The organism is Pseudoalteromonas sp. SR41-7, from assembly GCF_014163935.1.
Lineage (GTDB): Bacteria > Pseudomonadota > Gammaproteobacteria > Enterobacterales > Alteromonadaceae > Pseudoalteromonas > Pseudoalteromonas distincta.
The window spans coordinates 68,152-183,494 of sequence record NZ_JACJEF010000002.1; the positions used below are offsets into that span (position 1 = coordinate 68,152).

General features: G+C 39.3%; 110 protein-coding genes and 1 tRNA gene (2 of these 111 only partly in view). 62 read left to right on the forward strand and 49 right to left on the reverse strand.

All coding sequences use genetic code 11. The features are described from left to right. The 7 genes from H5092_RS03005 to zapB form a co-directional block, all read right to left on the reverse strand. A protein-coding gene (locus tag H5092_RS03005) for an amidohydrolase (RefSeq protein WP_182732879.1) crosses the window boundary here: on the reverse strand, positions 1 to 38 show its 5' end (the start). 802 nt of this gene lie to the left of the window's left edge; only the first 38 of its 840 coding nucleotides appear in the window; its start codon is at positions 36 to 38; its stop codon lies off the left edge, out of view. After that, positions 35 to 763: an SDR family NAD(P)-dependent oxidoreductase gene (locus H5092_RS03010; RefSeq protein WP_182732880.1), complete on the reverse strand. Its 729-nt coding sequence runs from the start codon at positions 761 to 763 to the stop codon at positions 35 to 37. The genes H5092_RS03005 and H5092_RS03010 overlap by 4 nt, the downstream gene beginning before the upstream one ends. Before the next feature lie 21 nt (positions 764 to 784). Next, the gene (locus tag H5092_RS03015) at positions 785 to 1,273 is read right to left on the reverse strand and encodes a peptidylprolyl isomerase (protein ID WP_002957860.1); all 489 of its coding nucleotides are present in this window, start codon (positions 1,271 to 1,273) and stop codon (positions 785 to 787) included. A gap of 66 nt (positions 1,274 to 1,339) precedes the next feature. Next, entirely contained in the window at positions 1,340 to 2,809 is a 1,470-nt protein-coding gene (locus H5092_RS03020) for a LysM peptidoglycan-binding domain-containing protein (protein WP_182732881.1), read from the reverse strand. A gap of 55 nt (positions 2,810 to 2,864) precedes the next feature. Beyond that, entirely contained in the window at positions 2,865 to 3,887 is a 1,023-nt protein-coding gene (locus tag H5092_RS03025; RefSeq protein WP_182732882.1) for an MBL fold metallo-hydrolase, read from the reverse strand. A 63-nt stretch (positions 3,888 to 3,950) separates the two neighbouring features. After that, positions 3,951 to 4,256 carry a cell division protein ZapA gene (locus H5092_RS03030; protein WP_002957856.1) on the reverse strand — a complete coding sequence of 102 codons (306 nt, stop codon included), beginning with the start codon at positions 4,254 to 4,256 and terminating at the stop codon, positions 3,951 to 3,953. After that, positions 4,256 to 4,486 carry a cell division protein ZapB gene (zapB, locus tag H5092_RS03035; protein WP_002957855.1) on the reverse strand — a complete coding sequence of 77 codons (231 nt, stop codon included), beginning with the start codon at positions 4,484 to 4,486 and terminating at the stop codon, positions 4,256 to 4,258. Before zapB ends, H5092_RS03030 begins: the two co-directional genes overlap by 1 nt. Positions 4,487 to 4,724: 238 nt before the next feature. Between zapB and H5092_RS03040 the strand changes: the two genes are divergently transcribed. Further along, a complete protein-coding gene (locus H5092_RS03040; protein WP_182732883.1) occupies positions 4,725 to 5,564 on the forward strand; it encodes a 23S rRNA (adenine(2030)-N(6))-methyltransferase RlmJ in 840 nt (279 codons plus the stop codon). Positions 5,565 to 5,670: 106 nt separating this feature from the next. On the opposite strand, the gene H5092_RS03045 is transcribed toward H5092_RS03040, so the two are convergent. From H5092_RS03045 to H5092_RS03055, 3 genes are all read right to left on the reverse strand, one after another. After that, entirely contained in the window at positions 5,671 to 6,489 is an 819-nt protein-coding gene (locus H5092_RS03045) for an META domain-containing protein (RefSeq protein ID WP_182732884.1), read from the reverse strand. A gap of 121 nt (positions 6,490 to 6,610) precedes the next feature. Continuing rightward, on the reverse strand, positions 6,611 to 7,177 hold the full coding sequence (locus H5092_RS03050) for an alkylphosphonate utilization protein (protein WP_182732885.1): 567 nt from the start codon (positions 7,175 to 7,177) through the stop codon (positions 6,611 to 6,613). A 78-nt stretch (positions 7,178 to 7,255) separates the two neighbouring features. Continuing rightward, positions 7,256 to 8,005 (reverse strand): ABC transporter substrate-binding protein, encoded by a 750-nt coding sequence (locus tag H5092_RS03055; protein ID WP_024595823.1) that lies wholly within the window; start codon positions 8,003 to 8,005, stop codon positions 7,256 to 7,258. A gap of 149 nt (positions 8,006 to 8,154) precedes the next feature. On the opposite strand from H5092_RS03055, the gene H5092_RS03060 reads away from it, so the two are divergent. The 7 genes from H5092_RS03060 (at position 8,155) to H5092_RS03090 (ending at position 17,470) form a co-directional block, all read left to right on the forward strand. Beyond that, positions 8,155 to 9,420, forward strand: a complete 1,266-nt coding sequence (locus H5092_RS03060) for an EAL and HDOD domain-containing protein (protein ID WP_024595824.1) — start codon at positions 8,155 to 8,157, stop codon at positions 9,418 to 9,420. 2 nt (positions 9,421 to 9,422) lie between these two features. Continuing rightward, entirely contained in the window at positions 9,423 to 10,037 is a 615-nt protein-coding gene (locus tag H5092_RS03065) for a paraquat-inducible protein A (RefSeq protein WP_024595825.1), read from the forward strand. 94 nt (positions 10,038 to 10,131) lie between these two features. Further along, a complete protein-coding gene (locus H5092_RS03070; RefSeq protein ID WP_240915895.1) occupies positions 10,132 to 10,494 on the forward strand; it encodes a hypothetical protein in 363 nt (120 codons plus the stop codon). A gap of 257 nt (positions 10,495 to 10,751) precedes the next feature. Next, positions 10,752 to 12,128 (forward strand): TolC family protein, encoded by a 1,377-nt coding sequence (locus H5092_RS03075; protein ID WP_182732886.1) that lies wholly within the window; start codon positions 10,752 to 10,754, stop codon positions 12,126 to 12,128. Continuing rightward, complete coding sequence (locus tag H5092_RS03080; RefSeq protein ID WP_182732887.1) at positions 12,118 to 13,686, forward strand: efflux RND transporter periplasmic adaptor subunit; 1,569 nt, start codon at positions 12,118 to 12,120, stop codon at positions 13,684 to 13,686. Before H5092_RS03075 ends, H5092_RS03080 begins: the two co-directional genes overlap by 11 nt. Positions 13,687 to 13,694: 8 nt before the next feature. Continuing rightward, positions 13,695 to 16,814, forward strand: a complete 3,120-nt coding sequence (locus H5092_RS03085) for an efflux RND transporter permease subunit (RefSeq protein ID WP_182732888.1) — start codon at positions 13,695 to 13,697, stop codon at positions 16,812 to 16,814. Between the two features lie 200 nt (positions 16,815 to 17,014). Further along, entirely contained in the window at positions 17,015 to 17,470 is a 456-nt protein-coding gene (locus tag H5092_RS03090) for a hypothetical protein (protein WP_002957844.1), read from the forward strand. Positions 17,471 to 17,607: 137 nt separating this feature from the next. Here the strand turns inward: H5092_RS03090 and H5092_RS03095 are convergent, their stop codons facing one another. Further along, the gene (locus H5092_RS03095) at positions 17,608 to 18,114 is read right to left on the reverse strand and encodes a glycine cleavage system protein R (protein ID WP_002957843.1); all 507 of its coding nucleotides are present in this window, start codon (positions 18,112 to 18,114) and stop codon (positions 17,608 to 17,610) included. A gap of 380 nt (positions 18,115 to 18,494) precedes the next feature. Between H5092_RS03095 and H5092_RS03100 the strand changes: the two genes are divergently transcribed. The 7 genes from H5092_RS03100 (at position 18,495) to H5092_RS03130 (ending at position 27,142) form a co-directional block, all read left to right on the forward strand. Further along, on the forward strand, positions 18,495 to 20,729 hold the full coding sequence (locus H5092_RS03100; protein ID WP_024597535.1) for an ABC transporter permease subunit: 2,235 nt from the start codon (positions 18,495 to 18,497) through the stop codon (positions 20,727 to 20,729). A gap of 15 nt (positions 20,730 to 20,744) precedes the next feature. Further along, positions 20,745 to 22,394 carry a phosphate ABC transporter permease PstA gene (pstA, locus tag H5092_RS03105; RefSeq protein WP_002957841.1) on the forward strand — a complete coding sequence of 550 codons (1,650 nt, stop codon included), beginning with the start codon at positions 20,745 to 20,747 and terminating at the stop codon, positions 22,392 to 22,394. A gap of 27 nt (positions 22,395 to 22,421) precedes the next feature. After that, positions 22,422 to 23,249, forward strand: coding sequence for a phosphate ABC transporter ATP-binding protein PstB (pstB, locus tag H5092_RS03110; RefSeq protein ID WP_002957840.1), 828 nt, complete (start codon positions 22,422 to 22,424; stop codon positions 23,247 to 23,249). 46 nt (positions 23,250 to 23,295) lie between these two features. Further along, on the forward strand, positions 23,296 to 23,997 hold the full coding sequence (gene phoU / locus H5092_RS03115) for a phosphate signaling complex protein PhoU (protein WP_182732889.1): 702 nt from the start codon (positions 23,296 to 23,298) through the stop codon (positions 23,995 to 23,997). Positions 23,998 to 24,147: 150 nt separating this feature from the next. Beyond that, complete coding sequence (locus tag H5092_RS03120) at positions 24,148 to 24,825, forward strand: TIGR00153 family protein (RefSeq protein WP_002957838.1); 678 nt, start codon at positions 24,148 to 24,150, stop codon at positions 24,823 to 24,825. Between the two features lie 39 nt (positions 24,826 to 24,864). Continuing rightward, positions 24,865 to 26,133 (forward strand): inorganic phosphate transporter, encoded by a 1,269-nt coding sequence (locus tag H5092_RS03125; protein ID WP_024597536.1) that lies wholly within the window; start codon positions 24,865 to 24,867, stop codon positions 26,131 to 26,133. A gap of 82 nt (positions 26,134 to 26,215) precedes the next feature. Beyond that, positions 26,216 to 27,142 (forward strand): hydrogen peroxide-inducible genes activator, encoded by a 927-nt coding sequence (locus H5092_RS03130; RefSeq protein WP_182732890.1) that lies wholly within the window; start codon positions 26,216 to 26,218, stop codon positions 27,140 to 27,142. 18 nt (positions 27,143 to 27,160) lie between these two features. On the opposite strand, the gene H5092_RS03135 is transcribed toward H5092_RS03130, so the two are convergent. Both H5092_RS03135 and H5092_RS03140 read right to left on the reverse strand, forming a co-directional pair. Then, complete coding sequence (locus H5092_RS03135; RefSeq protein ID WP_002957835.1) at positions 27,161 to 27,373, reverse strand: hypothetical protein; 213 nt, start codon at positions 27,371 to 27,373, stop codon at positions 27,161 to 27,163. A gap of 191 nt (positions 27,374 to 27,564) precedes the next feature. Beyond that, on the reverse strand, positions 27,565 to 30,096 hold the full coding sequence (locus H5092_RS03140) for a GGDEF domain-containing protein (protein ID WP_182732891.1): 2,532 nt from the start codon (positions 30,094 to 30,096) through the stop codon (positions 27,565 to 27,567). A 186-nt stretch (positions 30,097 to 30,282) separates the two neighbouring features. Between H5092_RS03140 and queA the strand changes: the two genes are divergently transcribed. The 7 genes from queA (at position 30,283) to H5092_RS03175 (ending at position 38,569) form a co-directional block, all read left to right on the forward strand. Beyond that, a complete protein-coding gene (gene queA, locus H5092_RS03145) occupies positions 30,283 to 31,314 on the forward strand; it encodes a tRNA preQ1(34) S-adenosylmethionine ribosyltransferase-isomerase QueA (protein WP_002957832.1) in 1,032 nt (343 codons plus the stop codon). A gap of 183 nt (positions 31,315 to 31,497) precedes the next feature. Continuing rightward, positions 31,498 to 32,625, forward strand: a complete 1,128-nt coding sequence (tgt, locus tag H5092_RS03150) for a tRNA guanosine(34) transglycosylase Tgt (RefSeq protein ID WP_002957831.1) — start codon at positions 31,498 to 31,500, stop codon at positions 32,623 to 32,625. A gap of 25 nt (positions 32,626 to 32,650) precedes the next feature. Further along, positions 32,651 to 32,986 (forward strand): preprotein translocase subunit YajC, encoded by a 336-nt coding sequence (gene yajC, locus H5092_RS03155; protein ID WP_002957830.1) that lies wholly within the window; start codon positions 32,651 to 32,653, stop codon positions 32,984 to 32,986. Between the two features lie 19 nt (positions 32,987 to 33,005). Then, complete coding sequence (gene secD, locus H5092_RS03160; protein WP_002957829.1) at positions 33,006 to 34,865, forward strand: protein translocase subunit SecD; 1,860 nt, start codon at positions 33,006 to 33,008, stop codon at positions 34,863 to 34,865. A 9-nt stretch (positions 34,866 to 34,874) separates the two neighbouring features. Continuing rightward, positions 34,875 to 35,822, forward strand: coding sequence for a protein translocase subunit SecF (secF, locus tag H5092_RS03165; RefSeq protein ID WP_002957828.1), 948 nt, complete (start codon positions 34,875 to 34,877; stop codon positions 35,820 to 35,822). Between the two features lie 130 nt (positions 35,823 to 35,952). Next, a complete protein-coding gene (locus H5092_RS03170) occupies positions 35,953 to 37,740 on the forward strand; it encodes a GGDEF domain-containing protein (protein ID WP_182715871.1) in 1,788 nt (595 codons plus the stop codon). A gap of 19 nt (positions 37,741 to 37,759) precedes the next feature. After that, the gene (locus H5092_RS03175) at positions 37,760 to 38,569 is read left to right on the forward strand and encodes an ABC transporter substrate-binding protein (protein ID WP_182695500.1); all 810 of its coding nucleotides are present in this window, start codon (positions 37,760 to 37,762) and stop codon (positions 38,567 to 38,569) included. A gap of 53 nt (positions 38,570 to 38,622) precedes the next feature. Here the strand turns inward: H5092_RS03175 and suhB are convergent, their stop codons facing one another. Continuing rightward, entirely contained in the window at positions 38,623 to 39,426 is an 804-nt protein-coding gene (gene suhB, locus H5092_RS03180) for an inositol-1-monophosphatase (protein WP_002957826.1), read from the reverse strand. Between the two features lie 243 nt (positions 39,427 to 39,669). Between suhB and H5092_RS03185 the strand changes: the two genes are divergently transcribed. Next, positions 39,670 to 40,086: a VOC family protein gene (locus H5092_RS03185; RefSeq protein WP_182682573.1), complete on the forward strand. Its 417-nt coding sequence runs from the start codon at positions 39,670 to 39,672 to the stop codon at positions 40,084 to 40,086. 38 nt (positions 40,087 to 40,124) lie between these two features. On the opposite strand, the gene H5092_RS03190 is transcribed toward H5092_RS03185, so the two are convergent. Beyond that, complete coding sequence (locus H5092_RS03190; RefSeq protein WP_024597540.1) at positions 40,125 to 40,793, reverse strand: LiaF domain-containing protein; 669 nt, start codon at positions 40,791 to 40,793, stop codon at positions 40,125 to 40,127. A 328-nt stretch (positions 40,794 to 41,121) separates the two neighbouring features. Between H5092_RS03190 and H5092_RS03195 the strand changes: the two genes are divergently transcribed. The 4 genes from H5092_RS03195 (at position 41,122) to H5092_RS03210 (ending at position 43,116) form a co-directional block, all read left to right on the forward strand. Beyond that, positions 41,122 to 41,688 (forward strand): BON domain-containing protein, encoded by a 567-nt coding sequence (locus tag H5092_RS03195; RefSeq protein ID WP_182693927.1) that lies wholly within the window; start codon positions 41,122 to 41,124, stop codon positions 41,686 to 41,688. A gap of 72 nt (positions 41,689 to 41,760) precedes the next feature. Further along, positions 41,761 to 41,919, forward strand: coding sequence for a YqaE/Pmp3 family membrane protein (locus tag H5092_RS03200; protein WP_002957822.1), 159 nt, complete (start codon positions 41,761 to 41,763; stop codon positions 41,917 to 41,919). A 369-nt stretch (positions 41,920 to 42,288) separates the two neighbouring features. Beyond that, a complete protein-coding gene (locus H5092_RS03205; protein ID WP_259398361.1) occupies positions 42,289 to 42,786 on the forward strand; it encodes a hypothetical protein in 498 nt (165 codons plus the stop codon). Positions 42,787 to 43,039: 253 nt separating this feature from the next. Next, positions 43,040 to 43,116 (forward strand) — tRNA-Ile (locus H5092_RS03210). Positions 43,117 to 43,426: 310 nt separating this feature from the next. On the opposite strand, the gene H5092_RS03215 is transcribed toward H5092_RS03210, so the two are convergent. Then, entirely contained in the window at positions 43,427 to 43,756 is a 330-nt protein-coding gene (locus H5092_RS03215) for a 5-carboxymethyl-2-hydroxymuconate Delta-isomerase (RefSeq protein ID WP_002957818.1), read from the reverse strand. Positions 43,757 to 43,963: 207 nt separating this feature from the next. On the opposite strand from H5092_RS03215, the gene H5092_RS03220 reads away from it, so the two are divergent. From H5092_RS03220 to H5092_RS03245, 6 genes are all read left to right on the forward strand, one after another. Next, on the forward strand, positions 43,964 to 44,449 hold the full coding sequence (locus H5092_RS03220) for a CreA family protein (RefSeq protein ID WP_002957817.1): 486 nt from the start codon (positions 43,964 to 43,966) through the stop codon (positions 44,447 to 44,449). A 47-nt stretch (positions 44,450 to 44,496) separates the two neighbouring features. Then, entirely contained in the window at positions 44,497 to 45,270 is a 774-nt protein-coding gene (locus H5092_RS03225) for a hypothetical protein (RefSeq protein WP_002957816.1), read from the forward strand. An 11-nt stretch (positions 45,271 to 45,281) separates the two neighbouring features. Continuing rightward, a complete protein-coding gene (locus H5092_RS03230) occupies positions 45,282 to 45,920 on the forward strand; it encodes a LysE family translocator (protein ID WP_024597544.1) in 639 nt (212 codons plus the stop codon). Between the two features lie 27 nt (positions 45,921 to 45,947). Then, a complete protein-coding gene (locus H5092_RS03235; RefSeq protein ID WP_024597545.1) occupies positions 45,948 to 46,442 on the forward strand; it encodes a gamma-glutamylcyclotransferase family protein in 495 nt (164 codons plus the stop codon). Positions 46,443 to 46,457: 15 nt separating this feature from the next. Next, the gene (locus tag H5092_RS03240) at positions 46,458 to 47,999 is read left to right on the forward strand and encodes a serine hydrolase (protein WP_024597546.1); all 1,542 of its coding nucleotides are present in this window, start codon (positions 46,458 to 46,460) and stop codon (positions 47,997 to 47,999) included. A 100-nt stretch (positions 48,000 to 48,099) separates the two neighbouring features. After that, the gene (locus H5092_RS03245) at positions 48,100 to 49,017 is read left to right on the forward strand and encodes a histone deacetylase family protein (RefSeq protein WP_024597547.1); all 918 of its coding nucleotides are present in this window, start codon (positions 48,100 to 48,102) and stop codon (positions 49,015 to 49,017) included. Positions 49,018 to 49,030: 13 nt separating this feature from the next. On the opposite strand, the gene H5092_RS03250 is transcribed toward H5092_RS03245, so the two are convergent. The 14 genes from H5092_RS03250 to rsmD all read right to left on the reverse strand — a co-directional run bounded on the left by H5092_RS03250 (position 49,031) and on the right by rsmD (position 65,138). Then, positions 49,031 to 49,324, reverse strand: a complete 294-nt coding sequence (locus H5092_RS03250; protein WP_182732892.1) for a hypothetical protein — start codon at positions 49,322 to 49,324, stop codon at positions 49,031 to 49,033. A gap of 6 nt (positions 49,325 to 49,330) precedes the next feature. Next, positions 49,331 to 50,140: a DUF2797 domain-containing protein gene (locus tag H5092_RS03255; RefSeq protein WP_024597548.1), complete on the reverse strand. Its 810-nt coding sequence runs from the start codon at positions 50,138 to 50,140 to the stop codon at positions 49,331 to 49,333. Between the two features lie 22 nt (positions 50,141 to 50,162). Beyond that, positions 50,163 to 52,703 carry an EAL domain-containing protein gene (locus H5092_RS03260; RefSeq protein WP_182732893.1) on the reverse strand — a complete coding sequence of 847 codons (2,541 nt, stop codon included), beginning with the start codon at positions 52,701 to 52,703 and terminating at the stop codon, positions 50,163 to 50,165. Between the two features lie 112 nt (positions 52,704 to 52,815). Then, positions 52,816 to 54,099, reverse strand: coding sequence for a phosphoribosylamine--glycine ligase (purD, locus tag H5092_RS03265; protein ID WP_138489712.1), 1,284 nt, complete (start codon positions 54,097 to 54,099; stop codon positions 52,816 to 52,818). Positions 54,100 to 54,114: 15 nt separating this feature from the next. Further along, a complete protein-coding gene (locus H5092_RS03270; RefSeq protein WP_024603687.1) occupies positions 54,115 to 54,936 on the reverse strand; it encodes a class I SAM-dependent methyltransferase in 822 nt (273 codons plus the stop codon). 106 nt (positions 54,937 to 55,042) lie between these two features. After that, positions 55,043 to 56,629, reverse strand: coding sequence for a bifunctional phosphoribosylaminoimidazolecarboxamide formyltransferase/IMP cyclohydrolase (gene purH, locus H5092_RS03275; RefSeq protein WP_024603688.1), 1,587 nt, complete (start codon positions 56,627 to 56,629; stop codon positions 55,043 to 55,045). A 325-nt stretch (positions 56,630 to 56,954) separates the two neighbouring features. Continuing rightward, positions 56,955 to 57,245 (reverse strand): DNA-binding transcriptional regulator Fis, encoded by a 291-nt coding sequence (gene fis / locus H5092_RS03280; protein ID WP_002957804.1) that lies wholly within the window; start codon positions 57,243 to 57,245, stop codon positions 56,955 to 56,957. Positions 57,246 to 57,264: 19 nt separating this feature from the next. Next, positions 57,265 to 58,236, reverse strand: coding sequence for a tRNA dihydrouridine synthase DusB (gene dusB / locus H5092_RS03285; RefSeq protein ID WP_024597553.1), 972 nt, complete (start codon positions 58,234 to 58,236; stop codon positions 57,265 to 57,267). A 282-nt stretch (positions 58,237 to 58,518) separates the two neighbouring features. After that, positions 58,519 to 59,400 (reverse strand): 50S ribosomal protein L11 methyltransferase, encoded by an 882-nt coding sequence (gene prmA, locus H5092_RS03290; protein ID WP_002957801.1) that lies wholly within the window; start codon positions 59,398 to 59,400, stop codon positions 58,519 to 58,521. A gap of 68 nt (positions 59,401 to 59,468) precedes the next feature. Further along, the gene (gene rpoD / locus H5092_RS03295; RefSeq protein ID WP_002957800.1) at positions 59,469 to 61,319 is read right to left on the reverse strand and encodes an RNA polymerase sigma factor RpoD; all 1,851 of its coding nucleotides are present in this window, start codon (positions 61,317 to 61,319) and stop codon (positions 59,469 to 59,471) included. A gap of 390 nt (positions 61,320 to 61,709) precedes the next feature. Next, complete coding sequence (gene dnaG / locus H5092_RS03300; RefSeq protein ID WP_165744708.1) at positions 61,710 to 63,461, reverse strand: DNA primase; 1,752 nt, start codon at positions 63,459 to 63,461, stop codon at positions 61,710 to 61,712. Positions 63,462 to 63,705: 244 nt separating this feature from the next. Next, on the reverse strand, positions 63,706 to 64,152 hold the full coding sequence (locus tag H5092_RS03305; RefSeq protein ID WP_007376027.1) for a GatB/YqeY domain-containing protein: 447 nt from the start codon (positions 64,150 to 64,152) through the stop codon (positions 63,706 to 63,708). Positions 64,153 to 64,171: 19 nt separating this feature from the next. Then, positions 64,172 to 64,387: a 30S ribosomal protein S21 gene (gene rpsU / locus H5092_RS03310; protein WP_002957797.1), complete on the reverse strand. Its 216-nt coding sequence runs from the start codon at positions 64,385 to 64,387 to the stop codon at positions 64,172 to 64,174. A gap of 145 nt (positions 64,388 to 64,532) precedes the next feature. Then, positions 64,533 to 65,138, reverse strand: coding sequence for a 16S rRNA (guanine(966)-N(2))-methyltransferase RsmD (gene rsmD / locus H5092_RS03315; protein WP_182720029.1), 606 nt, complete (start codon positions 65,136 to 65,138; stop codon positions 64,533 to 64,535). A gap of 207 nt (positions 65,139 to 65,345) precedes the next feature. Between rsmD and ftsY the strand changes: the two genes are divergently transcribed. The 4 genes from ftsY (at position 65,346) to rpoH (ending at position 70,269) form a co-directional block, all read left to right on the forward strand. Then, entirely contained in the window at positions 65,346 to 67,343 is a 1,998-nt protein-coding gene (ftsY, locus tag H5092_RS03320) for a signal recognition particle-docking protein FtsY (protein ID WP_182732894.1), read from the forward strand. 87 nt (positions 67,344 to 67,430) lie between these two features. Next, the gene (gene ftsE / locus H5092_RS03325) at positions 67,431 to 68,108 is read left to right on the forward strand and encodes a cell division ATP-binding protein FtsE (RefSeq protein ID WP_182732895.1); all 678 of its coding nucleotides are present in this window, start codon (positions 67,431 to 67,433) and stop codon (positions 68,106 to 68,108) included. After that, on the forward strand, positions 68,105 to 69,091 hold the full coding sequence (gene ftsX, locus H5092_RS03330; RefSeq protein WP_002957792.1) for a permease-like cell division protein FtsX: 987 nt from the start codon (positions 68,105 to 68,107) through the stop codon (positions 69,089 to 69,091). The genes ftsE and ftsX overlap by 4 nt, the downstream gene beginning before the upstream one ends. Before the next feature lie 314 nt (positions 69,092 to 69,405). Continuing rightward, the gene (gene rpoH, locus H5092_RS03335; RefSeq protein ID WP_002957791.1) at positions 69,406 to 70,269 is read left to right on the forward strand and encodes an RNA polymerase sigma factor RpoH; all 864 of its coding nucleotides are present in this window, start codon (positions 69,406 to 69,408) and stop codon (positions 70,267 to 70,269) included. A 344-nt stretch (positions 70,270 to 70,613) separates the two neighbouring features. On the opposite strand, the gene H5092_RS03340 is transcribed toward rpoH, so the two are convergent. The 4 genes from H5092_RS03340 to gpmM are packed head-to-tail and all read right to left on the reverse strand — an operon-like array spanning position 70,614 to position 75,413. Next, positions 70,614 to 71,375: a divergent polysaccharide deacetylase family protein gene (locus tag H5092_RS03340; RefSeq protein ID WP_024597557.1), complete on the reverse strand. Its 762-nt coding sequence runs from the start codon at positions 71,373 to 71,375 to the stop codon at positions 70,614 to 70,616. A 50-nt stretch (positions 71,376 to 71,425) separates the two neighbouring features. Then, the gene (locus tag H5092_RS03345) at positions 71,426 to 72,691 is read right to left on the reverse strand and encodes a S41 family peptidase (RefSeq protein ID WP_182732896.1); all 1,266 of its coding nucleotides are present in this window, start codon (positions 72,689 to 72,691) and stop codon (positions 71,426 to 71,428) included. A 34-nt stretch (positions 72,692 to 72,725) separates the two neighbouring features. Further along, on the reverse strand, positions 72,726 to 73,865 hold the full coding sequence (locus H5092_RS03350; RefSeq protein ID WP_024603730.1) for a murein hydrolase activator EnvC: 1,140 nt from the start codon (positions 73,863 to 73,865) through the stop codon (positions 72,726 to 72,728). A 3-nt stretch (positions 73,866 to 73,868) separates the two neighbouring features. Then, on the reverse strand, positions 73,869 to 75,413 hold the full coding sequence (gene gpmM, locus H5092_RS03355) for a 2,3-bisphosphoglycerate-independent phosphoglycerate mutase (protein WP_002957786.1): 1,545 nt from the start codon (positions 75,411 to 75,413) through the stop codon (positions 73,869 to 73,871). Between the two features lie 339 nt (positions 75,414 to 75,752). On the opposite strand from gpmM, the gene H5092_RS03360 reads away from it, so the two are divergent. Genes H5092_RS03360 through gpsA form a run of 4 tightly spaced genes read left to right on the forward strand, consistent with a single transcriptional unit; the run spans position 75,753 to position 78,004 of the window. After that, positions 75,753 to 76,184, forward strand: a complete 432-nt coding sequence (locus H5092_RS03360; RefSeq protein WP_002957784.1) for a rhodanese-like domain-containing protein — start codon at positions 75,753 to 75,755, stop codon at positions 76,182 to 76,184. Between the two features lie 31 nt (positions 76,185 to 76,215). Next, a complete protein-coding gene (grxC, locus tag H5092_RS03365; RefSeq protein WP_002957783.1) occupies positions 76,216 to 76,473 on the forward strand; it encodes a glutaredoxin 3 in 258 nt (85 codons plus the stop codon). Positions 76,474 to 76,507: 34 nt separating this feature from the next. After that, positions 76,508 to 76,993 carry a protein-export chaperone SecB gene (secB, locus tag H5092_RS03370; protein ID WP_182732897.1) on the forward strand — a complete coding sequence of 162 codons (486 nt, stop codon included), beginning with the start codon at positions 76,508 to 76,510 and terminating at the stop codon, positions 76,991 to 76,993. Positions 76,994 to 76,996: 3 nt separating this feature from the next. After that, positions 76,997 to 78,004, forward strand: coding sequence for an NAD(P)H-dependent glycerol-3-phosphate dehydrogenase (gpsA, locus tag H5092_RS03375; protein ID WP_182715882.1), 1,008 nt, complete (start codon positions 76,997 to 76,999; stop codon positions 78,002 to 78,004). A gap of 69 nt (positions 78,005 to 78,073) precedes the next feature. On the opposite strand, the gene trmL is transcribed toward gpsA, so the two are convergent. After that, entirely contained in the window at positions 78,074 to 78,538 is a 465-nt protein-coding gene (gene trmL, locus H5092_RS03380; RefSeq protein WP_182732898.1) for a tRNA (uridine(34)/cytosine(34)/5-carboxymethylaminomethyluridine(34)-2'-O)-methyltransferase TrmL, read from the reverse strand. Between the two features lie 160 nt (positions 78,539 to 78,698). Between trmL and H5092_RS03385 the strand changes: the two genes are divergently transcribed. Further along, the gene (locus tag H5092_RS03385; protein ID WP_076914922.1) at positions 78,699 to 79,562 is read left to right on the forward strand and encodes a cation diffusion facilitator family transporter; all 864 of its coding nucleotides are present in this window, start codon (positions 78,699 to 78,701) and stop codon (positions 79,560 to 79,562) included. Here the strand turns inward: H5092_RS03385 and H5092_RS03390 are convergent. Genes H5092_RS03390 through H5092_RS03400 form a run of 3 tightly spaced genes read right to left on the reverse strand, consistent with a single transcriptional unit; the run spans position 79,525 to position 82,558 of the window. Further along, a complete protein-coding gene (locus H5092_RS03390) occupies positions 79,525 to 80,472 on the reverse strand; it encodes an alpha/beta fold hydrolase (RefSeq protein ID WP_182732899.1) in 948 nt (315 codons plus the stop codon). The two genes, H5092_RS03385 and H5092_RS03390, sit on opposite strands and share 38 nt — an antisense overlap. A gap of 3 nt (positions 80,473 to 80,475) precedes the next feature. Next, positions 80,476 to 81,891, reverse strand: coding sequence for an ATP-binding protein (locus H5092_RS03395; RefSeq protein ID WP_182732900.1), 1,416 nt, complete (start codon positions 81,889 to 81,891; stop codon positions 80,476 to 80,478). Continuing rightward, on the reverse strand, positions 81,869 to 82,558 hold the full coding sequence (locus tag H5092_RS03400) for a response regulator (protein WP_024597563.1): 690 nt from the start codon (positions 82,556 to 82,558) through the stop codon (positions 81,869 to 81,871). Before H5092_RS03400 ends, H5092_RS03395 begins: the two co-directional genes overlap by 23 nt. 165 nt (positions 82,559 to 82,723) lie before the next feature. Here H5092_RS03400 and H5092_RS03405 point away from each other — a divergent pair, with 165 nt between their 5' ends. Next, on the forward strand, positions 82,724 to 83,212 hold the full coding sequence (locus H5092_RS03405) for a periplasmic heavy metal sensor (protein WP_182695579.1): 489 nt from the start codon (positions 82,724 to 82,726) through the stop codon (positions 83,210 to 83,212). A gap of 72 nt (positions 83,213 to 83,284) precedes the next feature. Here H5092_RS03405 and yacG read toward each other — a convergent pair whose 3' ends face one another. From yacG to nadC, 8 genes are all read right to left on the reverse strand, one after another. Continuing rightward, positions 83,285 to 83,515, reverse strand: a complete 231-nt coding sequence (gene yacG / locus H5092_RS03410) for a DNA gyrase inhibitor YacG (RefSeq protein WP_024597564.1) — start codon at positions 83,513 to 83,515, stop codon at positions 83,285 to 83,287. 101 nt (positions 83,516 to 83,616) lie between these two features. Further along, positions 83,617 to 85,293, reverse strand: coding sequence for a type IV-A pilus assembly ATPase PilB (gene pilB, locus H5092_RS03415; RefSeq protein WP_002957773.1), 1,677 nt, complete (start codon positions 85,291 to 85,293; stop codon positions 83,617 to 83,619). A 126-nt stretch (positions 85,294 to 85,419) separates the two neighbouring features. Beyond that, entirely contained in the window at positions 85,420 to 86,061 is a 642-nt protein-coding gene (gene coaE, locus H5092_RS03420; RefSeq protein ID WP_182715885.1) for a dephospho-CoA kinase, read from the reverse strand. Between the two features lies 1 nt (position 86,062). After that, positions 86,063 to 86,956 carry an A24 family peptidase gene (locus H5092_RS03425; RefSeq protein ID WP_182715886.1) on the reverse strand — a complete coding sequence of 298 codons (894 nt, stop codon included), beginning with the start codon at positions 86,954 to 86,956 and terminating at the stop codon, positions 86,063 to 86,065. Positions 86,957 to 87,119: 163 nt separating this feature from the next. After that, the gene (locus H5092_RS03430) at positions 87,120 to 88,349 is read right to left on the reverse strand and encodes a type II secretion system F family protein (RefSeq protein ID WP_182715887.1); all 1,230 of its coding nucleotides are present in this window, start codon (positions 88,347 to 88,349) and stop codon (positions 87,120 to 87,122) included. Between the two features lie 87 nt (positions 88,350 to 88,436). Then, the gene (locus tag H5092_RS03435) at positions 88,437 to 89,759 is read right to left on the reverse strand and encodes an O-antigen ligase family protein (protein ID WP_310736001.1); all 1,323 of its coding nucleotides are present in this window, start codon (positions 89,757 to 89,759) and stop codon (positions 88,437 to 88,439) included. A gap of 87 nt (positions 89,760 to 89,846) precedes the next feature. Next, positions 89,847 to 90,284, reverse strand: coding sequence for a pilin (locus H5092_RS03440; RefSeq protein WP_182732901.1), 438 nt, complete (start codon positions 90,282 to 90,284; stop codon positions 89,847 to 89,849). Positions 90,285 to 90,767: 483 nt separating this feature from the next. After that, positions 90,768 to 91,619 (reverse strand): carboxylating nicotinate-nucleotide diphosphorylase, encoded by an 852-nt coding sequence (gene nadC / locus H5092_RS03445; RefSeq protein WP_182193949.1) that lies wholly within the window; start codon positions 91,617 to 91,619, stop codon positions 90,768 to 90,770. 214 nt (positions 91,620 to 91,833) lie between these two features. Between nadC and ampD the strand changes: the two genes are divergently transcribed. The 7 genes from ampD (at position 91,834) to H5092_RS03480 (ending at position 101,486) form a co-directional block, all read left to right on the forward strand. Next, positions 91,834 to 92,388 carry a 1,6-anhydro-N-acetylmuramyl-L-alanine amidase AmpD gene (gene ampD / locus H5092_RS03450; RefSeq protein ID WP_182732902.1) on the forward strand — a complete coding sequence of 185 codons (555 nt, stop codon included), beginning with the start codon at positions 91,834 to 91,836 and terminating at the stop codon, positions 92,386 to 92,388. A gap of 13 nt (positions 92,389 to 92,401) precedes the next feature. Continuing rightward, positions 92,402 to 93,253, forward strand: coding sequence for a beta-lactamase regulator AmpE (gene ampE, locus H5092_RS03455; RefSeq protein WP_182671424.1), 852 nt, complete (start codon positions 92,402 to 92,404; stop codon positions 93,251 to 93,253). A 352-nt stretch (positions 93,254 to 93,605) separates the two neighbouring features. Then, entirely contained in the window at positions 93,606 to 94,355 is a 750-nt protein-coding gene (gene pdhR / locus H5092_RS03460) for a pyruvate dehydrogenase complex transcriptional repressor PdhR (protein WP_002957764.1), read from the forward strand. A gap of 90 nt (positions 94,356 to 94,445) precedes the next feature. Further along, entirely contained in the window at positions 94,446 to 97,112 is a 2,667-nt protein-coding gene (gene aceE / locus H5092_RS03465) for a pyruvate dehydrogenase (acetyl-transferring), homodimeric type (RefSeq protein ID WP_002957763.1), read from the forward strand. A 10-nt stretch (positions 97,113 to 97,122) separates the two neighbouring features. After that, positions 97,123 to 99,039, forward strand: a complete 1,917-nt coding sequence (aceF, locus tag H5092_RS03470) for a pyruvate dehydrogenase complex dihydrolipoyllysine-residue acetyltransferase (RefSeq protein WP_182732903.1) — start codon at positions 97,123 to 97,125, stop codon at positions 99,037 to 99,039. A gap of 205 nt (positions 99,040 to 99,244) precedes the next feature. Beyond that, complete coding sequence (lpdA, locus tag H5092_RS03475) at positions 99,245 to 100,669, forward strand: dihydrolipoyl dehydrogenase (protein ID WP_182732904.1); 1,425 nt, start codon at positions 99,245 to 99,247, stop codon at positions 100,667 to 100,669. A gap of 136 nt (positions 100,670 to 100,805) precedes the next feature. Continuing rightward, positions 100,806 to 101,486, forward strand: a complete 681-nt coding sequence (locus H5092_RS03480) for a tRNA-uridine aminocarboxypropyltransferase (protein ID WP_024594643.1) — start codon at positions 100,806 to 100,808, stop codon at positions 101,484 to 101,486. A gap of 10 nt (positions 101,487 to 101,496) precedes the next feature. Here the strand turns inward: H5092_RS03480 and H5092_RS03485 are convergent, their stop codons facing one another. Continuing rightward, positions 101,497 to 102,000, reverse strand: a complete 504-nt coding sequence (locus H5092_RS03485; RefSeq protein ID WP_182732905.1) for a hypothetical protein — start codon at positions 101,998 to 102,000, stop codon at positions 101,497 to 101,499. 936 nt (positions 102,001 to 102,936) lie between these two features. Between H5092_RS03485 and H5092_RS03490 the strand changes: the two genes are divergently transcribed. Genes H5092_RS03490 through H5092_RS03505 form a run of 4 tightly spaced genes read left to right on the forward strand, consistent with a single transcriptional unit; the run spans position 102,937 to position 107,570 of the window. Then, a complete protein-coding gene (locus H5092_RS03490; protein ID WP_182694322.1) occupies positions 102,937 to 103,941 on the forward strand; it encodes a Fe(3+) ABC transporter substrate-binding protein in 1,005 nt (334 codons plus the stop codon). Then, the gene (locus H5092_RS03495) at positions 103,941 to 105,572 is read left to right on the forward strand and encodes an iron ABC transporter permease (RefSeq protein ID WP_182732906.1); all 1,632 of its coding nucleotides are present in this window, start codon (positions 103,941 to 103,943) and stop codon (positions 105,570 to 105,572) included. The genes H5092_RS03490 and H5092_RS03495 overlap by 1 nt, the downstream gene beginning before the upstream one ends. Beyond that, positions 105,573 to 106,622 (forward strand): ABC transporter ATP-binding protein, encoded by a 1,050-nt coding sequence (locus H5092_RS03500; RefSeq protein WP_182732907.1) that lies wholly within the window; start codon positions 105,573 to 105,575, stop codon positions 106,620 to 106,622. A 48-nt stretch (positions 106,623 to 106,670) separates the two neighbouring features. Beyond that, complete coding sequence (locus H5092_RS03505; RefSeq protein ID WP_024604544.1) at positions 106,671 to 107,570, forward strand: Dyp-type peroxidase; 900 nt, start codon at positions 106,671 to 106,673, stop codon at positions 107,568 to 107,570. 7 nt (positions 107,571 to 107,577) lie between these two features. Here the strand turns inward: H5092_RS03505 and argR are convergent, their stop codons facing one another. After that, positions 107,578 to 108,045: a transcriptional regulator ArgR gene (gene argR, locus H5092_RS03510; RefSeq protein WP_002957753.1), complete on the reverse strand. Its 468-nt coding sequence runs from the start codon at positions 108,043 to 108,045 to the stop codon at positions 107,578 to 107,580. Positions 108,046 to 108,270: 225 nt separating this feature from the next. Between argR and mdh the strand changes: the two genes are divergently transcribed. Continuing rightward, on the forward strand, positions 108,271 to 109,203 hold the full coding sequence (gene mdh / locus H5092_RS03515; RefSeq protein WP_002957751.1) for a malate dehydrogenase: 933 nt from the start codon (positions 108,271 to 108,273) through the stop codon (positions 109,201 to 109,203). An 85-nt stretch (positions 109,204 to 109,288) separates the two neighbouring features. On the opposite strand, the gene ispB is transcribed toward mdh, so the two are convergent. Beyond that, positions 109,289 to 110,260, reverse strand: coding sequence for an octaprenyl diphosphate synthase (gene ispB / locus H5092_RS03520; RefSeq protein ID WP_024596483.1), 972 nt, complete (start codon positions 110,258 to 110,260; stop codon positions 109,289 to 109,291). Between the two features lie 422 nt (positions 110,261 to 110,682). On the opposite strand from ispB, the gene rplU reads away from it, so the two are divergent. From rplU to H5092_RS03555, 7 genes are all read left to right on the forward strand, one after another. Further along, a complete protein-coding gene (gene rplU, locus H5092_RS03525; RefSeq protein ID WP_002957748.1) occupies positions 110,683 to 110,994 on the forward strand; it encodes a 50S ribosomal protein L21 in 312 nt (103 codons plus the stop codon). Between the two features lie 16 nt (positions 110,995 to 111,010). Then, positions 111,011 to 111,268 (forward strand): 50S ribosomal protein L27, encoded by a 258-nt coding sequence (gene rpmA / locus H5092_RS03530; protein WP_002957747.1) that lies wholly within the window; start codon positions 111,011 to 111,013, stop codon positions 111,266 to 111,268. Between the two features lie 138 nt (positions 111,269 to 111,406). Beyond that, positions 111,407 to 112,564 (forward strand): Obg family GTPase CgtA, encoded by a 1,158-nt coding sequence (gene cgtA, locus H5092_RS03535; RefSeq protein ID WP_002957746.1) that lies wholly within the window; start codon positions 111,407 to 111,409, stop codon positions 112,562 to 112,564. A gap of 73 nt (positions 112,565 to 112,637) precedes the next feature. Next, positions 112,638 to 113,129 (forward strand): type 3 dihydrofolate reductase, encoded by a 492-nt coding sequence (folA, locus tag H5092_RS03540; protein ID WP_002957745.1) that lies wholly within the window; start codon positions 112,638 to 112,640, stop codon positions 113,127 to 113,129. Positions 113,130 to 113,207: 78 nt separating this feature from the next. Next, on the forward strand, positions 113,208 to 113,585 hold the full coding sequence (locus H5092_RS03545) for a DUF3718 domain-containing protein (RefSeq protein WP_024594810.1): 378 nt from the start codon (positions 113,208 to 113,210) through the stop codon (positions 113,583 to 113,585). A gap of 448 nt (positions 113,586 to 114,033) precedes the next feature. Further along, complete coding sequence (gene galU / locus H5092_RS03550) at positions 114,034 to 114,918, forward strand: UTP--glucose-1-phosphate uridylyltransferase GalU (protein ID WP_165744542.1); 885 nt, start codon at positions 114,034 to 114,036, stop codon at positions 114,916 to 114,918. A gap of 130 nt (positions 114,919 to 115,048) precedes the next feature. Beyond that, positions 115,049 to 115,343 carry the 5' portion of a peroxiredoxin gene (locus tag H5092_RS03555; protein WP_024594812.1) on the forward strand. It continues 179 nt past the right edge of the window, so only the first 295 of its 474 coding nucleotides appear in the window; its start codon is at positions 115,049 to 115,051; its stop codon lies off the right edge, out of view.

Genomic DNA, 115,343 nt, shown 5'->3' on the forward strand with positions numbered 1-115,343 from the left:
AAAAAATGCACATGAGGGTCAATAATTTGCATGCTCATTGGGCAGTGTAACCACCGTCAATGCTTTGTAGGCTGCCAGTAATAAAGCTGGCATCATCACTTGCTAAAAAGCTTACAAGGGCAGCAACCTCATCGGCTTGACCTAATCGGTTGAGCGGTTGAAGACTTGCTTCCTCGGCAACTATTTCAGCTTTATTTGCGCCACTGTTTGCGCAGTACGCATCTATCGCTTTATGAAATAGCGGGGTTTCTATTGTGCCAGGGCATACCGCATTTACTCTAATATTAAAGCTCGCGTAATCAAGCGCCGTTGTTTTGGCCATTGAGGCAAGAGCATGTTTTGTTAGGTTATACGCAAAAGAGTTTTGCTTACCTATAATTGCTTGATCGGATGCGACTAATATAATAGCGCCGCTATTTTGCGCTTTCATGCTTGGCAATACGCTTTGTACTGCGGCATAGGCGCCTTTAACATTAAGCGCAAAAAGTGCATCGAGAGTTTGCTCGTCGGTGCTTTCTATATTTGCGCTTAAGTGTTTTCCAGCATTAGAAACAAGTACATCAATACGTTTGCTTTGTTCACAGATAGCGTTGATACAGCTTTGTACCGCCGATACATCACTTACATCACACTGATGAAATATACCAGTTTCGCTTGGCTCTATATCAAGGTTATGTACTTTATAGCCATTACTTAGAAAACGCTTTACAACGGCTAGACCAATTCCTTTTGTACCACCTGTAACTACTGCAACTTTAGACATACTTACTTCCTTTATCGCTAACTAGTGAGAGTGACCACAGCCGCCTTCAGCGTGCACATGTCCGTGAGAAACTTCTTCACTCGTCGCTTCACGTACAGATACAACTTCAACGTCAAACGTGAGTGTTTTGCCCGCAAATGGGTGGTTTAAATCACAATCTGCGTTAAAACGACCAACCTTAACAATAGTAACCTGATGACGACCTTGGTTAGAGCTAACCATTGCTGTCATACCTGGTTTCCATACTTTAACATCGCCTTGTAGATGCTTAAGCGGAATACGTTGAATTAAATCATCAACACGCTCGCCGTACGATTCACTTGGCTCTAGAGTTACACTAAATTTTTCGCCGGCTTCTTTACCTTCAAGTGCTTTTTCTAAACCAGGAAGCATGCCTTCGCTGCCATGAATGTAAGTAAGTGGCGCTTCGTTTGTGCTACTTTCAATTTGCTCGCCCGCTTCGCTAAGGGTGTAATGAAATTCAACTGCTGAATTTTTGCTAATTTGCATGCTTGTCTCTTCAAATAATAACTATGTTAGGGCGCAATTTTACGCGAAATATACTTGTTTATAAACTTAACGTGGCTGATTTAGTGTTTTTTGTAAATCTAGCAGTAAATCTTTTTTTATTGGTGCTGCTTTTTGCTTTTCAGCCTGTGGTATAAACAGTACTAATTGAGTGCCAGGCTTTAAAATACTTGATGCAGAGAGTTTGTTCCATTTTGCCAAGTCGCTATGAGGTACATCATAAAGCTGACTTATACTCCAAAGGCTATCGCCTGACTTAACTTCGTAATCTATTTCAATGGTGGGGATCGCAATCTCTTGGTGTTCTAAATAAGGGCTGATTTTGTAATCAACAGTTAATGTGCTTGGCAGAGTTTTAGGTTGCCCAACTAATAACTTTTCTCCAACACCTATTAAATTATTATTTTTATTATTAAGTTGTTTCAAAGCTTTTACAGACATACTAAAACGCCTGGCGATACTGTAAAGCGTATCGTTTTGTTTAACGATGTACTCTCCAGCAAAGTTTGATTTGAAGAACTGACTTTTTAATAATGCTTCTTGCCCTATAGGCAGCAGTAAAGTATGCGGCCCGTTAGGTGAGCTTTGATTTTTTAAATATCCCTGATTAATAGCATGTAACTGCTTTGAACCTATACCAGAGAGCTTGGCAATGACTGAAAAGTCGAACTGCTGGCCTATGTTCATCTGTGTTGTAAATGGTTTATATGCTAGCTTTGGGCGTTTAATGCCCTTTTGTGGATGTTTAACTAAATAACTTAAAGCGAGTAATTTGGGTACATAGTCAGCAGTTTCTTTTGGCAGACTGAGCGACCAGTAATCGGTGCTTTTACCGCGTTTTTTGTTTTTTTCGATTGCACGTTTAACACGGCCTTCACCACTATTATAAGCGGCCAAAGCATGTAGCCAATTACCATCAAAGCGTTTATGTAAGTAACTTAAGTAATCAAGTGCAGCATCGGTTGAAGCAAGTACGTCTTGGCGCCCGTCATACCATTGGTCTGACTTAACACCAAAGTGATGCGCTGTTGCGCCAACTAATTGCCAAACACCAACAGCTTGCTGTGATGAGGCTATTGTTGGTCTAAAATCGCTTTCTACAAATGGTAGTAATGCGAGCTCCATAGGTAATTGCTTTTGCTCAATTTTTTTTACGATGTGATACAGGTAAGGCGCTGCGCGTTTGCTCACCGTTTGTAAGTAGTTAGGTTGCTTTGCATACCAGCTGATACGCTTTTTTAAAGCGCGATTTTGATAAATCGTAAAGTGTAGATTATTGGCTATATGCACCCACAGATCGGTGGTTTTTGGTGGGCGCTTTTTTACGATTGTTTTTTTGAATTGAAGTGGCGTAACTAGCTCATTAACTTGAGGCGTTTGAGCTACTTCCTCGTCAATATCATAAGTATAGTCAGGCTCAAAATGAGTAAATATTTGTGGAGCTTCTTGTGGTTCTTGCTCCGTTGATTGACAACCAAATAACAAAATACCCAAACAACATAAAACCAAACTGCGCATAGTGATCACTTTTGTAAATTCCTTTTATTATTTTAACACAATCCGTTGTGTTGAGTTATTCTGCGCTTTTTACGCGATTTAGGCCTGCTTGTAAAAAAAAGTTACTCGATTTTATATTAAGCGCTTCTTGTTTATAAGGCTCAATAACTGATTCAGGAAACGACAGCATTAATTGCTCAATACTTTGATCTTTATTGTTTTTAACATGCTCAGTTATGGCTGCTAAGAATGATAGTGGCTGTTTCAGCTGCTCTTTTGTTAATGTGCCGCCGTGACCAGGTATAATAATAGCGAGCTTTTCATCGTTAATATATTGCTTAAGCAACGTTTGCCAACTATTAAGTTCGCCGTGACCAGGGTAAGGAAGCCAGTCAACGATATCGCCACCAATCAGCACACTGCCATTATTAGTAGTAATAGTTAAATCACCGTTAGTATGGGCTTGCTGCGGCTCAAGCGTTACCTCAAAACCACCAAGGTCGATAACTTTACGACTATTAATGACTATTTCGGGTTTGCTAAGCTGATACTCCTGCCAGCGAAAAAGTCGCTTTTTTGCAAGCTTTAACTTATCACGCCATTTAGGTTGCTCTTCTTTAGGGACATTCGCTAATCGTTGGTAGCTCAGCTCAATGCTCTTTTCATAGGTGTCTAGTTTGTCGGTATATGCTGTTTGGTAAAGGCTAAAATTTTTATTTACTTGCTGATGAACAACGAGCTTGGCATCAGGATAAAAATTTTGCATAACCGCCATACCTAGCAAGTGATCGTCATGGTAATGCGTGGCAACCAAATAGCATAAAGGTGTTTTAAGGCGTTTTTTTAAATCTTCAGCAAGTTGTTCAACTGCAGCAAAATTGGCACTCGTATCAACCAGTAGGGCACATTTTTCGCCTTCAATTAATACTTGGTTAGAGTCGTAAAAGCGAAGCTTGTCTTGTTGCTTTAAAAACTGAATATGAGGGTTTATTGTATTCCAAATAACGGCAGCGTAGGTGCTAGGTGCTATTGATAGTAAAGTGCATGCCAATAGTAAGTGCTTACATGAAGAGGTTATGTTTGAAAGTTTTAACTTCATTTATTATCTCTACGCTGAGGTTTAATTACTTTAATAATAAACAAAAAGCGCAGTATGCGCTTTTTATTTTTGGTGTTTGGGGTCATTTGCCAAATGCTGACTGAGTTTATCAATCAATTGGTCTTGATGCTGTTGTTCAACTGTAGCCTGTGTTTTTGCTTCTAGCAATTCGTGGCTTAAGTTTAATGCTGCCATTAGTAGGGCTTTTTGATCGTTTCTAACGGTTGAGCGTTGTTTCATTTGCTCAACTAAGTCATTTAGATTTTTAGCTGCTGCTATTAATGCATCTTCCTGCCCTTCAGGGCAAGCAAATTGCTGCTCTTTACCTAGCAACTCAACAGTGACCCGCTGGTTTTGCAGCTCAGACATTAGCTAGCCTGTTGTGCGCTTTGTAATTTATCAAGAAGACCAGATAAAGTAGTGCTGGCATCTTTTTGCTTTTCTTCATTTTCTAAAGCTTCAAGCTGTAGTAATTCGTTTTCATCGCTTAGTTTAGTGTTCTGTTCTTTTAAAGTAGCAACATCTGTTTGTAATTGATTATTACGTTCGATTAAAGAATCGATCAGTTGTTCGAGTTGTTGAAGAGTAGTGTTGTTCATAAAGGCGCTCATATAACTGTAATTAATGTCATGCAAATGTAAAGCAAAGTGTGTTGATTTGCCAGCATTTACGGTGGTTTTAGCTGATTTTTCTTCTGCGTTAAGGGATAATTCAGCATATGAGCTTTTTCATTCAGAAATGGTTCACTTTAACACTCTCTTATCTTGGTGTGAGTTGCCAAAGCCTAGTGCTTATGGTTCACTTACGATATTAAATTGCGTATGGCGAAAATAAATAATGCTTAGTTACAGACACTCATTTCATGCGGGTAATCCTGCCGATGTACTTAAACATTTAGTACTGGCACAAGTACTAAATTACCAAACAATTAAAGATAAACCGCTTGATTATATAGACACGCATTCAGGTGCTGGCTTTTTTGAACTGGCAGCTGCTGATGCGCAAAAAACGCAAGAGTATCAAGATGGTATTGAAAAACTTTGGCAACATAAAAGTGAACATGCTGAGCTTAATGAGTACATTGAATTAATTAAGTCATTTAACGACACTGACGAACTTGCATTTTATCCGGGTTCACCAAAAATTGCAGAGCATTACTTGCGCCGCCAAGATAAGGGTTGGTTTTTTGAACTGCACCCGCGCGATTTATTATTACTTGAAGAAAATATGCAAGGTAAGCGCTCCATTCGTGTGCGCGGAGAAGATGGCTTTACCGGCTTAGTAGGATTATTACCACCAGCATCTCGCAGAGCGTGTGTGTTAATTGACCCTCCGTACGAAATTAAAAATGACTACGAAACGGTTGTAAAAACCTTAGTTAAAGCTCATCAGCGTTTTGCTACAGGTACTTATATGATTTGGTATCCGGTAGTAGACAGAGAGCGCATTGATAATATGGAGCAGGGCTTAATTGATTCAGGAATGCGCAACATTCAGCTATTTGAATTAGGCACTGAAGCGGACACTGACGTACACGGCATGACAGCATCTGGCATGATTGTGATTAACCCTCCATGGAAGCTAAAGCAAACAATGGATGCAATAATGCCTGAACTTGTTGATTTGTTGAGTGAGCCAAGTGGTTTTTACAGAAGTGAACAACTCGTTGATGAGTAGCTTTAAATAGCGCTTACAATGAAGATAAAATGCCCAGCTTTGCTGGGCATTTTATTTAAAATCAATACGAATGTGTTAGGTAACACATATATTAGGGAGCTAAATATTAATTAAAATAAACTGCGTTAAAAGTAGCAAGCGTATTACCGCTGTTGTTTTTAAGTTTCAGTGACTCGCCTGTAATTTCCCACTTTGAAGTATTGTTAAGTACGTTAGACATAGCTGCCTCTTGGTCCATATTCTCCGAACACATCTTTTTTGTACTCGCTAATTGACTAAGTGTAATTGTGTGCTGCTCGGTGCTATAACTTCCGCTAAAATTATTACAGCCTAAAAAGCCATTAACACGGTAGTCTTTATCGAACTGAATAAACGGCTCTTTAGTTGTAACATTTACTGTTTGAGCATTGATTGTTATTGCTTTCCAGTACGTGTTTGTAAGCGTTACGTCTGGCTTTTCAACGGATACTTTTGAAAGCTCAATTTTATAAGGGCCAGTTAGCTGTGACTCTCTAAATGGGTCGTTATTTGTGGTACTTGTGTAAAGTACTTTGTCTTTATTTATGATTCTGGCGCTTAGGCTATAGCGGTGTTTATCGTTAACTTTACTGGCATCATAAGTTAGCTCTACAGTAAATGGTGGGGCTTGGGTTATATCAATCACTTCTTGGGTTATTATATCTGCTTTTACATCCATTTTAGATACATCCGAAAGCGTAACGATTAACTGTGAACCGGGGCGAAGCATACTGCGATCTTTGTAGCTAACTTGGGTAGTTAGAGTCGATATTGATTTTGCTTGCTTTGTATTGTCAGTCGGCTTTGTTTGTTGATCACAACCGGTTATAGCAAAAGCGCTTAGTGCTAATAAACTAAGTCCTGTAAGTGCTTTTTTACGTGAATGTACTGCTTGATGCTTTTCCATGTTTGTTATCCTTACTCAATATTATCCCCCTAGTGTATTACCTAGTGACTTAATCATTCCTTAACTTATTTTAAACATAAAAAAAGGCGCATTAGCGCCTTTAATAATTAAAAACAAACGATTATTTTTTAACAAACTTAGTTAAAATAACAATGCGTTGGCCGTCAACTCGCCCTTCAATATGTTCAGGGTTGCTGGTTAGGCCAATATTACGAACAGCTGTTCCGCGTTTAGCTGTAAGGCTACTACCTTTAACGTCTAAGTCTTTAATTAAGATAACAGTATCGCCTGCTTGAAGTACTACACCGTTGCTATCTACATGCTTTAAATCGTCATCTTCAGCAAGTGCTTTTTTAGCCCACGTTAGCGTATCTTCTTCAAGGTAAATCATGTCTAGCGCATCTTGTGCCCAGCCATTATCAGGCGCTAAACGCGAAAGCATTCTGTAAGCTACAACTTGTACTGCAGGAGTTTGGCTCCACATGCTATCGTTTAAACAGTGCCAATGCGTAGGCGTTATTTCGCTGTTATTCTCGATTTGATCTTTACATGTTTGACACGTGTAAATACATTTATCTGAGTGGGTTTCAGTTACCGGTGGTACTTCATAAACAGATAAGTTCTCGGTGGCTGCACACAATTCACATTGATTATTACTACGTTCGATTAAGGCTTTTTCAATACTCATGGGGCTCTTTCTGATTCTGGTCGAGTTAACATTTGCTGCTATTGTACTCCAAAACACGAGCTCTGCGCCATTAGTCCCTTAATTTTGTGTGGGTATATTACTCATATACTTATCTTCAATAGTTTTTATATATCCTTGAGCGTGAAGGTTTTTAATTGCTAGGTTTATCTGGGGCAATAATTCTTTGTGTTTGCTCAATAAGCGAATTCTTAAAAAACCATGGGAATGCTGTGCGCCAAAGGCAATGTTTATCCCTAACTGCTTTGCCCAATAGAGCGCAGTTAACTTACCTACTAGTGCAGCTTCTACACGGTTTCTTGATAGGGCTGTCATAAGTTCTTTTTCGGATGGAAAGTCAACACGCTCAAAGGTGTTGTCATTAAAGTAATAGTAACCTAGTACCGTTCCTATATTTTTACCCTTCAAGCTATCAGCGCTTTGCCAATGCTGGGCATTTTTAGGCAAGGTAACAATCATTTCTGTGGCATAAATAAGCGGCTCTGAAAAAACATAACGAGGGTCATTTCTCTCACTCTTTGAGAGCCATTCTAATGAAATAACATCAAAATCGATTATTTCATCTTGTAAATATTTGGTAATACGCTTTGTAGGTAGGTCGATATGAGAAGCTGCAATATTGGCATCATCGAGTACTTTTTCAATAATTTCGGGTAATATGCCAGGCTTTTCTGGATCATTTGTATAATATGGATAATGACTCCCTGACGCGCTAACATTATATTTGAGGGGAGTAGGATTAATGCTGGCATAGCTAAAAAATACAAATAGCAGAGGGCTCAGTACTAATAACCGAATAAAGTTAGTCAAATCTCTACCTTTTATATTAATATTTTATATTAGTGTTGTGTAATTTTAACGTTTTTGCAATGACGACTATATTTATCTTATGCGTGTTGCATTAAAGTACACATATTATTGGCTGTTTTGCCATCTTTTATTTATAGGTTTAGAGCCAAGTGAAATTACATAACATACCTGATGAAGTACAAAAAATAACTCAGTTTGTTGCGCGGCAACCTATTTTTGATATAGACCAGAATGTTTTCTCGTACGAATTGCTTTATAGAGACTCAGCCAATAATGCGTTTCCTGTAGGCACTTCAGATGTCCATGCGACAAGCCGCCTATTTTTTAATGCTTTAATGTTGGTTGGTTTAGATAGACTTACCGCACATCATTTAGCTTTTATAAACTTGTCATCAGAAACTATTCTCGATAACTTCCCCAAACTTTTATTGCCAGAAAATAGTGTTATTGAAATAGTGGAGCGCACGGGTAATATTCCTGCGGTGGCTGAGCGTGTGCAAGAACTTAAAAAAGAAGGGTATGTTTTTGCGTTAGATGATTACGATGGCGATCCAAAATGGGAGCCACTGTTAGCACATGTTGATTACATAAAAATTGAGATAGATGATCCGGTTATTAAAACCAATATGCGCATTAAAAAAATAAAACGCGCAAATCCACATGCAAAAATAATTGTTGAACGAATAGAGACGCATGAACAATTTAATGTATTAAAATTGGCTGGCTGCGATTTATTTCAAGGGTTCTTTTTTTCTCGCCCAGAAATGATTACGTATAAAGGTGTAGAGCCTTCTAAGCTAACCGTTTTTGATCTATTGCGTTTTACAGCAAAAGAAACACTTTGCTTTAAAGAAGTTCATCAACGAGTGGCCCGAGATGTCGCCATAACAGCGAGGGTTTTAAAGCTAGCTAACGCGCGTTCAGGCAAAGCAAATTTAGTCATTACGTCTATTTCACAAGCGGTTATTTATTTAGGTGAGGACACAATAAGACAATTTGTTCGCGTATTAGCAATTAGTGAGTTGGGGGTCGAAAAACCAACCGAATTAACTAAGCTTGCTTTAACGCGGGCTCAATTTATGTCGCTAATATTGGAGCAAAATAATAAAGAGTTGACCGAGCAAGGGTATCTGGTGGGTTTGTTCTCGGTGCTTGATGCTATTTTAGATGCTGAATTAAAAGACATAGTTAAAGAGTTTACTTTAGATGCTGCAATATCTGATGCGTTACTATTAGAGAGCGGCATTTTAGGGAACTGTTTATCGCTTATAAAAGAGTTTGAATTAGATAATATAGATGAAGCTATGGTCCATTTGGCCAACATAAACTCAGAGCTGCACATTGGCGATATATTTAATTTTTTATTGGATGCTGTTTTATACAGTGATGACATTATTGAGGCAATAACAGAATAAATATGCGTAATTGGTTGTCGGTTATAAGTGTAGTGGTTGCTCTTTGTTTATTGTTTCCTGGTATTACAAAACCAGTATTAACAATAGAGGGCAACATAGATAAATCAAAATTAGCGCAAGCGGGCATTGAAATGCTTGCTGAAGAGGGCGATGGTCGGACTCGTAGCATGCTAATGATGTTCTCGAATATGCTAGGGCTTGATAAGTTAGAGGGCGAGATCAGCGCCTATAACAAAACACAAAGTATTTTAGGCACAGTTCAAGAGCTTGCTAGTAATAATAATTTATTTGTAGCTGCTTTAGTGGGGTTGTTTTCTATTGTTATTCCAAGCTTGAAGCTGCTATTACAATTGCTTTATTGTTGCCTACCTTTGAATGGGTTGAAGCAAAAGCTCGGTCTGGTTATTTGTGCATTAAGTAAGTGGAGCATGGTTGATGTATTTGTTATTGCATTAATAGTGACTTACCTAGCAGGTAACGCTCATGGTAAAAGTGGTGAGCTACTTGTTATGAATACACAATTTGGTGAGGGCTTTTGGTATTTTAGCGCATATTGTATATTTGCAATTATAGCGAGTAACTTAATTAAAACACCTGATAAACCGCAGTCTACATAATTAAAGTATTTGTGGTTGCCGTTAGGTTATCTTACAATCATTTTAAAATTTATTAAAAGGCATAATGTTGCAACGTTTTTACTCTAGTTTACTCATGATAACTTTACTGCTCACTTTTGTGGGTCAGGCAGTTGCGTCTGTAGCTATGGTATGCGAAATGCCACATTTGCCAATGAAAACAGCAACGCATGCCCAAATGCCAATGACACACAGTAGTGATGCAACAGCTGTTGCTAGCATGTCTGAAAATATGATGCAGATGGATTGTTGCGACGACGAAAGTACGCCACAAAATGATTGCAAATGCCCTATCAGTGGCTGCGCTGCTAATTCAATGCTTAATGTTGATACTTTATTTAGCGTTACTTTACTTGAATCTGAAAAAGTAAATATAAGTGTATTTACTACACAAATTAATATACCTCGTTCACTTTACCGCCCTCCTATGTCTGCTTAATAGCAGGATAGGTGTAATATCAATTTTATTGAAAACATGCTCATTCTAGGAACTAAATACCTCTCTAACTGCGTTAAAAATTACTTATATAAAGCAACTATACTGCGTAATTTTTTCCTTGTTATAGAGCAATTTTCCTACCGCAATAATAGATCATTAATTCAATGCAATTGATATAAAAGGTTTTTGTAAAACTCCTAAACACCTTTTTTGCTTCCTAATTTAAGAATTTCTTTTATTTTTAGATGGAGCAGGTGATGAACCACGCTGTAAGTATTAAAGCCGTATTATGTAGTGTTGTGTTTTTTAGCACAGCTGTTAATGCGCAAAACAATTCAAATAACCTAAATATCGATACGCTAAAGCAAGCCCGCAATGAGCAAACGCTTAGCTTAACGCAAGCGCTTAATTATGCACTAACGCATGAGCCATGGCTAAAAGCGAGTGGCTACCAAGAAGATGCCGCAATAGCACAAAGTATTGCCGCAGGCACCTTACCCGATCCTGTTTTAACGGTTGGCTTACTTAACTTACCTACTAACGGTTATGCGTTTGATCAAGAAGGGATGACGCAGCTTAAAGTCGATTTGAGCCAAAAGTTTAGCCGAGGGAATAGTTTAGCGCTTAAACAAAAGGCATTAGCTCAGTTTGCTCAACAATATTATTGGCAGCGCGCCGATCGCTTAGCACAAGTAAAAGCAATTGTGATTGAGTCGTGGTTAAACGCGTATCGTGCTCAGCGAAGTATTGCTTTAATTGAGCAAGATAAAGGGCTATTTACTCAGCTTATTGAAGTTACCGAAGCAAGCTACGCAAGTACCTTAGGTAAAACACGCCAGCAAGATATTATTCGTGCGCAATTAGAGCTCACTCGCCTTGAAGATAAGCTGGTTATGCTTGAGCAGCAATTTGAAAGTGCTAAAAACCGTTTAGCACAGTGGTTACCTATGAATATGCTTATGCAGCCCTTAAATGCCGAATTTACTAAAACCACAGGGCTGGTTGATTTTGCAAACCTTGAATTTGATAAATTAATACAGTTGCTTATGGCGCATCCCGCAATTATTGCGATAGAAAAAACCGTCACCGCAAAGCAAACCGAAGTTGCACTCGCCAAGCAAAGTTACAAACCTCAAATGGGCGTTAATGTGGGTTATGGTTACCGAGATGAAACGCCTATGGGGGAGTCGCGAGCTGATTTACTTTCAGTAGGATTTAGCATTGATTTGCCATTGTTTACTGATAACAGACAAGATCAACAGGTTAAATCGGCTATTGCTAGTGCAGAAGCTACTAAAACACAAAAGCTGGTGGCGCTTCAAAAACTCAAAGGCATGTACTTTAAGGAGTTTAGCCAACTCGCTCGTTTGCAAAAACGCGATGCGCTTTATCAAAATACGTTATTACCGCAAATGTCAGAGCAATCTCAAGCAACACTTAATGCTTATACGCGCGACGATGGGGATTTTTCTGACGTGATGCGCGCGCGCATTGGTGAACTTAACGCCAAAATAGACGCGCTTAATATTCAAGTAGATCAGCATATTATTACCGCTCGCCTTAATTATTATGCAAGTAGCTTAGACCCCCAAGTAATGAGCGATAAAACTGGAGAATTACATAATGAATACTAATTTAAAGTTACTTGTTGCTGCCTTAGTTGGTGCGGTCGCATTTGCGTTAATTGGCGCCTTAGTGATGCAGTTTTTACCTAGCAGCTCGGCAATGAATGAACAGCAAAGTGCTGAAAAACAGCCCTTATATTGGGTAGCCCCTATGGATAGTAATTACAGGCGTGACGCGCCAGGACTATCGCCAATGGGAATGGATTTAGTCCCTGTATATGAAAACGATAGCAACGCTCAGGATGGACCAGGTGCAGTAACTATTTCGCCTGCAGTCATCAATAACTTGGGTGTAAGAACTGCCAAAGTAGAGCTTAAAACACTTCACAGCGATATAAATACTGTGGGTTATGTGCAATATAACCAAGACCAACTTATTCACATTCATCCGCGTGTAGAGGGCTGGATTGAAAGTTTATATGTTAAAGCGCAAGGTGCACAAGTTAAAGCCGGTGAGCCTTTATATACTTTGTATTCCCCACAATTGGTGAATGCACAGGAAGAATTTTTACTGGCGGTTAATCGTAATAATACCGTGTTAATTCGCGCTGCAAAGGCGCGTTTAGAGTCGTTAAATGTGTCTGATGGATTTATCGAGCGCTTACAAAAAAATAAAAAGATAATGCAAAATATTACTTTTTACGCAAAGCAAAGTGGTGTGGTAGATGAGCTAACAGTACGAGAGGGCTTTTACGTTAAACCAGGCACATCAATGATGAGTATTGCTCAGCTTGATGAAATTTGGGTAGAGGCAGAAGTGTTCGAGCGCCAATCAGAACAAGTTAGCGTTGGTTTACCTGTAACAATGACGCTTGATTACTTAAAAGGTCAAAAGTGGGAAGGTAAGGTTGATTATATTTACCCCGCGCTTGATGCTAAAAACCGGACTCTGCGTGTAAGACTCAGGTTTGAAAATGCAGATCATCGGTTAAAACCAAATATGTTTGCACAAGTGAGCATTCACGCTAAAGCGAGTAAAGCGCAATTTACAGTCCCTAAAGAAGCGGTAATTCGCACGCAGCATCAAAACCGTGTGGTTATTGCATTAGGTGAGGGTCGTTTTAAATCGGTAGAAGTCGAAGTTGGGCAAATTAATAGTAATGAAGCGGTCATTTTGTCAGGTGTAAAGACAGGTGACACGGTAGTGACCTCAGCGCAATTTTTAATAGATTCTGAGTCAAGTAAGAGCTCCGACTTTAAACGAATGGAAATACCTAGTTCTGGTATCAGCTCGGATTCTGATTCAGGCTCTAATATGAACATGGATATGCAGCCACAAAGCGCCACGGTTAACGGCACTATTAATGCCATAGATACACAAAATCGCATTATTAATATTAGCCGAGAAGCCATTGAAAAATGGAATCGAGAACCCGCCACAATGGACTTTGTATTAGCGCCAGATATTGATATTACCAAGTTTGAAAATGCCCAGTATATTAATTTTACTTTTAGCATTATTAATGATGAATTTGTAATTACTAACGCGCAAAACGCAGAGCCGATTGATCATTCTACTATGCAACCTATGCAACCTATGCAACCTATGCAACACAGTTCTCACTAGGAGCCATTATGATAACTGCCATTATTCGCTGGTCTGTTGGCAATCGCTTTTTTGTGTTGTTGCTTACATTAATTTTACTGGGTGGAGGATTGTTTGCACTAAAAAATACGCCCGTAGATGCCTTGCCTGACTTATCTGATGTTCAGGTCATTATAAAAACCACTTATCCGGGGCAAGCGCCGCAAGTAGTGCAAGACCAAGTTACATTTCCGCTCACCACTGCAATGCTTTCTGTGCCGGGTGCACAAACTGTAAGGGGTTTTTCGTTTTTTGGTGACTCGTACGTTTACGTTATTTTTGATGAAAAAACTGATTTGTATTGGGCTCGTAGCCGAGTACAAGAATACCTAAGCCAAGCAGCAAACCGATTGCCCGATAGCGCTACGCCAGAGCTTGGTCCTGATGCAACAGGCGTAGGTTGGATTTACTTATACGCACTAATTGATAAAACAAATAAACACGATATTAGTCAGCTACGAAGCTTACAAGATTGGTTTTTAAAGTTTGAGCTACAAACCGTACCAGGAGTCTCTGAAGTGGCTGCTGTTGGTGGCATGGTTAAGCAATATCAAGTTAATGTTGAGCCTGATAAATTACGCGCATATGGTATTCCGCTTAGCCTTATTCAAACCGCTATCCAGCAAGGCAACCAAGAGATGGGCGCCTCAGTAGTTGAAATGGCTGAAGCTGAATACATGGTAACAAGCACAGGCTACATTAAAAGTGTTGCCGACCTAGAAGCTATTCCGCTTGGCGTAAACGCTAATGGTACTGCGCTGCAATTGCGTGATGTAGCTGATATTAGAGTCGGGCCGCAAATGCGCCGTGGTATTGCAGAGCTTAATGGCGAAGGCGAAGTGACCGGCGGCATCGTTATTATGCGCTATGGCGAAAATGCACAAAAAACTATTGAGCTGGTAAAAGCAAAATTAGAATCGCTTAAAAAGGGATTACCAGAGGGCGTTGAAATAGTCCCTGTGTACGATCGCTCCAACTTAATAAATAACGCAGTAGATAATCTAACAAGTAAGCTAATTGAAGAGCTGATTGTAGTTGCTTTAGTGTGTGTGGTGTTTTTGTTTCATGTGCGCTCATCATTGGTGGCGATTATTACGTTACCGCTTGGGATTTTAACGGCATTTATAATTATGTATTGGCAGGGGATTAACGCCAACATTATGTCTTTAGGGGGAATTGCAATAGCGATAGGCGCAATGACCGACGGCGCTATCGTCATGATTGAAAATATGCACAAACATATGGAAAAAACGCCACTTACCAACGAAAACCGCTGGGAAGTTGTGGCTAAATCGGCGAGTGAAGTGGGTCCTGCATTATTTTTTAGTTTATTAATTATTACCGTCAGCTTTATGCCGGTATTTATTTTAGAAGCGCAAGAAGGGCGTATGTTTGCGCCACTGGCTTACACTAAAACCTATGCTATGGCGGCGTCTGCTGGGCTTGCAATTACCTTAGTGCCGGTATTAATGGGTTACTTTATTAGAGGTAAAGTTATTTCGGAGCAAAAAAATCCAGTTAACCGATTACTCGTCGCAGCGTATCGCCCACTACTTAACTGGGTGCTTAAATTTCCAAAAATGACATTGGTACTCGCGGTGGTTGTTTCTGTTATTGGCTTTTACCCGGTAAACAAAATAGGCAGTGAATTTATTCCGCCACTTGATGAGGGCGACTTAATGTATATGCCCACAACGTATCCTGGTTTATCGGTAGGTAAAGCGCGCGAAATACTACAGCAAACCGACAAGCTAATTGCCACAGTACCTGAGGTTAAAACAGTATTTGGTAAAGTTGGGCGAGCAGAAACTGCAACAGATCCTGCGCCGCTTACAATGATAGAGACGTTTATTCAGCTAAAACCAAAAAACGAATGGCGCGAGGGTATGACGCTTGAAAAACTTAAAAAAGAACTCGACGGTTTGGTTAAGTTTCCGGGGTTGACGAACGCGTGGGTAATGCCAATTAAAACACGTATTGATATGCTCGCGACCGGTATTAAAACCCCTGTGGGTATTAAAGTTGCGGGACCAAAGTTGAGTGAAATTCAAAAAATTGGTCAACAAATAGAAGTGTTATTGAAAGATGTGCAAGGCACTGCATCGGTTTACTCAGAGCGAGTAGCCGGTGGACGTTATATAAAAGTAGATATAAATCGTGAAAAAGCCGCGCGCTATAGCTTAAATATTAGCGACATACAGCAAGTTGTATCTACTGCAATTGGTGGTACAAACGTAACTCAAACCGTAGAAGGGCAAGAGCGCTACCCAGTTAATTTGCGTTACCCGCAAGCATACAGAGACTCGCCAGAAGAGCTAATGCTGTTACCCATTGTAACGCCTACAGGGCAGCGTATAGCACTTGGTGATGTAGCCAATGTATTTATTGAAGATGGACCGCCTGGTATAAAAAGCGAAAATGCACGTTTAAACGGTTGGAGTTTTATTGATATAGATGGCGTTGATATTGGTACTTACGTTGAGCACGCTCAGCAAGTGCTCGATAAGGACCTAATACTACCTGCTGGCTACTCAATTACGTGGACTGGGCAGTATGAATACATGCAGCGCGCTAAAGACAAACTGACTTATGTATTACCACTTACATTAGCGATTATTATTGTGTTGCTTTATCTTAATTTTAGAAGCTTTGCTGAGGTCACTATTATTATGGCTACTTTGCCACTGGCAATGATTGGTGGCGTATGGCTAATGTATTTAGAGGGCTTTAACTTTTCAGTTGCAGTGGGTGTAGGTTTTATTGCCTTAGCTGGGGTAGCGGTAGAAATTGGGGTCATTATGTTGGTGTATTTAAACCAAGCCTATCAAGAAAAATGCATCGAAGCAGAGCAGGCAGATAAGCCACTTAGTTTAGTGCAATTACAGCAAGCTATTATTGAAGGTGCAGGGCTTCGAGTACGCCCGGTTATGATGACTGTCGCGACAATTATTATTGGCTTGCTACCTGTGCTGTATGGCACAGGCACCGGAAGCGAAGTAATGAGTCGAATAGCTGCACCTATGGTTGGCGGTATGGGCAGTGCAATTGTACTCACCTTACTTGTTATTCCTGCGGTTTACCTACTGTGGCGCAAACAAGGACTTAAATAATATAAAGCAACAAGACGATAGAGCAGTGCGGTTACTACCCACGCATTGCTCTATAAAAATTACCTATAATTTGTAAGTTATTCTATTAAATTGCTAACTAATATCCATTTTAAAATTAACCTTCTGTTTTTAAATGGTTTTTTAATTGGCACGCTTTACGCAGTGTAGTACCTATACAGTCAACTAAGTAAGGAATGCACATGCAAGTTAAAACAATTAAAGAGGTATACGATTGGACCGTTTTGTTTCATACGCAAATGGCGGCTAATTTTCATAGCGTAAAGGATTTACTCGATGAACATAATGCAATGCTGGTGGACTACTACCTAAATTACGAAAAAAAACTCGCTGAAGATTTAGTCGGGTTTAAAGCGATAACCGAAATAAATACGCTCGATACGTACTGTTATGAATACTTTGCTAAAAATCCTGAGCTAATTACTTTCGAAGACATTAGTAAAGACCAGCAATTTGATGAGAAAGTTATTCAAGCTTATTTATCAGAGCAGCATCAAAAGGTAATTGAATTATACGAATACTTACTTGAGCGCGCTGAAACTCAAAGTGGCCAAGAAAAGCTGCAACAAATACTAGAGCTGGAAAAGCAAGGTATAAAGCAAATGATGCAAAGTACGAATCGTCATATGGATATGTAGCTTTATAAGATAACTATTCAAAATAGCCGATGCTTGCATCGGCTTATTTTATGTCTGCGTTAAATAACCCGCAGAGGGCTTTGATAAACTGGCTAAAATAATATGCGTGTCAACAGTGTGGCACGCACCTAGGGAGATCAAACTTCTTCTGTATCTACAATTAAATCACTTGTTATTGATTCCAATGCTTCAATGACTTCATCTTTATTCATACCATTGGGTAAAGTAACGGTAGCAACAGCGCTAAAAATAGGCACCCCCCAATTAGGCGCACTTTGCTGCCTTGAATTTAAATGAGTAATGTTAGCGCCTTTGTGGCGTATTACACTCGCCAACTCTTGAACAATACCTGGGCGATCGTTACCTGTTATAACCAGATTGATTTGTTCTAATGTTGATGGTTCAATTTCTGTGTTTCCGGTTTCAATTCGAACGTCTAACTTAGGTAACTTATTTAAAGCGCTTTGTAGTGATTGAAAGTGCTCCTCAGCAACTTCAAGTTGAATAATACCTGCAAAATGACCTAATAAATGGCTTAAGTTACTGCTTAGCCAGTTGCCATGATTTTGTAACACGACGGATGAGATACTCTCTACTAAACCAGGGCGATCTTGCCCTAGAATAGTTATAACCAACTGCTTCATAAATAATTCTCTTTTTAAGCCCAAAGAAAGTAAATGCATAGGCATTAAGTGTATTGTCTAATCTAAATTGTGTATTGTTGCACTTTTATAAGTCGTTGATTTTAAAATAATAAAATTGAATTTGGTTGTGTTGACTATACGCGGTATTAATAGTCATTCTTATTTAGTAAGTACTCTTTTAGTATTGACCTCGATAAATGCTTTGTCCAATTATTTTATAATTTAGTTCACTTAAAAATCATCTATATGAGACTTATTTAGCGATTTTCTTCGCTAGTTTTATTTAAAACCGTTTTAACGTGCTTATTATTACTGCTGTAACATTACTGTCATCTTGATGAAATATAATTTATAGAACGTTAAGATTTAAGGGTGTTTTGATGACTTCAAATCCGAATAAACCGACTTTTAATACGGATCGAAGCCGTCTATTTAAAGATCGGTTTGCCAAATTTGGTATAACCGCAGGTGGGATAATGGTATTGGTAGCACTGCTATTAATATTCTTTTACCTTCTTTATGTAGTACAGCCAATTTTTGAATCAGCAAAAGTAGAAAAACGCGATAGCTTTCAGGTCGCTAATTCGCAGCAAATAGCAGGCCTAGGTGTAGAAGAGCAAACTGAAGTTGCTTATTTACTCAGTCAGCAAGGTCAGGTTGATTTTTACAGTGTGCAAGATGGCAGCTTTGGTAAAAAGCTTAAAACATTAAACGCCGAGCTACCAAGTGATGCAACAAGCTTTGCAACTAGCGCGCCTTTTCAAGGGTATTATGCGTTTGGTTTAAAAGATGGCACTGTAATGGTCGTAGCACCTAAATTTTTGGTCACCTTTCCTAATAATGAGCGTAAATTAACGCCTCGTTTAGACTTTCCTCTTGGGGAAATGGCTTTGGAAGTAGATGAACAAGGCTCAGCTATTAAACGCTTTGCATTTAGCCACTATGAAGACAGAACAGCTGTTGTCGCACTTACAGAAGACAAACGGGTGCTGTTTAGCAGTTTTGTTGCTGAAGAGAATATGTTTACTGGCGAAGTTGAGTGGGTTGTTGAGCGCACAGAGCTAGATGTTGAAGGGCGTGTAGATGAGCTATTAATGTCGCCAGATACAACCCGTACTTTTGTACGTTCTGCTAATCAAGTTTACGTATACGATACACGTGACCCAAGTGATGTAGAGCAAATTCAGCTACTTTCAGCTAACGAAGAAAATGCCAATATTGTATCTGCACAATTACTAGCAGGTGCAAACTCATTAATGCTTGCCAATGATAACGGCGAAGTTTCGCAGTGGTTTGAAGTTAACACTGACACTGGCCGCGAATATGAAAAAATACGTTCATTTGAAACGACTAAGCAAAGTAAATTAAATGTATTTACAGAGTTCTACCGTCGTACTTTTTTTACGACCAGCAGTAACGGTGAGCTTGGGGTGTACTACACAACAAGCGAAGCAAAATTATGGCAAGGTAAAGTAAGTGAAGGCGCAATACAAAACTTTGCAATTTCACCGCGTTCAAATGCTGCATTAATTTTGGCGGATAACAAACTAACAGTATTAGAAATACATAACGAGCATCCAGAAGTCACTTGGTCAGCGCTTTGGCAAGAAGTGTGGTACGAAGGTTACCCAGAGCCAGGTTATATATGGCAGTCAACATCAGCCAGTGATGACTTTGAATCTAAGTTTTCATTAGTGCCAATTTCGTTCGGTACATTAAAAGCAGCCCTTTATGCGATGTTATTTGCAGTGCCTATTGCGCTTTCGGCGGCAATTTACACGGCATACTTTATGTCGAGTAAATTACGTAAGGTAGTTAAGCCTACTGTTGAAATAATGGAAGCATTACCAACCGTTATTTTAGGTTTTTTAGCCGGTCTTTGGTTAGCTCCTTTGATAGAAGAGCACTTACCTGCAATTGTTGGGTTACTCATATTATTACCTTTAGGTATGTTAGCGACAGGTTTAGCTTGGACTAAATTACCAACCAAAATCCGTCATCGAATTCCTGAAGGATCTCATTCAATTATCCTTATTCCGGTCGTTTTACTTATTGGCTGGTTTTCGTTTGCGATGAGTGAATTTGTTGAGCTTTGGATGTTTGACGGCAATGTACGTCAGTACTTAACAAATGAGCTAGGTATGACATTCGATCAACGTAACTCGCTGGTTGTAGGTATTGCGATGGGGTTTGCAGTTATTCCAACTATATTCTCAATTGCAGAAGACGCCGTATTTAGTGTTCCAAAGCATTTATCAAATGGCTCATTAGCATTAGGTGCAACGCAGTGGCAAACACTAATACGTGTTGTATTACTAACAGCAAGCCCTGGTATTTTCTCTGCGGTAATGATGGGACTTGGCCGCGCCGTTGGCGAAACCATGATTGTACTTATGGCAACGGGTAATACACCTATTATGGATTGGAGCATCTTCCAAGGTATGCGTACGCTTGCAGCAAATATTGCAGTTGAAATGCCTGAGTCAGAAGTAGGTAGTTCGCATTACAGAATATTGTTCTTAGCGGCCTTTGTACTATTCATATTCACATTCATTTTTAACACAGTCGCTGAGTTTGTTCGCCAGCAACTGCGTGAAAAATATAGCTCAATGTAAGCGGAGAGACATGACATGGTAAAGCAGTGGTTTAAGTCTGGTTCTCCTTGGATTTGGATGACCGGTGGTGCAGTGAGCATCAGTTTAATTTCAGTTCTAGGCTTATTAGCAATGATAGCCTGGAAAGGATTAAGTTTTTTCTGGCCTTCAGAAGTTGTGCAGTTTGAACTTGAAGGGTCAATTTCAAAACAAACCGTTATTGGCGAAGTTTATGACCGTGAATTAGTACCAAAAACGCGTTTAGCCGCGACAGGTATTGACGTTAGCGGATTTGAAAAAGAAGAAATAGAGCGCTTACTTATTAAAACAGGTAATCGTGAGTATGTAGATTTAGACTTTCGTTGGATATTAGAAACCGACATTAAAAATAAAACAACGCCTGCAACGCTTGCTGTATTTGAGCGTAGTAAAAACGGTAATTTTTATGGTTATGTTGAAAGTGTAATTAAAGATGGTAAACCAGTCGAAGGCGATAAAATTGAAGCTCTACATGAACTTGTAGAGCGTGCCGTGGATTTAAACGACGAAGCACTTGATTTACAAAATGGTGACATTGGGCATATTAACTATGAGCTTGAGCGTCTTCGTTTAAAAGAAAAGGGCTACTTACTAGATAACGCACTCACTGATGAACGTGTTGCTGAGCTTGCTCAAGAGCGTGCTGAATTACGTGCGCAGTATGGTGTACTTGAAAAAGATTTATTTGCACTACGTAAACAAGCTAAACGTGACCACGTAACTGTAAAAGATATGCGCGGTGAAGTAGTTACGATTCCAATGTATCAAGTACTTGATGTTTGGTTTCCAAATGATATGGGCTTTTTTGCAAAGCTAGGGCACTACTTTGTGCAGCTAGGTAAGTTTGTATCTGATGACCCACGTGAAGCAAATACAGAGGGCGGTGTTTTCCCTGCTATATTTGGTACTGTGTTTATGGTTATGCTGATGGCTGTAATAGTGACGCCGTTTGGTGTTGTTGCTGCAATTTACTTACACGAGTATGCCGCTAAAAATGCAGTCACTAAGATGATTCGTATTGCGGTGATTAACTTGGCCGGTGTGCCTTCAATTGTGTACGGTGTGTTTGGCCTCGGCTTTTTTGTATACATGTTAGGTGGTAGCTTAGACCAATTATTTTACCCTGAAGCGGCACCAACGCCAGTATTTGGTACGCCAGGTGTAATGTGGTCGGCGTTAACGCTTGCTATATTAACTTTGCCAGTTGTTATTGTATCGACTGAGGAAGGCTTATCTCGTATTCCAAGTACCGTACGTGACGGTTCACTAGCGCTTGGCGCAACAAAGGTTGAAACGTTATGGCGCATAATTATTCCAATGGCAAGCCCTGCAATTATGACTGGTTTAATACTGGCAGTTGCGCGTGCTGCAGGTGAAGTTGCACCATTAATGTTAGTAGGCGTTGTAAAAATGGCCCCTACATTACCACTTGATGGTAACTTCCCGTATTTTCACTTAGATAGAAAGTTCATGCACTTAGGCTTTCATATATACGATGTTGGCTTCCAAAGCCCTAATGTTGAAGCGGCACGTCCGCTGGTATACGCCACTGCCTTTTTATTGGTGTCGGTGATTATTACCCTAAACATAACGGCCATTGGTATACGTAACCATTTACGTGAAAAATTCAGATCGCTTGAACACTAATTAGTAAAGATTTTATAGGTAACAAAAATGATTACAGTCGCTCCACAAGTAAACCAAGCTAATATTGGTCAAAAGTTAGACCTAGAAAATTTAACGGATGATCAAAAAGCGCTAGAGATTAAAGACCTCGATCTTTACTACGGTGATAAGCAGGCGCTTAATAAAGTTAATATGAACATTCCTAAAGGCCAAGTAACTGCGTTTATCGGGCCGTCTGGGTGTGGTAAATCAACATTACTGCGTTGTATTAATCGCATGAATGATTTGGTTGATATTTGCCGTATTGAAGGTGAAATATTACTCCATGGTCAAAATATTTACGATAAGAGCGTAGATGTAGCAGCACTTCGTCGTAATGTAGGCATGGTGTTTCAGCGCCCTAATCCATTTCCTAAATCAATTTATGAAAATGTAGTTTATGGCCTGCGCTTACAAGGCATTAAAGAGAAACGTAAATTAGATGAAGTGGTAGAGCAATCACTTCGTGGTGCTGCTTTGTGGGATGAAGTAAAAGATAGATTGCACGATAGCGCGTTTGGCTTATCGGGTGGTCAGCAACAACGTTTAGTTATAGCTCGCTCAATTGCAATTGAGCCAGAGGTACTTTTACTTGATGAACCAACATCAGCACTCGACCCTATTTCTACTTTGGTAATCGAAGAGCTAATAAACGATTTAAAAAACAAATTTACCGTTGTTATTGTTACACACAACATGCAACAAGCAGCGCGTGTATCTGATCAAACAGCCTTTATGTATATGGGCGAATTGATTGAATACTCAGACACAAATACCTTATTTACTACACCAACGAAGAAAAAGACTGAAGATTACATTACCGGTCGTTACGGTTAATTAGCCCGTTATAGCGTGTTGTACAAGATTAAGAGAGAAGGTAACTATGGAACATAATATTAATAAGCATATTTCTGGGCGCTTTAACCAAGAACTAGAAAATGTACGTAACCATGTATTGAGTATGGGTGGCTTAGTTGAGCAGCAATTAAGTAGCGCGCTTGATGCGGTGAGTCGTAACGATGCTGAGCTTGCTCAAAAGGTACGTCAGAACGATTACAAAGTAAATGCAATGGAAGTCAGCATTGATGAAGAATGTACGCGTATCATTGCTCGTCGTCAGCCTGCAGCAAGTGACTTACGTTTAGTGATTGCAATTGCAAAAACTATTGCAGATTTAGAACGTATTGGCGATGAAGCTGAGCGAATTGCTAAAGTTGCACTAGACTCATTTACTAAAGATCAACAAGACTTGTTAGTAAATATTGAGAATATGGGCCGCCAAGTTCTAAAGATGTTACATGATGTACTAGACGCATTTGCACGTATGGATGTGCAGCGCGCATTTCAAGTACATAAAGAAGATGCAAAAGTTGACCGTGAATATGAAGCTATCACACGTCAAATAATGACTTATATGATGGAAGATCCACGCTCAATCCCTAAAATTATGGACTTAGTTTGGTCTGTTCGTTCATTAGAGCGCATAGGTGATCGCTGTCAAAATATTGCGGAATACATTATTTATTTTGTAAATGGCAAAGATATTCGTCATACATCTCAAGAAGATATAGAAAAATCGCTATAATTTTTTACCTATTTTTCTTTTTTATTAAAGCGGCTTAGTGCCGCTTTGTGCATTGCAAGCCTTAGTGAAGTAATAAAAAGCGTTCACAATCTTGGTTAATACTGTAAAATTCATGCTGCAAAGCATATCAATTTGATTAAAGGGTCAGTTATGCCTACAAACGCGTTTTTAGGAGTATTTGCAAAATCTCCTATCAAACCAATGGAAGAACACATCAAGAAGGTTCATCAAGCAAGTAAAGCTTTGATACCTTTTTTTAATCACGTATTTAAAGAAGAGTGGGTACAAGCTGAAGAGCTTCGCATCACTATTCGCAATTTAGAACGTGAAGCTGATGATATGAAAAGAGATATACGCTTACAATTGCCACGTGGTTTATTCATGCCGGTAGAGCGTACAGATCTTCTCGAATTAGTAACTCAACAAGATAAAATTGCCAACAAAGCAAAAGATATTGCAGGACGAGTGATTGGTCGTGAAATGACCATTCCTAAAGTTATGCAAGCTGATTTCTTAGCTTACTTAACCCGTTGTGTAGATGCGACTAAACAAGCATCTAAAGCAATTAACGAATTAGAAGAATTGCTAGAAACGGGTTTTAAAGGTCGAGAAGTCACCTTAGTAGAAAAAATGTTAGTTGAATTGGATGCCATAGAACAAGACACGGACGAAATGCAGATAAAAGTACGCCGCCAGCTACGTGATGTAGAAGGTGAGTTAAATCCAATTGATGTGATGTTTTTGTACAAAATCATTGAATGGGTTGGCGAGCTTGCAGATATTGCAGAGCGCGTAGGATCACGTCTTGAGCTGATGTTAGCTCGTTAATTTAAAATCAGTTCAAACACGAAAGATTAAGGTTTTACAATGGATATCATTGCATCTTACGGCACGGTATTAATTTTAATTGCCGCAGCAGTCGGCTTTTTTATGGCTTATGGTATTGGCGCGAACGACGTAGCGAACGCCATGGGTACATCTGTAGGTTCAAAAGCGCTAACAATCAAACAAGCTATTTTTATAGCGATGATTTTTGAATTTGCAGGCGCCTATTTAGCAGGTGGTGAGGTTACATCAACAATTCGTAAAGGAATTATTGATGCAGCACCATTTGCAGATATTCCGGAATTAATGGTTCTGGGTATGATTTCGTCTTTATTTGCAGCCGGTGCTTGGTTATTAATGGCCTCGTTCTTAGGTTGGCCTGTATCTACAACTCACTCAATCATTGGTGCAATCATTGGTTTTGCGTTAGTTGCAGTAGGTACTGAGGCGATTCAATGGGATAAAGTAGGTGGTATTGTAGGTAGTTGGATTATAACACCTGCCATATCAGGCTTTATTGCATACTTAATATTCATGAGTGCACAAAAACTTATTTTTAATACAGATGCACCACTAAAAAATGCTAAACGTTATGTCCCTCTTTATATGGGCTTAGCAGGTTTTATCATGGCATTGGTTACAATTAAAAAGGGCTTAAAGCACGTTGGTATAGACCTAGGCTCAGCTGAAGGCTATGCACTGTCAGTAGGTGTTGCAATAGTTGTTGCTGTGATTGGTAAAATTGCCATATCTCGCTTAAATATTGATCCAAAAGCAGATAAACAAATGCAGTTCAACAATGTTGAAAAAGTATTTGCTGTTCTTATGGTACTAACAGCATGTTGTATGGCATTTGCACATGGTTCTAATGACGTTGCTAATGCAATTGGTCCACTAGCAGCTGTTGTAAACATTGTTGAAAACAATGGTGAAATTGCTAAAAAAGCAGCTATTGCTTGGTGGATTCTACCTCTAGGTGGTTTTGGTATTGTTGCTGGTCTTGCTATTTTAGGCAAAAAAGTAATCAAAACAATTGGTGAAGGTATTACACATTTAACACCTAGCCGTGGTTTTGCTGCTGAACTAGCTGCTGCTTCTACCGTTGTTATTGCCTCAGGTACTGGTATGCCAATCTCTACTACTCAAACCTTAGTGGGTGCGGTATTAGGTGTAGGTATGGCACGTGGAATTGGCGCGCTTAACATGGGTGTTATCAGAAACATTGTAGTTTCTTGGGTAATTACATTGCCAGTTGGCGCTGCCCTTGCTATTGTTATTTTCTACGTACTAAGAACCGCATTTGGGGTTTAATAAAAAAGTACTCAAAGACTTTTAGCTTGAAAAGATCTCAATGCCCTAGGTGTTGGGGTCTTTTTATTTGTGGAAAGAAAAAATGACTAACCTTCCAAGTATTAAACAACTACAGTATTTATTAGCTGTTCATCAACATCAGCACTTTGGCAGAGCCGCTAGTGCCTGCTTTATAGGACAATCTACTTTAAGTAGCGCTATTCAAAATCTTGAAGAAACACTAGGCTGTCAGCTAATTGAGCGTGAAAATCGCAGCCTGATGTTTACCAGTATTGGTGAAGAAGTTGTTGAGCGTTCTCGTAAAATAATTAACGATACAATTAGTTTAAAAGAGCTTACAAAAAGCTTTTTAACACCACTAAGTGGTAAGCTGACTGTGGGTGTTATACCTACAATTGCAAGCTTTATAGCGGCTCCGCTTTATCATTTTTGTAAAGGAACCTTTTGTGATTTAGAGCTGGTATTAATTGAAGATACGAGTGACAAGCTACTGGATAAACTTGAACATGGGCATATTGATTTAGCGCTACTTGCACTGCCGTACGAAACAGATAAATTTCATACACAAGTATTGGCAAAAGATCAGTTTAGTTTAGTGCACCATAAGGATTACAGCGCTGCAAAGGGCGTAGTCGACTTTAATCTATTACCAGAGGCTAGCGTATTCTTATTAGAGCGCGAGCACTGCATGACGGGCCATGCGCTTAGTGCATGTCACTTAAACCGTGCCAGTTGTATTAACCCATTTGAAGCTGCAAGCTTACATACTCTATTAAGCATGGTTGAGCATCAGCTCGGGGTGACTTTTTTACCACAGATGGCGATTAATGCGGGTATTTTAGATAATAAAAATATGGTGGCTACACCATCACAAAGTGATGCATATAGAGATATTGGTATCTTGTGGCGTAAAACTACGGGCCGAATTCGAGACTTTAGGCTATTTAGTCAACAGCTTGAGGTGTTTTTAAAGCGTCAATGTAGTTTAGATTTTTCTAAAGCAGAATAATAAGTGAACTAAAGCAGCCTACAAAGGCTGCTTTTGATTTTGAAGATGACTTTCAAAAGGCTCAAGTTCAGGTAAAAATAATAAATAAATCCATACCACCAAGTTAAAGTAAGGCACACAGCCTAATACAGTAAAAACCTTAACTGGGTAGCCTTTAATATTCGCGTAGCGGTAACACTGATACGCGATTGCAAAATGTATAATCAGTAATAACATAACTAGTTGTGTCATACCTTCCTCCTTAAAAGCTTAAATAGCTTTGAAACCCACTATAAATATCGGTACTACGCCGCCAAAAGGTAATGTCATGTTTTTAAAGTGAAATGCATAAAAAGGCGCGACATTTTTTATTTGATGCTGAAAGTATAGGCAAGAAAGGTAATATTGGTAGTAATAAAATGATTAAAATTGTTTAATTTTGTTTATTTTGGGCTAGCTTGTTGTTGGTAAAACGTTTTATTTTTAGAAATTTTTTCGAGTTCATCTTTTACTTTATCAACAGGTATTGGACGTGCAATAAAGTAGCCTTGCCCATAATCAACACCAATTTCTTTTAGTGCAAAAAATATCTCTTCGTTTTCAACGTACTCAGCTACAGAGCGCTTATCGAGAGACCGACTAATATCATTTATTGCTTTTACTAACGCTAAATCTATAGGGTCATTGAGCATATCACTCACAAATGAGCCATCAATTTTTACATGCTGTGCTGGTAGCTGTTTTAAATAATTAAATGTACTAAATCCAGTTCCAAAATCATCGATAGAAAAATGACAGCCTAAGCTATTAAGCTTCTCAATCATTTTACGAGTGGCCTTTAGGTTATTAATACTCGCAGATTCAGTTATTTCAAAAATTATCCGCGAAGCAGGCACGTTATACTTTTCAAGGTTTGATTCAATTAATGGCAATAAGCGTTCATCTAAGAACGATTGTGCTGACAAATTAATAGCAACTTGGTTTAACTCTGGGTGCTTAGATACACAAGCAATAGCATTACGTATAACGCATTGATCCATCAAAAATGTGTCGTTAAGCATTTCTAAAGAAGGAATAAACTGGTTTGGGTATACGAGTTCACCTTTGAGTTTTAAGCGTAAAAGCGCTTCAAAATAAGCAACTTTACACTCTTTAAAATCCCAAATAGGTTGGTAATGTAGTTCAATATTATCTTGCTGTAGTGCTTGGCGAATTTCATGGCCCCATTCAAGCCCTGTTTGTAGTGTATTGTTTTGAGCATCTTCTTTTGAATAGCAATGTACTAAGTTACGCCCTAGGTTTTTGGCAATATACAAAGCAATATCGGCTTGTTTTAAACACTCATTAGGGTCATTATTTTGTGTCGTGATTTGAGTTAAACCAATAGAGCAGCTAATAGTGTATATCTGATCTTCTGATTTAAAAGCATGTTTTTCTATCGCACTACACACACCTTCTGCAATAAGGTGTGCATCCAGTAAATTCATATTGGTAAGTATGACTGCAAATTCATCCCCACCAATTCTGCATACCAGGTGATCGTCGCCAATATTTGCTTTAAATAATTGCGCCACTTCTTTTAAAACTATATCGCCCTGATGATGGCCTTTACTGTCGTTTATTATTTTAAAGTGATCGAGGTCAATATAAATAACAGCATGCTCAATGCCATCATAGGTGTATTTATCCTGGCATATTTTATTAAGCTGTTGATCAAAATAATAACGATTATGCAAACCAGTTAATGGGTCATGGTGTGCTAAATGACGTAGTTGAATCTCAGCTTGCTTTCGTTCGTGTATATTGTCGATAGTTGCGGTTATGGTCGCGTTATTACGGCTATTTTTTATTAGCTGCAATCTGCATTCAACCCAAATTAAATTGCCATTTTTGTGGGTTAACTTTACTTCTATTTGTTGCTGTTGCTCGCCACCATGTAAAATATCGTTAATAGTGTAGTCAAGCCTTCCTTTATCTTCGTTATTACAATAAGCGCTTAATGGGTTTTGTAGTGATGATTTAACACCAAAACCGCTTAATGTTTCCCATGCGGGGTTAATAAAACGAATATTACCTTGCTGATCGAGCTCTAAAACAACTGTATTTAAGTGCAATAAAATACGCTGATGAGCTGAAAATAACTCCTTGTAACGCACTTCGCTCACGCTTAATTGTTCTACTTTGTAAGCAAATTCAGCATAACTCACCATAAAATCTTCACGTCGTGCGGCGTGGTCACACACTTTGTTTAAAAATGAAGGATCGTAAGGGGCTCTAATAAAGTCGGTAACACCCGAAAGCAAAAGCTGCTCAGCGTAATCGGCATCGTCACTTTCTATAATTGTAACAATAGCTTGTTTAGAATTGTGCTGGAGGATTTCTTCAACGAGTACACTCGAGCTCTCTGCACTTGATGTAGTGGCATCGAGTAGCACAATTGAAAACTGCTGTTGGTTATAAGCGTTAAGTGCCGCTTTAGCTGAAGTTACGTGAGTGATAGCAAAGTTTAACTTTAACTGTTCACTTATTTTGTCTGCCGTATTTTGAAGTGGCTCTAATAATAATAAGTTTAGCCGGCTACTTTTTTCTAAGTGAGTAGATAAAACATTCGCAAGTACTTGAGGGAGCATATCTTTGTGCTCAAACGGTAGTACAGCATCTATCCCATAGCTTCGGGCTGTTGTTTCGGCAATCCGCTCACAGTAAATTGGCGGAATAAGTAAGATTGGTGTGTTTTTTGGTGTTTTTAATAATCCTGAGCGGATCATCCTAGAAAAGCGCCAGCCATCAATTTTACCAACATTAATGCCCGTTATTATAATATCAACAGGGTGTTGTTTTAAAAGCTTTAAAGCTTGTTGGCTGTCTTGGGCATCAATAAAGGTAAATACATTTAAGCTCTCTAAAGTGCCCTTAATCGCGCGACGTTCAGCACTACTTGCGTTTAATATTAGCAATTTAAGCTGGTTTGGCACGAGTTGAACACCCCTAATATAACTTATAATAATTTAGCCGAATAAGAATAGTGACATTTAACCATAAGAACAAGAGAATTTAGTGGCAAACACGCAAACAGACATTATAAGTTTGGCTGATTTCTTGAGCTTAATATCCGATACATATACACTTGGCGCGATTTTAAATGATGTGGATTACTAATTATGCGCGTGGCTGACTTTAGCTTTGACTTACCTGATGAATTAATAGCTCGTTTTCCTAAAGCGGACAGAACCAGCAGCCGTCTACTCACTTTAGATGGCCCAAGCGGAACTTTAGAACATAAAGTGTTTAGCGATATACTTGATTTAGTAAACGAAGGCGATTTATTGGTCTTTAACAATACACGCGTTATTCCAGCACGTATGTTTGGTCAAAAAGCTTCAGGCGGAAAAGTTGAAGTACTTGTAGAGCGGGTATTAGATGAGCATCGCGTACTTGCGCATGTACGGGCAAGTAAGTCGCTTAAGGTCGGTAACGAAGTTATTTTAGAAGGCAAAGCCAAGGCAATAATGGTTGCACGCCACGATACTTTATTTGAGCTTGAGTTCGATCATAGCCAAAACGTGCTAGATATACTTAATGATATTGGCCATATGCCACTGCCTCCTTATATTGACCGGCCTGATACCGATGCTGACCGTGAGCGTTATCAAACTGTTTATGGAGAAAAACCAGGTGCAGTTGCAGCACCAACTGCAGGTCTACATTTTGACGATAAATTAATGACAGCACTCAAAGATAAAGGCGTAAACATGGCTTTTGTTACGCTACACGTTGGTGCTGGTACTTTTCAGCCGGTACGAGTTGATAGTGTTGATGAGCATGTAATGCACTCAGAGTACATAGAAGTACCTGATGACGTAGTTGCAGCTGTTGCGCAAACTAAAGCAAATGGTGGGCGTGTAATTGCGGTAGGCACAACTTCAGTTCGCTCATTAGAGTCGGCTGCTAAAGTTCACGGCGGCAAGTTAGATACGTATTTTGGTGATACCGATATATTTATTTTTCCGGGTTATCAATTTAATGTTGTTGATGCCATGGTCACAAATTTTCACTTACCAGAATCAACGCTTATAATGTTAGTCAGCGCATTTAGCGGCCAAGACAATATTATGGGCGCTTACAATACTGCAATAGAGCAGCAGTACCGCTTTTTTAGTTATGGCGACGCCATGTTTTTAACACGAAAGTAACAAAATATTGTTTAATACTCAGTAGAATATATTAAAACCCCCAGCTTAGTTGCTGGGGTTTTTGTTTGCGGCAATTGGCAAAACTGAATTTATCGCAGCTAATAGTATTAGTGAGGCAAAAAGGGTAGAATCAGGCGGTTAAATTATAGCTTGTTGGACTGTTTTTCCGACATTGAGGATGATATGAAATTTGAATTAGATTGTACTGACGGAAAAGCGCGCCGCGGCCGCTTAATTTTTGACCGTGGTGTAATAGAAACACCTGCTTTTATGCCTGTTGGTACTTACGGTACTGTAAAAGGTATGACGCCAGATGAAGTTAAAGCCACTGGTGCGCAAATATGTTTAGGTAATACCTTTCATTTAATGCTTCGCCCAGGTACTGAGATCATTAAACAACATGGTGATTTACACGACTTTATGAATTGGGACTTCCCAATTTTAACTGACTCAGGCGGTTTTCAAGTATTTAGCTTAGGCGCAATGCGTAAAATTACTGAAGAAGGCGTTTTATTTCAATCTCCAGTAAATGGTGATGAAATTATGATGTCGCCTGAAAAGTCGATGGAAGTACAGCGTGACTTAGGTTCAGACATCGTTATGATTTTTGACGAGTGTACGCCATACCCAGCGACTGAAAAAGAAGCTAAAGATTCTATGGAGTTATCTCTTCGTTGGGCTAAGCGCTCAAAAGAAGGGCATGGCGATAATCCATCTGCTTTATTTGGTATTATCCAAGGTGGTATGTACCCAGAATTACGTGCACAATCACAAGCTGGCCTTGAAGAAATTGGTTTTGACGGTTATGCATTAGGTGGCCTATCAGTAGGTGAGCCTAAAAACGAAATGATGAATATCCTTGATCATTGTGCGTTTAAAATGCCAGAAGACAAGCCTCGTTACCTTATGGGTGTAGGCAAGCCAGAAGACTTAGTTGAGTCGGTTCGCCGTGGTATTGATATGTTTGACTGTGTTATGCCAACACGTAATGCGCGTAACGGCCATTTATTTATTACCACGGGTGTAGTAAAAATACGTAACGCAGTGCATAAAACAGATACAGGGCCACTTGACCCTGAGTGTGATTGCCATACGTGTAAAAACTATTCACGAGCTTATTTGCATCACCTTGATAAATGTAACGAAATTTTAGGTGCGCGACTAAACACAATTCATAACTTACGTTACTATCAACGTGTTATGGAAGGTTTACGTAATGCAATTAGCGAAGGTAAATTAGAAGAATTTGTACAAGATTTTTATGCTCGCCGAGGCCAAGATGTGCCAGAGTTAGCAGATATAAAAAATTAAACTTTAAAATTAAAGAGGAAGTATCATGAGTTTATTTATTTCAAATGCACACGCAGCAGCTGGTCAACCTGCGGCAGGCGGTGGTTGGGAAATGCTAATAATGTTAGCTATTTTCGGTTTGGTTTTTTACTTTTTAATCTACCGCCCACAAGCTAAGCGCGTTAAAGAGCACAAAAGCTTAATGAGTATGATGGCTAAAGGTGATGAAGTACTTACCCAAGGCGGTTTAGTGGGTAAAATTGTGAAAATTTCTGAAGAGAAAGATTTCATCGTTATCTCTTTAAACGAGCAAGCAGAAGTTACAGTACAAAAATCTGCAGTATCTGCAGTATTGCCAAAAGGCACAATGAAGTCGCTATAAAAATAATAAGGACGACCCCGTGTTAAACAAGTTTCCAGTTTGGAAGTATTTACTTGTTTTAGCTGTGGTAGCCATTGGCCTTTTATATGCCTCTCCAAACTTGTATGGTCGCGATCCGGCCATACAAGTTTCAGGTGCTAAAGGCGCTGATGTCGATCTCAGTGTTGTAGACAAAGTAAACGCAATCCTTAAAACAAATAATGTAACCGCTAAATCGACAATACTTGAAGATGGACAAATTTTAGTTCGTTTAAAAAATGTTGAAGAGCAACTTAAAGCGCATGACTTACTACGTGATTCGCTGAGCGATGATTACATTTCTGCTATTAATATGGCACCTGCTCAACCAGCTTGGTTAAAAGCGGTCGGTGGTAACCCTATGAAGCTAGGTCTTGATTTAAGTGGTGGCGTACATTTCACCATGGAAATCGACATGGCAACAGCGGTTGATAACCAGCTTGAGCAAATGGAACAAGATTTTCGCAGTGACCTGCGCGAAGAAAAACTACGTTATCGTAGTGTTCGCCGCGTAGCAGGCTCCGATCGTATGCGTGTAGAAATGCGTACCGAAGAAGACAAAAATGCTGCAGAGAGTTTCTTAGAAACTCGCTACCCGCTAAATGTCTACATTGATGACAGCAGTAACGATAAAGCATTTTTTGCGACAATGAGTGAGCAAAAACTCAAAGAGATTCGTGACTACGCTATCAAGCAAAATGAAACGATTATTCGTAACCGTATCAACCAAATTGGTGTTGCAGAGCCTAACGTACAACGCCAAGGCGCTGAGCGTATTATTGTTCAACTACCAGGCATTCAAGATACTGCACGTGCTAAAGAAATTTTAGGCGCGACAGCAACACTTGAATTTCGTGAAGTAGACGAAAACGCAGATATTAGCGCTGCTGCCCAAGGTCGTATCCCAGCGGGTACTGAAATGATCATGAGCCGCGACGGTTACCCTGTTGTACTTAAAAAGCGTATTATTTTAGAGGGCAGCCATATTACGGGCGCGCAATCTGGCGCTGATGAATACCAACGTCCGCAAGTAAGTATTACGTTAGATAGCAAAGGTGGGGCAAAAATGAATGCCTTTACCAAGCGTGCTATTGGTAAGCGTATGGCAACGGTATTTATTGAGTACAAGCCATCAGGTAAAAAAGATGCAGACGGTAAAGCGCTTCCGCCTATTAAGGTTGAAGAAGTTATTAACGTAGCAACGATTCAAGCCCGTCTTGATCGCTCGTTCCGTATTACCGGCATTGATAACCCAGCAGAAGCACATAACTTAAGCTTACTACTTCGTGCTGGTGCACTTGTAGCGCCAATTCAAATTGTTGAAGAGCGCACAGTAGGTCCAAGCTTAGGACAAGAAAATATTGAAGCGGGTATGACTGCGGTTGCACTTGGCTTTGCGTTTGTACTTGTGTTTATGCTTGTGTACTACAAAGGTTTTGGTATGGTTGCAAACCTTGCGCTTGCGGCTAACTTAGTACTAATTGTAGGTGTTATGTCTTTAATTCCGGGCGCTACACTTACGCTACCAGGTATTGCCGGTATTGTATTAACGGTAGGTATGGCGGTTGATGCTAACGTACTTATTTTTGAACGTATTCGTGAAGAGCTGGCCGATGGCCGTAGCCCTCAACAAGCGATTCATTTTGGTTACGATAGCGCATTTAGCACTATATTTGATGCCAACATCACGACACTAATTGCTGCCATTATACTGTTTGCAGTGGGCACTGGTCCGATTGCGGGCTTTGCAGTGACACTTGCGATTGGTATTTTAACTTCAATGTTTACAGCCATCGTTGGTACCCGTGCGGTAATCAACTTATTTGTTGGTGGTAAACGCATTGATAAACTTTCGATTTAAGGAGCAGACATGCAAATTTTAAGTTTGGGTAGTAGAACCCTTCGTTTCATGTCTCTTCGAAAAGTGGCTATGGGTTTCTCGACGCTACTAATTTTAGCGTCGTTTGCATCAATTTTTATCAAAGGCCTAAACTTTGGTTTAGATTTTACCGGCGGTACTGCGGTAGAAGTGGGTTTTTCACAACCGGCTGACCTTAAAAAAGTACGTGATGCACTAGCTGATAATGGTTTTGCTGATGCATCAGTGCAGCTATTTGGTTCAAGCCAAGAAATTTTAGTTCGCTTAGCACCACGCGGTAGCGATGTAAAAGCTGAAGTAATTGGTAACCAAGTAATCGATGCACTTAAAAAAGCAGACGACAGCGTAGTAATGCGCCGTATTGAATTTGTAGGCCCAAGTGTAGGTGAAGACTTAAAAGAGCAGGGTGGCCTTGCCATGTTAACTGCGCTTATTTGTATCTTAATCTACGTTGCGTTTCGTTTTGAATGGCGCTTTGCAGTAGGTGCGGTAGGTGCACTACTACACGATGTTATCATTACTGTGGGTTTATTTTCGGTATTAGGTTTAGAGTTTGATTTAACTATATTAGCGGCAATTCTTGCGGTAATTGGTTATTCACTCAATGATACGATTGTTGTATCAGACCGTATACGTGAAAACTTCCGTAAGGTACGCATTGACGATACGATAGAAATTATTGATATTTCACTTACGCAAACACTTAACCGTACACTTGTAACATCAATCACGACTATTTTAGTATTGATTGCCTTGTTTGCATGGGGCGGACAAACCATTCATGGTTTTGCAACTGCATTACTGTTTGGTGTGTTTATTGGTACTTATTCTTCGATTTATGTTGCAAGCTCTGTTGCTATAGCAATGGGCGTAAGCAAAGAAGATTTAATACCAGAAGTAATAGAAAAAGAAGGCGCAGACCAAGACGCTATGCCGTAACTAGGTTTGTACTTAATAAAAACCGCTCTTATGAGCGGTTTTTTTATGAGCGCATTTTTTTTGCGCAATAAAAATGTCATACACACTTGGTACTTTATTGCTCCAATCAAAATAGTTGTAAGGCAAATACGTGACGATTCAGCGCAAAGTATTAGAGTACATTTTAAAAAGCGGTGAAATAACAACGCTGTTTCAGCCTATTTTTGATATTAGTAATCAAGTTATTTTAGGTTACGAAGCACTTAGTCGAGGACCTAAAAATAGCCCGTTAGAAATGCCTAATACGTTATTTAAAGTTGCCCATGAGGAATGTTTAATTTCGGAGCTTGAATTACTATGTCGCTCTAAAGCGATTGAAAACTTTGTAAGGCTTAACCTACAAGGTAAATTATTTTTAAATGTAAGCCCTAAAACACTACTAGACCCTTGCCACCCTAAAGGGGAAACATTGCACCTAATAGAGCAATTTGGCTTAGCTGCTAACCGTGTAGTTATAGAGGTTACTGAGCAAGAAAAAGTAGATGATGGCTTCTTGTTATTAAAAACGATAGCCCATTATCGAGAGCTCGGTTTTACTATAGCAATAGATGATTTAGGCGCTGGGTATTCAGGGTTAAAGCAATGGTCTGAACTATGCCCTGATTTTGTAAAAATTGACCGCTATTTTATTGATCATTGTGATGAAAGCGAAGTTAAAAAAGAGTTTTTGAAATCTATTACTATTTTGGCCAGAGCTACTAATACTCAGGTTATTGCCGAAGGCATCGAACGTCCAGAAGAGCTTACATTTGTAGAAAACTTAGGCATTAGTAATGTACAAGGGTTTTTACTCGAAAAGCCAAGCATAAAGCCAAGTGAAGATTTCAGCTCAGAGCAACTAAAAGCTCTTTCATTTACGCAATCAAACACATTGTTTGATCAATCTATGGCAATAGGTCGCTTATCGGTTACGCAACCTGCAATAAGCAGCGACACTCGCTGTAAAGATGCGCATAAGCTCTTTGAGCAAGATAAATCACTCATAAGCATTGCAGTGTTAAATACTGAAAACCAGCCAGTAGGGTTACTTCACAGAGATCAATTAACAGAAGTTTTTGCAGCGCCCTATGGGCATGCTCTTTACGATAAACGCCCCGTTACTGCACTGATGGATAAGCAGCCCTTAGTCGTTGACGAAAACCAATTACTCGATACCGTAAGTAAACAAATAACTGAGCAAGACTTTGATATACGCCGCCATATAGTGATAACCAGAGAAAACGCTTATTTAGGTTTAGCGCCGCTTCGCGATATTTTAAAACACATAACCGAAGAAAAAATACGCCATGCACAACACGCTAATCCACTGACTATGCTCCCTGGTAATGTGGCAATTAATGAAGCTATAGAGCAGCGATTAAAAGGTAGTAATCCGTTTTCACTCGCGTATATAGACTTAAATCATTTTAAGCAATTTAATGACTTATACGGCTACGCTAGCGGCGACAGTGTAATTAAACTATTAGCTGATGTAACAGTGCAAGCGTGTAAAAATAGTGCTAACTTTGTAGGACATATAGGTGGCGATGACTTTATGGTGGTGTTTGATCAGCACAACGCGGTTGATATATGTAATACCATTATTGAGCAATTTCAACTCCAGTCTCGTATATTTTTTACACCTGAGCACATAAAGAGCGAAGGGTATTGGGCCACAAATCGTGAAGGAGAAAAGCAATTTGTGCCGCTACTAACGTTATCGATTGGCTTAGTTGAGCCTGATTTACAACAATGTAAAAACAGTCACCAAGTTGCAGCACTCGCAACTGATGCTAAAAAAGAAGCCAAACGTTATCGCCATAGTTATTTGTTTATTTGCAAACGTAAAGGGCCTGCGCCCGCAGTGGTGCGCCTAGCAAGCAATAAGCAGGTAATTTAAATAAAAATAGGTAATTATTATGTTGCCAATAAAAATCTCGACCAGTGTACTTGGTCTGCTTGCAAGTTTTGCACTTATGGCGCAAGAGCAAATAATTAATGTAGCCCAAAAGCAAGATACTCAAAACGCACGAGAAGAGTACTTAAGTGAGCTACTGGTACGTGCACTTGAGAGTGTTAACTATCCTGGGGTTATTAGGATGACTCCCATATCAGATCAGCAAAAACGTAAGCTCATAAACCTAAATGATAACGAACTAGATATGTATTGGAGTATGAGTAGTCCAGAGCGAGAGGCACTTGCTTTAGCTATTAAAATACCACTATTTAAAGGTTATATAGGAAAGCGGGCTTTACTCACTAATAAACAAAACGTAGCACGCTTTAAAGACGTAAAAACCCTAGAGCAGCTAGGAGAGTTTTCAGCAGTGCAGGGTCACAACTGGCCAGATACAAGAATAATGTCCTATAACGGCTTACGTGTAAGGCCGCTTACCAATTACCAAGCCATGTTCACTTTAACGAGCCGTGGGCGAATAGATTACTTTCCTCGCTCGTTTATTGAGGTTAATTCTGAGCTTATTGAAAACAAACAAAGTAACTTAGTCGTTGTGCCTGATTTATATATAAGCTACCCAACGGGTATTTATTATTTTGTGACTAAGAGTAAACCCGAATTGGCAAAGGCAGTAGAGGAGGGCTTAATATTAATGCAGACAAACGGCGAGTTTGATGCATTATTTAATGAATACTTCGCAAAGGATTTAAATACACTACCTTATACAAAAGGTAAAACAATAGAAATTAAGCTCGATAACCCTTATTTTTAGGCACAAAAAAAGGAGCCTAGGCTCCTTTTTAGTATGCTATTAATAGCATTTAATTAGCGAAGTAACGACTCAGTTAATACTGGACGAATTTCGCGGATAATTGCTTGAGTCAGTTTTGGTGAACCACAGATAATATTGCCGCTGTGGTTATAGTTATTACCACCGGCGAAATCTACAACCATACCGCCCGCTTCTTTAACCATTAGTTCGCCCGCAGCAGAGTTCCAAGGTTTTAAACCAATTTCAAAAAATCCATCAACACGGCCAGCTGCAACGTATGCCATATCTAAAGCAGAACAACCTGCACGGCGAATATCAGCAGTGTGTACAAACAATGCTTTAAACGCTTCAGTGTATGCATCCATGTGGTTTTTGTTTTTGAAAGGGAAACCAGTAGCAAGTACAGTGCCTGCAAGAACCGTAGTTTTGCTAACGCGTAGACGTTTACTGTTTAACTGAGTGCCTTGACCGCGAGATGCAGTGAAAAGCTCACCACGAATTGGATCATAAATAACAGCTTGGTCTAAACGACCTTTGACTTTAAGTGCGATAGAAACCGCGTAATGAGGGATACCTTTGATGAAGTTAGTTGTTCCATCGATAGGATCTACAATCCATTGGTAATCATCATCCTTGCCTTTATGCTCACCTAGTTCTTCACCAACAATTGAGTGAGTAGGGTAAGACTGTAAAATAGTGTCACGAATTACGGCTTCGGCTTCTTTATCAATGTTAGTTACTAAGTCGTTAGCGCCTTTTTGTTGCACTTCAACTTTTGATAAATCTTCACTTGCGCGAAGTAAAATTTTGCCTGCGTTGCGCGCAGCGCGAACCGCAATGTTTAACATTGGATGCATGGTATTACCTTTGGGTTGTAAAAGAACGTTTATATATTTCAGCCGGCGTATTTTAGCGACTTTTGCCATAAAGTAAACAATAAACCCCAAATACTTGTGTTTGTTTTTTATACAAGATTGAAAAGTTTATATATTTTTAAAAAATAATTATCTGCATTTAAATAAATTAATTTTAAATAACACTTTACCTAAAGTTAACTTGAGATTTTATCGTGCTCCTAACTTAACTGATAGGATAACATTATGTATTTAGAGCACGTAAACTTAGTCGCGAGTGATATAGATAGTATGCTTACATTTTATCGCGCTGTATTTCCACATTGGTCGATTAGAAGTGAGGGCAGAGGCGATTGGCATGGAAAACCAAGACGCTGGGTACACTTTGGAGATGACACGCATTACATTGCGATAAGCAGTCATGGTGAAGGTGAAAACAGAAACTTATCGGGCCATCAAATTGGTTTTGCACACTTTGCTTATGTAACTAATAATTTAAGCGCAGTAGTAATGCGCTTAAATAAAGTGGGTTTTACTCTAAGCAAGCAAGGTAACGAGAATCCTTTCAGAAAGAATGTCTACTTTATTGATCCTGCAGGGTTTGAAGTTGAGTTTGTAGAGTATTTAAGTGATATACCAAGCGAGCGAAATAACGATTTATAATAAAATACTAAGCAGCACGCTAAAGTGCTGCTACTCAATTATAGTGAGCGATTATTATTACCCGTGCCAAACTGGGTTTTTAGCTCATTTGCAAAGCTCATAAATTTTTCTTTAATTGTGCGCTTTATTTTTACCTCAACCGAGCCCATTACTGCCTTTCCTTCAATATGAATTGTAGGGCCTTGGCGTTTGTTAAGCGACACAGATTTATTTTCAAGGCTACTTAAAATACAAAACATTTTAGACACTACATTGACATGCTCTGGTACGTAAATTTCATCGCTACCAAAAATACAGTTAACGTGAATAGTTACATTTTGATGCGCAAAAATAGCATCGGTAAAATCAAGCACCACCGATCCCATAAAGTTACTCAAATATATATTTTTTGGCACAACCCACTGACCACTTCGCTCGTTAGATCCTAAAATACTGCGTAATGTAAAATCATCATCACTGTTTTGCTGTGCACTATAGTGTGGTGTAAATTGCGATTGTTTTTCTGCTTTATATTGCTGATCGGTATTAAGTGTTAAGTCTTCTACTAAGGCTAGCAGTGCTTCGTTATTAGGTGCATCCATCGCATTATCTAAACGTCTTTCGAATGCATCAACAGAAATAACACCATGACTGTAATTATAAATTAATTGATCAATCACTTGTTCGCGTACTTGCTCTATTGGGCGGTCTTCAACTTTTACAGACATGAGTTATTCCTTATTATATTTACTATTGATACTGCTCTTGTAGTTAGGCTGCAAACCGCGTACCAAATATAATTTCATTAATTATCAATTGGTTATTTTTTAACGGTGTTTTTTGTTTTGTTATATTAACGATAGATTAACCAAAAGAGCAATTATCTAGCTATTTTCACTATTTGAGAAAGTTTTACCGAGTAGCCTGTAAATAGTTACACAAACATAGATAAGGTTTTATCTTTTAATTAATTCAAGCCTTTGAATTTTAAGTATAAATAAAGTTGGCCTGAAGCTCGCATTAGTTAAAGTGTCTTTAATCAAAAGGAGAAAGATTATGAAAACATTTAACAAATCTATTATCGCAGCTCTAGTTCTTGGTACTACGGCTATGGGTGCCCAAGCAAACAGCTGGGAAAACGAAAGTAAAGATGCTTGGATTGATGGTAAGGCAGAAACCGTTCTACTTATGAACACTAATCTAAACAACTTTGACATTAACACTGATGTAAAAAATGGCAAAGTAGTACTTACAGGTAAAGTTAATAGCGAACTCGATAAAGAGCTAGCAGAAGAACTTGTACTTAGCCTAGATGGTGTAACTGATGTTGATAACAGCCTTACTGTTGTTAAAAGCATGGACACCGAAGATAAAAACAACGACATGATGGACGATGATGATAACGACCTAACGGACGCTAAAATCACCACTGTAATCACAACTCGCTTCCTGTTTGACTCAGAAGTAGGTGGTACAGACATTGATGTTGATACCGACAACGGTGTGGTAACTCTGAATGGCTCTGTAGAGTCTGAAGCTGAAAAGCAACTAGCAGTTAAAATTGCTAAAAATGCTGAAGATGTTCGCGACGTAGTTGATAAACTAGCTATTGTTGCTGAATAATACAGTATAGTTAAGGCCCAGTAATACTGGGCTTTAAGTCTTTTCAATGTTTAATTTAAATGGAGTTTGATCATGGATATTATTCGTATAATACTTTCGGTTTTATTACCGCCATTAGGTGTGTTTTTGCAAGTTGGCTTAGGTATGCATTTTTGGTTAAATATTCTATTAACACTGCTAGGTTATTTCCCAGGGTTAATACATGCAATCTACATTATTGCGAAAAAATAATGACAGATTATATATTGTGTAAGCCGACTACTGAGGTTTAGCTAAATACTTTAGTACCGATCGGCTCACAATATTAGTTTTTAGAGAGTTTTTAGATTAAATCCATTTTTTAAAACACTTCAACCCATTAATTCACTTCCTTAACTCACTCCCAATATTATTTTAAAACTATACTTATTGTTTACTAATAAGCTTTCCAGTTAACAGTCGCGCTCAGATTCTGATTTGATGCCATTTAGGAAATCTTCAACATTAGTGTGTTTATACATCTATAATATACAATCAAATACCTTATTATTTAGTGACAATATTACCTTCACTTCTAGTGTTATCATTAAACTAGGTTTTTAGGCATGTTGAGGTAGTTAATTGAATATTCGACTTATAATGTCAGGCGTTGTGTCATTCATTTTTTATTTTAGTTGGGCCTTCTGGGCAAATAGTGCGGCAGACATTGCTAAATCGGTCACTTTTCAAGCTGCATTAGTGCAAGGGTTGTATAGTGGATTTGTAACGCTGTTTTTTACCTTTATTTTAGAAAAGGTCGTCAACAAGTATAAGTTTAGTTATGTAACGCTTGCGTTCGTAACTCCAATTATTTGTATGTTTCATTCTAAAACACCACAAAACGTCGCAATACGACAAAGTTTTAATAATGCAATTAACTCTAGCGCCTCGTATTTAAGTAATAAAAAAATAGCAGGCGTACTTTTTGCGCCTATTATTCCGATTACTGTTCAATCGAGCTTAGTGATTATGGTGAATGTAGTTAATCAGACACCTAATTTGGCACTGACAGTAGCCCCAAGCGTATTTTTTACAGCCTTGTATGCCTACACATATATGTTAGCTTTGCTTAAAAAGTAGAGGGTTAAATATAAAAGACTATATGGGATAGGTTTTGTTTATAATTTAATGCAGTGAATAGCACGGTAAATATCTTACATTTTATGTTTATGCCCACTTAAAAGATTACTATTTAAGCAGTTAGCTTGTTGATTGTTAAAATAAAGGTTTTTGGTAGTGACAAGCACCTAAAAAGTTTTTATACTGCAACCCGCTTTAGTCGCTCTGTGACTGAACGCTTCAAAAATTAACTGCCTAGCAGTTATATAAAGTTGGCCCCTTAGCTCAGTTGGTTAGAGCACACGACTCATAATCGTTAGGTCCCCAGTTCGAGTCTGGGAGGGGCCACCACTTTTACAAATTTCCCAAGTAAATATCTATCCAAATTATTTAAAGCTACATTAATTTAATATTGTGTAATTTTTATTCTTTAGTTACCCCTAAGAATAAACGTAATCTAAATAAAGTTAATCCATAGATTAAGCTAAGCTTTCTTAAATTTGGAATAGTGCGAATGCACTATTAAATTCCAGCGTTAGATCAGATGCTTTGCTTTATAAGTGACAGTGATCAGCATTTAATGTCAGAAGACAAAAAAGCCCCTATTGGGGCTTTTTACTTACTAGTGTTTACTTTTATTGCTCAAAGCTACAAGAGTTAACTAATTTTTACGGTATATCTCATGCTCAATATCGTAAATATTTACGCTTAGACTGTCTGATGCTCTGCAATATGTTTTTAAACATGAAAGTAGCAGTTCGCTTAACATTTGTTTTTGCTCAATTGAGCGTCCTGCCAAAATATGTACCGCGATATGTATAAACCCTGATTTTCCTGCGCCAAGTTGATATTGCTGATAAGCAATAGCACGTGTTTTTATGGTTTCTAATTCAAACAAGTTACTTTCGAAAGCGGTTGTATGAATTTTTTCTACCAGTACTTGAGGTAAAACGGGGAGGTCTTCTGAGTGTTCAATAATAATGTGCGGCATTTAGGCGTTTCCTATTATGAGTTACTGCATGAGCGAGAGGTAATTGTATCAAATACAAGAGGGGTCACTAAACCCTGAGCTATCTAAAATCTTTACTTTAAACTAATTTAGTCGTATTTATTTTTGATGTTAGTATAAAAACAAACAGGTGAACCTTCGCTTAGTAACTTATCTACTAAGTTACCTATATATTGATTAAGGATAAGTATGAAATTACCACAAAAATTTAAACGTTTAGCTTTACTTGCAGGTGCAATTGTTACGTTAAGTGCTTGCTCTGACGATGTTGCTTCGGTAAGCCTTGGGTTATTTACAACTAAAGATGTTGTGGTGAATTCGCAGCAAGATCCTATTGTTGAGGGCGTTACTTGTCATATTAGTCATATAGAGGCTAATTTAGATTTTTCAGATCCCTCTGATATGTCTATAGCGTGTCGTCAAACGGGGCCAATTACAGCGCAGCAGCTACAAAAAATAGACCGTAGCAAATCGGGCGAAGTGATCTTTAAATCATCTAAAAGTATATTATTTAAATCACTAAAAGTACGTCGTATTTACGATGCTGAAAATCGTACTTTATTGTACTTATCGTACTCAACTAAAGAGTCCAGTGGAAGCCACCACCATGCGCTATCAACAGTGCCGCTATACAATACTCAAGCGTGGGACTGGGCGCTTACACAAAAAGACTAAGTTAGCACCTACGTAAGCACCTAAACTAAAACCTAAAAGAGCACACTATGTTAGCTTTATTTAAATCAAAGCCATTATTAGAGCAGCAAGAACAGCAATGGCTTATTGATACATTTATTTGGGCTGTAGAAAACTTTGATGCTGAGTTTTTTACAAAGCACACTCAAATAATACTGCCAACGGCCACTTTTTTCCCTGATTCGGTATCGAGCATTGAAGAAATGGCGAGTAATGTTTTTAACCGCGTTACTAATTACGCGGGTATGAACGCATGGCCTATCCAACTAGTTGCACCGCAGCAATTACAACCGCAAGTTTTTCCACACTTTGAATTTAGCAATGAAATACGTGGCGAAGGCAGCCATCTAATTGTGCCGCCAAGCCATACGATTAATATTTCTTTTAATCCTAACCAGATTAATCAGCCACAAGATTTAGTGGCAAGTTATGCAGGTACTCTGGCCACCATACTTATTCATCACGTTGGGGTGCTACCGCCAGGTGGTAGGGAGTATTTACCACAAGCTGCTGATGCACTTGCTTGTTTTTTAGGGTTTGGTGTGATGATGAGTAATACGGTGTATCAGTTTAAAGGCGGGTGTGGCTCTTGCTATAACCCATACGCTAACCGTGAAGCTAAGTTAAGTGAAACGCATACGGTATTTATGCATGCCCTAATTAGTTACTTTAAAAACGATAAAGTGTCTAAAAAGCATTTAAAGCCGCATTTACGTGGCCAGTTTAAAAAAGCACAAAAAGAAATTAAAGCATTGGTAAATAACTCGGCCAACCCGCTGTTATTAGCTTATTCGCCAAACTAGCAAGGATCTGCGTGGAATACTTAGATGAATTTTTACTGATTGTTATTGCTCATTTTTTTGCAGTAGCAAGCCCAGGACCTGACTTTGCCGTAGTACTTAAGCAAAGTGTGCAACAAGGAAGGCGCAATGCATTGTGGACAAGCGCAGGTGTTGGCGCTGCTATTTTACTGCACGTTGCCTATTGTGTTTTAGGTGTTGCGCTTATTTTAACGCAATCGCCTAGTTTATTTATGGCGCTCAAGTACCTTGCTGGTGCATATTTAGCTTACTTAGGCGTACAAGCTCTTAGAGCTGCAAAACCGCCTGCAAGTAATGAAGGCGAGGCTGTAAAAGATGTTGAAAACAAAACCGTTCAAGAGGAACCCGTTTGGGTGGCTTTTAGGCGCGGCTTTTTCACCAATGCATTAAACCCAAAAGCCACGTTATTTTTTATGTCGTTATTTACACTCGTGATTAGCCCAACAACACCTACTAGCATACAGGTCGGCTACGGCGTGTATATGGCATTGGCTACTTGGGCGTGGTTTTCAATGCTTTCAATGATGCTTTCTCGAGATAATGTAAGGGGCTTTTTCCAACAACGCGGTTATTGGTTTGACCGTGGAATTGGCATTATTTTAATTGCACTTGCAGTACGTGTTGTTATTTAACTTATTCAAAAAGCGCAGGAGATAAAAATGCCGCTATATAATTTCTCGTTTGGTTCTAATATGTCATCTAATCGTTTGTTAGCGCGCTTGCCCAATGTAAAGCGTGTAGGAACTGCGGTACTTAAAGGCTACGAGCTTACTTTTGATATGCTATTTAAAGATGGCTCAGGTAAATGCAGTATTTGTCCAAGCGATAAAGAAGATGCATTGGTTTACGGCGTTATTTATGAGCTCAATGAAGAAGAAAAAGCTATTTTAGATGGTATTGAGGGCGTAGGTTACGATTGTGTAGATATAGCCCCGACGCTTTTAACGGGTGAGACTGTAGCCGCACATTGTTATATAGCTAATACCCATGACAGCGATGTACTGCCATATGATTGGTACATAAAACACGTTCATCGCGGTTCACTTGAAGCGGGCGTACCAAAAGAATACAGTGATGCCATATTAAATCGCGCACAAAAAAGCGACACCAATCAAGAGCGCGCAGCAATTGAATTTGCAGTTCATCAAAAATAATAAAATAGGATTGATATGAAATTAACCAAACTTGCCGCAATTGCACTATTAGCAGGCACTACGTTTAGCAGCTGGGCACAAGTTGATACCAACAAAGTTGACGATGTAATTAAAGCGTCAATGGCACGTTTTGACGTACCCGGGATGGCAGTTGCCATTGTTGAAAACGATAAAGTAATATTTGCTAAAGGCTTTGGTGTAACTAATCTCGATACCAACAAAAAAGTAAACAAAGACACTTTATTTGGTATTGCTTCAAACACAAAAGCATTCACTACTGCGGCACTGGCAAAGTTGGTTGATGAAGGTAAATTAAGCTGGGATGACCGCGTAATTGATCATTTACCCGAGTTTAGATTGTACGATTCGTACGTAACACGCGAAATGCGTATTCGTGACTTATTAAGTCATCGCAGTGGGCTTGGGCTTGGGCAAGGAGATTTAATGATTTGGCCAAGTACCGATAAATCAGTTGATGAAATTTTAGCGGGATTACAGTATTTAAAACCAGCGAGCAGCTTTCGTAGTAAGTACGCTTATAACAACTTGATGTTTGTTACCGCTGGTGAAGTGGTTGCACGTGTGGCGGGGATGAGCTGGAACGATTACATCGAAAAAAATATATTACAGCCGCTGCATATGGATAACTCACGCGCGGGCTTTTCACGTATTCCTAAAAGTAATAAAAACTGGGCGACAGGTCATATTCCTATGGATGGCACGCTTCATCCATTTTTTGTGAACTATCTTGAGGACTTTAGAGGCGCAGGCGCCATTGCATCAAGTGTAAGCGACATGAGCCAGTGGCTTCGTACGCAATTAGCAGGCGGTAAAATGCCAAGTGGCGAGCAGCTATTTAGTGAAAAGCAACAAGCGCAAATGTGGCACCCACATATTACATCTATGGCGTCTAAAAGTGCGTTTGAATCGTATCACCAGCAGTTTAGGGGTTATGGGTTAGGCTGGAGTATTGAAGACTACCACGGCTTTAAAAAGCTAGGTCACGGCGGTGGTATTTTGGGAATGGTATCGCAAGTTACTTTATTGCCTGAGAAAAACCTCGGTATTGTTATTTTATCTAATCAACAAGCTTTTGGTGCACTTTCGGCTGTAACCCATGAAGTGCTTGAAGATGCACTTGAACTTGAAGATAAAGACTGGGTAGAAGATTTAGCTAAAAGTCATTTTGAAGGCAAACAACAAGCGTATGCTAATGCAAAACCAGAAGCCCCCGCTGACTACCAACCACAATTACCAAATATTAATTACACCGGAACATTGCACGATGACTGGTACGGCGATGTAATTATTGAGCAGTTAGATGGTAAATTACGCATTGATTTTACCCACACTAAACGCTTGAAAGGCACTCTTGAGCATTACACTGGCAATACATTTATTGTTAAGTGGGATGAAAAATTACTAGAAGCAGATGCGTTTATTCGTTTTGAAATGAGCTCACAAAACCGTGTAAACAGTGCCAAAATGCGCGCGGTATCAACACAAGTGACCGACTTTAGCTTTGACTTTAGAAACCTACATTTAAAAGCAAAATAGCTAATATTGATATTTAAAGTATTGATATAAACCAAAGTCGCAAAGCCACCCATCGGTGGCTTTGCTATATTAAGTTTTTACACCTTGTAAGGGACTTTTTATGCGTACCGCTGTTATTTCTCATCCTCATTGCCGTAAGCATAAAATGATAGGCGACCACCCCGAGTGCCCAGAGCGTCTAGATGCCATAACCGATAGATTACTTGCCAGCGGCGTAGATGTTGGCTTAACACACCTACAAGCACCCAAGGCCGAGCGTGAGCATTATTTACTTGCTCACGATGAAGCTTTACTTAAACACGTAGAAAATACGCTACCAACAGAAGGGCTCGCTAATTTAGATGGCGATACGTGGCTGTGCCCCGATTCGTTTAAAGCGATTGAGCGGGCAGTAGGTGCAGGATTGTTAGCGGTTGATGAAATACTTGCCGATAAACTCGATGCTGCTTTTTGCTCAGTACGCCCGCCAGGGCATCACGCTAATAAAAACTCATCATCTGGGTTTTGTGTGTTTAATAACTTAGCTATTGCTGTTAAGTACGCACAAAGCAAAGGGGTTAAGCGCATTGCTATTGCGGATTTTGATGTACACCACGGTAATGGCACGCAAGATATTTTTATTGATGACGAAAATGTACTGCTTTGTTCGTTATTTCAGTATCCGTTTTATCCAAATACAGCGGTTAAAAATAATAGCCATATAGTTAATTCACCTCTGCCAATTGCCAGTAATGGCGACGATTTAAAAGAGGTGTTTGCTCAGCAATGGCTACCAAAATTAAAAGCGTTTAAACCTGAATTACTTTTTATAAGCGCAGGGTTCGATGCTCACCTAGAAGATGATATGGCAAGCTTAAAATTTGTTGAAGATGACTATACTTGGCTTACCGAGCAACTATGTGGCGTTGCTAAAGAGGGCGGTTGTAAAGGGGTTATTTCGTATTTAGAAGGTGGCTATGCGCTATCAGCTTTAGGTCGCAGTGCTGTAGCGCATATAAAAGTGCTTACTGAGGTTTAAATAAAGAGAGTGTTTATAGCCCTAGTAAATCAAACGCCTGCGCAGTACTTAGGGTTTTGATTTTACCAAGGCAGCATTGTCCTTCATTTAATAAGTAAGCTGTAACAAGCTGTGCTAGTTGCTCGCCATTCAATTTAGGGCAAACAGTGCCTTGTAAATTAAGGAAGTCACCTTGCTTATTAAGTACTCGCACATCGCTTAGCTCACTTTGCGTAACGCTGTGCAAGCATTCTTGTTGCTCTTGTTGGTTATGGGCTATCTCAAGCTCATTATAAATAACCAATAATTGTGGGTAGCTGTTTAACATGGCCCGTTAGCCTACGGTTACTTCATAAGACGTAAATTTACGTATATTAATAACGCCTTTTTCAAAGATTAAGTACTGACCTTTAATACCTTGTAAAACACCACTTACAACAGGGTCTTTATCAAAGTTAAATGAGCTGATTTTTGTTGGGTATTCGGTTACTGGAAAGTTTAAATCAACCACATCTTCATCAAGTTGCTCTATTGCTGTTGCGCCAAATAATTCACTGAGCTCGTTTAGCTTTTCACTAATTTGTGGGATCAGCTCGGCTGCTGCAGCTTTTAAGTCAATTGCGTCGTTTTGACCTTTTAGCATATTGCGCCAATTAGTTTTGTCGGCAATAAATTCAGCCAATGCAACTTCTACTAAACCAGATTGCAGGCGAGTTTGCACTTTAAAAATAGGTAATGCCTGAGTGGCGCCTTGATCAACCCAGCGAGTCGGTATTTGTGTGTGGCGGGTAATACCTACCTTTAAACCTGAGGTATTAGCGAGATATACATAGTGTGGGATCATGCAGTTTTCTTCGCCCCACTGTGGCTCTCGGCAAGTGCCTTGATCGTAGTGGCAGGTTTCTGGTTTCATTATGCACATATCGCAACTAGCAAGCTTGCGCATGCATACAAAACAGTGACCTTGAGAATAGCTTTTTTTGGTTTTTTTACCGCAGTTAGAACATAAAATAGTGCCACTAAAGGTAAGCGTAAGCTCCTTACCTATAAATGCATTTAAGTCTACTAAGTGTTCACCTACAGGTAAGTGATATTGTACTGGTTCGGTTAAGCTCGATTTTAGTTTACGCAGTGTGCCTTGCATCTTTACTTGGCCCCTAAAGATGTTAAAAAGAGGAGTCTAACATTTTTAAGCTATATTGGCTTTTTAAGAAGTGTAAATAGTCGGTGTAAGGCAGTGCTTTTGCGTATAAATAACCTTGGGCGGAATCAGCGTTCATATCTTTGAGCAAGTGATGGATTTCTTGGGTTTCTACCCCCTCAATTGTTATTGATAAATTGAGGTTATGCGCCATATCAATGGCTGTTTGTACAATAACTTGGTGAGTTGGGTTGTTAGGCAAATCAAAAACAAATGACTTATCTATTTTAAGCTCACTAAAGTGATAATTAACTAAGTAGCTAAGTGACGCGTAGCCTGTCCCAAAGTCATCCAGTACCACTTTAATACCTAATGCGGTTAACTCATCAACTAACTTTATAAGTGCATCTTGATTATCTACGAAGGCCGATTCGGTTAGTTCAAATTTAAGTAAGTATGCCGGCACTTGGTATTTAATTAAAATATTTTCTACTTTTTCGGCTAAATTATTTATGGTTAAGTTTTTAGCACTTAAATTTACGCTAATTGTGTGCTCGTTATAGCCATTTTTAGTAAGCTCAACTATGTCTTTACAAGCTTGCTCTATTACCCACAGTGTTAGCTCGTTAATAATACCTGTGTGTTCAGCAAGTATTATTAGCTCTTCAATTGATAAGTTGCTGTAAGTTGGGTCGGGCCAACGTAATAAAGCTTCAGCACCATTTACGTGGTTACTTAATAAGTTTATTTGAGGTTGGTAATAAAGCGCCAGTTGATTTGTTTTGATTGCTTGTTGCAGCTTAGCGGCTAGAGCAACGTCCATCATCAGATTATTACCGTTTGACGATGACCCAACTTGATTAACGCTACCTTTTGCTTTTTTAAGCGCTAAATAACCACGCTTTAACCAATATTCAAAGTCGTTAGTCTTGCCTGCACTACTAATACCTATACTGTAACTAAGCTGCAGGTTTAGCCCTTTAATTTCATATTGTTTTGGTAGGCTACTAATTATTTTAGTCAGTAGTGCTTCTAGCATTTCTTGGTTTTGTGTTTTTGTAGAAATACAGGCAAATACACCACTGCTTAAATCGGCTAAGCGAGGACTGGTGTTTAAATCTGTTTCGAGGTTTGTAAATTCACGTTCATGGCTGAGTTCTAATTCAAGCTCTTTGGCTATATGCTTTATAAGTGTGTAGCCCTGAGAAGAGGTAATAATCGTATTGAGTGAATTAAAGTGACGTATTTTTATTAAACACAACGTTGTTGAGCGATTTTGGCTCTGTAGTGCCATAAATGCTTGTTTTAGCTTGGAGCTATTAAGTAATCGTGTTTGTTGTGTATGCGTGGCATGGTAAAGCGCACGTTCTCGCTGATACCTTACCCTGTCTGCTAATGCCATCGCCATTAAAATAACTTCGCACAAAATAGCGACTAAAAAGGCATGGCGGGTTGCAAAGGTATACGGTAAAACACCAGTGAGTTCCATAGGTTGAATTGCCGCACCAAAAATTAGCGGTATCCATGATAAAACATAAAACTTAGCCCACCTAAAACCACTGCGTAACTTGTTATATATTAAAATAATACAAGTAATATAAAGCAGTACCATTACACCAAAAAATATAGGAGCCGCTATATTTTCAGGAATAAACAAGCTACATACAGCAAGAGTAAACATAAGCCAAAGTAGAGCTATACTCATTTTGTAACGCCAACATTTATCTTTATGATAGCGCAAAAACATGGTGCAAAAAGCAAGGGTGAAAAAGGCGACCCCATAATTACTAAACACAATTTGTTCGTGAATAAAGAGCTGCCATTGCTTAGGCCATAAATAAAAACCAAAGCCCAGTACTGCACCCATTAGTGTAATAGCGCTGACGATGTAGCCAATATAAATTAAATAAACACGGTCTTTTATACCAAAATAAAGCACCAAGTTGTAAAGCGCAGCCATCAATAGCACGCCTACAAAAATACCCCAGATCCCAGTTTGAGAGCGCACTAAGTCAATAAACTCTTTATCACGATACAAGTTTACAGGTGTTTTACTTATGCCTATTGTGTCTATTTTTATTACTAGGCGTTGTGATGATTTTCTTTCTACTAAAAAGCGAATATGCGGTACGCTGTATTCAAACAAAGAGAGGGCTTCTTCTTTATCGCCGAGTTTGTATGTTTCAATTAGTTTGTTATTTTTATCGAGGCGATAAACCGTAAGGTGATCGACCATAGGGTTGTCAAAATGTGCTACAACATTTTGCTTGTTAAGACTTTTATTTTCTAAATCAAGAAACAACCAATAATTTTGTTGGCTAAAGCTCCATGGAACATCTGAAAATGGTTGATGAGTAAGTAATTCAGGTTGGTTAATGATGGTATCGAATTTTTTAGTTTTGGTTTCGTCAATATAGTAGGCGTAATCGAGGTACATTGGAGCCGTTTTATCAATTGTATATCGTGTAGGCACGACTAAGTTTGATGCCAATGTACTGATTATAAAAAATATAAAAATCAGTATGGCAACAGCAATTGCATGGTAACGTAAAGTTCTTAGTTCCAACGTTAATTTACTTTTAAAAAACCTTTTAATTAGTGTAGCACTAAAAAAGCGCAGGGAAACTGCGCTTTTTTAGTTAAATTAATTGGTTATACCAATGAATAGGTATTATAGGCTATTGCTCGCGTGCAATAGCACGGTAAGCTATATCTGTACGATATTCCATACCATCCCAGCTAATTTGTTTAACAAGCTCATAAGCGCGTTGCTGCGCTTGCGTAACAGTGTTACCAAGTGCTGTTGCGCATAATACGCGACCTCCTGCGGTTACAACGTCATTACCACTTTGTTTAGTACCCGCATGAAACACTTTTTCACCTGCAGGGTAATCCACTTTTAGCCCCGAAATGGCGTCACCTTTAGGGTAATCACCAGGGTAGCCTTTAGCGGCAAGTACAACACCAACGGCTGCGCGTGGGTCAAACTCAATTGTTGTTTTATCAAGTTCTACACGGTTAGCAGCTTCAATCAATTCAACCAAATCTGATTGCAAACGTAGCATCATTGGTTGAGTTTCAGGATCGCCAAAGCGACAATTGTACTCAATTACTTTAGGGGTGCCTGTTTCGTCAATCATTAAACCTGCATATAAAAAGCCGGTGTACGGATGGCCTTCGCTTGCCATGCCTTCTACCGTAGGGTAGATCACTTCGTTCATAATACGCTGGTGGATTTCATCAGTAACAACTGGCGCAGGTGAGTATGCACCCATGCCACCCGTGTTAGGACCCGCATCGCCATTGTAAGCGCGTTTATGATCTTGGCTGGTTGCAAATGGTAATACGTTTTTACCATCAACCATTACGATGAAAGACGCTTCTTCACCGTCTAAAAACTCTTCAATAACAACACGACTTCCCGCATCGCCAAAAGCATTACCCGCAAGCATATCGCGAATCGCTTCTTCGGCATCGGCCTCCGTCATGGCTACAATTACGCCTTTACCCGCAGCCAAACCATCTGCTTTTACAACAATTGGCGCGCCTTTCTCTTTTAAATAAGCAAGGGCAGGCTCAATTTGTTCAAACGTTTGGTAGTCGCCCGTTGGGATTTTATGACGTGCTAAAAAGTCTTTAGTAAACGATTTCGAACCTTCAAGCTGAGCTGCGCCCGCCGTTGGTCCAAAAATAGCCATGTTATGTTCACGAAACTTATCAACAACACCCAGTACTAACGGTATTTCTGGACCTACAATAGTAAGCTCTACCTTATTTTGCTGTGCAAAACTAAGTAAACCATCTAAGTCGTCAACGTTTATTGCTACGTTTTCAAGTTTTGGTTCAAGTGCAGTACCTGCATTACCAGGGGCTACAAATACAGTATTTACTTTGGTGTTTTGAGCGGCTTTAAACGCAAGTGCGTGTTCGCGGCCGCCGCTGCCAATGACTAAAACATTCATGGCGAAAATTCCTATTTAAAGCGGTTTCTTAAATTTCAGCGTCATGCGGTCGCTTTCACCAATGGCTTTATATTTGTCAGCATCTTGTTCGCCGAGTCTTAAGCTTGGTGGCAGCGTCCATACACCTTTAGGGTGATCGGCTGTATCTTTTGGATTTGCATTTATTTCACTGCTTGCTACTAATTCAAACCCAGCTTGTTCAGCAAGGTCTACTACGTAGCTCTGCTTCATATAACCTGATGTTTTTTGATCTTCATCAGCACGCTCTTCAGCTAAACGGTGTTCAACTAAACCTAATGTACCGCCTGGTTTAAGGGCTTTATAAAAAGCTTGGAATGCACTTAGTGCACCGCTTTTATCTTTGCCCATATACCAGTTATGTACATTACGAAATGTTAAAACCATATCGGCACTGCCAGCTGGCGCAATATCTAAATGTGTTACAGGTGCAAATTCAGTAATTTTAACGCTACTAAAGCGCTCATCTTCTGCTACTTTTTGTTTAAAGCCTGCAAGAGAGCGTTGGTAGTAGCCAACTGATGAATCAGCAGGAAAGTGCGCGGCAAAATAAGTGCCTTGTTCTTTTAATGCTGGCGCTAAAATTTCACTATACCAACCACCACCGGGTGCAATTTCAACAACTGTCATGGTTGGTTTAAAGCCAAAAAATGCAAGTGTTTGAGCTGGGTGACGATATTCATCACGAGCGCTGTTTTTAGCACTGCGTTCGCTTGATTGAAGTGCATGTTCAAGGCTTGATTCGTGGTTATGGCTAAGCGCCATAGTCGATGTCATTGTTAGTGTGGCTACAAGTAGCGATTTTAGCGCAAATTTCATTGTTTGTTCCTTCACATTATAATTTTAAATAGGTTATTGAATAATCAGAATACGTGAATTTATAGCAAACAAAAAGGGTTAAACCAACGTTTAACCCTTTGTGTGATTAGTGGCGGAAATGGCGCATACCAGTTAGTACCATTGCCATGCCAGCTTCATCAGCAGCTGCAATCACTTCTTCATCACGCATTGAGCCACCAGGCTGAATTACCGCAGTAATGCCAGCGGCTGCGGCTGCGTCAATGCCATCACGGAATGGGAAGAATGCGTCAGACGCCATAACTGAACCTTTAACTTCAAGGTTTTCGTCGGCGGCTTTTATACCTGCAATTTTAGCTGAGTATACGCGGCTCATTTGGCCTGCGCCTACACCAATGGTCATACCGTCACGGGCATAAACAATTGCGTTTGATTTAACAAATTTAGCTACTTTCCAGCAAAACAGTAAATCTTTAAGTTCTTGCTCAGAAGGCTGGCGCTTAGAAACAACTTTTAAGTCGCCTTGCGTTACCATGCCTAAGTCGCGGTCTTGAACTAAAATACCGCCGTTAACGCGTTTAATATCTTGGCCAGCTGCTTTACCTGTCCACTGTCCACATTCTAATAGGCGCACGTTCTTTTTAGCTTCAACAATTTTTGCAGCGTCGCTCGAAATACTAGGTGCAATAATTACTTCAACAAACTGACGGTCAACAATTGCTTGTGCAGTTGCTGCATCTAGCTCTCGGTTAAAGGCAATAATGCCACCAAATGCTGATGTAGGGTCTGTTTTAAAAGCGCGCTCGTATGCTTGTAGAATATTGTCGCCAATTGAAACACCACACGGATTAGCATGTTTTACAATTACGCACGCAGGTACGTCAAATTCTTTAACACATTCAAGTGCTGCATCGGTATCTGCAATGTTGTTAAACGAAAGGGCCTTACCTTGCAATTGAGTTGCTGTTGCAACTGATGCTTCAGCAATGTCATTTTCAACATAAAAAGCAGCATCTTGATGTGAGTTTTCACCGTAACGCATATCTTGCTTTTTAGTGAACTGCATATTGATAGTACGTGGGAATTTAGTCTCTACAGCAGCTTCCTCGGTGTAATCAGGCACCATTTTACCGAAGTAGTTAGCAATCATGCCATCGTATTGTGCAGTGTGCTCGTAGGCGGCAATCGCTAAATCAAAACGTGTTTTGTACGTTGTTGAACCATTGTTGTTTTGCATTTCACTAATAACACGGTCGTAGTCGCTTGCGTTTACCACGATTGTTACATCTTTGTGGTTTTTAGCTGCTGCACGAACCATTGTAGGGCCGCCAATATCAATGTTTTCAATGGCATCTTCAAGGCTGCAGTTTTCTTGAGCGACTGTATTCGCAAAGGGGTATAAGTTAACTACAACTATGTCGATAGCAGAAATGTTGTTATCTGCCATTACGCTTTCATCTTGTCCGCGACGGGCTAATATGCCGCCGTGAATTTTTGGGTGAAGGGTTTTTACGCGACCATCCATGATTTCAGGGTGGCCTGTGTGATCTGATACTTCAGTCACTTTTATGGCGTTATCAGCAAGTAGTTTACATGTGCCGCCAGTTGATAAAATATCAACGCCTTGCGCTTCAAGTGCGCGGGCAAATTCAACAATACCGGTTTTATCAGACACACTTAATAGTGCGCGACGAATGGGACGATGAGTATCCATTGTAGTTTGATTTCCTCAGTTAATGAGCTAGCTTAGAAGCGGGCATTTTAACTGATTACTACTCAAAAAACGACTTATAAAGGCTCAATAAGCGTGAGCATTTTGCAATTTAGTTAATAAACTGTAGGCATAAAAAAAGCACCCTAAGGTGCTTTTTTTGCAAAATACCAGTTGTATTGGATTAGTAAGTAGTAATAACGATAGAAAAACAAGTCTACAACAAGGCAAAAATTTTGCAGTGTAGTTATTCTACATAAAAAACTTTTAACGACGTTATGGGCTTGTTTAGCTCGTTAGAATACTTACGCTTTCAATATAATTGGTATTAGTTCATGCCGTATTTTTTAAGCTTTTTACGTAAAGTACCACGGTTGATACCTAGTAAAATTGCTGCACGAGTTTGGTTACCACGTGTATATGTCATTACTTCTTCAAGTAATGGCGCTTCTAGCTCTGAAAGAACAAGGTCGTAAACGTCTTGCACATCTTGACCGTTAAGCTGCTTTAAATAGTGGTGAACAGCTTTTTTTACTGCATCACGCAATGGCTGCGGTTTCTCGTGTGACTGAACATGAGGGTTAGTGATAAATGGAGAAGTCACGTTTTGTTCGAACATTATTAAGTCTCTTTCTTTCTTAGTTAGCTGCTAGTGTTTTAAAGTATTGCTCTAATGCGACGACCTGTGCCTGTGGGTTGTCGAGCGCATTAAATACTCGCCTAAACTGACCATCACTGTCATGGGTTTGCAAATACCAAGATACATGTTTGCGAGCAATTCGCGCTCCCATTGGCTCACCGTAAAACATATGGAGGTTTGTTAAATGCTCCATTAATATACTGCGCACCTCTGCAATAGCAGGTGGCTGTAAATGTTCCCCAGTTCGCAAATAGTGGTCTATCTCCCTAAATATCCAAGGGCGACCTTGGGCGGCTCGGCCAATCATAATGGCATCTGCACCCGTATAGTCTAAAACCTGTTTTGCTTTTTCTGGTGATGTAATATCACCATTGGCAACTACAGGAATCGACACTGAACGTTTTATATCCCTAATCGTGGCGTACTCAGCCTCACCTTTGTACATACATGCGCGCGTACGCCCATGTACAGCAAGTGATGCAATGCCATAACGTTCAGCTATTCTCGCAATCTCTACACCATTACGGTTATCCGGATCCCATCCTGTACGGATTTTAAGTGTCACAGGTATATCAACAGCATTAACAACTGCATCAATAATCTCTTCCACAAGTTCAGGAAACTGTAATAAGGCAGAGCCTGCGAGTTTCTTGTTCACTTTTTTTGCTGGGCACCCCATATTGATATCTATGATCTGTGCACCATTAGCAACATTGAATTGTGCGGCCTGCGCCATAAGCTCAGGATCTGCTCCTGCAATTTGCACCGCGCGTATACCCGACTCACCGCTGTGATCCATACGGTTCATCGACTTTTCTGTTTTCCAAACCTTAGGATTTGACGATAGCATTTCAGACACAGCTAAGCCCGCACCTAAGCGTCGACAAAGTTGTCTGAATGGTCTGTCTGTAATGCCTGCCATTGGCGCGACAATTACATTATTCTCAAGTTGGTATTTACCGATACGCACTATATTCAATAGGCCTCTTTTCAAGGGGCGCTAAGTTTACGGTTTTTTTCACAAAAATCAAAGGCTATAAATTGAACAAAAGCAACTTTTTTTTGCCCTTTTCGTATTGACATTTGATAACCACATGACAAGTAGGTTGATTTGTTTGAAATTCATACAGATTTTATTTTTTACAAGATAACTAGAAAATTTTTTGATATGTAAAAAAATAGTAAAGCCTGTTAAATACAGGCTTTACATGCATGTTTTGAGTTAATGCTCTAGATTTGATTGTTCGATTTATTACGCTTTTTTAGTGCCACTTACTCGAGTCCAATCACCTTCAACGGCAATGTCATCTAGTTCAATAAACGGTGCATAAATATCAGCAACCGATTGTGCTTGTTCTTCTAAAATACCTGACATGGCAATTTTACCACCTGGCTTTAATAACCCTAAAATCACACTATGTAATTCGCGAAGTGGCTGGGCTAAAATATTGGCCACTACTATATCTGCACTAAATTCAGGTTGGTTTTCTGGAAGGTATACTTCAAGTTTGTCTGCAACACCATTTCGGTTCGCGTTATCAAGGCTTGCTTCAAGCGCTTGAGGGTCAATATCTATCCCAATCATACGCTCTGCACCTAGTTTTATAGCTGCAATACCTAAAATGCCTGAGCCACAACCAAAATCAACAACCGTTTTACCCGTCAGATCTTGGCTTTCTAACCATTTAAGGCACAAGGCCGTTGTTGCATGCGTACCCGTGCCAAAAGCAAGGCCAGGGTCTAGCAATACATTTACAGCATCAGGGTCAGGAATGTCGCGCCAGCTTGGGCAAATCCATAGTTTTTCGCCAAATTGAATAGGGTGGAAGTTATCCATCCATTCACGTTCCCAGTCTTTATCTTCAAGTTGCTCGATTTTGTATACTAAATTGTCTTTTAGCTCATCATGGCGCTTCAATAACGCAACGACTGCGTTCATATCATGATTAGCTTCGAACAGGCCAATAACTGTGGTATCAGCCCAGAACACAACGGTGCCAATTTTAGGCTCGTAGATAGGGGTGTCTTTTGCGTCAATAAAGGTTACTGAAGCGCTACCCGCTTCCATTAATAGATCGCTTACGGCATCAGCTGTTGCAGCATTGGCATTAATACGAATTTGGATCCAAGCCATGGTTATTTCCTTCAAATAGAAAAAAGGCCGCTATAGCGGCCTTTTTAGTTTATATAGTAGCGCTAAAATTATTTAGCGTCTAAAAAGCTTTTCAGTAAATCTGAGCGAGAAGGGTGGCGTAATTTACGCAGCGCTTTCGCTTCTATTTGACGAATACGCTCACGTGTTACGTCAAACTGTTTACCTACTTCTTCTAAGGTGTGGTCGGTATTCATATCAATACCAAAACGCATACGTAGTACTTTAGCTTCACGAGCTGTTAAGCCTGCAAGTACATCGTTAGTTGCGCCACGAAGAGATTCCATTGTTGCCGAATCGATTGGCGAATCAATAGTTGTATCTTCGATAAAGTCACCTAAGTGAGAATCTTCATCATCACCGATTGGTGTTTCCATTGAAATTGGCTCTTTAGCAATCTTAAGTACCTTACGGATTTTATCCTCAGGCATCATCATGCGTTCTGCTAATTCTTCTGGATTTGGCTCACGACCCATTTCTTGTAACATTTGACGAGAGATACGGTTAAGTTTATTAATCGTTTCAATCATATGCACAGGGATACGGATTGTTCTTGCTTGGTCAGCAATAGAGCGTGTGATTGCTTGACGTATCCACCACGTAGCATAAGTAGAGAACTTATAACCACGGCGATATTCAAACTTATCAACCGCTTTCATCAGACCAATGTTACCTTCTTGGATTAAATCTAAGAATTGTAAGCCACGGTTTGTGTATTTTTTAGCAATTGAGATTACAAGACGTAAGTTAGCTTCAACCATTTCTTTTTTCGCACGGCGTGCTTTCGCTTCACCTATGCTCATTCGACGGTTGATGTCTTTAATACGCTCAATGCTTAAACCTGTTGTTTGTTCAATAACAGATAATTTATTAATGCTACGAATGATTTCTGGCTTAACTTCTTCAAGTTTAGCTGAATACTTTTCGTTACCTGAAATTTCTAAATCAACCCAAGAAGCGTCAGTTTCGTTATTAGCAAAATGCTTAACGAATGTTTTCTTTGGTAATTTAGCAATTTGAACAGCTTGCTTCATGATTAGGCGTTCTTGAACACGAACACGATCCATCATTTCACGCATGTTATTTACCATGCGGTCAAACTGTTTAGGTATTAATTTAAATGTTCTGAAAAGCTCACCAATTTCAAAAATGGCTGCTTGTGATTCAGGATGCGAACGACCTTTAGCTTCAAACGTATCACGTGCTTTATTATATAAATCACGTAAATTTTCAAAATGAATACGAGCTTCTTCAGGATCTGGCCCTGTGTCTATCTCTTCTTCATCTTCATCATCGCTATCAGCATCATCTTTGTCATCTTTATCGTCGTCCTCAAGTTGCTTAGCACTTAATTCTGAACCGATGTTAGTTGCTGAAATTGGCGCTGTATCTTCATTAGGATCGATAAAGCCAACGATAATATCGCTTAAACGCATTTCTTCAGCTTCAAACTTATCCCATTGCTCTAGTAGGTAAGTGATTGCTTCAGGGTACTCTGCAACAGAAATCTGTACTTGATTAATGCCTTCTTCAATACGTTTAGCGATTACAATTTCGCCTTCACGTGTAAGAAGTTCAACAGTACCCATTTCGCGCATGTACATGCGAACTGGATCCGTTGTACGGCCGATTTCTTTTTCTACAGTCGCAAGGGCTGCAGCGGCAGCTTCAGCTGCGTCTTCGTCTGTCGTTGTTTCTTGCATCATTAATTCATCAGCATCAGGCGCGTTTTCGCTAACCTTGATACCCATGTCATTAATCATGCTTATGATATCTTCTACTTGATCTGAGTCTATAATGTCTTGTGGAAGGTGATCATTTACTTCTGCAAAAGTTAAGTAGCCTTGCTCTTTACCTTTCTGAATCAGAAGTTTTAATTGTGACTGAGGAGTTGGATCCATAGAGATTGTTTCTTCCACTCTGATAAGTTGATACAACAGGCGCCATCATGTAGTTTGCATTAAAGCTAACTAGAATAATGTGACGCAGTGAATAGCACAGTATAACAGTTTAAATCAATTTTGACTAGGGTCTGTTGGTCTTTCAGGATTAAAGTTTGTTCTATCCAAGGGGGATTTAATCGCGGCGCGAGGTTTGTAACCTAGTGGGCTAAGTAAAAACCGAGCAACAAAGAGTAAACCTCCCTTGGGTCGATCCCAAAGGGCAGCGCGTGTTTGGTATTTATGCTGCGTTATCGCCTATTTATGTGGAATAACCACACTACATAAGCTATGTCTTGTCTAAATACCAAACACACTGCTGTAAACTTAACCTCGAAAGATAAACAGACCCTAACTGTTAGTCGCTTTTAACGCTGTCATTAACAAATGACACTCAAGCCTTTCATCGCTACTAAGGCCTTGTGTCTTGTCCTTTATTAATAGGGTCTCGAGTCGATAATTTAAACACTGATCTTCAATAAACTTGAAAGTATTTTTAAAAACCGTCTCTAAACGTTCTTCATTTATCTCATGTTGCCACGTTGCAAGCTTGATTAATGGCTCGTAATCTTCAGTTCCTCGAAAAAACTCGAGCAGTTGCGCAGTGGTCACATTTTCTTTTTCTAAAGCTTGTTCTTGTAATCGTAATAACAGCCCTATGCCAGCAATGTTCATTTGTGCAAGCTCAGGTAAATACGGCACACTTTTAGCTAAATTAGGGTGCTGGATCAATATACCGATAGCTTGGCGCATAGGTGTTATTTTAAATTTACGTTCAATAGAGTGTTGCTGTTTAGGCGTTTTTAAACGGCTATTTAACTGCTCACGCGTTCTGCCAATTAAGCGTCCTAATTGTTCAAGAATGTTTTCTTGATAAAACTCACTTGGAATTTTTTCAATTAGTGGAAGTGCTGCACTAAGAAGTTTAGCTTTTCCTGAATCGAGTGTTAAATCAACTTCTTGGCTTAATTTATTAAACAATACTTTGGTAAAGTCATCTGCTTGGCTTAGGCGCAATTCGAATTGCTCCTTACCTTCTTTTTGTACTAGCGAGTCAGGGTCTTCGCCATCTGGTAAAAATGCAAATTGTAGTGCTTTACCATCGTTTAAATAAGGGAGTGCATTTTCAAGTGCCCGCCAAGCAGCGTCACGGCCAGCCCTGTCGCCATCATAACAACAGATTACTTTATCAGTAGTTCTAAATAAAGTGTGCATGTGCTCGCTTGTTGTTGCTGTCCCCAGTGATGCAACTGCATATTCAATCCCTTGTTCAGCTAAGGCAACAACATCCATATAACCTTCAACAATCATTACATGATCAAGTTTTTTATGGGCTTGCTTTGCTTCGTAAAGCCCATAAAGCTCAAAGCCTTTATGGAAAATTCGGGTTTCTGGCGAGTTTAGATATTTTGGCCCTTGGTCGGCTTGCATTACACGCCCACCAAATGCAATAACGCGTCCGCGTTTATCGCGAATAGGGAACATTAGGCGATCGCGAAAAAAATCAAATTGTCTGCCTGGTGTTTTTTCTGAAGCTAGCTTTAGCTCAACCAATTGCTCTTTTTGTTCTTTATTACGACCAAGCTGTAGGCATAGCCCATCCCATTCACTGGGAGCGTAGCCAATCATAAATTTTTTAACAGTTTCACCGCTTAAACCACGGCCTTTAACATACTCAATAACAGCAGCAGAATTACTATGGTGTTTTAATTGGTGCTGATAAAAGCGAGCAGTATGAAGCATTAAGTCGTAATCGGAGCGCTTTTGCGCAGCCGTACGCTCTGGTGCTGAATTTGCGCCTTGTTCTCGAGGTACTTCTAAGTTAAGCATGCTGGCTATTTCTTCAATAGCATCTACAAACTCTAGCTTTTCGTACTCCATTACAAACGAAATTGCATTACCATTAGCGCCACACCCAAAGCAGTGATAAAACTGTTTGTCTTGCGATACAGTAAATGAGGGAGATTTTTCGTTATGAAATGGGCAGCAAGCTTGATAATCCTTACCTGCTTTTTTTAGACCTACTTTTGAGTCTATCAGGTCGACAATATCGGTTCTGGCAAGTAAATCGTCTATAAAGTTACGTGGGATCTTTCCGGCCATTAGTAAAATACAGTCCTGAAATAATAAGAAGAAGAACGAATATGAAATTTACTTTTTTATACTTGCTTGATGCAAAATATAGTGTGCTTTAACTTACCAAAATGACAGCGAAATAAATAGGGAAGCTATAAAAAATTTCATTTTAAAGTAACCTAATCGGTGTACTTTTTATTAAAGTTAAAAACAAAGAAACCGAGCGCTAGGCTCGGTTTACTTCAATCATACTTTAATGTATGTGGGAGTATTAGGCAGTTAATCGTTGCTTAATTAAACCAGAAATCTTACCCATATCGGCTCGACCTTCAGCTTTGCTTTTGATTATACCCATTACTTTACCCATGTCTTGCATACCTGCTGCATTAGTATCAGCAATAGCCGCGTCAATGAGAGCAATTATTTCTTCTTCACTCAATTGTTGAGGTAAAAAAGTTTCAAGCGCTACTATTTCATTGGCTTCAATATCAGCTAAATCATCACGCCCAGCATCTTTGTACTGAGTGTAAGAGTCACGACGTTGTTTAACAAGCTTCACTATAACGGAGGTAATACCTGCGTCGTCTAGCGTTATTTGCTCGTCAATTTCACGTTGCTTGATTGCAGCAAGTACCATACGAATAGGGTTAAGACGTTGCTTGTCTTTAGCTCTCATCGCATCTTTTTGCGCATCTTTTAGCGTTATTAAAAGGCTCATTTATACAAGACCTAATATATTAGTATAATTTAACGCGACGAGCGTTATCACGAGAAAGTTTTTTCATGTGACGTTTAACTGCAGCAGCTTTTTTACGCTTACGCTCAGCTGTTGGTTTTTCATAGTGCTCGCGACGACGAACTTCTGAAAGGATTCCTGCTTTTTCACATGAACGCTTGAAGCGACGAAGTGCTACGTCAAACGGTTCGTTCTCTCTTACTTTAATTACTGGCATTAAAAATTCACCTACCTAAATTATGAGCGTTGCTCAAGTTGATCAAACATTGATCAAGTGGTTCAAAAATGGTGCGGTATTGTAATCCGAAGCAACACCACATGTAAAGGACAATATTAACAGAAACGCATTACGTTAAACAGTATTAATTTGCTTGGCGCTGGTACAGTTGGCAAAGTACTTGTCCCGCCTTTTTTTCTTTAATTAACAACCAGTTGGTTGGTGTTTCTAAGGCGGCTAGCTCTGCCTCTACTTCAACATAAATTAATGCGTCGTTGCTTAACCATTGGTTTTTTTCTAATAAATCGCAGGTTGTTTGCGCTAAATCTTTACGAAATGGTGGGTCAACAAATACAAGATTAAAGGCTTTGTTTGTGTTTTTTTGCTCTAAAAAGGAGAGCGAATTAGTATGCTTAACGTATGCGTTGTCGAGCTTTAAAGTGCTAATATTTTGTTCTAATTGCTTAGCGGCTAATGAGTCGAGTTCGATAAATGTAGCGCTTTTAGCATATCGTGATAGCGCTTCAAATCCCAATCCACCAGAACCGGCAAAACAATCAAGTACATTTGCGTCACGCGTATCTTGCATTAGCCAATTAAATACAGTTTCTTTAATTCGATCGGTAGTAGGTCTCAAGCCTTCTACGTTTTTAACCGGGAGTTTACGGCCTCGAAATTGACCACTAATCACTCTAATAAAGCCATCACTGGGCTTGTTAGCTGCTTTATTTTGCGTTGTTTTTTTTCTCATTTAGCTCACTAAAAAATGGTATATGGTATCTAGCTCAGATAATATTGTGGGCGATTACGTGTAGCTTCATTTTTCAACCGCATTAAAAGTGTTACTATTAAACACTTACGTTTTGAATGGTTGTATTTATTAGCAACTATTGCTGGGCATTGCCAAGCTATTTCAAATTTTAGTTTATCAGATTTTTATAAGTGGTTATTAGCAAGTATGACAAAAAAAAGTAAATTCATGTCGTGGCTCGGTTTTGGCAAGTCAGATAAAAAAGAAGCAGAGCAAAAAGCAGCAGCTGATAAACAACAAGTATTAGCGCAAGAAGAGGCCCAGAAGCTAGAGCAAGAAAAACTAGCGCAAGAGCAAGCTGAAGCTGAACGGTTAAAAGCAGAGGCTGAAACAGAGCGTTTAGAACAAGAACGCCAGCGTGCTGAAAACGCGGAAAAGATTGCCATTGAGCAGGCCAATGCTGAATTGCTTGCAAAACAGCAAGCAGATGCCGAGGCGCAAAGACAAGAACATGCGCACCGTTTAGCCGACCAAGAAAAAGAGATGCGCTTAGAGCAAGAACGATTAGCGGCAGAAAAAGTAGAGGCTGAGCGACTAGAGCAAATACGCCTTGAAAAACAAGATGAGGCAATCAAAGCCGAAAAGCTTGCAATAGAGCAAGCGAATGCTGAGTTATTAGCAAAAGAACAAACGGATGCTGAAGCTCAAAGGCAAGAGCAAGCGAAGCGCTTAGCAGAACAAGAAGCGCAGATGCTTTTAGAGCAAGAACGCATTGCGGCTGAAAAAGCAGAGAATGAACGCTTAGAGCAAGTACGTATTGCAGCTGAAAAAGCAGAGAATGAGCGTTTAGAGCAAGAACGCCTTGCAGCTGAAAAAGCAGAAAATGAGCGTTTAGAGCAAGAACGCCTTGCAGCTGAAAAAGCAGAGAATGAACGCTTAGAGCAAGAACGCCTTGCAGCTGAAAAAGCAGAAAACGAGCGTTTAGAGCAAGAACGTATTGCAGCTGAAAAAGCAGAGAATGAACATTTAGAGCAAGAACGCCTTGCAGCTGAACAAGCAGAGAATGAACGCTTAGAACAAGAACGCCTTGCTGCTGAAAAAGCAGAGAATGAACGCTTAGAGCAAGAACGCCTTGCGGCTGAAAAAGCAGAAAATGAGCGTTTAGAGCAAGAACGTATTGCAGCTGAAGAAGCAGAAAATGAGCGTTTAGAACAAGAACGTATCACAGCAGAACTTGCAATTGAAGAAGCTAAAAAAGCCGAAAAGCCAAAAAAAGAAGGGTTTTTCTCTCGTCTAAAAAAAGGCTTGTTAAAGACTCGCGTTAATATAGGTTCTGGTTTTGCGTCTATTTTTAGTGGAAAAAAAATAGACGACGAATTATTTGAAGATCTTGAAACTCAATTACTCACCGCCGATTTAGGCGTTGATACTACCATGAAGTTGATTGATCGTTTAACTGATGCAGCGAACCGTAAACAGTTAAAAGATGGTGATGCGCTTTATGAGTTAATGAAACAAGAAATGGCTGCGATGCTTAAAACGGCAGAACAGCCTTTAGTCATAAGCGAAGATAAAAAGCCGTTTGTTATTTTAATGGTAGGTGTAAATGGTGTTGGTAAAACAACGACTATTGGTAAAATGGCTAAGCAATTTCAAAACGAAGGTAAGTCGGTTATGCTGGCTGCTGGTGATACGTTTAGAGCGGCAGCTGTTGAGCAGCTTCAGGTTTGGGGAGAACGTAACAGCATTCCCGTTATTGCACAGCATACAGGTGCAGATAGTGCATCAGTTGTGTTTGATGCATTCCAAGCGGCCAAAGCACGTAATATAGATGTGTTAATTGCTGATACAGCTGGGCGCTTGCAAAATAAAGATAATTTAATGCAAGAGCTTGAAAAGATAGCTCGTGTAATGAAAAAGATTGATCCTGATGCGCCGCACGAAGTGATGCTAACTATCGATGCAGGCACAGGGCAAAATGCAATTAGCCAAGTAAACCTGTTTAATCAATGTGTTGGTTTAACTGGTATTACGCTTTCAAAACTTGATGGAACTGCAAAGGGTGGTGTTATTTTTGCGGTTGCAGATAAGTTTAATATTCCAATTCGTTACATTGGTGTTGGTGAAGGTATTGATGATTTACGCGCTTTTAAAAGCGATGATTTTATTGATGCGTTATTTAGCCAAGATGAGGACGACGTTTAATTTACCAAAAAAGGGAGCTAGCTCCCTTTTTAATTGCGAGGAATACTAATTTCATTAATGTGTTAATGGAGTTGGCATAATAAAAAGATGATAAATTTTCAGCAAGTAAGTAAGACCTATCCTGGAGGGCACCGCGCCCTCGAAAAAGTTAATTTTCATATTAAACCGGGTGAACTTGCCTTTTTAACTGGCCACAGTGGTGCGGGTAAAAGTACGTTGCTTAAGTTAATTAGCTTAATGGAACGTCCTTCAGCAGGTAGTGTATTTATCAACGGTGTTGATTTAAACGAAGTAAACTCGCGTCAAATTCCTTATGCTCGTCGTGATATAGGTATTATTTTTCAAAACCATAGGTTATTAGAGCGCTACACTATTTTTGATAACGTGGCATTACCTCTCATTATTGAGGGGACTCACCATAAGCAAATAGCTAAACGGGTCCATGGCGCGCTTGACAAGGTAGGCCTAATTGACAAAGTGAAATGTCATCCTTCAATGCTCTCTGGAGGCGAACAGCAACGAGTTGGTATTGCCAGAGCTATTGTAAACTCCCCACCAATTTTACTAGCTGATGAACCAACAGGTAATCTTGACCCAGAGCTTTCAATGGAAATACTAAAGTTGTTTGAAGACTTTAATAAACACGGTACCACTGTTCTTATCGCAACGCATGATTTGGGTTTGGTTGCACGTATGAAGTATCGTAGCTTAACCTTAAAAGATGGCCGTATGCTTCAAGACCCGCTTGCTGAGGGGGCACTATGAGTTTACTTTTTAAAGGTCGCCAAAATAGTAACGACAAGCAAAAAAAATCAGTATTAGCTGGCGGTTACTTTTTTATTATTAATATTTTTCGCCAAGGTGTGCATAGCTTAGGTGAAATGTGGCGCACGCCGCTTGCGTCTATGATGACTATCGCTGTACTTGGTTTGAGCCTAACGTTACCTGCAACACTTTACTTAGTCGTTAAAAACGTACAGCAAGTGAGTAGTGGCTTTGAAGAGGCGAGTGAAATATCGTTGTTCGTAAAAGAAAGTATGAACGAGCAAGAAACGCAAACATTAGTAAAGCGTTTAGCACTTTACCCAGAAGTGGAAAGTGTTGAGTTTATTTCAAAACAACAGGCATTAACTGAATTTAAAGATGTATCTGGCTTTGGGCAAGCTTTGGAGTATTTAGATAAAAATCCATTACCGGATGTGGTACTCGTTACTCCAACAAAACGTCACAGACACCCAAATGCCGCTAAAGTACTGCTAACTAAATTAGAAAGTGAACGTGAAGTTGATTTTGGTAAGCTCGATATAGCCTGGTTAGAGCGTTTAAATGCATTACTAGATTTACTTAAAGAAAGTGTAATAACCATCGCATTATTACTACTTACCTCAGTGACACTTATTATTGGTAACACCATTCGTTTGTCGATCATGGATAAAAAAGAAGAAATACAAGTAATGAAGCTAGTAGGCGCAACGAACACCTTTATACATGCCCCATTTTTATGGACGGGCATTTGGTATGGTGTAATAGGTGGTTTGTTTGCCTTTATATGCGTAGGACTAATGATGTGGTGGCTTTCAAGCGCTGTGAGCAGTGTAGCAGGGGTATACCAAACAAGCTTTTCGTTAATTGGATTATCGCTTAACGAGCTTGGCTTTTTAGTGTTACTTGCAACAAGCTTAGGATTTGTAGGCTCGTACCTTTCTGTAAATCGATATATTAAAGAGATAGAACCCGATAAAGTATAATAAACCCTGCAAACTATAAGTGAACCAACCCAGCTTGAAATGCGTAACGTATCGGACTGGGTTGTACCTCCCGTTATTAAAACTGTCATATTTGTGTACTATCCTCCCATAAAGTAATGAGTTGTAAATAAGGTGATGCGGTTAGGTTAATTGGCTGCAATCCCTCAATTCATCACTTATTCAGTCGCTTGTAGTAGACTAAACACATACTAAAAACTGCTTGATTTATACTTTTAAAAAGTTTTAAATTGGGGTTAGCACTCTTAGAGAAAGAGTGCTAAGATAGTTTCAAATGTTTATCACCGAGGTGAAAAATGAGTAAAGATTTATACGCAATGGCACTTACAGTCGGACAACAAAGCGCAAGCATGGACGGTTACCTTCAAGCGGTAAGCACTATTCCTATGCTTAAAGTTGAACAAGAGCAAGAACTTGCTAAAAGACTTCAGGAAGAAGGCGATCTTAGTGCTGCCAAGCAACTCATTATGTCGCATTTACGCTTTGTAGCACATATTGCTAAAAGCTACTCGGGATACGGCTTACCACAAGCTGACCTTATACAAGAAGGTAATATAGGCCTGATGAAAGCGGTTAAACGTTTTGACCCTACAGTGGGTGTACGTTTAGTGTCGTTTGCAGTGCATTGGATTAAAGCCGAAATTCACGAGTTTGTTCTTAAAAACTGGCGCATAGTTAAAGTTGCAACCACTAAAGCGCAACGTAAATTGTTTTTTAATCTTCGTAAAAACAAAAAGCGTTTAGGCTGGTTCAACCAAGCTGAGGTTAGCACTGTTGCTAGCGAGCTAGGTGTGAGTGAAAAAGAAGTACGTGAAATGGAATCGCGCATGAGCGGCCAAGACATGGGCTTTGACCTAACTGGTGACGATAACGACGATGCACCAACAAGTACATACTCTCCAGTACAGTATTTAACAGATGGCGCAGCTGACTTAGCTGACGACGTTGAACAAGAGCAGTGGAAAGAGCAAGCGCATACCCGTTTATTTAGCGCACTTAAAACACTAGATGAACGTTCACAAGATATTGTTAGCGCACGTTGGTTGTCTGATGATAAAGCGACGCTTCAGGAGCTTGCACAAAAGTACAGTGTATCTGCTGAGCGTGTTCGTCAGCTTGAAAAAACAGCGATGAAAAAGTTACAAAGCGCTATGAGCTAATATTGCTCAAGCAGAAAAATTTAAAAAGCCCTGCATGAAAATGCGGGGCTTTTTGCTTTTGAGTAGGTTGGTTTGAGCGAAGCGAAACCCAACGATAAAATATCTAATCAAGTAATACCGATACTTTGCATTATTAAATGGTTATACCAATCCGCAATAATACTTAATCATTTTGCGGGGCTAAACGTGTCGCTACCTGCGTTAAAAAAGTCTCATTTAGAACAACTGAATAGTGAATTTTTTGCCTAGCTATCAACACGTTTTTCCGCCCTCAAAATAGACCATTTAATTAAGCGAATTGGTATTAGTTTATTATTCGGATATAGCATTATTTAAAGCTTATATTACCTAGCACTCACTCCCTTTCCCTCAGCATGCGCTAACTGAATGTACTTACGTTCAACTAATTGCGAAACAGGTACGAGTTCAAAACCTTGCTTAGTTAGCTCTGGTAAGGCATGGCGTAAAAACTCGATGGTTTCAGGGTAGGGGTGAGCAATTGCAATGGCAAAGCTATGGGAAATGGCTAGTTGTTTTAACTCTTCAAGCCTTAGCTGCAGTTGTTCTGGTGTAGTTATGTTGTCTAAAAACACTTGGCGACTAATATTAGCAACACCCAAAAAGTTAGCGGCATTTTGTGCCTGACTCAAATCGGTTGTGCGACTATCTAAAAAATATAAATGACGCTTTTTAAGTACTTCCATTGTCCACTTCATAGCTTGGCTTTTTTGCGTAAGCGCTGAGCCCATGTGGTTATTAACGCCTTTAACTTGCGGTAAACTAGCGAGAGCTGTTCCAAGAGTTTGCTGAAGCTGCTCTTTATTCATATTTAAAGTAAGCGCACCAGGCCCTAGTTCTTTACCGTTAAGTGCTTGCATAGGTACATGAAGCAATAACTCTTTATTTGATTGACTGGCAAGTGTTGCAAAAATTTGCGAATAAGGGGTATGGGGCAAAATTGAATACGACAATTGCCCAGGTAAGGAAAGGAACTCTAAGTCCCGTTGATGATAGCCTATATCGTCTATCACTATTGCTATTTGCTTGGCGCTAATTGTTGCAGAGCTAAAACAAATAGCTAATGTTAGCCATTTTATTATTTTCACGTTTATAGTTTTTATTATCTTTTTAGCTTTATTTATACAGCTTATACAAGCTATTGCATGCTGAGTAATTGTTTGGCTTTAACCAACTGTAAATCGGTTAGATTACCAGTAAGTAATTGCGCATTATTGTTAGTGTGTTCATTTTTTATTATAACGGCTTTATTACTTTGTGAAAGGTTTGTTTGATTAACCGCCACATCTGGGGTTATTCCTATTCCATCAATCGATTTACCTAACGGTGTGAAGTATTTCGCTGTGGTGAGCTTTAATGCGGTATTGCCATCACCGAGTGGAATGAGTGATTGTACAGAGCCTTTCCCAAAAGATTGGCTGCCAACAATGGTTGCTCGGTTATTATCTTTAAGTGCTGCTGCAAGTATTTCGGCTGCAGAGGCAGAATTTTCGTTTATAAGCACAACTATGGGCGCATTTTTTAGAATGTCTCCACGCTTTGCATAAAATGCTTGGTTAGCATCGTAAAAACGTCCTTTAGTCGTTACTATAGTGCCACTTTGTAAAAATAGGTCTGATACAGCCACTGCGCTTTGTAATGTCCCCCCTGGGTTATCACGTAAATCAATTACTAAGCCTTTAAGTGGGTAGCCAAAATGGCTTTGCAGGGCGGCAACTTGTAGTGCAACTTCATGTAATGTGTGGTTAGAGAAGTTATTGATAGCTATGTAACCAGTTCCAAAATCTAAAAGTTCGCTTGTTACACTTTCGAGGTTTATTTGGCGACGTGTGACATGAAAAGTGAGTGGGTTTTTATTGTTATCGCGATTTACAATTATATCTATACTCGAAAATTCACTGTCTCTTATTAGTGTTGCTACTTCGTCGATAGTACGGTTTTGGGCTGCGTTGTTGTTTACACTTACAATAATATCGCCTGGTAAAATACCTGCCGCTTTTGCGGGCGAATTATTAACCACGTTAACAATAGTCATATTCTCGTCTATGTTCTTAACTTCTATACCAATACCTGTGTAACGACCATTTGTGTTATCAAATAATGAGGCTAATTCATACTCATTTAAGTACTTAGAATAGGAGTCGAGTTTTGAATATAAACGCTCAAACTGTTGGTTGTTATATTTAATATGGTGGCTATTTTGTAAGGTGAGATCTTCAACGTAATAGGTATGAATGTTAAAGAGTATTTCGTCTATTTGTTGTCTTTTAAGATCTTTAATTGAGCTTGCTAGTGCATTACTAGTAAAGGTAATTAGGGTTAGTAATACAAGCAAGTACAGACTTATATAAAAGTCTGCACTTTTTTTATTAACGGTATTTATTGTGTGTTTTTTAGTTGTCATCAGCTGCTCCAGGGCGGTGCAGCGATTTATCTAATTAAATACGTTTGCACCATTTTACAGGATTTACTGCGCGTCCTTTGTGGCGTATTTCAAAGTATAGACCAGAACTTGCCTGTCCGCCGCTTTGGCCTACTAAAGCGAGGGTTTCGCCTTCACGTACCATATCCCCTACATCTCTTAGTAGCGTTTGAGCGTGGCCATATAGGCTCATAAAACCTTCACCATGGTCTACAACAATTACCCATCCATAACCTTTTAGCCAATCGGCAAATACAACTTGCCCGTTGTGCACGCTATTAATATTAGTGCCTTCTTTTGCACCAATTAACACGCCTTTCCAATCAATACCACCATGCTTACGTTGGCCGAATGTGTGCTCTAACTTGCCTTTGCTCGGCCAGTCTAATTTTCCCTTACTCTTATTTAGGCCAAGTAATTCTATTTTTTGTGTTTTTTCTTTTTCGAGCTCTTTAATCGTTGTTACTAAAGTTTGTTGGTTTTCTTTTAAATAATTTATTGAGCTTTTAGTGCTGTTGAGCTGAGCTTGTAAGTTTTTAAGATTAGCTTGGCGTTCACTTTGTGCATTAAGTAATGCAGTTTGACGTCTTTTTTGTTCATCAAATAAAAGCTCTAGTTTTTCTTGTGTTTTAACGAGTTCTTCTTGGTTTTGTACTATTTGCTGTTGAAGATCTTTTAGATCTTCGATTTGTTCAATACGGGCTTTATTTAAGTAATTGTAATAGCTAAGTGTGCGCTCAAACTTGGCTGTGTCTTCTTGATTCAACAGCATTTTAGAGTAGTCGTCGCCACCGGCCATATAGGCACTTTTGAGTTGCGCGGCTAAAATTTTCTGAAACTGAGTGTGCTTTTTATCGAGCTCATCGGCTTTACTTTGTAACTCTTTTTGCTGTGTTTTAGTCTCTTTTACGGATTGCTCTGCCATGTTAAGTGCTTTAGCATTTTTAGCTATATCGAGTTCATGGCTTTTTAGATTTTTTTGTAGCGACGCTATTTTTTTTCTTTGGGCGTTATATTCAGCTTGGCTTTGCTCAAGTGCATTTTGAACCTCTGATAAGTCTTTTTTAGTACGATCTTCATTAGCAACTGCAGATGCAGCCACTAATGAAGTTAGTATCAAACCGCACTTAATTAACCGGTTAATACGTTTGTTCATGTGTTATTTCAACATCATGATAGGCGTACCAGTCATTTCTTTTGGTTGCTCCATACCCATTAAGTGAAGCATTGTTGGGGCTACATCACTCAAGGCTTTACCTTGCATTGGCTCTGCATCGCGACCAACATAAATAAAATGCACCGGTTCGCTAGTGTGGGCAGTATGTGCTTGGCCTGTTTTGAGATCAGCCATTTGCTCAGCATTACCATGATCGGCTGTAATTAGTGCTTCACCACCAAACTCTTCTAGTGCATCAACAACACGTCCGATACAGCTATCTACAGCTTCACAAGCTTTAACAGCGGCTTCAAATACACCTGAGTGACCAACCATATCGCCATTAGGGTAGTTACAAATAATAGCATCGTATTTACCGCTTTTAATTGCTTCTACTAGTTTGTCGGTTAGCATTTCTGAGTTCATTTCAGGTTGTAGGTCGTAGGTTGCTACTTGCGGCGAAGGAATTAGCTCGCGTGTTTCACCTTTAAATTCGCTTTCACGTCCGCCACTAAAGAAAAATGTAACGTGTGCGTATTTTTCGGTTTCTGAAATACGAAGCTGTGTTTTATTATTTTTTTCAAACCATTCACCGAGTACGTTTATTAGTGGTGTAGGTCCAAATGCAACAGGTGCGTCTATATCGGCTGCATACTCTGTCATCATTACAAATGCGCTAAGCTCTGGCGTTCTTTTTTTAGTAAAACCATCAAATTCAGGCTCAACAAAAGCGCGGGTAATTTCGCGGGCTCTATCTGCTCTAAAGTTAGCAAAAATAACGGTGTCACCATCGTTTATTGAAGCCGGAGTGGCACCTGTTGGCGTAATAGTCGTAGCTGCTACAAACTCGTCGTTTTCGTCGCGCTCGTACGCTGCATTAAGTGCTTCAACACCATTATCAAAATTAAAGTCGCCTTCGGCGAGCGTCATTACGTTGTAAGCTTTTTCTACACGGTTCCAACGGTTGTCTCTGTCCATTGCGTAGTAACGGCCAATAAGTGATGCTAAACGTCCGCACTTAAGTTTACTAAATAACGCTTCAATTCGTTCAATTGATGCTTTTGCGCTACGTGGAGGTGTGTCACGGCCGTCTAAAAATGCATGGAAATAGACTTCTTTAGCACCACGTTTTGCCGCCAGCTCAATACTTGCAACTATATGATCTTCATGGCTATGCACACCACCTGGGCTTAAAAGACCCATTATGTGAACCGCTTTACCAGCACTTACTGCTTTGTCTATGTTTTCAACTAAGGCTGGGGTTGAATCAAACTCGCCATCGTTAATTGCTTTGGTGATACGGGTAAAATCTTGATACACAATGCGCCCTGCACCTAAGTTTACATGGCCAACTTCTGAGTTACCCATTTGACCATCAGGAAGACCAACATCTAAACCCGAAGCCGATATTAATGTGTGTGGGCGGGTGGCCCATAAGTTGTCTAATACAGGTGTGTTAGCTGCAAGAATAGCATTACTTTGCGTATCTTCGCGGTGTCCCCAACCGTCTAAAATCATTAATACCAGTGGTTTTTTATGCTCTGTCATAATAGCTCCTGAAAATTAGTATCTGTTGATGGATACTGTGCACCTAAAAAGGTTTATTAGCGTGGTTTTAGCATACCGTGTTTTTAAGCTAGGATCAGCATTGAAAACAAGATATTAAATATTTTTACTTATACCTTATTGACTAACATGAACTCTGCTTGAGATAGATTTATTATCCAGAGTTCTGTTAACTATATATGGGGGGGCTTTATCGTTTTTTAAACGCCTCTAAGTGCTCCTAAACTCGCATTTTAGGTTGGTTTGGGTATACTTGCGTGGCTAAAGTACAAAATAATTAAAACATCACGTTTTAAAACATAATTTCATAGTGGAAGTAGAATGGATCAATATATTGAATTTATTACAAATCATCCCATTTTAAGCCTTGCTTGGGTTGGTATTGTTTTCCTTATTGTTAGTGGCTGGATAAAAAGTAAGCTTTCAGCTGTTCGTCAAATAAATCCCCAGCAGCTTACGTTACTTATTAACCGTGATGACGGTCAAGTAATCGATATACGTGCGCAAAAAGAGTTTAATGCAGGGCGTATTTCTGGTGCTGAGCACTTAAGCCCAGAGAATGCGAAAAAATCTGACTTTTCAAGCCTTGAAAAGTACAAGACTAAACCCATTATAGTTGTATGTACTACAGGTATGACTGCCCAAGGTACTGCAGCCGCTATGAGTAAAGCTGGTTTTGAACGAGTTTACTTATTAGCAGGTGGCATGGGTGCGTGGCAATCTGCCAGCTTACCAACTACAACAGGTCGCTAATCAGTTTAGCTAGGCCGATAGAGGATTTATTATGAGTAATGTTGTTTTATACACCAAGGCGTATTGTCCATTTTGTCAGCGTGCTCTTTCGCTTTTAAACAGCAAAGGCGTTGAATACACAAATTATGATATTGGTGTGCAGCCTGAGCTACGCGATGAAATGATTGCCAAAGCAGGTGGTGCAAGCACAGTACCGCAAATTTTTATTAATGATGAACATATCGGTGGCTGCGACGACATGATGGCTATTGAAGCGCAAGGTAAACTTGACGCTAAGCTAAACGCTTAATTTAATTATAATAACGAACAAGTTAGGAATAACAATGAACGAAGAAAATCAAAACGTAGCAGCTGCTGAAGTTGGCGCACAATTTACTATTCAACGCATTTACACTAAAGATGTATCGTTTGAAACGCCAAACTCTCCGGCCATCTTTCAAAAAGAATGGACACCAGAAGTTAAGCTAGACCTAGATACACGCTCAAACAAGTTGGACGAAGGTGTATTTGAAGTTGTTTTAGCGCTAACTGTAACTGCATCTATTGGTGAAGAAACTGCGTTCTTATGTGAAATTCAACAAGCAGGTATTTTTACTATTGCTGAAGTTGAAGAAGTGCAACTTGCGCACATGCTAGGTGCATTTTGTCCTAACGTGTTATTTCCATATGCACGTGAAGCTGTTTCAAATCTTGTTAACCGTGGTACTTTCCCACAGCTTAACCTTGCGCCAGTTAATTTTGATGCGTTATTTGCACAATACATGCAACAACGTACTGCGCAAGCTGACCAGGCTTCAGCAGACGCATAACTTATGAGTACAGCAACTACAGCTGTTACTGTATTAGGGGCGGGGTCTTACGGCACCGCCCTTGCTATTTGTTTAGCCCGAAATGGTCACCAGGTGACACTTTGGGGAAGAAATAGCGACGACGTTGCCACGCTTGCAGCTGAGCGGAAAAATCAACGTTACTTACCTGATGCTCCTTTCCCAGATACTCTTACTCTTAAAGCTAACTTACAACATGCCGTTGCTAGCAGTGCTATTGTACTTGTTGTTGTGCCAAGCCATGCTTTTGGCGACACGCTTGCGCAAATAAAACCTGCATTGCAAGAGGGTGCTAAAGTAGCGTGGGCAACTAAAGGGCTTGAGCCTAATACTGGACGTTTGTTACAAGAAGTTGCTTTGCAAGAATTGGGTGATGACATACCACTTGCGGTACTTTCGGGGCCTACGTTTGCAAAAGAAATGGCTATGGGGTCACCTACAGCTATTTCAGTGTCTTCTACGTCACCTGAATTTGCGCAGCAACTGGCTGATTTACTTCATTGTGGTCGCTCATTCCGTGTGTATAACAATGATGACTTTATTGGTATACAGCTCGGTGGTGCGGTTAAAAATGTAATTGCAATTGGCGCCGGTATTTCGGACGGTGTAGGTTTTGGTGCTAATGCGCGTACCGCGCTCATTACCCGAGGCCTTGCAGAGCTCACTCGTTTAGGCTGTGCTTTGGGTGCTAAGCCAGAAACCTTTATGGGAATGGCAGGCCTTGGTGATTTAATACTAACCTGTACAGATAACCAATCACGTAATCGTCGATTTGGTTTGGCGTTAGGTAAAGGCGAGAGCGTTGATGCTGCTATTGAGTCTATTGGCCAAGTAGTTGAAGGCTTTAGAAACACTAAAGAAGTGTATTTACTAGCGCAGCGTGCTGGCGTAGAAATGCCAATCACTGAGCAAATTTATAAAGTACTTTATGAAAATAAAGACATGAAAGAAGCCGCTATGGCTCTTTTAGGACGAGAACAACGCGCTGAATAAGCGCTTGAGCTAGGCCTTAACTAAAAAAACCGACATTATGTCGGTTTTTTATTGCCTAACGGATTATATTTACTGGGCGTTAGGGAAGCCCAACTGACGCCACGACTCGTAAACAAACACGGCGACTGCATTTGAAAGGTTCATACTACGGCTATTTGCTTGCATAGGAATACGTACACGCTGATCGTTTGGTAATGCTTGAATCATTTCATCAGGCAGGCCGCGTGTTTCAGGACCAAATACCAAGCAGTCGCCAGCTTCGTAACTTGCTTCATGATGAAACTGACTGCCTTTAGTTGTACAGGCATACACTTTTTTAGGTTTGCATTTTTCAAAGTAGTCCTCAAAAGAGGCATGGCGTTGAACATGGCTAAATTCATGGTAATCAAGGCCCGCACGTTTCACGCGTTTATCGTCCCATTCAAAACCTAATGGCTCAATTAAATGTAATGCATAGCCAGTATTGGCACATAGGCGAATAATATTACCTGTGTTAGGCGGTATTTCAGGTTGGTATAAAACAATATCCAGCATAATGAGCCTTATAAAATAATCTGTAGTTTGACGAAGGGCAGTATACACGAAACCTTTTAAAAAAATGATATACTCAACACATTCAATACAGTGATTAATGGATACACGCGTGCATAACCGTAGCTACGAATTTTGGGTTAAAACTTCCAGCATTGTTACCATGGTCATGGTTAGCTTAATGATCGGCGCAAAAACATGGGCCTGGCTGGCTTCTGGCTCGGCTTCAATGCTTGGCTCGTTAACTGATTCGTTAATGGATATTACTGCCACCGCTATGAGCTTTTTAGTGTTGGGTTACGCACTGCGCCCAGCAGATGATGACCATAGATTTGGACACGGAAAAGCTGAAGCACTTGCAGGACTTGGCCAAGCCGCATTTATTGCTGGATCAGGTTGCCTACTTGCTTTTCATGGTATTGAGCGATTATTTAACCCTATACAGTTAAGCCATTCTTTATTAGGTGTGTGGGTAAGTATTTTTGCTATTGCGTGTACGCTCGTCATTGTATTTGTACAAAACAAAGTGGTTAAGTATACCGATTCAATTGCTATAAAAGCCGACTCAGTACATTACAAAGGCGATTTAATATTAAACGCTGCTGTGCTGTTAGCTATTTTGTTAGCTTATTATGGCGTGTTGTATGCAGATCCTATTTTTGCAATAGGTGTAGCGGGTTACTTACTTTATAACAGCTGGGATATAGCTCGCGATAGTGCCGATCATTTAATGGATAAAGAGCTACCTGATGATGAAAAACAAAGCATATTTGACATAGCCAGAGCCCATGCTGATGTGCATGGCGTGCATGATATTCGTACTCGCCAAGGCGGAAAAGTTAAGTTTATTCAAATGCACTTAGAGCTTGATGATCATTTAAGCTTGATTCGCGCGCACAATGTGGCTGATGAAGTAGAGGCAATGCTCAAAGAACGTTTTGAGTCTGAGGTAGATATACTGATCCACCTCGACCCTTTGTCAGTACTTGTTAAGCCGTCACCGACTCACAAAATTGATAAAAGTTAGTTAATAGCGGCTTTCGAATTTCGTCACGTTCAAAAAGTAGCTCGTGTTTAGCGCCTTCAAAACTCTCAATCGTTGCATGAGCATGCCTTTTTGCAATACTGTACTGTGCTTCGTTGTTTACCACTGTATCGCTAGCTGCACTTGCTATAAACAAAGGGATTGGTACGTTTAGGTTATCAACAGACTTTAAAAACGATATTGTAGCTGCTAGCCAGCCAAACGTAACGCCACCTAATTGTATGTTAGGTTCTAATTTATAGGTTTGCCTAAAGTAGGTGTAACGCTTCTCGCTGCTAGTAAGTACGTTTTCGGTAAATGGGATCGGGTTGTAGTTGCCTTGTCCAAATGCATAGCAAGAATGTAAACCAAGTAAAGTGGCTAATTTAACAATAAACTTCGTTGGTATTTTGGGTACGTCTTTTGTAAAAATATCAAACATAGGAGCAGACAAAAACACGCCTTTATAGCTATTTTCAAATTTTGCTAAATAATCAATAGCAATGGCGCCACCCATTGAATGAGCCAGCATGACTTTTTTACCTTGCCAATGTTTTGAAACTATTTGCTGATCAAAGTTATTTAGGTCACTGCTGTAGTTATTATAATGTTTTACAAAGCCTTTATGTTTATTTTTAAGGTGCCTGTAAGAGCGGCCCTGACCTTGATGATCCATAATAAACACAGCAAAATTATTACAATACAGCTCCCAGAGTAGTTCTTTATATTTTTCTAGGCCTTCAATACGCCCTGTACTTACTACTATTGCGGTTGTCGCGTTTTTAGGGATTGCGTATGCGTAATATAGCTTTCCTGATGGCGTATCTAAGTAGCTTTTAATTAAATTTGAAGTATAAAAAACATTAATGGCCTCTTGATTGCTCTCAAGCTGGGCTTCTGAACTATAAAACATGCTTTACTCTTTTATTAATGGCAAGGTTATATTAGCACACAAGCCACCTAGTTCTTTATTTGATAATACTAAACTGCCACCATGCGCAGTAATAGCATTTTTAGCAATCGCCAGCCCTAAACCCGTACCACCACTTACGCGATCCCGCGCATCTGATTGCCTAAAAAAGGGCTCACAAAGCTTGCTCAGTTGATCATCGGGCACACCAGAGCCATCATCACATATTTCTATATAAATGGCATCTGTGTGCTTTAGAGTAATGCTAATTGTATTGTTTGCGTATTTAATAGCGTTACGAAGTAGGTTTTCAAGCGCACTGGCAATAAGTGTTTCGTCGCAATTAATATTTACCTCTACAGCGCCCACTATATTTAGCTGCTTATTATTTTGTTTTGCTTCAAACTGCGCATCGTTAATAACGTGATCTACAATTATTTGTAATGATTGTTTTTGCAGTGAAAGCGCTTGGCTTTTTGCTTCTAAGCGAGAAACTTGCAGCACGTCTGCAATCATCTTATCAAGTTGGTTTGCTTCTTTTTCTATGCGTAATAAATACGATTGGCTAGCGTCGTTAGCTTGCATTTGCGCAAGACCGGTAGCCATTTTTAAACGCGTAAGGGGCGAGCGTAACTCATGTGATATGTCGGCTAATAAGCGTTTTTGTGAACTAATTAAAAGCTCTAACTGATTGGCCATACTGTTAAAGTCTCGCCCAAGTATTCCCAGCTCATCTTTTCGGTTTACAGGAATGTCGGCTCTTGCGCTTAGGTTGCCCGCTGATAGTTTAATAGCTGCTTTTTTAAGACTATTTATAGGGGCTATTAAGTTACGGCTAAATACAAAGCTTAAAATAAGAGAGGCAACAATTGCGATGACTATTTTCATCCAATTAGGCATAAGCTTAAAGCGCATTAATAGCGGCGGTTGATGGTTAATATCTATTTCATAAAGATAAAAACTCCCTTCAGGCACGTTTATATTAACAGGGCCGAAGGCTTGATATTTTTCAGTAAAAATAATTTGTGGTGACATATTTTGAGTAAAGTTTAATAAACTTAAGTCGATGCTCTCTGGCACCTCTTTACTACTAAGGGAGTCTTCGCTTTGAGCTGCGCTTAAGTATAAAAGTTTACGCTTTGATAGGCGAGGGTGTACTAATACATCGCCTAGGCTGCGCTTATGTTTAATAGCAGTGCGCTCAATACTTTTGGCGGTATATATTAAGTTTTTTTTCATAGGGCCATAAAGCGGCTCGTTAGTTACCGCGTTAATAGCGGTAATGTTACTTAAAAATATAAGCGCTGCAACGGTGCCGATTATAGTTAACCAAAACCAAATAAATATTTTAAAAAACAGGTAGTGCCCAGGGTGTTTTAACCAAGCAAAGTAAGTGCTTTTATTCGCCTTGGATAAAGACATAACCCGTACCTCTCATTGTTTTAATTCGCTCACCTGGAATATGCTCTGCTATTTTTTTGCGGATATTACTTACATGCATATCGATAGAGCGATCAAAAGAAGCTAAACGCCTACCTAGTACTTCTTCACTAATTTGCTCTTTACTAACCACTTCACCTGCATTTTTACACAATAGCGTGAGTATTTCGTACTCTGTACCAGTAAGCGTTAGTGTAGAGCCGTCTATTGAGGCTTCTCGAGCTGCAAGGTTAACAGTAATGCCATTAACGAGTAACTTACTCGTTGTAGCTATATTTAAACTATTAATGTGCTCTATACGGCGAGTTATCGCTTTTACGCGGGCTAGTAATTCACGATGATTAAAAGGCTTTGGAATGTAATCGTCAGCGCCTAGCTCTAGACCAAAAATACGGTCAAAGTCTTCACCTTTTGCTGTAAGCATTATTACCGGTGTGAGTTTTGTTTGCCTAAGTTGTTTAAGTACTTCAAAACCATCAAGCGTTGGTAACATTACATCTAGCAATATAAGGGCGTAGTCATTTGCTTGTGCTAGTTTAAGGCCTTGTTCACCGTCGTGTACGCTTTGTATTTCAAAGCCTTGGACAGTTAAATATTCACTTAATAGCTCACAAAGGCCAGTGTCGTCATCAATCATTAATAGTCTCATTTACAAACCCTTAGAGTTGTTTATAGCGTTATTTTACCCGCTAAATAGTGCAAAGGTGAATCTTTACACAACCTTTACACTGCTTTGCGTTACTTTGCGTTGAGTTAGGTATAGTTAACTCACTGGCTTAGCAGCCACAACCAACCCAATATTAAGGTAATGATTATGACTAAATTAAACACACTTTCAAAATTAGTACTTATCTGTGGCTTAGCAACAGCAACGCTTGGTGCTGGTAGCGTGTTAGCTAAAGGCGACGGACATAAGCAAGGCCATTCTCAAGCTCGTTTTTTACTTTCTGAGCGCGGCGTTGAAAAATTAAACCTAACAGATGAGCAGCAAACTAAGCTAAAGGCTATTTTTGAAGCGCAAAAAACACAAATGAAAGCTCTGCGTGGCGACGATAAAGAAGCCCGTAAAGCGATGCGTGAAGCGCACAAAGCAAAAATGGATGCATTACTTTCGGCTGCGACATTTGACGAAAATGCAGCAAAAGAGCTATTAAATGAACGCCGCGAAAAAGGTGAGCAATTTGGTTTAATTAAACTAAAAACACAACACCAAGTAATGCAAGTGCTTAACGCTGAGCAAAAAGAGAAGTTTGCTAAAATGCAAAAGCGTATGAATAAAAAGCACCGTAAACAAAAAAGTTAATTTTACTTTTTTGTAAATACTAAAAAACCAGCGTAATGCTGGTTTTTGTATTTAGGGCATTATGAAGATAAATTATTTAAAAAAGTCATCTTCATTTTTAGCCATCATTGCCTCAATATCTTCTATCATGTCTTGGCTAAACTCTTGTGCCGAGGTGATTGGTGCAGAAATTTTATTATTTTCGAACGACCATTCACCTAAATCAATTAGTTGGCAGCGCTTTGAGCAAAAAGGGCGAAATGGGCTTTGCTCTGACCATTCAACTTTAGTTTTACAGGTTGGGCAGTTTACAACAGTAGGCATAAATTACTCTCTACAAATTTTTGGTGCATATTACATTACTTAGATATGAGTCTCTAGCTATAAGGCTCTGAGCTTAGAGCCTTATCTTTTACTGTGGGACTTTAAAAATTGGTTACGCGGTTTATTTCACCAAGGGATGTAAGGCCATCGGCTGCTTTGCGTAAACCCGATAAACGTAAATTATTAAAACCGGCTTTAAGTGATACCTCTGCTATTTCAAGCGAATTTCCACCGCGCATAATAATTTGGGCAATTTCAGGAGTAATTTGCATTACTTCGTAAATACCCACACGCCCTTTGTAACCATCAGTACAGCTATCACACCCTTTAGGCATATATAACGTCATTTCTTCAATTTGCTCGGCACTAAATCCTTGGCGAGCAAGTTCTTCACTCGGAAGTTGTTCTGGCGTTTTACATTTAGGGCACAAGCGACGTGCTAAACGCTGGGCTATTATTAAGCTAATCGAACTTGCTACGTTATAAGCAGGTACACCCATATTTAATAAACGAGTGATTGTTTCCGGCGCTGAGTTTGTATGCAATGTTGATAAAACCAAGTGACCTGTTTGCGCCGCTTTTATTGATATTTCTGCGGTCTCTAAGTCACGTATTTCACCTACCATAACTACATCAGGATCTTGACGTAAAAATGCGCGCAGTGCGTTGGCAAAAGTCATGTCGGCTTTAATATTTATTTGTACTTGGTTTACACCTTCAAGGTTAATCTCAACCGGATCTTCCGCAGTACTAATATTACGCTCAGGTTGGTTTAGTATATTTAAACCTGTGTATAGCGATACTGTTTTACCAGAACCCGTTGGCCCTGTTACAAGTATCATCCCTTGAGGCTGGGCAAGCGCGTCCATGTAGAGCTTTTTCTGCTCAGGCTCATAGCCTAATACATCAATGCCTAACATAGCGCTTGATGAATCAAGGATACGCATTACTATTTTTTCGCCCCACAAGGTAGGCATGGTACTTACACGAAAGTCGATACTTTTGCGTTCAGTAATTTTTAGCTTTATACGACCATCTTGTGGTTTGCGTTTTTCGGCAATATCGAGTCGCGACATTACTTTAATACGCGCAGAAAGCTTGGTTGCTAATGTATTAGGTGGGCTTGCCACTTCATGCAAAATGCCATCAATACGAAAGCGAATACGGTACTTGTGCTCATACGGTTCAAAATGTAAATCAGAGGCGCCTTTTTTAATGGCATCCATTAAAATTTTGTTGATATATACGATGATAGGCGCATCATCTTTATCGTCATCTTGTGGTGCTGTATCTCTTTGGCTTTCTGAGTCTAAATCAGCAAATTCTTGAAACTCGTCATCAGTTAGATTTAAGCTGCCAGTGGCATCTAGCAACTGCTCAATTTTGTTATCGAGTTGAATATAATCAACAACAACAATTTCGCATGAAAGACCGGTACTAAACTCAAAGTTTTCGAATGCGCCGTAATCTGTTGGGTCTGATGCTGCTATATAAACTTTTCGATCTTTTTGAACAAGCGGCAAAATATGATGTTTACGTATAAGTTTTTCTTTTACGAGATCGGCCGGGATTCTTGTAGGATCAAAGTCTTTTAAATCAAAATAAGGTACGCGAAACAAATCAATGCATTGTTCAGCTAAATCTTTACTATCGATTTTTCCACATTTAGAAATAAGCTCAGCTGTTGAGGCAAATTCATTTTGTTTGTTTTTAACCGTGTCGGCATCAATGCGGCCAAGGGTTATAAATTTTCTCAATAACGGTGAGTTAATATTCATTGCGCACCTGTTTTATTCCTTCAATAGTAAGCAATTTATCAGAAAAAAGAAGGTGATTACATCACCTTTCATTCTTTGTTGTGATTTTACTAACTAAAATACGAGTTTGTGTGAGTTAGGACAGTGTTAATGTGAGTTAGTTTTGTTGTGTAATGCATATTGTAGGTACTTTTTATGAAGATCAACAAGTTCTATATGCACTAGGTTTAAACTACGGACGTTATTTAAAATATCATCCGCTTTTTGCTGTTTATCGGCACGTGACATTTGCGAGGCAATAATACTTTTAACTTGCTCACTACTTGTGTTGTCACGTTTTGCTGTACGCGCTACTTGTACAGAGGTTGGTACGTCAATAAGTAAGGTATGGTCGCAATATTTATCAAGGTTGTTTTCAAACAATAAAGGCGCTACTAAAACAACATAAGGGCTAGTTGCATTATTTAAATCGTTTAGTATTTTTATCCGAATAAGAGGGTGTAGCAACGCATTAAGCCATTCTTTGTCACTGTTGTTAGTGAATATTTTTGCGCGCAATTCTGCTCTATTTAATGTGCCATCAGGCAATAAAATATCTTTGCCAAAGTGTGCTGTAATCGCTTTTAGCCCTTTGCTATTTGGGAGTACGACTTCACGTGCAATTATATCGGCATCAACTATTGTAATCCCAAGCTCTACAAACATGTTACTGATGGCCGTTTTACCACAGCCAATACCGCCTGTTAAGCCTAATACCCAGCTGTTTACTTTAGTTATTTGCTCACTCATTTTAATAACCTATTAAATTAAAATAAGCGCCTTGAATTTGGTTGCCCCAAAGCATAGTGATCCAGCCTGCTATCGCTAAATAAGGGCCAAAAGGGATAGGGGTCGCTTTGTCTTTACCTTGTATGCTCAACAGCGCAATACCTATAATGGCACCTACTACGCTCGAAAGCAGAATAATAGTAAGCAATGACTGCCAGCCAAGTAACGCCCCAAATACAGCAAGCAACTTAAAATCGCCATAACCCATGCCTTCTTTACCGGTTAATAACTTAAATAGCCAAAACACGCTCCATAGACTTAAATAACCACAAGCCGCACCAATAATGGCATCGGTTGGTGTAATTGTGTAACCCATTACCGAGGTAATAAGTGCAAGCCAAACAAGCGGAAGTGTAAGTTGATCTGGCAGCAGCATGTGGTCAATATCAATAAAGGTCAGTGCTACTAAAATCCACGTTACAAAAATATATAATAAAGCTTGCTCGGTAGCACCAAAGCTATAGGCAACAATTAAACTTAATAGGGCAGTAATTAGCTCTACAGCAGGGTATCGGGCCGAAATAGGATTACTGCAGCTTGCGCATTTACCTTTAAGTATTAACCAACTAATAATAGGAATATTCTGCCAAGGCTTAATGGCTGTTTTGCATTTAGGGCAGGTAGAGTTGGGTTTTACTAAGTTAAAAGGCTTATTGATATTGGCTTGTTTAGATTTATTAGCTGTAAGCTCATCATCTAGCAATATGCGGCATTCGCTTTGCCACTCACGTTGCATCATCAACGGTAAGCGATAAATAACCACATTTAAAAAACTACCAATACATAAACTAATTAAGCCAATAGTGGTTAAATAAAACCACAACTGGCTTTGCATTACTTCAATAATACTTTGCATTATGTTACCTGAAAACTGTTCTAAAAGATTAAGTGTCTAAAAATTAAGTGAAATTATTATCACAAAGAGAAATAAAAGAGAGTAAATGAGAAGACATTAATAGCTATGCCTTACCAAAAAGTAAGCCCCTCTTTTATTTTCTGTAAATTGTTATTTTTAGTAATTAAATAACAGAGCCAAGTTGGAAAATAGGCAAGTACATCGCAACAATCAAGCCACCAACAAGTACACCCAGTACGGCCATAATAAGTGGCTCAAGTAGGCTTGAAAGGCCATCTACTGCATCATCAACTTCTTGCTCGTAAATAGTCGCTACTTTAGCAAGCATGCCGTCTAGTGAGCCAGATTCTTCACCAATCGCAACCATTTGTATTACCATATCAGGAAATATTTTTGAGTTACGCATTGCCCAGTTCATCTGATTACCTGAGCTCACTTCTACTTTGATATCTAAAATAGCGTAACGATAAACAGCATTACCTGAAGCGCCTGCGGCAGAGTCAAGCGCATCAACCAGCGGCACACCTGCAGCAAATGTAGTCGAAAGAGTTCGTGCATAGCGAGCAACTGCTGCTTTATTTAAAATCATGCCAATAACAGGCAGTTTAAGTATAGCTCGGTCGGTTGCATCTCTGAGTTTTAAACTTCTAAGCTTGGCTTCTTTAAAAGCGTATCCAAAAGCTACAATAGCGATTAGTATCATCCACCAATATGCTTGCATAAAGTCTGATATGCCAATAACAAACAAAGTGAATGCAGGAAGCTCTGCCCCAAAACCTGCAAATATATCTTGAAACTGCGGCACTACAAATATTAATAGTATTGAGGTTACAATGCCGGCAATTACTAATACTGAAATAGGATAGAACATCGCTTTTTTAATTTTTGATTTTAGCGCTTCGGACTTTTCTTTATATAAAGCAACTCGGTCAAATATTTTATCAAGTGCACCAGATTGCTCGCCAGAGGCTACAAGGTCGCAATATAAATCATCAAAATAACGTGGGTGTTTTCTAAGTGCTGTAGATAACGGTTGACCCGCTTTTACTTCATCAGCAATAGTCTCCATTAATTTGGCTACACTTTTATTGGTCGAGCCAGAGCCAATCATTTCAATGGCCTGTATTAAAGGAACGCCCGCCATCAACATAGTCGCAATTTGGCGAGTAAGTAGTGCTATATCTTTAGGGGTTACCTTTTGAACACTTTGAATACCAAACAGTGGTTTTGCTTTACGCTTCACTTTTGAGGGAGTGATACCTTGCTTTCGAAGCTGAGCTTTTACTAGTGCAATACTATTACCTGTAAGCTCACCTTCAAGTTTCTTCCCTCGTGCACTAACGCCTACCCACTGAAAAGTATCGATGCCTTTATCTTGTTGTTTTTTTGCCATTAAGGGTACCCAGCTGAATTTGGTTTAAACTTCATTATTACAAGCATAACTTAAACAAATGATTCTTGGTAGAAAAGTTGAAGCGCTTTAAAATCGCTGTCCTACGGACCAAAATCTAGGTCCATAAATATAGCCCTTATCTGGGTCAATATTATTATATATGCTTATCGCTTTTTGTAAGTAAAGGTACCATGCAAAAACAAATAAAATGGTTACTAAAGCTTTTAAGTCTTTATTTATTGAAATGCTTTGGCCTCTTTTTTTATCAACTCTACCAAGTAGCAACCCCCACATTATAAATAAGAGTGTTTGCGAAACCGGCATTACATGCACACCAGAAAATAGTGAGTATGTAATACCTATAGCAAAAGAGTAAAAGAGGCTTTCAGTAATGATATCTTTTTTATGTTGCTTTAAATGTGTAATCGCTTTTCTAAAGGTAGTAAAAACAACTGTTAAAATACATATAAGGGCGATTAGTCCCCACTCATTTAAAATTTCAATTACCGAATTATGAGGGTGACTAAAAGGAGCTGAACTGCCAAGTGACATTTCAAACACTCCAGGACCATTGCCGATAAATAAATGCTTTAAAGATAGATTAGAAAGAGTATTAAACCATAAATCAATTCGGCCTGAGGAGGATGTGCGTAGTATTTCGGCCCCCCCTTTATTTAATGAATCCAGAGCATAAAAAGTAATACAGCTTAAAGCAAGGCAGACTAATCCAATAAGTACTTGTTTTTTTAGTGTGGTTTTTAAAGCGAGAGCAAAAATAGAGATGGCTAAAAATGAGAGTAAAGCCCCACGAGCTTGGCCAATAAATATTAATAATAGGTTTAAAAACAAAATAATAAATACAATGCGCTGAATGCTTTTAAATTTTAGGAGTAACACTAAAAATGGAAGAATAAATACCTGTACTTGATTAAAAAAGCGAATATTAATAAAGCCTGAGTAAATTATGTATGGATTTAAAGGTTGCTGCTCAGAAAGTGTAAAAATTATATTGAGTAGGCATATTAAAATTAAGCTCGTATGAGCTATCAATAATGCATAAATAATAAATAAAATAGACCTTTTGTCATTTATGGTACTTACGTAATACATAGTTAAAATAAGTGAGCTTATATGAAACGTGTACAGCAAACTAAAACTTTGCTCCATACTCATAGATGAAGATAAGCAACCAAAAAATATGAAAAACAAAAATAAGACTGCATTTTTTATATTTATTGGAAGCTTGAAAATGGGCTTCTTATTGAATATAAAAATATAAAAAATGAGAAGATATGTACTGATTAAGAAAATTATCTGAATAATTCTTTGATGGTTATGGTAGTCATAAGAGTAGGTAGAGAAAAAAGGAGTGAAAGCAAACAAAAAGAAAATAACGATAGAAAATTTCACTGAGATTCTTCTCTGGTTGTAACCCGTTTTTTTAGAAGTTTAATAAAAAAGCGCCAAAGAGGCGCTTTTTAAAATAAAACTAACATGTTATGAATGTGGACAGCTTTTAGGTGCTAAGTCAGTAGCATCCCCAGACAAACCGGTTGTTGCACAAGTCCAAGCTCCAGTAGCATTTCTACTCCAAGTTAATACCGCATCAGTTATTTGTGATGGAGCATTTAATATTGAGCAAGATATCGTGCCTTCACCATCAGTCATTTCCGCTTCAATTGTACAGTTTTGAGTAGATGCATTTTTAATTGCTTTTATAGCGTCAACATCAGCAACATCTTCACCATTATTTGCTAAAATTTCCATTTCAGTTTTAGCTCCAGTGATTTCTGCTAAACCAGCTGTTAATTTTGATGATGCTTGGTAATTTGAATATGCAGGCAATGCAATTGCAGCAAGAATACCGATGATTGCTACTACAATCATTAATTCAATTAGGGTGAAACCCTGTTGTTTTTGAGTCATTGTTTTCATGTTTCCTCTCCTAAAGGATAGATTTTTGTAACTTAAATCACTTAAGCGGCAAAATGCCTCACTTAATTTAACTGATTTACTTTACAGTTTTACTTAAAATTAATTTTATTACACTTTAGCTTTAGAGTATGAAACACAAAAGCCGAATGTGAATTCATTATGTTTAGTACTAATTATAAAAGTTTACTAAATGCACTACATGTTGTAGCAACAAATAGTATAGGCATAAAGTAAGTAGTTTAGTTGCTTTAGTTTTTAATTATGTCTTTAAAAACTAAAGGTACTAGTTATTTATGACTACCTTTTTAAATAAAATAGTACAACAGAATTAGTCTACCATTTTATTTTAGTATTTAGCACGTATCTTCTTATAAAAAAGCGATTTTATTTAACAATTTGTTACAAAGTAAGCCTTTTGGGCTATTTAATGCTTTTTTACTTAACTTGTCAATTAATTAGCGGTATTAATTACCCATTATTGCTTTAAAATTGTTCAAAACGCATCGATAAATCGATTGATTGTAAGTTTTTTGTTAATGCCCCGCTTGATATAAAATCGACACCTGCTTGTGAATAAGTTTTGAGCGTTTCTAGGGTCATATTGCCTGAAACCTCTAGTTTTGCGCGCTTATTGGTTAAAATTACAGCTTGCTTAATTTGCTCTACGCTAAAGTTGTCTAGCATAATTATGTCGGCGCCAGCTTCAATTGCTTGCTTAAGTTCAGGGAGGGACTCTACTTCTACTTCGACAGGTTTGTTTGGGTGATTTTGTTTAGCTTGAGCAACGGCTTTGTTTATTGTGCCACAAGCCGCTATATGATTTTCTTTAATTAAAAATGCGTCAAATAAACCAATACGATGATTTGCACCGCCGCCACATTTTACTGCGTATTTTTGAAGTGCTCTAAGGCCTGGTATGGTTTTGCGTGTATCGAGTAGTTGCGTTGTTGTGCCGCTTAGCTCTTTTACATAATGTGCTGTAGTAGTGGCTGTGCCCGATAACGTTTGCACAAAGTTAAGTGCAGTTCGCTCGGCAGTTAATATTGAACGCGCTGAACCAGTGGCTGTAAATAATGTGCTGTTTGCTTTAACTGCGTCGCCATCATTAATAAGTACATTAACCTTAACGCTTGGGTCTACTTGTTTAAATACTTCAAGGATGATGTCTTTTCCGCAAAAAATACAGTCTTCGCGGGTGATTACTTTGGCGTTTGCTTGCTCATTTTGAGGGATCAATTGCGCGGTAATATCGCCTTCTTGTGCTGTTTGATAATTTAAATCTTCGTCAAGTGCAAGAGTAACAAGCTGAGTAATAAGAGTGTGCGAAATAGACATGGAATGCTCATAAGCGTTAATAAATTAGGCAAATTTTACTATGTTTAAATAACTAATAGAAGCGCTTTTAAATGAGCAGGGGTTATTACACCTACATATATAGCATGGCTACTAAAAGTAATGCTACTAGCTGAATGTTAGCTAACCGCAATGGCTATCATTCTTTATATAAATCCTTTAGCATCAAGTTTATGTATACCGTGGTATTAAAATAATGCAGATAGATTCAAGCGGAGTTGCCGCTAATATAACGCAGCGGCCCTGTACGCATTTTGATGAGCGCCCTGAAAATACCGATATTTCGCTGTTGGTAATTCATAATATTTCCTTGCCGGCTGGGCAATTTGGCACCGAATACGTTGATGCACTGTTTATGGGTGAGATTGACTGTAATGCGCACCCCAGTTTTTGTGATTTAAATGGGCTTAGAGTGTCAGCGCACTGTTTTATAAAACGTACTGGCGAGATTATTCAATATGTGCCATTTAATAAACGCGCGTGGCATGCCGGGCAATCTGAATATGAAGGGCAAAGCGCATGTAATAACTTTAGTATAGGTATTGAGCTTGAAGGTACCGACACTACGCCATACTCTTTAGCGCAATACGAAGTATTAACTACACTTAGTAAATCTATAATACAACGCTATCCAAAAATTACCCCTTCGCGTATTGTTGGGCATTGCGATATTGCCCCAGGACGTAAAACCGATCCTGGCAGTAGCTTTAATTGGCCATTGTTTTTTAATATGCTTGAACAACTAAGTTAAGAGAGTTATTCCCATGATTTTAGTTTCTATAATAATTGCATTAATACTGGAGCGTTTAGGGGCTCGGTCTAATTACTGGCAGATAAGCTATTACACAAATGGTTATTTAAATCGCTCTAATAAGCTACTAGGTGACAAAGGCTTATTTAGTTCTGCTCCGGGCTTTTTAATTTGGCTGTTACTTCCAGTAATAGCAATAGCGTTTATTTATTGTTTATCTGATTTTGTACTATGGCAGTTAGCTATTAATATTGCTGTGCTTTTGGTTTGCTTTGGTTGTGCCAAGCAGCGTGCTTTATATAAGTCTTACTTAAATGCCTTAACGCGAGATGATGGTACTGCTGCATCTTTATATGCGCTGCAAATAGGTCAAAAGCGTACTGATGATCAAGATGGTGGCGAAACCTTTGGGCAAACATTGGCATGGGTAAACTTTAGATTTTACTGTGCGGTGATTTTTTGGTTTGTTGTTTTAGGTGCGCCAGGCGCGGTTTTATATGCACTGGTACGTACTTTAGCTGATTTAGTACGAGAAGATCATAAAGTAATATTTGCTAAGCGTTTTAAACTTATACATAAACTACTGTTCTGGCTTGACTGGTTGCCTGCACGCATCACCAGCTTTGGCTATTTAGTAATAGGTAACTTTAATAAAGGCACAAGTTGTTGGCTACGTTACGTGCTTAACTTTAAGTCTCCAAATCGCGAAGTAGTAACATGTACTGCACTTGCTGCAGAGCAAGTTGAAAAGCGTTATTACGGCTGTACCTACGAAGCCACGTGTATGATTAAGCTTGTTAAGCGTAATGTATTATTTTACTTAGTACTTATAGCGTTGCTTACATTATTTGGTGGGCTGTCTTAAGTTAATACTTTTTTAATAAAGTACCTTATGCAATGTAAGGTGCTTTAATCTCTTCCTGCAGTTTTTAAGTACAATAAAATAGAGCTAATATTCTAATTCATTCTGGTCAGACCAATTGTTTTCATCCCAAATACGTTATAACAATTTTTGTAAATTGCGCATTGTTTGATCTTCGTTCAAAATGCGTTACGCTACTTTAATTGCTCAAACTACCTGTAAATTGACAGCTAATAGTGTTTTTGATACCGTATTGAAAATTTTTGGTATGACCAATTTACCTTTTGGGTAAATCATACTACTTAAAGCCCCGTTTTATGGGCTCTTGGTATTTATACAACGCGGACGTTGATTCATGTCTTTAAAGATTAAAGCGGCAAAATTATCTGATGTTATTTTACAGCAACTTGAGAATATGATTCTTGAAGGCTCGTTAGCACCAGGTGAAAAGTTGCCACCAGAGCGTGAACTAGCAAAGCAATTTGAAGTGTCTCGCCCGTCACTGCGTGAGGCAATTCAAAAATTAGAAGCTAAAGGTTTAGTTACGCGTCGCCAAGGTGGCGGCACGTTTGTAAAAAATCAGCTCGAAGAAGGGCTTACTGATCCACTTTTTGATTTGATTAGTAAACACCCTGAGTCGCAGTTTGATTTACTTGAATTTCGTCATGCATTAGAAGGGATTGCTGCTTACTACGCAGCACTGCGCGGGACCAGCAACGATTTTAGCAAAGTAAAACAAAGCTTTGATGAAATTGCCTTAGTTAATGATGATTTACAGCAAAAAGCAAAAGCAATTAATGCATTTCACTTTAGCGTGGCAGAAGCCTCGCACAATGTGGTGTTACTGCATTTAGTTAGAGGTATGAAAGCGCTGCTTGAGCAAAATGTATTGCAAAATTTAACTGTTCTATTAAAAAAGTCAGATATTAGCAGTCAGTTAGCCCAACACAGGCGTTTATTAATGGATGCCGTTATTGACGGTAATCCAGAACAAGCCCGTTTAGCAAGTAATGCGCACTTAGCATTTATCGAAGAAGCACTACTTGAAGCAGGCAAAGAACATTCGCGAATTGAACGTAGTTTAAGACGCACTAAACAAAATTAAGTTAGTACATAACTACTTTGAACACACAAATTAAGTAGCTGTGATATTAAATTAACAATATTCGTATTTTAAACATAAGGAAACCTCCATATGTCTGAAGTCAATAAAATTGACGTAGACGCGCTAGAAACACAAGAGTGGTTACAAGCTCTTGAATCAGTTGTGCGCGAAGAAGGTGTTGAACGAGCTCAGTTTTTACTTGAGCAAGTATTAGAGCAAGCCCGTTTAGACGGCGTTGATATGCCAACGGGTATTACCACGAACTACGTTAATACTATTCCTGTAGATCAAGAACCTGCTTACCCAGGTGATGTAAATCTTGAACGTCGTATTCGTTCAATTATACGTTGGAACGCGATTATGATCGTTCTACGTGCATCTAAAAAAGATCTCGACTTAGGCGGCCATATGGCGTCTTACCAATCATCTGCTGCTTTTTATGAAGTGTGTTTTAACCACTTCTTTAAAGCACCAAATGATGTAGACGGTGGTGACTTAGTTTATTACCAAGGTCATATTTCTCCAGGTATTTATGCACGAGCATTTGTTGAAGGTCGTTTATCGGCTGCGCAACTAGATAACTTCCGCCAAGAAGTTGATGGCGAAGGCTTACCATCGTACCCACACCCTAAGTTAATGCCTGAGTTTTGGCAGTTCCCTACGGTATCAATGGGCTTAGGTCCTATTTCATCAATTTATCAAGCACGCTTCTTAAAATACTTAGATGGTCGTGGCTTAAAAGACACTAAAAACCAACGTGTATATGCGTTTTTAGGTGACGGTGAAATGGATGAGCCGGAATCACGTGGTGCTATTTCTTTCGCTGCACGTGAAAAACTAGATAATCTTTGTTATTTAATTAACTGTAACTTACAGCGTTTAGACGGCCCAGTTATGGGTAACGGTAAAATTATTCAAGAGTTAGAAGGCTTGTTTAAAGGCGCTGGCTGGAACGTAATTAAACTAGTGTGGGGCAGCGGTTGGGATATTCTGCTTGCTAAAGACACAACAGGTAAATTACTACAATTGATGAACGAAACAATTGATGGCGATTACCAAACATACAAAGCTAAAGATGGCGCATACGTGCGTGAGCATTTCTTTGGTCGCTACCCTGAAACAGCTGCCCTTGTTGCAGATATGACAGATGATGAAATTTTTGCGCTTAAGCGTGGTGGTCATGAGCCATCAAAACTATTTGCTGCATTTAAAAAAGCAGAAGAGACAAAAGGTCGTCCAACTGTAATTCTTGCTAAAACTGTAAAAGGTTACGGGATGGGTGAAGCCGCTGAAGGTAAAAACATTGCGCACCAAGTGAAAAAAATGGACATGTCGCATGTTGCACATTTACGTTCACGCCTTGGTCTTGATGACTTAGTATCTGAAGAGCAATTAAAAGAATTACCATACCTAGAGCTTGAAGAAGGTTCACCTGAGTACAAGTACCTACATGCGCGTCGTGATGAGCTTAAAGGTTACACACCTAAGCGTATTCCACGTTTTAGTGAAAAACTTACGTTGCCAGAAGTAGATGCATTTAAGCCACTACTTGAAGAGCAAAAGCGTGATATATCTACTACTATGGGCTTTGTTCGTGCACTTAATATCTTATTAAAAGATAAAGGCATTGGTAAAAATATCGTACCAATTATTGCAGATGAAGCGCGTACATTTGGTATGGAAGGTTTATTCCGTCAAATCGGTATTTATAACCCGCATGGCCAAAACTACACGCCACAGGATCGTGATATTGTTTCTTACTATAAAGAAGCAACTTCAGGTCAAGTATTGCAAGAAGGTATCAATGAGTTAGGTGCAATGTCGTCATGGGTTGCTGCTGCAACTTCATACAGCACTAACGATTTACCAATGATCCCATTCTACATTTACTACTCTATGTTTGGTTTCCAACGTGTTGGCGACATGGCATGGATGGCGGGCGATCAACAAGCACGTGGTTTCTTATTAGGTGCTACAGCGGGTCGTACAACGCTAAATGGTGAAGGCTTACAACACGAAGATGGTCACAGCCACATTCTTGCAAACACGGTCCCTAACTGTGTTTCTTATGACCCAACTTACGCGTTTGAAGTTGCAGTTATTGTACAAGACGGTATTCGTCGTATGTACGGTGACGACCAAGAAAATATTTACTACTACCTAACGCTTATGAACGAAAACTACCATCAGCCAGCTATGCCAGAAGGCGCTGAAGAAGGTATTCGTAAAGGTATTTACAAGCTTGAAAGTTACGAAGGTAAAAAAGCCAACGTACAGCTATTAAGCTCAGGTACTATTATGACTGAAGTGCGCAAAGCTGCTTCAATCCTAAGCGAAGAATATGGTATTGCATCAGATGTTTACTCAGTAACATCTTTCAATGAGCTAACGCGTGATGGTCAAGATGTTGAGCGTTTCAACATGCTTAATCCTGAAAGCGAGCAAAAAACAGCATTTATCACAAGCGTATTAAACGACTCTGTGACTGTTGCAGCAACGGATTACATGAAAAACTACGCAGAACAAGCGCGTTCATTCATTCCAAGCAGCAACTACAAAGTGTTAGGTACAGATGGTTACGGTCGTTCTGATAGCCGTGAAAACCTACGTCGTCACTTTGAAGTTAACGCAAGCTACGTTGTTGTTGCTACGTTATCTGAACTTGCTAAACGCGGTGAAGTTGAGAAGTCAGTAGTTGTTGAAGCACTTAAAAAGTTCAACATCGACACTAACAAACTTAACCCACTGTACGCATAAGAGGTTTGCAATGAGTATTGAAATTAAAGTACCTGATATTGGTGACGATGAAGTAGAAGTAACCGAAATATTAGTAAGCGTTGGCGATAAAGTAGATGTTGACCAATCATTACTAAATGTTGAAGGCGACAAAGCATCAATGGAAATACCTGCTTCTCAAGCGGGGACTGTAAAAGAGATTAAAGTTAACGTTGGCGACACCGTTACAACAGGCTCTTTAGTATTTTTGTTTGAAGGCGAGAGTGAAGGCACTGATGAGAAAAATACATCAGCCGCTGCTCCAGCTAAATCTGAAGAGGCAGCACCAGCTGCTTCTACAGGTTCTTCAATTAAAGAAGTAACCGTACCAGATATTGGCGATGATGAAGTTGAAGTAACTGAAATCATGGTTGCTGTTGGTGACACTGTTGAAGAAGAGCAATCTATCTTAAACGTGGAAGGCGACAAGGCAGCAATGGAAGTTCCAGCTCCATTTGCCGGTACAGTTAAAGAAATTAAAGTAGCCGCTGGCGACACAGTTAAAACAGGCTCGTTAGTGTTTGTTTTTGAAGTAGCAGGAAGTGAATCTGCAGCACCGGCTAAAGAGTCGGCTCCTGTAAAAGCGCCAGCTGAGAGCTCAACAGCAAGTTCGGCACCAAGCACTAAAGAAGTTAATGTGCCTGATATTGGTGGCGATGAAGTTGAAGTAACTGAAATTATGGTTGCCGTTGGCGACGAGGTTTCAGAAGATCAATCAATCTTAAACGTTGAAGGCGACAAAGCTGCAATGGAAGTTCCAGCTCCATTTGCAGGTACAGTTAAAGAAATTAAAGTAGCCGCTGGCGATAAAGTATCGACTGGTTCATTAATTTTTGTATTTGAAGTTGCAGGCAGTGCGCCAGCGGCATCTGCACCAGCTGAAAAATCAGCACCTGCAGCAGCGGCTAAAACAGAGTCAGCACCGGCTCAAGCGGCACCTGCAAAAGCAAGTAATGAAAGCTTCACAGAAAACAGCGCGTATGCTCATGCATCACCCGTTGTTCGCCGTTTAGCGCGTGAGTTTGGTATTAACCTAGCTAACGTTAAAGGCACTGGTCGCAAAGCCCGTATAGTTAAAGAAGACGTGCAAAACTACGTTAAAAACTTAGTTAAGCAAGTTGAATCTGGTCAATTATCTGCAGGTAGTAGCGCAGGTGGTAGTGAGCTTGGTCTTATTCCATGGCCTAAAGTAGATTTTGCTAAATTTGGCGAAATTGAAGAGAAAAAACTGTCTCGCATTCAAAAGCTATCAGGTAAAAACTTACACCGTAACTGGGTACAAATCCCACATGTTACACAGTTTGATGAAGCTGATATCACAAGTCTTGAAGTATTCCGTAAAGAGCAAAATGCACTTAGCGAGAAGAAAAAGCTTGGCGTTAAAATCACACCACTTGTGTTTGTGATGAAAGCAGCGGCTAAAGCACTTGCAGACTTCCCAACATTTAACTCTTCACTGTCTAGCGACGGCGAAAGTTTAATTCTTAAGAAGTACATTAACATTGGTGTTGCTGTTGATACGCCAAATGGTTTAGTAGTGCCAGTGTTTAAAGATGTTGATAAAAAAGGCATTATTGAATTATCACGTGAACTAATGGAAGTATCTGTTAAAGCACGTGACGGTAAGCTTACATCGTCTGATATGCAAGGTGGCTGTTTTACTATCTCTAGCCTTGGCGGTATCGGCGGTACGGCATTTACGCCGATTGTTAATGCGCCAGAAGTTGCTATTTTAGGTGTATCTAAATCTGAAATGAAACCTAAATGGAATGGCAAAGAGTTTGAACCAAAACTAATGGTTCCCCTGTCTATGTCATACGACCATAGGGTTATTGACGGAGCATTAGCTGCACGCTTTACTGTGACTCTTGCAAGTTACATGAGCGATATTCGCCAGTTGGTGATGTAACCAGTTTAGTAAAATTGGTATACGCAATAAAATAAATAGAATCAAATCCCAGCCAGTTGTTTTTAGCTGGGATTTTTACCATTTGCAATGATACAATCTTTGTACGAATTGCATCACTTTGTGCGCTGCTCACTCTTTCTGCCTTGCAGAAACATGGCAGTTAAATTTTAGGGCAGTGTCCCGTTCAAACAATTAAGGTAAAAGCATGAGCAACGAATTAAAAACTCAAGTTGTTGTACTAGGCGGTGGTCCTGGTGGTTATTCTGCGGCTTTCCGTGCTGCTGACTTGGGCTTAGAAGTTACATTAGTAGAATCTCGCGAAACATTAGGTGGCGTATGTCTTAATGTTGGTTGTATTCCTTCTAAAGCACTTTTACACGTAGCTAAAGTGATTGATGACGCAGCAGAAATGTCATCTCACGGTGTTACTTTTGGCGCACCAAAAATCGATCTTGACCAAGTTCGTACTTGGAAAGATTCTGTAGTTGGCCAGTTAACTGGTGGACTAGAAGGCATGGCCAAAATGCGTAAAGTGAAAGTTGTATCTGGATACGGCAAATTCACTGGCAGCAATACTTTAGTAGTTGAAGGCGCAGACAGCGCTACAACTATCACGTTTGATAACGCGATTATTGCAGCAGGTTCTAAACCAGTTAACTTACCTTTCATCCCAGAAGATGACCGTGTAATTGATTCAACTGGTGCATTAGAACTTAAAGACGTACCAGAAAAACTACTTGTACTTGGTGGTGGTATTATCGGTCTTGAAATGGGTACGGTTTACCGTGCGCTAGGTTCTGCAATTGATGTTGTAGAATTTGCTGATCAATTAGTACCAGCAGCTGATAAAGACATTATCAAAATTTACCAAAAATACGTAAGCAAAAAATTCAACGTAATGCTTTCAACTAAAGTTGTTGGTGTTGAAGCTAAAAAAGACGGCTTATACGTAACGTTTGAAGGTAAAAACGCACCAGCAGAGCCAGTACGTTACGACAAAGTACTTGTTGCAGTTGGCCGTACTCCAAACGGTAACTTACTTGATGCTGAAAAAGCGGGCGTAAACGTTGATGAGCGTGGCTTTATTAATGTTGATAAGCAATTACGTACTAACGTAAGCCATATTTTTGCAATTGGTGACTTAGTTGGACAGCCTATGCTTGCGCATAAAGCGGTTCATGAAGGTCATGTTGCTGCAGAAGTTATTTCTGGTCAGAAGCATTTCTTCGACCCTAAATGTATTCCTTCAATAGCGTACACAGACCCAGAAATCGCTTGGGTAGGTGTTACTGAGAAAGAAGCAAAAGAGCAAGGCTTAAAAGTTGAAACTGCGGTATTCCCGTGGGCAGCATCTGGTCGTGCAATTGCATCTGCTCGTACTGAAGGTTCTACTAAACTTATCTTTGATAAAGAAAGTGGCCGTATAATCGGTGGTGCTATGATCGGTATTAACGCGGGCGAAATGCTTGGCGAAATCGGTTTAGGTATTGAAATGGGTGCTGATGGTGAAGACTTAGCGCTTACAATTCATGCTCACCCAACATTGAATGAATCAATCGGCCTTGCAGCTGAAATTTTTGAAGGTTCAATCACTGATTTACCAAACAAAAAAGCAGCTAAAAAGAAGTAATTTAACTTCTTAGTATTTGCTTAAAAAACCCAACTTCGGTTGGGTTTTTTTATGTCTATTTTTAACTTAGATAAATATAAGATTAAATAACAAGAAGTCGTTACAATGCGCGCTTAATTAATTGAAGGTAAATACAGTGAAAAACTCAGTTTTAGCATTACGCGCTCAACAAATAAGTGAATCTCGTCGAGAGTTTAATGCTCGAGGCGGTAAATTAGATCGCTGTGAACAATGCCTGATTGCTAAGCACTACTGTATTTGCAAAGGTGTTGAGCATGCAGATTGTAAGGCCGCTGTGTGCTTACTGATGTATCATAATGAAAGCTTTAAACCTTCTAATACAGGGCGTTTAATTGCTGAAATAGTGCCAGATAACCACGCATTTAGATGGGATAGAACAGATCCTAACCCCGCTCTTTTAGCTTTAATAAATGATTCGCAGTATCAGCCTATGGTCGTCTTTCCTGCTGAAGATGTAGAAGAGGGCAGAGCCATTACAGAAGTGAGTATTGAATCAGGTAAAAAGCCGCTATTTATATTCTTAGATGGTACGTGGCGCGAAGCTAAAAAAATGATTCGCAAAAGCCCTTATTTAGATAACTTGCCTGTACTTTCTGTTACTGCTGATAAACTATCTGATTACCGATTACGTGTAGCCCCTCATGCGCATCAACTAGGCACTGCTGAAGTGGCTATTATGGTATTAGCACTTGCGGGCGAAATGGATGCATCGACAAAATTAGAGCAGCATTTTATTAAGTTTCGTGATGCGTATTTATTGGGTAAGCGCAATAAAGGCCGACCGCTAGAAGGTTAATTTTACGAAGTTAAGCAAATGCTTGCTGATTTTTTAAGTGAGCAAGTGCTTTATTTTGAATTGCTCTGAAGCCTTCTTCAGATGTTAATTGTAAAACAGTATTATACAATTGACTTATACTATTATGCACTTGAATAAACGAGATACAGTCTTCACCAATCATTTCTTTTGCTTCTTCAACTCGTTTTAAAAAGTAGCAGTTAACATTAAATTGAGTCGTTGCAATTGCGTCTGCTATTCTATTAAGTTGATAACTAAACTCATCAGGTCGAGCACCCTCACCCCACTTGCTAATACGAATGTCGCGTTCTAACTGAATAATTTCGTTAAGTATATTTTTAAACTCACTCATTGGCATATTTAAAAAGTTATAACCTTTGGGGTTAAATAAAGCTTTATAGGGATTTTCGCTGGGGGTTTGGGCACTAAATACACCAATTGGTTTTGCTGTACTTGCGTCTGATACTTTACATAAAAAGGTATTACTTTGAGATGTTTTAAAATTCATATCCATTGAGTATTTATGATCCTTGCGTTATTTAGTTATCGGCGCAATTAATAAAAAATTTAGCGAAATTTAAAATATTAATAAAGTATTTTAAGGTCTTAGCATTGATTTGCTGTGACGCGATATTACTCAGTAAAGATTAGTGATAGTTGCTCAGTGCTTTACTCACCCAAATTTTAGGCAAAGAAAAGCGCGCTCTATCTCTAGGCGCGCTTGCGGAATCTTCTAATTTTCTGCATCCTGCAATTGAACTTAATCAACTCCAATTTTCACTAATCCATGTTTATTACTATATTACTTTTTAGTTCTATGTAATGTAGACCGTCCGGGTCTGTATCCTTTAATTCCTAAACATCCTGTAGGGTAAATACTATTACCAAATCCTTAATTACACTTCCTAGTGTATCCTTGTTTTAACCAATCCCTTGTGTTGCCTTAAAGGCCTGTCCATTTATTCCTTCAACATCCTGTTGAACAACTTAGCCTTGTTATTATCCTTTTCGCATCTTCCTGACGCTGTCCTTTTTACAACATTGCGTTGTGATACTCATCCTGAGCCTGTCCTAAAGTCCGTGTTGTCCTGATAACCTAATCATTGGTTGGTTGAGTAAGCAGTCCATTTCCTTTTACTCAATAAGCGTCATTGCTTGGTTGATGCGTAAATTATAGTGCAATAGAGCAACTAAAATAGAGATAAAACTACATTCAATTAGTGTTTTTGCAATAGTAATAAAAATAAATTTCATATAATTCATGTGCTTAACTGTTTTTGGGTTGTTTTTTATCTTGTTTTTTACTCATTAGCTGTCACATCCGTAAGACATCTCTTACACCGTATTTCCTTTTTGGGCGTTATTTACATATTTACATTTATTTAAAGTGTGCACTTTTAGAATGAGCACGGTAGAATTCGTTGATAATAATAGTTATTTAGGTGGAATAATGAAGAAAGTATTTGCACTTGTTTTAGGGGTAGTTGCATCGGCACCAGTCTTTGCAAACGATGTTGTTAACATCTACTCTTTTCGTCAACCGTTTTTAATTCAGCCAATTTTAGAAGATTTTACAAAGCAAACAGGCATAAAAACCAATGTTGTTTTTGCTAAAAAAGGGCTAATTGAGCGTGTTAAACGCGAAGGCAAGCACAGTAAAGCTGATTTAGTATTAACCTCTAACTTTAGCGCGCTTATTCAATTAGAAGATTTAAAATTAACACAAACTATAAAAAGTGACAGTGTAAATAATAATGTTCCAGCCGCATTTCGTGACGGTGATGGCCAATGGGTTGCGCTTACTAAGCGAGTGCGTAATGTATATTCATCAAAAGAGCGAGTTGGTGAGTTACCTAAGCTCACTTATGAAGATTTAGCAGACTCTAAATACAAAGGACAAATTTGTACGCGCTCTGGCAAACATCCATATAATTTAGGTTTAGTAGCTTCTATGATTGCACACCATGGTGAAGCGCAAACTAAAGAGTGGCTTGAAGGTGTTAAGGCTAATTTAGCACGCAAGCCTCAAGGTAACGATCGTGCTCAAGTTAAAGCTGTTAAAGAAGGTTTATGTAACTTAGCATTAGGTAATAGTTACTACCTTGGCAAAATGCTAGAAGATAAAGAACAAAAAGGCTGGGCTGAGGCCGTAAATATTAACTTTCCAAATCAAGTTAATCGTGGCTCACACATAAATGTATCGGGTGCGGTTATTACCAAATACGCTAAAAACCCTGAAAATGCATTAAAGCTCATAGAGTATATGACCGACAGCAAAGCACAAAACATGTATGCCTCATTAAATATGGAGTATCCAGTTAAGTCGGGTGTTGAATTATCAACTTTGGTTGCCTCTTGGGGTAGCTTTAAAGAAGACAGCTTGCCACTTGATGAGATTAGTAAATATCGTCCGTTAGCACTTAAGCTAATTGATGAGGTGAAGTTCGATCTTTAATGACTAATAAATTTAAGCTGTCTAAATGGCAGCTCTTTGCGTGGTCGACAGGCTTAATTCTATCGGCTCCGTTGTTTTTTCTTCTTTTTGAATCTCTACAAGGTAGCTCTGAGGTGTTTTCTCACCTGTGGGATACCGTGCTTTGGGATTACATAAACAATACCGTATTGCTTGTTTTAGGTGTTTGCGTCCTTAGCTGCGCCATAGCTTTGCCACTTGGGTGGCTAACGGCTTACTGTAGTTTTCCGGGTAAAAAACAGTTTGAATGGGCTCTTATGCTGCCCCTTGCTATGCCCACCTATATTATTGCCTATGTATACACTGATTTATTAGATTATGCGGGCCCTGTACAAATAGCACTGAGAGAATGGTTTGGCTGGCAATCGCCTAGCGACTATTGGTTTTTTGATATACGTACATTACCCGGCGCCATCGTTATGATTGCCTTGGTGCTTTACCCGTATTTATTTTTAATTTTTAAAACGGCCCTTCGCGAGCAGTCATTCAAATTAGTACAAGCTAGCCAGTTAATGGGGCTATCTCCTTGGCAAAGCTTTTTTAAAGTTAGTTTAGTGCTCTCTCGTGGGGCAATTGTGGCGGCTCTTGCACTTATTAGTATGGAAACCATGGCCGACTTTGCAACAGTGAGTTATTTTGCCGTAAGTACATTAACAACCGCCGTATACGATACGTGGTTTGGTTATTACTCACTTACAGCGGCCGCTAAAATATCGGGTGTGATGTTACTGCTGTTATTTTTAGCATTAATGGCAGAGCGTTTTAGTCGTCGTAATCAAGCGGTATTTGAGCGCCAATCAAGTGTAAATAGCGAATCGCTCTATGTATTAAAAGGAAAGTCTGCTTGGCTCGCAACGGCATTTTGTAGCTTTATTTTACTTATCGCTTTTGTAATTCCTATTGCAGTACTTATAAATTACGCCATTACCTACTTTGATAAAGCATGGAATGTTGAGTTTTTTAGTTACGCTTGGCAAAGTTTAAAGGTGGCGGGAGTTGTAAGTGTTATAACCATTACATTGAGTGTTTTTGTGGTTTTTTATCAGCGTGTTGCAAAGCAAGCGTATCCGCTTATTCCTGGGCGTTTAGCAAGCACAGGTTATGCGTTGCCAGGAACTGTTCTCGCTATTGCGGTTTTATTACCTCTTACATTATTAGAGAGCACTATTAACACAGCGCTCGAGAAGTATAACTTAGACATTGGCTTACTGCTTACAGGTAGCATTCTTACTATTATTATTGCTTATATTGTTAGGTTTTACGCCATTGCACACGGAGCAATTGAGTCGAGTTTTTTACGTATTAGTCCATCACTTGATATGGCAAGCCAATCAATGGGTAAAAGCCAAGGGCAAACGCTGCGTTTAGTGCACCTACCTTTACTGCGAAGAGGATTGCTCACTGCTGCCTTATTGGTATTTATTGAGTGTATGAAAGAGTTGCCAGCTGCGCTATTGCTCAGACCGTTTAATTTTGAAAGCTTAGCTACTCATGTATTTCAGTATGTGAGTGATGAGCAATTAGAGCTTGCTTCAATATCGGCTTTATTTATTGTTATTGTTGGGTTTATTCCTTTGTATTTTATTAATCGTTCTATGGAGCAGCGTAGTTAAATGAGTAGTTTAATTTTACAAGGCGTGAGCTATCACTATAACGGCACAAAGGTTATTCACGATTTAGATTTAACGGTGGGTAAAGATGAAATTGTTTGTCTACTTGGAGCGAGTGGGTGTGGCAAAACGACCACGTTAAAAGCGATTGCAGGTTTAATTGAAGCTAAGCAAGGGTCTATTTTTATAGACGGTAAATTAGTGAGTGATGAGCAATCTTTTGTCTCACCTGAGCACCGTAACATCGGCATGATGTTTCAAGATTATGCGCTGTTTCCGCATTTAACGGTGGCAAATAATATCGCATTTGGGCTTAGTAAAATGAGCAAAGCTCAAAAGCAGCAACGCGTTGATGAAATGCTTAAGCTTGTACATTTAATTGGCTGTGCTGACAGGTTTCCACACCAGTTATCGGGTGGTCAACAGCAGCGTGTAGCTATTGCTCGTGCATTAGCTTATAAGCCTAGTTTATTGCTACTTGATGAGCCCTTTTCAAATATCGACACACAAGTACGCTTTGAATTAATTGCTGATATACGTCGAATTATTAAGGCAACTCAAGTATCTGCTGTATTTGTTACACATTCAAAAGAAGAGGCATTTGCCTTTTCAGATACACTGGCCATTATGCATCGCGGTAAAATTGAGCAACAAGGCACGCCTGAGCAGCTTTTTGCAGCTCCATGTTCAAAGGAGGTTGCAGAGTTTCTGGGTCAGGGCATATACTTAAGCGCAGAAGTGTTAACCGCAACTGAATATAAAACACCATTTGGTTTAGTCGAATCTTATGTTGAGAGTAAGCATAATGTAAGTGCAGGGCTTATATATGTGCGCCCTCATCAAATAGAATTAGTGGCAGATAACCAAAGTGACAAATTCAGCAAGCGAGCTACAATCATAAGTCGTCGCTTTGTTGGTTCGGCGTATGTTTATTCGCTTGTTATTGATGAACAAGAAATTGAAGTTGCTGCACAATATGGCCAGTCATTTGAAAATAATGATCAGGTTATAATAAAAATAAAACCTCACACGGTGAATTTTTTCGAATCGTAATTAATTTGTTATTCGCTGTGTTTTTATCTGTAAAACTAAGGAATAACAATGGCGCAAGCGCAATCAGGGATTTGTGCTGAAGCAAACTTACACGGTTTGCACTTATTTTTTAATGTGTTTGATGGTCAAGACGAATCACTTCGCGCAAAGTTAAAACAAGTAAGCGCTATAGAAGAAGAGTTTAGCGATCAATTTTCAGAATCAATGCTCTCTTGTATGGTTGCTATTGGTGCGCAATACTGGCCGCATATCCTCCCTGAATACATTCCAAGCGAATTACAGAGCTTTCCCAATATAACCCATAGCGATCACCAAATGAGCGTACAACCGTGCGATTTATTTGTGCAAATTCGCTCTGACCGTGAAGATGTTAACCATTTATTTGCGCTGCAAATTTTAAAATTATTTGCCCCCGATGTTGAGCTGGTGGAGCAAATTCGTAATTTTCGTTTTTTAGATGGTCGTGATTTTAACGGTTTTATTTATGGTGGCGACACCGCACATGGAAGAAAAAAGCGCGCTACGGCTTTAATCAGCAACCCTGGTAGCTTTGAAGATCAGGGGAGTTATATTCATGTTCAGCGTTATAAACATGATTTAACTATGTGGCAGCATTTATCATTGAGTGAGCAAGAGCAAATAATGGGACGTACGCGTCTTGATAACACGCTAATTACTCCAGCGGTCGAAACCAGCCATGCTTCGCGAAGTGAGCTAAAAGACGAAGACGGACAACCGCTACTATTAAATCAAAGCATGCCTTATGGCGACGTGTATGAGCAGGGAATGTTATCAATTACATGCGCTTGTACGGGCACCGCATTTGAAAAAGTACTTAATAGTCGTTTAGGGGAAGGGGATTGCTACGACCACTGGCTTGATTTTACTCAAGCCGATATGGGCTCTGCTTTCTTTGCACCTTCAATAGGGTTTTTAAAACAAATTTAGTTTGCTATTAAACTGTATCAAATAAAATGCGAACACGTTCAAGTGTTACATCTATTTCAGATATTTTAGCAGGAGCGATAAAAATAGTATCGTCGCCTGCAATTGTTCCTAGTACGCCATCTGCTTTACCTAATGAATCTAATAAACGTGCAATAAGCTGAGCAGCACCTGGGCTGGTACGAATGATGATCATCATTTCGTTGTGCATAATGTCGATTACTAATTGGCGTAATGGGCTTTTAGCCGTAGGTACACCCATTTCAGCAGGTAAGCAGTAAACCATTTCTTGTTTGGCATTACGTGTGCGTACAGCGCCAAATTTACTTAACATGCGTGATACTTTACTTTGGCTTATATTGTCAAAACCTTGATCTTTTAACGCATCAACTATTTCGCCTTGAGAGCCAAAATTTTCTTCTTTTAATAGTGATTTAAATGCTTTTACCAGTGCTTCTTGTTTATCTTGTGGTTGCATAGTCTTTATTCGTTTTTGTTATTTATGCCGCAAATTCTACACAAAAATGAATAATTATGCAGCAGTTGTTTAGTTAACTTGCCAGTTTGATGCGTTAAATCACATAAGTTTACGACTATGGTCGAAAATATACTTGAAATAGACAGGATAAATTTGTTTTTAGTCGCTAATTTCATTATCTTAAGAGCCACAAATGTTTCCTACCTCAAATTACGGAGAATTCCAATGAAAGTTGCTGTATTAGGTGCTGCAGGCGGTATCGGCCAAGCGTTGTCTTTATTATTAAAAACAGGCTTACCAGCTGGCTCTGAATTATCACTTTATGATGTTGCACCAGTGGTACCAGGTGTTGCGGTTGACCTTTCTCACATCCCAACAGATGTTAAAGTTGCAGGCTTTGGCGCAGACGATTTAAATAAAGCGCTTGAAGGCTCTGACATCGTTCTTATCCCAGCGGGTATGCCACGTAAACCAGGTATGGATCGTGCTGATTTATTCAATGTAAATGCTGGCATCATCAAAACTTTAGCAGAAGGCATTGTTGCCAGCTGTCCTAAAGCGTTAGTAGGTATTATTACTAACCCAGTAAATGGCACAGTTCCAATTGTTGCTGAAGTATTCAAAAAAGCAGGTACTTACGACGCTAAACGCGTATTCGGTATTACTACGCTTGACGTTATTCGTTCAGAAGCATTTGTTGCTGAACTTAAAGGCGTAGACGTAGCAACTGTAAAAGTACCAGTAATTGGTGGTCACTCAGGCACAACTATTCTGCCTCTACTTTCTCAAGTTGAAGGTGTTTCTTTCACTGATGAAGAAGTTGCTGCACTTACTCCACGTATCCAAAATGCGGGTACTGAAGTTGTAAATGCTAAAGCAGGCGGTGGTTCAGCTACGCTATCTATGGGTGCTGCTGCAGCTCGTTTTTGTATGTCTTTAGTTAAAGGCCTACAAGGTGAAGAAGTTGTAGATTACGCTTACGTTGCTGTTGAAAATGGCGATGCAGAGTACTTTGCACATCCAGTACGTTTAGGTAAAAACGGCGTAGAAGAAATTCTTTCTTACGGCGAACTAAGCGCATTTGAAACAAAAGCAAAAAATGACATGCTTGAAACTCTGAAAAAAGACATCAAAGAAGGTGTTGATTTCATGGCGTAATAGCCAGTTTAAGCAACAAAAAAGCCTGCATTTGCAGGCTTTTTTATTGCTCAGAATTAATGTCACACTGTGTAACTAGTTAAAACTAGTGGTCGCGGTCAACCGCAATACGGGCAAGGCTTATAAGTGCTTGCTTATAGTCAGACTCAGCTAAAAAGTCTAAACAGGCAATGGCTTTTTCGGCCTCAAGCTCTGCTTTTTGCATTGTAAACTCAAGCGCATTAGTTTGTTTTAGTGCAGTTAAAATTTCTTCTAAATGCTCCATACCATTACTGTGCTCTATTGCATCACGAATGAGCTGTGTTTGCTGCTCGCTACCATGTTGCATAGCATAAATAAGCGGAAGGGTTGGTTTGCCTTCAGCTAAATCATCGCCAATGTTTTTACCTAGCTGCTCAGCATCTGCATTGTAATCGAGTACGTCATCTACTAGTTGAAACGCAGTACCTAAATGCATACCGTATAGGTTTAGTGCATCAAGTGTCGCTTGGTCTTGCTCTGTGATAATGGCAGCAAGGCCTGTAGCTGCTTCAAATAATTTAGCCGTTTTAGAGTAAATAACCTGCATATAGCTGGCTTCAGTCGTATCTGGGTCATTGCAGTTCATCAGCTGCAATACTTCACCTTCAGCAATAATGTTTGTTGCATCGGCAAGTACTTGCATAATCTGCATTTTTCCAAGGCCAACCATAAGCTGAAATGAGCGAGTGTAAATAAAGTCACCAACCAATACGCTAGCAGCATTACCAAATTCAGCATTTGCTGTAGGCGTGCCACGTCGTAAGTTTGATTCATCTACAACATCATCATGCAATAGCGTTGCTGTATGGATAAACTCAACAATTGTTGCAAGTGTTATGTGATCTTTACCCTGATAACCGAGCGCTTTGGCTGCTAAAATAGCCAGCATTGGACGAACGCGTTTGCCGCCACTGCTAACTATATATAAACCAAGCTGATTAACTAACGCCACATCTGAGCGCATTTGCGCATGTATAAGTTGATTGACGTCATTCATATCGCTTTCGATTAACGCCTGGATAGCTTTTATATCCATTGATCTCCGAGCCAATTTTTATGTGTGAACGGCGCAGATTGTACAACAAAAAATGCACTAGCTCGATATTTTGTGACGATTGATTGAAAAAACACTATTAAAGTACTTAATTTAGACTGAATTAGCCAAGATAACTGATTAATTGATAATCAATATACAGTTTATGGTGTGCTTAGATATTGAGCTGTGAGGGTCATATTTGAGTACATTAATTTATTTCGGCTAAGAGTTAAAAAGCGCTTGGCAAAAGGGCCAATTAATATAAAATGGGGTAAATATTGAATTGCTCTCAAAGCAGGTACTTTTTATTCATTTTAATTACAAAATAGGCTTGCTAGTTATTTCGCGTTAGCGTAAACTTCGCGCCCTATCGAAGAATATTTTAGTTGCGCCGATTTGAGGGTGCACAGACGGAGTTAATTATGTACGCGGTTTTCCAAAGTGGTGGTAAACAGCATCGTGTGACTGAAGGTCAAACGATTCGTCTTGAAAAATTAGACGTTGAAACTGGTGCGGCAGTAGAATTTGATTCAGTACTTTTAGTTGCTGATGGTGAGAAAATCGAGATCGGTGTACCGTTCGTAAACGGTGGCAAGATAACAGCTGAGGTTGTTTCACATGGTCGCGGTGAGAAGATTAAGGTTGTTAAATTTAGACGCCGTAAGCATTCTCGTAAGCAAATGGGCCATCGTCAATGGTTCACTGAAGTTAAAATCACTAGCATTAGCGCTTAATTAGAGGTACTTAGAAATGGCACATAAAAAAGCAGCTGGTAGTACTCGTAACGGTCGCGATTCAGAAAGCAAACGCCTAGGTGTTAAGCGTTTTGGTGGCGAATCAGTTCTAGCGGGTAGCATCATTGTTCGTCAGCGTGGAACTCGTTTCCACCCTGGTACTAACGTAGGTATCGGTAAAGACCACACTATCTTCGCAAAAGCAGATGGTAAAGTTCAGTTTGAACAAAAAGGTCCTTTAAACCGTAAATACGTAACTATCGTAACTGAGTAATCAGTAAGGTAGTTAAAAACCCCGCCTTTGCGGGGTTTTTTGTTTTGTAGTCAGCCAATATATACCCAAGCCTGCATTTGTGCTGGCTTGGGTATATAATAGAGTTATTAAACAAGCCAATCCCTAAAGTGAGTAATCATGAAGTTTGTAGATGAAGTAGAAATTCGCGCAGAAGCTGGAGACGGTGGCAGCGGCATCGTGTCTTTCCGTCGTGAAAAATATGTTCCAGATGGTGGACCAGACGGCGGTGACGGTGGAGACGGTGGTAGTGTTTATCTACAAGCTGATGAAAACTTAAATACCTTAATTGATTATCAGTTTGAGCGCTTCCATAGAGCTGAACGTGGTACTAACGGTCGTAGCCGTAACTGTACAGGCCGAAAAGCTGATGACTTGTTTGTTATGGTGCCTGTAGGCACGCGCATCATGGATGTTGATACCCAAGAGGGACTTGGCGACTTAACTCAACATGGTCAACGAATTTTGGTTGCAAAAGGTGGTTTCCACGGCTTGGGGAATGCGCGTTTTAAATCAAGTACTAACCGAGCACCTCGTCAAAAAACATTAGGCACACCAGGTGAAGTACGTAACTTAAAATTAGAGTTACTATTATTAGCTGATGTTGGCTTACTTGGACTACCAAATGCCGGTAAATCTACGTTTATCCGCAGTGTATCTGCAGCAAGACCAAAAGTAGCTGATTACCCATTCACGACGCTTATTCCTAATTTAGGTGTGGTACGTCCTGAAGCAAATAAATCATTTGTTATAGCCGATATTCCGGGTCTAATTGAAGGTGCATCTGATGGCGCAGGCCTAGGTATTCGCTTTTTGAAACATTTAGAGCGTTGTCGTGTGTTATTACACATTATTGATGTAATGCCGGTAGATGGTTCAAACCCTGTTGATAATGCGTTTTCGATTATTAACGAGCTGCACCAATACAGCCCTAAATTAGCTGAGAAGCCACGCTGGTTAGTATTTAATAAAATAGATTTATTACCAGAGGATGAAGCAAAAGCGTTATGCGAATCGATTGCAGAAGAGCTGGGCGAAACTGAAAATATCTATCACATTTCAGCAATTAATAAACTTAACACTCAACCATTAATCCACAACATAATGACACTACTTGATAGCATGCCTAAAGAGAAATTTGTACAAGTGGAAGATGAAGAAGTTGAATTTAAGTGGGATACCTATCATGAAAAAGCCACTAAAGGTAAGGGTAATGATGATGATTGGGATGACTGGGATGAAGATGATTACGACGTAGAAGTTGTCTACGAGCGTTAATTAAATAGAATTTACTAAAAAGGAGCTTATGCTCCTTTTTCTTTGTTTAAGAATAAAGTACTAGGTGTTTATTATGATAATTTCAATGATTGCAGCAATGGCAAATAACCGTGTAATTGGTCTAGATAATAAAATGCCATGGCATTTACCTGCAGATCTTCAGCATTTTAAAAAGGTCACTACGGGTAAGCCTGTGATCATGGGTCGTAAAACTTTTGAGTCTATAGGCCGTCCATTACCTGGGCGCCGTAATATTATTATTACTCGAAACAGCGAATATACTGCACAGGGTATTGAAGTAGTAACTACGCCAGATGCCGCATTGGAACTCGTTACTACTGCTGAAGAAGTAATGATTATTGGTGGTGGTAATATCTATGAGCAATTTTTACCAAAAGCAGAACGCCTGTATCTAACTTTTATTGATTTAGATGTTAAAGGCGATACACAGTTTCCAGATTACAATAAAGTTGCTAATTGGTACGTGAAAGAAGAGCAAGAAAACCATCCGGATGACAAGAATTTATCTAGTTATAAATTCGTAACTTTATATAAAGAACGTTAACATTATTGCGTAAATTTTGATAGATTGATATAATATTCGATAGTCTATATAAGAACAAAGTATTATAAAGGGTTTGTCATGTTTAAATTACCAAAGCTAGTTGCACTTACTGCCGTTGTAGCTGTTAGTTCGTTTTCGTATACAGCACCTGTAAATGCTGAAGATCAATTAGCAGTATCTATTTGTGAATATATTGCGGCAGACGATAAAAACCGATTACGCAGCAAGCTTAAAAGCTCTCGTGTAAAAATTCGTAATATTTATGATGCAGTACAATGTAATGGTAATAACTTATTACGTCATGCTGTTGCTAGTAATGCAGTAGATACTGGTGAGTATATAGTTAAAAACTTATCAAAAAGTGCGTTAACAGATGGTGCTGATATTGCTTGGGCTGAAGGGAATTTTGCCAGCTCACCGCTTATTGCAGTAATTAAAGAGCGTGCAGGTCTTTAATTATAAAAAGGTTTTGTAACGCGACCTTTAGTTAGAAATTTATTGGTCTGGGTTTGTTATTTATAGCAAACCCAGGCTTTTTTCGTTTAGCTAATGTAATCTCACCCCACAACAAAATCATTAATAAACTTCATAACTTACCTGCTCATTTTAAATAACCAAAAATGTAGAGTCTCTGTTTAATAAACAGCTTCAAATTTACTTCTTCAAAAGAGGTAACTTTATTCAGCTGGTATCTATTTTGTATCTGCTAGTTTGTACCAATACGCAATAATACTTAATTATTTTGCGGGGCTAAACGTGTCGCACCTGTGTTAAAAAATTCTCATTTAGAACAACTAAGTAGCGAATTTTTTGCCTAGCTATCAACACGTTTTTCCATCCTAAAAATAGATCACTTAATTAAGCGAATTGATATTATTTACAAACTTAATCACTAAGGACAGATATGAAAGCTGTAATTCCAGTAGCTGGCTTAGGGACGAGAATGCTCCCTATGACAAAAGCTATCCCAAAAGAAATGCTCCCAATAGTCGATAAGCCTCTAATTCAATATATTGTCAGCGAATGTGTGTCCGCTGGTATTAAAGATATTGTGTTAGTTACGCATAGCTCTAAAAATGCAATCGAAAACCACTTTGATACAAGTTATGAACTAGAAGCGACTCTTGAGAAGCGTGTTAAACGAGCTTTATTAGATGAAATTCGCTCTATTTGTCCAAATGATGTAACTATTATGAGTGTACGCCAAGGTGAAGCTAAAGGGCTAGGGCATGCTATTTTATGCGCTAAACCAATAGTTGGTGATAACAACTTTGTTGTGCTCCTGCCTGATGTGATACTTGATGCCTATACTGCGGATCAAGAAACTGAAAACTTAGCGGCCATGATTAAACGCTTTAAAGAAACTCAAGCAAGCCAAATAATGCTTGAGCCAGTAGCTAAAGAAGACGTTAGTAAATATGGTATTGCGGATATTAATGGGGTTGATCTAATGCCAGGCAAAAGTGCTGCAATAAAAGCAATGGTTGAAAAACCTGATGCAGATTTAGCGCCTTCTAACCTAGCTGTTGTAGGGCGATATGTACTGAGTAAGAACATTTGGCCTCTACTTGCAAAAACGTCTGTAGGTGCTGGCGGTGAAATACAACTTACAGATTCTATTGACGCATTAATGGCACAAGAAACCGTTGAAGCATTTCATATGAGTGGTCGCTCTCACGATTGTGGAGATAAGTTAGGCTACTTAAAAGCAATTGTTGAGTACAGTCTGCGAGATGAAAAGCTAGGTAATGATTTTTCAAGTTTTATAAATGATTTGAATTTACCTTAATACAGCGCGTATTCTTCGTTCTATGGTAGGCTGTTTTGAGCTACTAAGTTAGCCGTACTTTTTATACATAGTAGTAGGCTACGTAGTACGATTGTTACTTATTCTGTATTAATCTTTTCAAGGAATTACCATGATTGAGCAAGGCCAAGAATTACCAGCAGTGACGTTAACGCAATTAACTGACGACGGTATGCAATCTCTTACAAATAAAGAATTGTTTGAAGGTAAAAAAGTCGTGTTATTTGCAGTTCCTGGTGCGTTTACACCAACGTGTTCAAATGCCCATTTACCTGAATTTATTACCCTTGCTGATAAAATTAAAGCAAAAGGTGTTGATGCTATTTACTGTGTATCAGTTAATGATGCATTTGTTATGAAAGCATGGGGTGACTCACAAAACGCGCAAGAAATTACAATGCTTGGGG

Excerpts from the sequence above, each read along its gene's own strand:
- H5092_RS03010 (WP_182732880.1), bottom strand. The coding sequence starts at position 763 with ATGTCTAAAGTTGCAGTAGTTACAGGTGGTACAAAAGGAATTGGTCTA.
- H5092_RS03015 (WP_002957860.1), bottom strand. The coding sequence starts at position 1,273 with ATGCAAATTAGCAAAAATTCAGCAGTTGAATTTCATTACACCCTTAGC.
- H5092_RS03020 (WP_182732881.1), bottom strand. The coding sequence starts at position 2,809 with ATGCGCAGTTTGGTTTTATGTTGTTTGGGTATTTTGTTATTTGGTTGT.
- H5092_RS03025 (WP_182732882.1), bottom strand. The coding sequence starts at position 3,887 with ATGAAGTTAAAACTTTCAAACATAACCTCTTCATGTAAGCACTTACTA.
- H5092_RS03030 (WP_002957856.1), bottom strand. The coding sequence starts at position 4,256 with ATGTCTGAGCTGCAAAACCAGCGGGTCACTGTTGAGTTGCTAGGTAAA.
- zapB (WP_002957855.1), bottom strand. The coding sequence starts at position 4,486 with ATGAACAACACTACTCTTCAACAACTCGAACAACTGATCGATTCTTTA.
- H5092_RS03040 (WP_182732883.1), top strand. The coding sequence starts at position 4,725 with ATGCTTAGTTACAGACACTCATTTCATGCGGGTAATCCTGCCGATGTA.
- H5092_RS03045 (WP_182732884.1), bottom strand. The coding sequence starts at position 6,489 with ATGGAAAAGCATCAAGCAGTACATTCACGTAAAAAAGCACTTACAGGA.
- H5092_RS03050 (WP_182732885.1), bottom strand. The coding sequence starts at position 7,177 with ATGAGTATTGAAAAAGCCTTAATCGAACGTAGTAATAATCAATGTGAA.
- H5092_RS03065 (WP_024595825.1), top strand. The coding sequence starts at position 9,423 with ATGCGTAATTGGTTGTCGGTTATAAGTGTAGTGGTTGCTCTTTGTTTA.
- H5092_RS03070 (WP_240915895.1), top strand. The coding sequence starts at position 10,132 with ATGATAACTTTACTGCTCACTTTTGTGGGTCAGGCAGTTGCGTCTGTA.
- H5092_RS03075 (WP_182732886.1), top strand. The coding sequence starts at position 10,752 with ATGAACCACGCTGTAAGTATTAAAGCCGTATTATGTAGTGTTGTGTTT.
- H5092_RS03080 (WP_182732887.1), top strand. The coding sequence starts at position 12,118 with ATGAATACTAATTTAAAGTTACTTGTTGCTGCCTTAGTTGGTGCGGTC.
- H5092_RS03085 (WP_182732888.1), top strand. The coding sequence starts at position 13,695 with ATGATAACTGCCATTATTCGCTGGTCTGTTGGCAATCGCTTTTTTGTG.
- H5092_RS03090 (WP_002957844.1), top strand. The coding sequence starts at position 17,015 with ATGCAAGTTAAAACAATTAAAGAGGTATACGATTGGACCGTTTTGTTT.
- H5092_RS03095 (WP_002957843.1), bottom strand. The coding sequence starts at position 18,114 with ATGAAGCAGTTGGTTATAACTATTCTAGGGCAAGATCGCCCTGGTTTA.
- H5092_RS03100 (WP_024597535.1), top strand. The coding sequence starts at position 18,495 with ATGACTTCAAATCCGAATAAACCGACTTTTAATACGGATCGAAGCCGT.
- pstA (WP_002957841.1), top strand. The coding sequence starts at position 20,745 with ATGGTAAAGCAGTGGTTTAAGTCTGGTTCTCCTTGGATTTGGATGACC.
- pstB (WP_002957840.1), top strand. The coding sequence starts at position 22,422 with ATGATTACAGTCGCTCCACAAGTAAACCAAGCTAATATTGGTCAAAAG.
- phoU (WP_182732889.1), top strand. The coding sequence starts at position 23,296 with ATGGAACATAATATTAATAAGCATATTTCTGGGCGCTTTAACCAAGAA.
- H5092_RS03120 (WP_002957838.1), top strand. The coding sequence starts at position 24,148 with ATGCCTACAAACGCGTTTTTAGGAGTATTTGCAAAATCTCCTATCAAA.
- H5092_RS03125 (WP_024597536.1), top strand. The coding sequence starts at position 24,865 with ATGGATATCATTGCATCTTACGGCACGGTATTAATTTTAATTGCCGCA.
- H5092_RS03130 (WP_182732890.1), top strand. The coding sequence starts at position 26,216 with ATGACTAACCTTCCAAGTATTAAACAACTACAGTATTTATTAGCTGTT.
- H5092_RS03135 (WP_002957835.1), bottom strand. The coding sequence starts at position 27,373 with ATGACACAACTAGTTATGTTATTACTGATTATACATTTTGCAATCGCG.
- queA (WP_002957832.1), top strand. The coding sequence starts at position 30,283 with ATGCGCGTGGCTGACTTTAGCTTTGACTTACCTGATGAATTAATAGCT.
- tgt (WP_002957831.1), top strand. The coding sequence starts at position 31,498 with ATGAAATTTGAATTAGATTGTACTGACGGAAAAGCGCGCCGCGGCCGC.
- yajC (WP_002957830.1), top strand. The coding sequence starts at position 32,651 with ATGAGTTTATTTATTTCAAATGCACACGCAGCAGCTGGTCAACCTGCG.
- secF (WP_002957828.1), top strand. The coding sequence starts at position 34,875 with ATGCAAATTTTAAGTTTGGGTAGTAGAACCCTTCGTTTCATGTCTCTT.
- H5092_RS03175 (WP_182695500.1), top strand. The coding sequence starts at position 37,760 with ATGTTGCCAATAAAAATCTCGACCAGTGTACTTGGTCTGCTTGCAAGT.
- suhB (WP_002957826.1), bottom strand. The coding sequence starts at position 39,426 with ATGCATCCAATGTTAAACATTGCGGTTCGCGCTGCGCGCAACGCAGGC.
- H5092_RS03185 (WP_182682573.1), top strand. The coding sequence starts at position 39,670 with ATGTATTTAGAGCACGTAAACTTAGTCGCGAGTGATATAGATAGTATG.
- H5092_RS03190 (WP_024597540.1), bottom strand. The coding sequence starts at position 40,793 with ATGTCTGTAAAAGTTGAAGACCGCCCAATAGAGCAAGTACGCGAACAA.
- H5092_RS03195 (WP_182693927.1), top strand. The coding sequence starts at position 41,122 with ATGAAAACATTTAACAAATCTATTATCGCAGCTCTAGTTCTTGGTACT.
- H5092_RS03200 (WP_002957822.1), top strand. The coding sequence starts at position 41,761 with ATGGATATTATTCGTATAATACTTTCGGTTTTATTACCGCCATTAGGT.
- H5092_RS03215 (WP_002957818.1), bottom strand. The coding sequence starts at position 43,756 with ATGCCGCACATTATTATTGAACACTCAGAAGACCTCCCCGTTTTACCT.
- H5092_RS03220 (WP_002957817.1), top strand. The coding sequence starts at position 43,964 with ATGAAATTACCACAAAAATTTAAACGTTTAGCTTTACTTGCAGGTGCA.
- H5092_RS03225 (WP_002957816.1), top strand. The coding sequence starts at position 44,497 with ATGTTAGCTTTATTTAAATCAAAGCCATTATTAGAGCAGCAAGAACAG.
- H5092_RS03235 (WP_024597545.1), top strand. The coding sequence starts at position 45,948 with ATGCCGCTATATAATTTCTCGTTTGGTTCTAATATGTCATCTAATCGT.
- H5092_RS03240 (WP_024597546.1), top strand. The coding sequence starts at position 46,458 with ATGAAATTAACCAAACTTGCCGCAATTGCACTATTAGCAGGCACTACG.
- H5092_RS03245 (WP_024597547.1), top strand. The coding sequence starts at position 48,100 with ATGCGTACCGCTGTTATTTCTCATCCTCATTGCCGTAAGCATAAAATG.
- H5092_RS03250 (WP_182732892.1), bottom strand. The coding sequence starts at position 49,324 with ATGTTAAACAGCTACCCACAATTATTGGTTATTTATAATGAGCTTGAG.
- H5092_RS03255 (WP_024597548.1), bottom strand. The coding sequence starts at position 50,140 with ATGCAAGGCACACTGCGTAAACTAAAATCGAGCTTAACCGAACCAGTA.
- purD (WP_138489712.1), bottom strand. The coding sequence starts at position 54,099 with ATGAATGTTTTAGTCATTGGCAGCGGCGGCCGCGAACACGCACTTGCG.
- H5092_RS03270 (WP_024603687.1), bottom strand. The coding sequence starts at position 54,936 with ATGAAATTTGCGCTAAAATCGCTACTTGTAGCCACACTAACAATGACA.
- purH (WP_024603688.1), bottom strand. The coding sequence starts at position 56,629 with ATGGATACTCATCGTCCCATTCGTCGCGCACTATTAAGTGTGTCTGAT.
- fis (WP_002957804.1), bottom strand. The coding sequence starts at position 57,245 with ATGTTCGAACAAAACGTGACTTCTCCATTTATCACTAACCCTCATGTT.
- prmA (WP_002957801.1), bottom strand. The coding sequence starts at position 59,400 with ATGGCTTGGATCCAAATTCGTATTAATGCCAATGCTGCAACAGCTGAT.
- rpoD (WP_002957800.1), bottom strand. The coding sequence starts at position 61,319 with ATGGATCCAACTCCTCAGTCACAATTAAAACTTCTGATTCAGAAAGGT.
- dnaG (WP_165744708.1), bottom strand. The coding sequence starts at position 63,461 with ATGGCCGGAAAGATCCCACGTAACTTTATAGACGATTTACTTGCCAGA.
- H5092_RS03305 (WP_007376027.1), bottom strand. The coding sequence starts at position 64,152 with ATGAGCCTTTTAATAACGCTAAAAGATGCGCAAAAAGATGCGATGAGA.
- rpsU (WP_002957797.1), bottom strand. The coding sequence starts at position 64,387 with ATGCCAGTAATTAAAGTAAGAGAGAACGAACCGTTTGACGTAGCACTT.
- rsmD (WP_182720029.1), bottom strand. The coding sequence starts at position 65,138 with ATGAGAAAAAAAACAACGCAAAATAAAGCAGCTAACAAGCCCAGTGAT.
- ftsY (WP_182732894.1), top strand. The coding sequence starts at position 65,346 with ATGACAAAAAAAAGTAAATTCATGTCGTGGCTCGGTTTTGGCAAGTCA.
- ftsE (WP_182732895.1), top strand. The coding sequence starts at position 67,431 with ATGATAAATTTTCAGCAAGTAAGTAAGACCTATCCTGGAGGGCACCGC.
- ftsX (WP_002957792.1), top strand. The coding sequence starts at position 68,105 with ATGAGTTTACTTTTTAAAGGTCGCCAAAATAGTAACGACAAGCAAAAA.
- rpoH (WP_002957791.1), top strand. The coding sequence starts at position 69,406 with ATGAGTAAAGATTTATACGCAATGGCACTTACAGTCGGACAACAAAGC.
- H5092_RS03345 (WP_182732896.1), bottom strand. The coding sequence starts at position 72,691 with ATGACAACTAAAAAACACACAATAAATACCGTTAATAAAAAAAGTGCA.
- H5092_RS03350 (WP_024603730.1), bottom strand. The coding sequence starts at position 73,865 with ATGAACAAACGTATTAACCGGTTAATTAAGTGCGGTTTGATACTAACT.
- gpmM (WP_002957786.1), bottom strand. The coding sequence starts at position 75,413 with ATGACAGAGCATAAAAAACCACTGGTATTAATGATTTTAGACGGTTGG.
- H5092_RS03360 (WP_002957784.1), top strand. The coding sequence starts at position 75,753 with ATGGATCAATATATTGAATTTATTACAAATCATCCCATTTTAAGCCTT.
- grxC (WP_002957783.1), top strand. The coding sequence starts at position 76,216 with ATGAGTAATGTTGTTTTATACACCAAGGCGTATTGTCCATTTTGTCAG.
- secB (WP_182732897.1), top strand. The coding sequence starts at position 76,508 with ATGAACGAAGAAAATCAAAACGTAGCAGCTGCTGAAGTTGGCGCACAA.
- gpsA (WP_182715882.1), top strand. The coding sequence starts at position 76,997 with ATGAGTACAGCAACTACAGCTGTTACTGTATTAGGGGCGGGGTCTTAC.
- trmL (WP_182732898.1), bottom strand. The coding sequence starts at position 78,538 with ATGCTGGATATTGTTTTATACCAACCTGAAATACCGCCTAACACAGGT.
- H5092_RS03385 (WP_076914922.1), top strand. The coding sequence starts at position 78,699 with ATGGTCATGGTTAGCTTAATGATCGGCGCAAAAACATGGGCCTGGCTG.
- H5092_RS03390 (WP_182732899.1), bottom strand. The coding sequence starts at position 80,472 with ATGTTTTATAGTTCAGAAGCCCAGCTTGAGAGCAATCAAGAGGCCATT.
- H5092_RS03395 (WP_182732900.1), bottom strand. The coding sequence starts at position 81,891 with ATGTCTTTATCCAAGGCGAATAAAAGCACTTACTTTGCTTGGTTAAAA.
- H5092_RS03400 (WP_024597563.1), bottom strand. The coding sequence starts at position 82,558 with ATGAGACTATTAATGATTGATGACGACACTGGCCTTTGTGAGCTATTA.
- H5092_RS03405 (WP_182695579.1), top strand. The coding sequence starts at position 82,724 with ATGACTAAATTAAACACACTTTCAAAATTAGTACTTATCTGTGGCTTA.
- yacG (WP_024597564.1), bottom strand. The coding sequence starts at position 83,515 with ATGCCTACTGTTGTAAACTGCCCAACCTGTAAAACTAAAGTTGAATGG.
- pilB (WP_002957773.1), bottom strand. The coding sequence starts at position 85,293 with ATGAATATTAACTCACCGTTATTGAGAAAATTTATAACCCTTGGCCGC.
- coaE (WP_182715885.1), bottom strand. The coding sequence starts at position 86,061 with ATGAGTGAGCAAATAACTAAAGTAAACAGCTGGGTATTAGGCTTAACA.
- H5092_RS03425 (WP_182715886.1), bottom strand. The coding sequence starts at position 86,956 with ATGCAAAGTATTATTGAAGTAATGCAAAGCCAGTTGTGGTTTTATTTA.
- H5092_RS03430 (WP_182715887.1), bottom strand. The coding sequence starts at position 88,349 with ATGGCAAAAAAACAACAAGATAAAGGCATCGATACTTTTCAGTGGGTA.
- H5092_RS03440 (WP_182732901.1), bottom strand. The coding sequence starts at position 90,284 with ATGAAAACAATGACTCAAAAACAACAGGGTTTCACCCTAATTGAATTA.
- nadC (WP_182193949.1), bottom strand. The coding sequence starts at position 91,619 with ATGTCTATTTCGCACACTCTTATTACTCAGCTTGTTACTCTTGCACTT.
- ampD (WP_182732902.1), top strand. The coding sequence starts at position 91,834 with ATGCAGATAGATTCAAGCGGAGTTGCCGCTAATATAACGCAGCGGCCC.
- ampE (WP_182671424.1), top strand. The coding sequence starts at position 92,402 with ATGATTTTAGTTTCTATAATAATTGCATTAATACTGGAGCGTTTAGGG.
- pdhR (WP_002957764.1), top strand. The coding sequence starts at position 93,606 with ATGTCTTTAAAGATTAAAGCGGCAAAATTATCTGATGTTATTTTACAG.
- aceE (WP_002957763.1), top strand. The coding sequence starts at position 94,446 with ATGTCTGAAGTCAATAAAATTGACGTAGACGCGCTAGAAACACAAGAG.
- aceF (WP_182732903.1), top strand. The coding sequence starts at position 97,123 with ATGAGTATTGAAATTAAAGTACCTGATATTGGTGACGATGAAGTAGAA.
- lpdA (WP_182732904.1), top strand. The coding sequence starts at position 99,245 with ATGAGCAACGAATTAAAAACTCAAGTTGTTGTACTAGGCGGTGGTCCT.
- H5092_RS03485 (WP_182732905.1), bottom strand. The coding sequence starts at position 102,000 with ATGGATATGAATTTTAAAACATCTCAAAGTAATACCTTTTTATGTAAA.
- H5092_RS03490 (WP_182694322.1), top strand. The coding sequence starts at position 102,937 with ATGAAGAAAGTATTTGCACTTGTTTTAGGGGTAGTTGCATCGGCACCA.
- H5092_RS03495 (WP_182732906.1), top strand. The coding sequence starts at position 103,941 with ATGACTAATAAATTTAAGCTGTCTAAATGGCAGCTCTTTGCGTGGTCG.
- H5092_RS03500 (WP_182732907.1), top strand. The coding sequence starts at position 105,573 with ATGAGTAGTTTAATTTTACAAGGCGTGAGCTATCACTATAACGGCACA.
- H5092_RS03505 (WP_024604544.1), top strand. The coding sequence starts at position 106,671 with ATGGCGCAAGCGCAATCAGGGATTTGTGCTGAAGCAAACTTACACGGT.
- argR (WP_002957753.1), bottom strand. The coding sequence starts at position 108,045 with ATGCAACCACAAGATAAACAAGAAGCACTGGTAAAAGCATTTAAATCA.
- mdh (WP_002957751.1), top strand. The coding sequence starts at position 108,271 with ATGAAAGTTGCTGTATTAGGTGCTGCAGGCGGTATCGGCCAAGCGTTG.
- ispB (WP_024596483.1), bottom strand. The coding sequence starts at position 110,260 with ATGGATATAAAAGCTATCCAGGCGTTAATCGAAAGCGATATGAATGAC.
- rplU (WP_002957748.1), top strand. The coding sequence starts at position 110,683 with ATGTACGCGGTTTTCCAAAGTGGTGGTAAACAGCATCGTGTGACTGAA.
- rpmA (WP_002957747.1), top strand. The coding sequence starts at position 111,011 with ATGGCACATAAAAAAGCAGCTGGTAGTACTCGTAACGGTCGCGATTCA.
- cgtA (WP_002957746.1), top strand. The coding sequence starts at position 111,407 with ATGAAGTTTGTAGATGAAGTAGAAATTCGCGCAGAAGCTGGAGACGGT.
- folA (WP_002957745.1), top strand. The coding sequence starts at position 112,638 with ATGATAATTTCAATGATTGCAGCAATGGCAAATAACCGTGTAATTGGT.
- H5092_RS03545 (WP_024594810.1), top strand. The coding sequence starts at position 113,208 with ATGTTTAAATTACCAAAGCTAGTTGCACTTACTGCCGTTGTAGCTGTT.
- galU (WP_165744542.1), top strand. The coding sequence starts at position 114,034 with ATGAAAGCTGTAATTCCAGTAGCTGGCTTAGGGACGAGAATGCTCCCT.